General features: G+C 65.6%; 118 protein-coding genes and 1 pseudogene (2 of these 119 cut by a window edge). 49 read left to right on the top strand and 70 right to left on the bottom strand.

The annotated features are described in order from the left end of the window. A protein-coding gene (locus ACIBW7_RS09705; protein ID WP_397045879.1) for a serine hydrolase domain-containing protein crosses the window boundary here: on the top strand, positions 1 to 53 show its 3' end. 1,078 nt of this gene lie to the left of the window's left edge; the window shows 53 of its 1,131 coding nt (coding positions 1,079-1,131); its start codon lies beyond the left edge, outside the window; it ends in the stop codon at positions 51 to 53. 44 nt (positions 54 to 97) lie between these two features. Here ACIBW7_RS09705 and ACIBW7_RS09710 read toward each other — a convergent pair whose 3' ends face one another. Beyond that, the gene (locus ACIBW7_RS09710) at positions 98 to 880 is read right to left on the bottom strand and encodes a hypothetical protein (protein ID WP_397045880.1); all 783 of its coding nucleotides are present in this window, start codon (positions 878 to 880) and stop codon (positions 98 to 100) included. Between the two features lie 180 nt (positions 881 to 1,060). Beyond that, positions 1,061 to 2,518 (bottom strand): MFS transporter, encoded by a 1,458-nt coding sequence (locus ACIBW7_RS09715; protein ID WP_397045881.1) that lies wholly within the window; start codon positions 2,516 to 2,518, stop codon positions 1,061 to 1,063. Positions 2,519 to 2,571: 53 nt separating this feature from the next. Between ACIBW7_RS09715 and ACIBW7_RS09720 the strand changes: the two genes are divergently transcribed. The 4 genes from ACIBW7_RS09720 to ACIBW7_RS09735 all read left to right on the top strand — a co-directional run bounded on the left by ACIBW7_RS09720 (position 2,572) and on the right by ACIBW7_RS09735 (position 6,058). After that, a complete protein-coding gene (locus ACIBW7_RS09720) occupies positions 2,572 to 3,273 on the top strand; it encodes a TetR/AcrR family transcriptional regulator C-terminal domain-containing protein (protein WP_397045882.1) in 702 nt (233 codons plus the stop codon). Between the two features lie 82 nt (positions 3,274 to 3,355). After that, positions 3,356 to 4,456, top strand: a complete 1,101-nt coding sequence (locus ACIBW7_RS09725; protein ID WP_397045883.1) for an LLM class flavin-dependent oxidoreductase — start codon at positions 3,356 to 3,358, stop codon at positions 4,454 to 4,456. Between the two features lie 130 nt (positions 4,457 to 4,586). After that, positions 4,587 to 5,135, top strand: coding sequence for a YceI family protein (locus ACIBW7_RS09730; protein WP_397045884.1), 549 nt, complete (start codon positions 4,587 to 4,589; stop codon positions 5,133 to 5,135). Between the two features lie 71 nt (positions 5,136 to 5,206). After that, complete coding sequence (locus ACIBW7_RS09735) at positions 5,207 to 6,058, top strand: NAD-dependent protein deacetylase (protein ID WP_397045885.1); 852 nt, start codon at positions 5,207 to 5,209, stop codon at positions 6,056 to 6,058. A gap of 5 nt (positions 6,059 to 6,063) precedes the next feature. Here the strand turns inward: ACIBW7_RS09735 and ACIBW7_RS09740 are convergent, their stop codons facing one another. After that, positions 6,064 to 6,375 carry a pyrimidine/purine nucleoside phosphorylase gene (locus ACIBW7_RS09740; protein WP_397045886.1) on the bottom strand — a complete coding sequence of 104 codons (312 nt, stop codon included), beginning with the start codon at positions 6,373 to 6,375 and terminating at the stop codon, positions 6,064 to 6,066. 66 nt (positions 6,376 to 6,441) lie between these two features. Between ACIBW7_RS09740 and ACIBW7_RS09745 the strand changes: the two genes are divergently transcribed. The 3 genes from ACIBW7_RS09745 (at position 6,442) to ACIBW7_RS09755 (ending at position 8,720) form a co-directional block, all read left to right on the top strand. After that, the gene (locus ACIBW7_RS09745) at positions 6,442 to 7,281 is read left to right on the top strand and encodes a DUF72 domain-containing protein (RefSeq protein ID WP_397045887.1); all 840 of its coding nucleotides are present in this window, start codon (positions 6,442 to 6,444) and stop codon (positions 7,279 to 7,281) included. A gap of 88 nt (positions 7,282 to 7,369) precedes the next feature. Next, positions 7,370 to 8,215 (top strand): alpha/beta fold hydrolase, encoded by an 846-nt coding sequence (locus ACIBW7_RS09750; protein ID WP_397045888.1) that lies wholly within the window; start codon positions 7,370 to 7,372, stop codon positions 8,213 to 8,215. Between the two features lie 46 nt (positions 8,216 to 8,261). Continuing rightward, positions 8,262 to 8,720 (top strand): SRPBCC family protein, encoded by a 459-nt coding sequence (locus ACIBW7_RS09755; protein WP_397045889.1) that lies wholly within the window; start codon positions 8,262 to 8,264, stop codon positions 8,718 to 8,720. 74 nt (positions 8,721 to 8,794) lie between these two features. Here ACIBW7_RS09755 and ACIBW7_RS09760 read toward each other — a convergent pair whose 3' ends face one another. From ACIBW7_RS09760 to ACIBW7_RS09780, 5 genes are all read right to left on the bottom strand, one after another. Next, positions 8,795 to 9,421, bottom strand: a complete 627-nt coding sequence (locus ACIBW7_RS09760) for an MBL fold metallo-hydrolase (protein ID WP_397045890.1) — start codon at positions 9,419 to 9,421, stop codon at positions 8,795 to 8,797. After that, on the bottom strand, positions 9,418 to 10,503 hold the full coding sequence (locus ACIBW7_RS09765; protein WP_397045891.1) for an S-(hydroxymethyl)mycothiol dehydrogenase: 1,086 nt from the start codon (positions 10,501 to 10,503) through the stop codon (positions 9,418 to 9,420). Before ACIBW7_RS09765 ends, ACIBW7_RS09760 begins: the two co-directional genes overlap by 4 nt. Before the next feature lie 216 nt (positions 10,504 to 10,719). Then, positions 10,720 to 11,745, bottom strand: a complete 1,026-nt coding sequence (locus ACIBW7_RS09770) for an alpha/beta hydrolase (RefSeq protein ID WP_397045892.1) — start codon at positions 11,743 to 11,745, stop codon at positions 10,720 to 10,722. A gap of 87 nt (positions 11,746 to 11,832) precedes the next feature. Next, positions 11,833 to 11,976 carry a hypothetical protein gene (locus ACIBW7_RS09775; RefSeq protein ID WP_397045893.1) on the bottom strand — a complete coding sequence of 48 codons (144 nt, stop codon included), beginning with the start codon at positions 11,974 to 11,976 and terminating at the stop codon, positions 11,833 to 11,835. 12 nt (positions 11,977 to 11,988) lie between these two features. Next, positions 11,989 to 13,245 carry a metallophosphoesterase gene (locus ACIBW7_RS09780; protein ID WP_397045894.1) on the bottom strand — a complete coding sequence of 419 codons (1,257 nt, stop codon included), beginning with the start codon at positions 13,243 to 13,245 and terminating at the stop codon, positions 11,989 to 11,991. A gap of 282 nt (positions 13,246 to 13,527) precedes the next feature. On the opposite strand from ACIBW7_RS09780, the gene ACIBW7_RS09785 reads away from it, so the two are divergent. Then, complete coding sequence (locus tag ACIBW7_RS09785) at positions 13,528 to 14,823, top strand: MFS transporter (RefSeq protein ID WP_397045895.1); 1,296 nt, start codon at positions 13,528 to 13,530, stop codon at positions 14,821 to 14,823. Between the two features lie 4 nt (positions 14,824 to 14,827). Here the strand turns inward: ACIBW7_RS09785 and ACIBW7_RS09790 are convergent, their stop codons facing one another. After that, positions 14,828 to 15,202 carry a VOC family protein gene (locus ACIBW7_RS09790; RefSeq protein WP_397045896.1) on the bottom strand — a complete coding sequence of 125 codons (375 nt, stop codon included), beginning with the start codon at positions 15,200 to 15,202 and terminating at the stop codon, positions 14,828 to 14,830. A 101-nt stretch (positions 15,203 to 15,303) separates the two neighbouring features. On the opposite strand from ACIBW7_RS09790, the gene ACIBW7_RS09795 reads away from it, so the two are divergent. The 5 genes from ACIBW7_RS09795 to ACIBW7_RS09815 all read left to right on the top strand — a co-directional run bounded on the left by ACIBW7_RS09795 (position 15,304) and on the right by ACIBW7_RS09815 (position 20,837). Further along, a complete protein-coding gene (locus ACIBW7_RS09795) occupies positions 15,304 to 15,705 on the top strand; it encodes a nuclear transport factor 2 family protein (protein ID WP_397045897.1) in 402 nt (133 codons plus the stop codon). Between the two features lie 39 nt (positions 15,706 to 15,744). Continuing rightward, positions 15,745 to 16,785, top strand: a complete 1,041-nt coding sequence (add, locus tag ACIBW7_RS09800) for an adenosine deaminase (protein WP_397045898.1) — start codon at positions 15,745 to 15,747, stop codon at positions 16,783 to 16,785. Positions 16,786 to 17,119: 334 nt separating this feature from the next. After that, positions 17,120 to 18,709 (top strand): hypothetical protein, encoded by a 1,590-nt coding sequence (locus tag ACIBW7_RS09805; protein WP_397045899.1) that lies wholly within the window; start codon positions 17,120 to 17,122, stop codon positions 18,707 to 18,709. A 197-nt stretch (positions 18,710 to 18,906) separates the two neighbouring features. After that, positions 18,907 to 20,208 carry a glycosyltransferase 87 family protein gene (locus ACIBW7_RS09810; protein WP_397045900.1) on the top strand — a complete coding sequence of 434 codons (1,302 nt, stop codon included), beginning with the start codon at positions 18,907 to 18,909 and terminating at the stop codon, positions 20,206 to 20,208. A gap of 329 nt (positions 20,209 to 20,537) precedes the next feature. Next, entirely contained in the window at positions 20,538 to 20,837 is a 300-nt protein-coding gene (locus ACIBW7_RS09815; RefSeq protein WP_397045901.1) for a hypothetical protein, read from the top strand. 16 nt (positions 20,838 to 20,853) lie between these two features. Here ACIBW7_RS09815 and ACIBW7_RS09820 read toward each other — a convergent pair whose 3' ends face one another. After that, positions 20,854 to 23,130: an Rv1355c family protein gene (locus ACIBW7_RS09820; protein ID WP_397045902.1), complete on the bottom strand. Its 2,277-nt coding sequence runs from the start codon at positions 23,128 to 23,130 to the stop codon at positions 20,854 to 20,856. Between the two features lie 142 nt (positions 23,131 to 23,272). Then, positions 23,273 to 24,715, bottom strand: coding sequence for a purine-cytosine permease family protein (locus ACIBW7_RS09825; RefSeq protein WP_397045903.1), 1,443 nt, complete (start codon positions 24,713 to 24,715; stop codon positions 23,273 to 23,275). 129 nt (positions 24,716 to 24,844) lie between these two features. On the opposite strand from ACIBW7_RS09825, the gene hutC reads away from it, so the two are divergent. Further along, the gene (gene hutC / locus ACIBW7_RS09830) at positions 24,845 to 25,600 is read left to right on the top strand and encodes a histidine utilization repressor (RefSeq protein ID WP_397045904.1); all 756 of its coding nucleotides are present in this window, start codon (positions 24,845 to 24,847) and stop codon (positions 25,598 to 25,600) included. Between the two features lie 186 nt (positions 25,601 to 25,786). Here the strand turns inward: hutC and ACIBW7_RS09835 are convergent, their stop codons facing one another. The 7 genes from ACIBW7_RS09835 to ACIBW7_RS09865 all read right to left on the bottom strand — a co-directional run bounded on the left by ACIBW7_RS09835 (position 25,787) and on the right by ACIBW7_RS09865 (position 31,227). Next, positions 25,787 to 26,506: a Mut7-C RNAse domain-containing protein gene (locus ACIBW7_RS09835; protein ID WP_397045905.1), complete on the bottom strand. Its 720-nt coding sequence runs from the start codon at positions 26,504 to 26,506 to the stop codon at positions 25,787 to 25,789. Between the two features lie 44 nt (positions 26,507 to 26,550). Then, positions 26,551 to 27,159, bottom strand: a complete 609-nt coding sequence (locus tag ACIBW7_RS09840; protein WP_397045906.1) for a hypothetical protein — start codon at positions 27,157 to 27,159, stop codon at positions 26,551 to 26,553. A gap of 3 nt (positions 27,160 to 27,162) precedes the next feature. Next, entirely contained in the window at positions 27,163 to 27,666 is a 504-nt protein-coding gene (locus ACIBW7_RS09845) for a F0F1 ATP synthase subunit B (protein WP_397045907.1), read from the bottom strand. Positions 27,667 to 27,672: 6 nt separating this feature from the next. Then, the gene (locus ACIBW7_RS09850) at positions 27,673 to 27,930 is read right to left on the bottom strand and encodes a F0F1 ATP synthase subunit C (protein ID WP_397045908.1); all 258 of its coding nucleotides are present in this window, start codon (positions 27,928 to 27,930) and stop codon (positions 27,673 to 27,675) included. 83 nt (positions 27,931 to 28,013) lie between these two features. Further along, positions 28,014 to 28,802, bottom strand: a complete 789-nt coding sequence (atpB, locus tag ACIBW7_RS09855) for a F0F1 ATP synthase subunit A (protein ID WP_397045909.1) — start codon at positions 28,800 to 28,802, stop codon at positions 28,014 to 28,016. Beyond that, on the bottom strand, positions 28,799 to 29,203 hold the full coding sequence (locus ACIBW7_RS09860; RefSeq protein ID WP_397045910.1) for a hypothetical protein: 405 nt from the start codon (positions 29,201 to 29,203) through the stop codon (positions 28,799 to 28,801). The genes atpB and ACIBW7_RS09860 overlap by 4 nt, the downstream gene beginning before the upstream one ends. A gap of 521 nt (positions 29,204 to 29,724) precedes the next feature. Next, on the bottom strand, positions 29,725 to 31,227 hold the full coding sequence (locus ACIBW7_RS09865; protein WP_397045911.1) for an FAD-dependent monooxygenase: 1,503 nt from the start codon (positions 31,225 to 31,227) through the stop codon (positions 29,725 to 29,727). A gap of 93 nt (positions 31,228 to 31,320) precedes the next feature. On the opposite strand from ACIBW7_RS09865, the gene ACIBW7_RS09870 reads away from it, so the two are divergent. After that, positions 31,321 to 31,962: a TetR/AcrR family transcriptional regulator C-terminal domain-containing protein gene (locus ACIBW7_RS09870; RefSeq protein ID WP_397045912.1), complete on the top strand. Its 642-nt coding sequence runs from the start codon at positions 31,321 to 31,323 to the stop codon at positions 31,960 to 31,962. A gap of 4 nt (positions 31,963 to 31,966) precedes the next feature. Here ACIBW7_RS09870 and ACIBW7_RS09875 read toward each other — a convergent pair whose 3' ends face one another. The 8 genes from ACIBW7_RS09875 to ACIBW7_RS09910 all read right to left on the bottom strand — a co-directional run bounded on the left by ACIBW7_RS09875 (position 31,967) and on the right by ACIBW7_RS09910 (position 37,811). Next, complete coding sequence (locus tag ACIBW7_RS09875; RefSeq protein WP_397045913.1) at positions 31,967 to 32,419, bottom strand: hypothetical protein; 453 nt, start codon at positions 32,417 to 32,419, stop codon at positions 31,967 to 31,969. Between the two features lie 12 nt (positions 32,420 to 32,431). Next, entirely contained in the window at positions 32,432 to 33,154 is a 723-nt protein-coding gene (locus tag ACIBW7_RS09880) for a metallophosphoesterase (RefSeq protein WP_397045914.1), read from the bottom strand. A 19-nt stretch (positions 33,155 to 33,173) separates the two neighbouring features. Beyond that, on the bottom strand, positions 33,174 to 33,425 hold the full coding sequence (locus ACIBW7_RS09885; RefSeq protein WP_040687356.1) for a BON domain-containing protein: 252 nt from the start codon (positions 33,423 to 33,425) through the stop codon (positions 33,174 to 33,176). Continuing rightward, positions 33,426 to 33,989: a nucleotidyltransferase family protein gene (locus tag ACIBW7_RS09890; RefSeq protein ID WP_397045915.1), complete on the bottom strand. Its 564-nt coding sequence runs from the start codon at positions 33,987 to 33,989 to the stop codon at positions 33,426 to 33,428. Positions 33,990 to 34,115: 126 nt separating this feature from the next. After that, positions 34,116 to 35,087 (bottom strand): SDR family oxidoreductase, encoded by a 972-nt coding sequence (locus ACIBW7_RS09895; RefSeq protein ID WP_397045916.1) that lies wholly within the window; start codon positions 35,085 to 35,087, stop codon positions 34,116 to 34,118. A 9-nt stretch (positions 35,088 to 35,096) separates the two neighbouring features. After that, positions 35,097 to 36,851, bottom strand: a complete 1,755-nt coding sequence (locus tag ACIBW7_RS09900; protein ID WP_397045917.1) for a glycoside hydrolase family 15 protein — start codon at positions 36,849 to 36,851, stop codon at positions 35,097 to 35,099. Beyond that, on the bottom strand, positions 36,848 to 37,474 hold the full coding sequence (locus ACIBW7_RS09905) for a UdgX family uracil-DNA binding protein (RefSeq protein ID WP_397045918.1): 627 nt from the start codon (positions 37,472 to 37,474) through the stop codon (positions 36,848 to 36,850). Before ACIBW7_RS09905 ends, ACIBW7_RS09900 begins: the two co-directional genes overlap by 4 nt. Before the next feature lie 7 nt (positions 37,475 to 37,481). Then, positions 37,482 to 37,811 carry a plasmid stabilization protein gene (locus tag ACIBW7_RS09910; protein WP_397045919.1) on the bottom strand — a complete coding sequence of 110 codons (330 nt, stop codon included), beginning with the start codon at positions 37,809 to 37,811 and terminating at the stop codon, positions 37,482 to 37,484. Positions 37,812 to 37,905: 94 nt separating this feature from the next. Between ACIBW7_RS09910 and ACIBW7_RS09915 the strand changes: the two genes are divergently transcribed. Further along, positions 37,906 to 39,162 carry a serine hydrolase domain-containing protein gene (locus ACIBW7_RS09915; RefSeq protein ID WP_397045920.1) on the top strand — a complete coding sequence of 419 codons (1,257 nt, stop codon included), beginning with the start codon at positions 37,906 to 37,908 and terminating at the stop codon, positions 39,160 to 39,162. A gap of 1 nt (position 39,163) precedes the next feature. Here ACIBW7_RS09915 and ACIBW7_RS09920 read toward each other — a convergent pair whose 3' ends face one another. The 4 genes and pseudogenes from ACIBW7_RS09920 to ACIBW7_RS09935 form a co-directional block, all read right to left on the bottom strand. Continuing rightward, complete coding sequence (locus ACIBW7_RS09920; protein WP_397045921.1) at positions 39,164 to 39,427, bottom strand: hypothetical protein; 264 nt, start codon at positions 39,425 to 39,427, stop codon at positions 39,164 to 39,166. Then, a complete protein-coding gene (locus ACIBW7_RS09925) occupies positions 39,424 to 40,581 on the bottom strand; it encodes a (Fe-S)-binding protein (protein WP_397046537.1) in 1,158 nt (385 codons plus the stop codon). Before ACIBW7_RS09925 ends, ACIBW7_RS09920 begins: the two co-directional genes overlap by 4 nt. After that, positions 40,558 to 41,832: pseudogene (locus tag ACIBW7_RS09930) on the bottom strand (FAD-binding oxidoreductase); the annotation flags it as partial. The pseudogene ACIBW7_RS09930 and the gene ACIBW7_RS09925, both read right to left, overlap by 24 nt. Then, entirely contained in the window at positions 41,721 to 42,011 is a 291-nt protein-coding gene (locus ACIBW7_RS09935; RefSeq protein WP_397045922.1) for an FAD-binding oxidoreductase, read from the bottom strand. The gene ACIBW7_RS09935 and the pseudogene ACIBW7_RS09930, both read right to left, overlap by 112 nt. A 127-nt stretch (positions 42,012 to 42,138) precedes the next feature. Between ACIBW7_RS09935 and ACIBW7_RS09940 the strand changes: the two genes are divergently transcribed. From ACIBW7_RS09940 to ACIBW7_RS09980, 9 genes are read left to right on the top strand one after another with little or no spacing between them, the layout of a single operon-like run. Further along, complete coding sequence (locus ACIBW7_RS09940; protein WP_397045923.1) at positions 42,139 to 43,935, top strand: thiamine pyrophosphate-requiring protein; 1,797 nt, start codon at positions 42,139 to 42,141, stop codon at positions 43,933 to 43,935. Further along, positions 43,932 to 44,498: a hemerythrin domain-containing protein gene (locus tag ACIBW7_RS09945; protein ID WP_397045924.1), complete on the top strand. Its 567-nt coding sequence runs from the start codon at positions 43,932 to 43,934 to the stop codon at positions 44,496 to 44,498. The genes ACIBW7_RS09940 and ACIBW7_RS09945 overlap by 4 nt, the downstream gene beginning before the upstream one ends. After that, a complete protein-coding gene (locus ACIBW7_RS09950; RefSeq protein ID WP_397045925.1) occupies positions 44,495 to 44,959 on the top strand; it encodes a Na+/H+ antiporter subunit E in 465 nt (154 codons plus the stop codon). Before ACIBW7_RS09945 ends, ACIBW7_RS09950 begins: the two co-directional genes overlap by 4 nt. A 5-nt stretch (positions 44,960 to 44,964) precedes the next feature. Then, positions 44,965 to 45,228, top strand: coding sequence for a monovalent cation/H+ antiporter complex subunit F (locus ACIBW7_RS09955; protein WP_397045926.1), 264 nt, complete (start codon positions 44,965 to 44,967; stop codon positions 45,226 to 45,228). Then, positions 45,221 to 45,517, top strand: coding sequence for a monovalent cation/H(+) antiporter subunit G (locus ACIBW7_RS09960; RefSeq protein ID WP_397045927.1), 297 nt, complete (start codon positions 45,221 to 45,223; stop codon positions 45,515 to 45,517). Before ACIBW7_RS09955 ends, ACIBW7_RS09960 begins: the two co-directional genes overlap by 8 nt. Then, positions 45,514 to 45,756: a Na(+)/H(+) antiporter subunit B gene (locus tag ACIBW7_RS09965; protein ID WP_397045928.1), complete on the top strand. Its 243-nt coding sequence runs from the start codon at positions 45,514 to 45,516 to the stop codon at positions 45,754 to 45,756. The genes ACIBW7_RS09960 and ACIBW7_RS09965 overlap by 4 nt, the downstream gene beginning before the upstream one ends. Further along, the gene (locus tag ACIBW7_RS09970; protein WP_397045929.1) at positions 45,753 to 46,493 is read left to right on the top strand and encodes an MnhB domain-containing protein; all 741 of its coding nucleotides are present in this window, start codon (positions 45,753 to 45,755) and stop codon (positions 46,491 to 46,493) included. The genes ACIBW7_RS09965 and ACIBW7_RS09970 overlap by 4 nt, the downstream gene beginning before the upstream one ends. Then, entirely contained in the window at positions 46,490 to 46,837 is a 348-nt protein-coding gene (locus ACIBW7_RS09975; RefSeq protein WP_397045930.1) for a sodium:proton antiporter, read from the top strand. Before ACIBW7_RS09970 ends, ACIBW7_RS09975 begins: the two co-directional genes overlap by 4 nt. Then, positions 46,837 to 48,663: a complex I subunit 5 family protein gene (locus tag ACIBW7_RS09980; protein ID WP_397045931.1), complete on the top strand. Its 1,827-nt coding sequence runs from the start codon at positions 46,837 to 46,839 to the stop codon at positions 48,661 to 48,663. The genes ACIBW7_RS09975 and ACIBW7_RS09980 overlap by 1 nt, the downstream gene beginning before the upstream one ends. 17 nt (positions 48,664 to 48,680) lie before the next feature. Here ACIBW7_RS09980 and ACIBW7_RS09985 read toward each other — a convergent pair whose 3' ends face one another. After that, on the bottom strand, positions 48,681 to 53,528 hold the full coding sequence (locus ACIBW7_RS09985) for an HAD-IC family P-type ATPase (RefSeq protein WP_397045932.1): 4,848 nt from the start codon (positions 53,526 to 53,528) through the stop codon (positions 48,681 to 48,683). 341 nt (positions 53,529 to 53,869) lie between these two features. Here ACIBW7_RS09985 and ACIBW7_RS09990 point away from each other — a divergent pair, with 341 nt between their 5' ends. From ACIBW7_RS09990 to ACIBW7_RS10000, 3 genes are all read left to right on the top strand, one after another. Further along, a complete protein-coding gene (locus ACIBW7_RS09990) occupies positions 53,870 to 54,145 on the top strand; it encodes a DUF2277 domain-containing protein (RefSeq protein WP_397045933.1) in 276 nt (91 codons plus the stop codon). A 72-nt stretch (positions 54,146 to 54,217) separates the two neighbouring features. Continuing rightward, the gene (locus tag ACIBW7_RS09995; protein ID WP_040687344.1) at positions 54,218 to 54,823 is read left to right on the top strand and encodes a ClpP family protease; all 606 of its coding nucleotides are present in this window, start codon (positions 54,218 to 54,220) and stop codon (positions 54,821 to 54,823) included. Continuing rightward, on the top strand, positions 54,820 to 55,413 hold the full coding sequence (locus tag ACIBW7_RS10000; protein ID WP_062987811.1) for a ClpP family protease: 594 nt from the start codon (positions 54,820 to 54,822) through the stop codon (positions 55,411 to 55,413). The genes ACIBW7_RS09995 and ACIBW7_RS10000 overlap by 4 nt, the downstream gene beginning before the upstream one ends. Before the next feature lie 77 nt (positions 55,414 to 55,490). On the opposite strand, the gene ACIBW7_RS10005 is transcribed toward ACIBW7_RS10000, so the two are convergent. Continuing rightward, positions 55,491 to 55,853: a helix-turn-helix domain-containing protein gene (locus ACIBW7_RS10005; protein WP_397045934.1), complete on the bottom strand. Its 363-nt coding sequence runs from the start codon at positions 55,851 to 55,853 to the stop codon at positions 55,491 to 55,493. A 113-nt stretch (positions 55,854 to 55,966) separates the two neighbouring features. Continuing rightward, positions 55,967 to 56,209 (bottom strand): hypothetical protein, encoded by a 243-nt coding sequence (locus tag ACIBW7_RS10010; protein ID WP_364476965.1) that lies wholly within the window; start codon positions 56,207 to 56,209, stop codon positions 55,967 to 55,969. A gap of 350 nt (positions 56,210 to 56,559) precedes the next feature. Between ACIBW7_RS10010 and ACIBW7_RS10015 the strand changes: the two genes are divergently transcribed. After that, complete coding sequence (locus ACIBW7_RS10015; RefSeq protein ID WP_397045935.1) at positions 56,560 to 57,411, top strand: 3-hydroxyacyl-CoA dehydrogenase; 852 nt, start codon at positions 56,560 to 56,562, stop codon at positions 57,409 to 57,411. A gap of 1 nt (position 57,412) precedes the next feature. On the opposite strand, the gene ACIBW7_RS10020 is transcribed toward ACIBW7_RS10015, so the two are convergent. The 7 genes from ACIBW7_RS10020 to ACIBW7_RS10050 form a co-directional block, all read right to left on the bottom strand. Continuing rightward, positions 57,413 to 58,201, bottom strand: coding sequence for a glutamate racemase (locus tag ACIBW7_RS10020; protein WP_397045936.1), 789 nt, complete (start codon positions 58,199 to 58,201; stop codon positions 57,413 to 57,415). Positions 58,202 to 58,298: 97 nt separating this feature from the next. Then, a complete protein-coding gene (locus ACIBW7_RS10025) occupies positions 58,299 to 59,480 on the bottom strand; it encodes an AI-2E family transporter (protein WP_397045937.1) in 1,182 nt (393 codons plus the stop codon). After that, positions 59,446 to 60,822 carry a DUF5933 domain-containing protein gene (locus ACIBW7_RS10030; RefSeq protein WP_397045938.1) on the bottom strand — a complete coding sequence of 459 codons (1,377 nt, stop codon included), beginning with the start codon at positions 60,820 to 60,822 and terminating at the stop codon, positions 59,446 to 59,448. Before ACIBW7_RS10030 ends, ACIBW7_RS10025 begins: the two co-directional genes overlap by 35 nt. Before the next feature lie 116 nt (positions 60,823 to 60,938). Further along, positions 60,939 to 61,808: a universal stress protein gene (locus ACIBW7_RS10035; protein WP_397045939.1), complete on the bottom strand. Its 870-nt coding sequence runs from the start codon at positions 61,806 to 61,808 to the stop codon at positions 60,939 to 60,941. 23 nt (positions 61,809 to 61,831) lie between these two features. Further along, positions 61,832 to 62,749, bottom strand: a complete 918-nt coding sequence (locus ACIBW7_RS10040) for a universal stress protein (RefSeq protein ID WP_397045940.1) — start codon at positions 62,747 to 62,749, stop codon at positions 61,832 to 61,834. 163 nt (positions 62,750 to 62,912) lie between these two features. After that, positions 62,913 to 64,649, bottom strand: coding sequence for a GAF domain-containing protein (locus tag ACIBW7_RS10045; RefSeq protein ID WP_397045941.1), 1,737 nt, complete (start codon positions 64,647 to 64,649; stop codon positions 62,913 to 62,915). A gap of 59 nt (positions 64,650 to 64,708) precedes the next feature. Further along, a complete protein-coding gene (locus tag ACIBW7_RS10050) occupies positions 64,709 to 65,359 on the bottom strand; it encodes a response regulator (protein WP_397045942.1) in 651 nt (216 codons plus the stop codon). Positions 65,360 to 65,506: 147 nt separating this feature from the next. On the opposite strand from ACIBW7_RS10050, the gene ACIBW7_RS10055 reads away from it, so the two are divergent. Continuing rightward, positions 65,507 to 66,499 (top strand): Acg family FMN-binding oxidoreductase, encoded by a 993-nt coding sequence (locus ACIBW7_RS10055; RefSeq protein WP_397046538.1) that lies wholly within the window; start codon positions 65,507 to 65,509, stop codon positions 66,497 to 66,499. Positions 66,500 to 66,574: 75 nt separating this feature from the next. Here ACIBW7_RS10055 and ACIBW7_RS10060 read toward each other — a convergent pair whose 3' ends face one another. Together ACIBW7_RS10060 and ACIBW7_RS10065 are read right to left on the bottom strand one after the other, a co-directional pair. Then, positions 66,575 to 66,721, bottom strand: coding sequence for a hypothetical protein (locus ACIBW7_RS10060; protein ID WP_397045943.1), 147 nt, complete (start codon positions 66,719 to 66,721; stop codon positions 66,575 to 66,577). An 87-nt stretch (positions 66,722 to 66,808) separates the two neighbouring features. Continuing rightward, positions 66,809 to 67,813 (bottom strand): Acg family FMN-binding oxidoreductase, encoded by a 1,005-nt coding sequence (locus tag ACIBW7_RS10065; RefSeq protein WP_397045944.1) that lies wholly within the window; start codon positions 67,811 to 67,813, stop codon positions 66,809 to 66,811. A 117-nt stretch (positions 67,814 to 67,930) separates the two neighbouring features. On the opposite strand from ACIBW7_RS10065, the gene ACIBW7_RS10070 reads away from it, so the two are divergent. Further along, entirely contained in the window at positions 67,931 to 68,818 is an 888-nt protein-coding gene (locus ACIBW7_RS10070) for a sigma 54 modulation/S30EA ribosomal C-terminal domain-containing protein (protein WP_397045945.1), read from the top strand. A 436-nt stretch (positions 68,819 to 69,254) separates the two neighbouring features. On the opposite strand, the gene ACIBW7_RS10075 is transcribed toward ACIBW7_RS10070, so the two are convergent. Next, positions 69,255 to 70,082, bottom strand: coding sequence for a DUF1460 domain-containing protein (locus ACIBW7_RS10075; RefSeq protein WP_397045946.1), 828 nt, complete (start codon positions 70,080 to 70,082; stop codon positions 69,255 to 69,257). 697 nt (positions 70,083 to 70,779) lie between these two features. Between ACIBW7_RS10075 and ACIBW7_RS10080 the strand changes: the two genes are divergently transcribed. Both ACIBW7_RS10080 and ACIBW7_RS10085 read left to right on the top strand, forming a co-directional pair. Continuing rightward, positions 70,780 to 71,409: a hypothetical protein gene (locus ACIBW7_RS10080; protein ID WP_397045947.1), complete on the top strand. Its 630-nt coding sequence runs from the start codon at positions 70,780 to 70,782 to the stop codon at positions 71,407 to 71,409. 5 nt (positions 71,410 to 71,414) lie between these two features. After that, entirely contained in the window at positions 71,415 to 71,657 is a 243-nt protein-coding gene (locus tag ACIBW7_RS10085) for a hypothetical protein (protein ID WP_397045948.1), read from the top strand. Here ACIBW7_RS10085 and ACIBW7_RS10090 read toward each other — a convergent pair. Genes ACIBW7_RS10090 through ACIBW7_RS10105 form a run of 4 tightly spaced genes read right to left on the bottom strand, consistent with a single transcriptional unit; the run spans position 71,649 to position 75,763 of the window. Beyond that, complete coding sequence (locus ACIBW7_RS10090; RefSeq protein WP_397045949.1) at positions 71,649 to 72,740, bottom strand: ABC transporter ATP-binding protein; 1,092 nt, start codon at positions 72,738 to 72,740, stop codon at positions 71,649 to 71,651. The two genes, ACIBW7_RS10085 and ACIBW7_RS10090, sit on opposite strands and share 9 nt — an antisense overlap. A gap of 16 nt (positions 72,741 to 72,756) precedes the next feature. Then, on the bottom strand, positions 72,757 to 73,611 hold the full coding sequence (locus ACIBW7_RS10095) for a carbohydrate ABC transporter permease (RefSeq protein WP_397045950.1): 855 nt from the start codon (positions 73,609 to 73,611) through the stop codon (positions 72,757 to 72,759). Continuing rightward, a complete protein-coding gene (locus ACIBW7_RS10100; RefSeq protein ID WP_397045951.1) occupies positions 73,608 to 74,453 on the bottom strand; it encodes a carbohydrate ABC transporter permease in 846 nt (281 codons plus the stop codon). Before ACIBW7_RS10100 ends, ACIBW7_RS10095 begins: the two co-directional genes overlap by 4 nt. A gap of 2 nt (positions 74,454 to 74,455) precedes the next feature. Beyond that, on the bottom strand, positions 74,456 to 75,763 hold the full coding sequence (locus tag ACIBW7_RS10105; protein WP_397045952.1) for an extracellular solute-binding protein: 1,308 nt from the start codon (positions 75,761 to 75,763) through the stop codon (positions 74,456 to 74,458). Positions 75,764 to 76,052: 289 nt separating this feature from the next. Here ACIBW7_RS10105 and ACIBW7_RS10110 point away from each other — a divergent pair, with 289 nt between their 5' ends. The 4 genes from ACIBW7_RS10110 to ACIBW7_RS10125 all read left to right on the top strand — a co-directional run bounded on the left by ACIBW7_RS10110 (position 76,053) and on the right by ACIBW7_RS10125 (position 79,714). After that, complete coding sequence (locus tag ACIBW7_RS10110) at positions 76,053 to 76,274, top strand: hypothetical protein (protein ID WP_327095966.1); 222 nt, start codon at positions 76,053 to 76,055, stop codon at positions 76,272 to 76,274. Then, positions 76,274 to 77,560: a hypothetical protein gene (locus ACIBW7_RS10115; RefSeq protein ID WP_397045953.1), complete on the top strand. Its 1,287-nt coding sequence runs from the start codon at positions 76,274 to 76,276 to the stop codon at positions 77,558 to 77,560. The genes ACIBW7_RS10110 and ACIBW7_RS10115 overlap by 1 nt, the downstream gene beginning before the upstream one ends. A 184-nt stretch (positions 77,561 to 77,744) precedes the next feature. Continuing rightward, positions 77,745 to 78,623 (top strand): alpha/beta fold hydrolase, encoded by an 879-nt coding sequence (locus ACIBW7_RS10120; RefSeq protein ID WP_397045954.1) that lies wholly within the window; start codon positions 77,745 to 77,747, stop codon positions 78,621 to 78,623. Between the two features lie 59 nt (positions 78,624 to 78,682). Continuing rightward, complete coding sequence (locus tag ACIBW7_RS10125; RefSeq protein ID WP_397046539.1) at positions 78,683 to 79,714, top strand: GlxA family transcriptional regulator; 1,032 nt, start codon at positions 78,683 to 78,685, stop codon at positions 79,712 to 79,714. Here the strand turns inward: ACIBW7_RS10125 and ACIBW7_RS10130 are convergent. After that, on the bottom strand, positions 79,668 to 80,945 hold the full coding sequence (locus tag ACIBW7_RS10130; protein WP_397046540.1) for a lipase family protein: 1,278 nt from the start codon (positions 80,943 to 80,945) through the stop codon (positions 79,668 to 79,670). The genes ACIBW7_RS10125 and ACIBW7_RS10130 overlap by 47 nt on opposite strands. Before the next feature lie 336 nt (positions 80,946 to 81,281). On the opposite strand from ACIBW7_RS10130, the gene ACIBW7_RS10135 reads away from it, so the two are divergent. Together ACIBW7_RS10135 and ACIBW7_RS10140 are read left to right on the top strand one after the other, a co-directional pair. Beyond that, complete coding sequence (locus ACIBW7_RS10135; protein ID WP_397045955.1) at positions 81,282 to 82,838, top strand: amino acid permease; 1,557 nt, start codon at positions 81,282 to 81,284, stop codon at positions 82,836 to 82,838. A 509-nt stretch (positions 82,839 to 83,347) separates the two neighbouring features. Beyond that, the gene (locus tag ACIBW7_RS10140; RefSeq protein WP_397045956.1) at positions 83,348 to 85,801 is read left to right on the top strand and encodes a hypothetical protein; all 2,454 of its coding nucleotides are present in this window, start codon (positions 83,348 to 83,350) and stop codon (positions 85,799 to 85,801) included. Between the two features lie 385 nt (positions 85,802 to 86,186). Here ACIBW7_RS10140 and ACIBW7_RS10145 read toward each other — a convergent pair whose 3' ends face one another. Together ACIBW7_RS10145 and ACIBW7_RS10150 are read right to left on the bottom strand one after the other, a co-directional pair. Then, complete coding sequence (locus ACIBW7_RS10145) at positions 86,187 to 86,621, bottom strand: helix-turn-helix domain-containing protein (RefSeq protein ID WP_397045957.1); 435 nt, start codon at positions 86,619 to 86,621, stop codon at positions 86,187 to 86,189. 169 nt (positions 86,622 to 86,790) lie between these two features. Then, positions 86,791 to 87,639, bottom strand: coding sequence for an ABC transporter permease (locus ACIBW7_RS10150; RefSeq protein WP_397045958.1), 849 nt, complete (start codon positions 87,637 to 87,639; stop codon positions 86,791 to 86,793). 172 nt (positions 87,640 to 87,811) lie between these two features. On the opposite strand from ACIBW7_RS10150, the gene ACIBW7_RS10155 reads away from it, so the two are divergent. Further along, positions 87,812 to 88,141 carry a cupin domain-containing protein gene (locus ACIBW7_RS10155; RefSeq protein ID WP_397045959.1) on the top strand — a complete coding sequence of 110 codons (330 nt, stop codon included), beginning with the start codon at positions 87,812 to 87,814 and terminating at the stop codon, positions 88,139 to 88,141. Positions 88,142 to 88,151: 10 nt separating this feature from the next. Here ACIBW7_RS10155 and ACIBW7_RS10160 read toward each other — a convergent pair whose 3' ends face one another. From ACIBW7_RS10160 to ACIBW7_RS10175, 4 genes are read right to left on the bottom strand one after another with little or no spacing between them, the layout of a single operon-like run. Beyond that, complete coding sequence (locus tag ACIBW7_RS10160) at positions 88,152 to 88,481, bottom strand: ScnB (protein WP_397045960.1); 330 nt, start codon at positions 88,479 to 88,481, stop codon at positions 88,152 to 88,154. Next, positions 88,478 to 89,185, bottom strand: a complete 708-nt coding sequence (gene scnC / locus ACIBW7_RS10165) for a thiocyanate hydrolase subunit gamma (protein ID WP_397045961.1) — start codon at positions 89,183 to 89,185, stop codon at positions 88,478 to 88,480. The genes ACIBW7_RS10160 and scnC overlap by 4 nt, the downstream gene beginning before the upstream one ends. Beyond that, a complete protein-coding gene (locus tag ACIBW7_RS10170) occupies positions 89,182 to 89,481 on the bottom strand; it encodes an SH3-like domain-containing protein (protein ID WP_040699664.1) in 300 nt (99 codons plus the stop codon). Before ACIBW7_RS10170 ends, scnC begins: the two co-directional genes overlap by 4 nt. Beyond that, positions 89,478 to 89,903: an SH3-like domain-containing protein gene (locus tag ACIBW7_RS10175; RefSeq protein WP_040699665.1), complete on the bottom strand. Its 426-nt coding sequence runs from the start codon at positions 89,901 to 89,903 to the stop codon at positions 89,478 to 89,480. The genes ACIBW7_RS10170 and ACIBW7_RS10175 overlap by 4 nt, the downstream gene beginning before the upstream one ends. Before the next feature lie 411 nt (positions 89,904 to 90,314). On the opposite strand from ACIBW7_RS10175, the gene ACIBW7_RS10180 reads away from it, so the two are divergent. The 4 genes from ACIBW7_RS10180 (at position 90,315) to ACIBW7_RS10195 (ending at position 95,390) form a co-directional block, all read left to right on the top strand. After that, the gene (locus tag ACIBW7_RS10180; RefSeq protein WP_397045962.1) at positions 90,315 to 90,584 is read left to right on the top strand and encodes a metal-sensitive transcriptional regulator; all 270 of its coding nucleotides are present in this window, start codon (positions 90,315 to 90,317) and stop codon (positions 90,582 to 90,584) included. A 70-nt stretch (positions 90,585 to 90,654) separates the two neighbouring features. Continuing rightward, positions 90,655 to 90,849, top strand: coding sequence for a hypothetical protein (locus ACIBW7_RS10185; protein ID WP_397045963.1), 195 nt, complete (start codon positions 90,655 to 90,657; stop codon positions 90,847 to 90,849). 249 nt (positions 90,850 to 91,098) lie between these two features. After that, on the top strand, positions 91,099 to 92,928 hold the full coding sequence (locus ACIBW7_RS10190; RefSeq protein WP_397045964.1) for an acyl-CoA dehydrogenase: 1,830 nt from the start codon (positions 91,099 to 91,101) through the stop codon (positions 92,926 to 92,928). 242 nt (positions 92,929 to 93,170) lie between these two features. After that, a complete protein-coding gene (locus ACIBW7_RS10195) occupies positions 93,171 to 95,390 on the top strand; it encodes an MMPL family transporter (protein WP_397045965.1) in 2,220 nt (739 codons plus the stop codon). Between the two features lie 6 nt (positions 95,391 to 95,396). Here the strand turns inward: ACIBW7_RS10195 and ACIBW7_RS10200 are convergent, their stop codons facing one another. Together ACIBW7_RS10200 and ACIBW7_RS10205 are read right to left on the bottom strand one after the other, a co-directional pair. Continuing rightward, the gene (locus tag ACIBW7_RS10200) at positions 95,397 to 95,636 is read right to left on the bottom strand and encodes an EthD domain-containing protein (RefSeq protein WP_397046541.1); all 240 of its coding nucleotides are present in this window, start codon (positions 95,634 to 95,636) and stop codon (positions 95,397 to 95,399) included. After that, on the bottom strand, positions 95,633 to 96,682 hold the full coding sequence (locus ACIBW7_RS10205; protein WP_397045966.1) for a DUF3068 domain-containing protein: 1,050 nt from the start codon (positions 96,680 to 96,682) through the stop codon (positions 95,633 to 95,635). Before ACIBW7_RS10205 ends, ACIBW7_RS10200 begins: the two co-directional genes overlap by 4 nt. A gap of 322 nt (positions 96,683 to 97,004) precedes the next feature. Between ACIBW7_RS10205 and ACIBW7_RS10210 the strand changes: the two genes are divergently transcribed. Genes ACIBW7_RS10210 through ACIBW7_RS10220 form a run of 3 tightly spaced genes read left to right on the top strand, consistent with a single transcriptional unit; the run spans position 97,005 to position 98,779 of the window. Beyond that, positions 97,005 to 97,361, top strand: coding sequence for a DoxX family protein (locus ACIBW7_RS10210; RefSeq protein WP_397045967.1), 357 nt, complete (start codon positions 97,005 to 97,007; stop codon positions 97,359 to 97,361). Between the two features lie 20 nt (positions 97,362 to 97,381). Beyond that, a complete protein-coding gene (locus ACIBW7_RS10215; RefSeq protein WP_397045968.1) occupies positions 97,382 to 98,566 on the top strand; it encodes a cytochrome P450 in 1,185 nt (394 codons plus the stop codon). A gap of 15 nt (positions 98,567 to 98,581) precedes the next feature. After that, positions 98,582 to 98,779 (top strand): ferredoxin, encoded by a 198-nt coding sequence (locus ACIBW7_RS10220; RefSeq protein WP_397045969.1) that lies wholly within the window; start codon positions 98,582 to 98,584, stop codon positions 98,777 to 98,779. Between the two features lie 112 nt (positions 98,780 to 98,891). Here the strand turns inward: ACIBW7_RS10220 and ACIBW7_RS10225 are convergent, their stop codons facing one another. Beyond that, positions 98,892 to 99,455 carry a hypothetical protein gene (locus ACIBW7_RS10225; protein WP_397045970.1) on the bottom strand — a complete coding sequence of 188 codons (564 nt, stop codon included), beginning with the start codon at positions 99,453 to 99,455 and terminating at the stop codon, positions 98,892 to 98,894. 326 nt (positions 99,456 to 99,781) lie between these two features. Between ACIBW7_RS10225 and ACIBW7_RS10230 the strand changes: the two genes are divergently transcribed. Further along, complete coding sequence (locus ACIBW7_RS10230; RefSeq protein WP_397045971.1) at positions 99,782 to 100,465, top strand: TetR/AcrR family transcriptional regulator; 684 nt, start codon at positions 99,782 to 99,784, stop codon at positions 100,463 to 100,465. A gap of 277 nt (positions 100,466 to 100,742) precedes the next feature. Here ACIBW7_RS10230 and ACIBW7_RS10235 read toward each other — a convergent pair whose 3' ends face one another. The 13 genes in view from ACIBW7_RS10235 to ACIBW7_RS10295 are tightly spaced (at most 48 nt apart) and all read right to left on the bottom strand, a layout consistent with a single transcriptional unit that may run on beyond the window. Further along, positions 100,743 to 101,477, bottom strand: a complete 735-nt coding sequence (locus ACIBW7_RS10235; protein WP_397045972.1) for a DUF6390 family protein — start codon at positions 101,475 to 101,477, stop codon at positions 100,743 to 100,745. Beyond that, complete coding sequence (locus tag ACIBW7_RS10240; RefSeq protein ID WP_397045973.1) at positions 101,477 to 102,583, bottom strand: HoxN/HupN/NixA family nickel/cobalt transporter; 1,107 nt, start codon at positions 102,581 to 102,583, stop codon at positions 101,477 to 101,479. Before ACIBW7_RS10240 ends, ACIBW7_RS10235 begins: the two co-directional genes overlap by 1 nt. 48 nt (positions 102,584 to 102,631) lie before the next feature. Beyond that, a complete protein-coding gene (gene hypE, locus ACIBW7_RS10245) occupies positions 102,632 to 103,720 on the bottom strand; it encodes a hydrogenase expression/formation protein HypE (protein WP_397045974.1) in 1,089 nt (362 codons plus the stop codon). Further along, complete coding sequence (hypD, locus tag ACIBW7_RS10250) at positions 103,713 to 104,825, bottom strand: hydrogenase formation protein HypD (protein ID WP_397045975.1); 1,113 nt, start codon at positions 104,823 to 104,825, stop codon at positions 103,713 to 103,715. Before hypD ends, hypE begins: the two co-directional genes overlap by 8 nt. Next, entirely contained in the window at positions 104,822 to 105,187 is a 366-nt protein-coding gene (locus ACIBW7_RS10255; protein ID WP_397045976.1) for a HypC/HybG/HupF family hydrogenase formation chaperone, read from the bottom strand. Before ACIBW7_RS10255 ends, hypD begins: the two co-directional genes overlap by 4 nt. A gap of 16 nt (positions 105,188 to 105,203) precedes the next feature. Beyond that, positions 105,204 to 107,498: a carbamoyltransferase HypF gene (gene hypF / locus ACIBW7_RS10260; RefSeq protein ID WP_397045977.1), complete on the bottom strand. Its 2,295-nt coding sequence runs from the start codon at positions 107,496 to 107,498 to the stop codon at positions 105,204 to 105,206. Further along, on the bottom strand, positions 107,495 to 107,740 hold the full coding sequence (hypC, locus tag ACIBW7_RS10265) for a HypC/HybG/HupF family hydrogenase formation chaperone (RefSeq protein WP_387292409.1): 246 nt from the start codon (positions 107,738 to 107,740) through the stop codon (positions 107,495 to 107,497). The genes hypF and hypC overlap by 4 nt, the downstream gene beginning before the upstream one ends. A gap of 2 nt (positions 107,741 to 107,742) precedes the next feature. Beyond that, positions 107,743 to 108,216, bottom strand: a complete 474-nt coding sequence (locus tag ACIBW7_RS10270; protein ID WP_397045978.1) for a hydrogenase maturation protease — start codon at positions 108,214 to 108,216, stop codon at positions 107,743 to 107,745. A 1-nt stretch (position 108,217) separates the two neighbouring features. After that, positions 108,218 to 108,337 carry a DUF6893 family small protein gene (locus tag ACIBW7_RS10275; protein WP_373864772.1) on the bottom strand — a complete coding sequence of 40 codons (120 nt, stop codon included), beginning with the start codon at positions 108,335 to 108,337 and terminating at the stop codon, positions 108,218 to 108,220. A gap of 13 nt (positions 108,338 to 108,350) precedes the next feature. Next, positions 108,351 to 109,652 carry a hypothetical protein gene (locus ACIBW7_RS10280; RefSeq protein ID WP_397045979.1) on the bottom strand — a complete coding sequence of 434 codons (1,302 nt, stop codon included), beginning with the start codon at positions 109,650 to 109,652 and terminating at the stop codon, positions 108,351 to 108,353. Further along, positions 109,649 to 110,293, bottom strand: a complete 645-nt coding sequence (locus ACIBW7_RS10285) for a DUF6084 family protein (protein ID WP_397045980.1) — start codon at positions 110,291 to 110,293, stop codon at positions 109,649 to 109,651. The genes ACIBW7_RS10280 and ACIBW7_RS10285 overlap by 4 nt, the downstream gene beginning before the upstream one ends. After that, the gene (locus tag ACIBW7_RS10290; RefSeq protein ID WP_397045981.1) at positions 110,293 to 110,922 is read right to left on the bottom strand and encodes a DUF5947 family protein; all 630 of its coding nucleotides are present in this window, start codon (positions 110,920 to 110,922) and stop codon (positions 110,293 to 110,295) included. The genes ACIBW7_RS10285 and ACIBW7_RS10290 overlap by 1 nt, the downstream gene beginning before the upstream one ends. Continuing rightward, a protein-coding gene (locus ACIBW7_RS10295) for a NifU family protein (RefSeq protein WP_397045982.1) crosses the window boundary here: on the bottom strand, positions 110,919 to 111,239 show its final stretch. The gene runs 594 nt beyond the window's last position; only the last 321 of its 915 coding nucleotides appear in the window; the start codon falls outside the window, past its right edge; the stop codon is at positions 110,919 to 110,921. The genes ACIBW7_RS10290 and ACIBW7_RS10295 overlap by 4 nt, the downstream gene beginning before the upstream one ends.

The raw sequence follows: 111,239 nt of genomic DNA on the forward strand, positions 1-111,239 counted from the left end.
TCGGCTACAAGGGTGCCATGGACAGCCTGGTAGACAGCGCCTTCTGCGGGTGAGGGAGTCGGTTCTACGGACGGCCGACCGAATAGCCGTGGCGGAACTACTTCGGTGCGGGCGGCGCGGGTTGGGTCGTCGTCTTGTCCGCGAACCGGGTGGTGCCGTCCGGAGACATCATCGTGTTGACGTAATCCACGCCGGAGGCGATCAGGATCGGTCCGCCAACGACGACCGTGCCGATGATCCCGCCGAGGGCCGCACCGGTGGTCAAGCCGAGGATGCAGCCTGCGGCAATGGTGGCGACACATCCGACGACCGCGCCGATGGCGGTTCCGACGAAGCCGCCGATCGCCGTGGCCAGGCCGAACTGCGTGGCGAATTCATTGCGGGCACGGTTGTTCTCGGCCATCGATGCGACCGGCTTGACGGCCAGTGGCTGCGAGATGTCGAGTCCGGCGGGCTTCTGCGGCGCCAGTTCCAGTACCGTGCCGTCCTTTTCGACCACCGGCTTGACCGGTATGTCGGTATCGGCCGCCCGGAACCGCAGTGGCAACGTCAGGACGACGTGACCGTCGGTGTCGGCCAGATCGACGACATCGACCACATCGGCGATATCGGCGGCCTTGCCGTCTTTATCGACCAGCGTGCCGTCCTTGTCGACCAGCCGCCCGTCGCCGCCGGCTGCGAGCTCGCTTTCCGCCGCCTTGGACAGGGTGAAGGTGCCGTTGCGCACGCTGGCCACCACCGTCTTGTCGACTAGCTTGACCGAGTAGGTGATGTCCTGCCGCGGGGGCGCGGCGACCGGCTCGGCATGGGAAACTCCGGCGCCCAAGGTCACGGCACCGATGACAAGGATCGCCGCCGCAGTGCTATCGCAAAGCTTCATTCGCGTATTCCGTTCCGTCATCAGATTATTCGCTCTTCGCAACGCCCCGTGCAGGCTCGACTCTCCTGCTCGAGAAACTCCCCGTGCAATGTACTCATATGCGCGGCAAGGAGGTCGAGGGGAGCCTAGCCGAGCCTGCGGTGCGAAGCGAGCGGATTCGAAGCGAAAAATCGATGTCAGCTATGACACGGTTACTTCCTCCGGTGTGTCGACCTGCGGCGTGGGCCGCGTTCGCAGCAGTGCCAATCCGAGTAGTGCGGCGGCAACGCTGAAGCCGGCACTGATCCAGGCGCCGGTCGACATGGCATCGGTGAACGCTTCCTTGGCCGGTTCGACATATCCGAGTTGGAATGCGGCGCCGATGGATTCACGTGCGGCAGCGGGTGCGTCATCGGGCATATGCGACGTGAACACACCGGCCAGTACGCTACCCAGGATCGCAATGCTGATCGCCATGCCGACCTGCTGCAGCGTGTCGTTCATGGCCGAGCCGACGCCCGCATGCTCGAGCGGAATGGCGCTCATGATCGCGGCATACGCGGCCGGACCCGCCAGACCGCCGCCGATCCCCATGACCAGCATGCTGGCCAACACCGCGAAATATCCGGAACCGACGGCCAGGATCGCGAATGCCCCGCCCATGACGAGCAGGCCGGCGACGATGAGCGTCTTATTGCTCAACTTCTTGCCCAGCGTCGCGCCGAGACCGTTGCACACCGCGGCGGCCACCGCATACGGCAGCAGCGCCAGCCCCGCCTTCATCGGCCCGTAGCCGAGTACGAACTGCAGGTACTGGGTGAGCATCAGCATGATCGCGCCCATACCGAACACCATCAGCAGCAGCGTGCAACAGGTGCCGGTGAAATCGCGATTGCGGAACACCGCCAGCGGCAGCATCGGATGCGCCGACCGGCTCTCCCAGATCACAAACGCCAGCCCGGTCACGACCGCGAGGCCGATCATCGGGATATTCCACTCGCGCTCGATGATCACGTAGACCGTCGAGGTGAGCGCGACGATGGACAACAGCACGCCGATCAAGTCGACCGGCCGCTGCTCACCGGTGGATTCGGGCATCAGCACCAGCGCGGCGACAATCGCGAGCACCGCGACCGGGATATTCAGCAGGAATACCGAACCCCACCAATAGTGCTGCAGCAGAAAGCCGCCCAGCGTCGGCCCGAGGACGATGCCGACCATGGATACGGTGGACCAGGCCGCCATCGCCTTGCGCCGCTCGTCCTCGGCGAAGGTGGTCATCAGGATGGACAGGGTCGACGGCATGAGCAGCGATCCGCCGACGCCCATCAGGGCGCGCGCCCCGACCACCTGCCACGGCTCGGTGGCCAACACTGCCGCAAGCGACGCGGCGCCGAACAGTGCCAACCCGATAACAAGCATGCGCCGCCGGCCGAACCGGTCGGACAGGCTGCCCGCGGTGAGCAACAGTCCAGCGAAGACGAGCACGTAGGCGTCGAGGATCCACTGGACATCCGACGGCGTCGCGTCGAGTTCCCGGATCAAAGACGGAATGGCGATATTGAGCACAGTGCCGTCGATCATCAGCACCAGCAGGGACAGACAGAGGACCCCCAGAACCCACCAGCGGCGAGGATCTCGTACAACGTTCGATTCCACTCGAACACCGTACGATAGAATCGCACAATGTGCGAGAGAATTATGCTGGCCCGGTGACAAAGCAGCAGTTCTCCTCGGTGTGGACCCGCGAGCCGCGCCAGCCGAAGGCGGCCGGACTGCGCCGCGACCAGATCGTCGCCGCCGCAATCGAGGTGTTGGACGCCGACGGGCTCGGTGCGCTGAGCATGCGAAAGCTAGGCGCGAAGCTCGATGCGGGCGCGACCAGCCTCTACTGGCATGTCGCGAATAAAGATGAACTGCTCGAACTCGTCCTCGACCAGATCTGGGGTCTGGTGCGAATCCCGGATCCGGACCAGGCCTCGTGGCGTGAGGTCGTCACGACCTACGCCTACAACTTCCGGCTCACCATGCTCGACCACACCTGGGTGACCGCCTTGATCGGCTCCCTGCCGAGCGTCGGCCCGAAGGCCTTCGAACTCAGTGATCGACTGCGCCGCAGCTTCATCGGCGCCGGATTCACCGGCATCGATATCTACCTCGCGAGCAGCACCGTGACGAGTTATGTACTCGGGCAGGTCATCCCGGAGATCACCGCGGCGAAGGCATTCGGCGACAAGGGTTTCGACAAGGAGATGGTGCTCGACGTCATGGATGAGCTCGCCTCCGACTATCCGGAGATGCTTGCCGACTACCGGAAGATGCAACCCGCCGACTATCAGACCGCCCGCGCGATGGCCTTCGATTTCGGTCTGCTCTGCGTCATGGACGGTCTGGAATCACGGCTGCACAAGTGAGCCCTCGGGAATAGATGGCGATACCGCCCTGTTGGTTGCCATATCCACCAAATGGGTGTCAGACTTTCCGAGAGGAGGCGTGGTGCAGTTCGGAATCTTCACGGTGGGTGATGTGACGGTCGACCCGACGACCGGTCGAGCCCCGACCGAGCACGAGCGGATCAAGGCGATGGTCGCGATCGCGCGCAAGGCCGAAGAGGTCGGCCTGGACGTATTCGCCACCGGCGAGCATCACAACCCGCCGTTCGTGCCGTCGTCGCCGACCACGATGCTCGGCTATATCGCGGCGCAGACCGAGCGGTTGCAGCTGTCGACGGCGACGACACTCATCACCACCAATGATCCGGTGAAGATCGCCGAGGACTTCGCCATACTGCAGCATCTGGCCGACGGTCGCGTCGACCTCATGCTCGGCCGGGGCAATACCGGTCCGGTCTACCCGTGGTTCGGCAAGGACATTCGCGAAGGCATCCCGCTGGCGATCGAGAACTACCATCTGCTGCACCGGCTTTGGCGCGAGGATGTGGTCGACTGGGAAGGCCGATTCCGTACTCCGTTGCAGGCGTTCACCGCAACGCCGCGACCGCTGGACGGCGTTCCGCCGTTCGTCTGGCACGGGTCGATCCGTAGTCCGGAAATCGCCGAGCAGGCCGCCTATTACGGCGACGGCTTCTTCGCGAACAATATCTTCTGGCCGAAGGAGCACTTCCAGCGCCTGATCGAGCTGTACCGGCGCCGCTTCGAGCATTACGGCCACGGTTCCGCCGACCAGGCCATTGTCGGCCTCGGCGGACAAGTGTTCATGCGCAAGAACTCTCAGGACGCGGTGCGCGAATTCCGGCCCTACTTCGATAACGCGCCGGTCTACGGCCACGGCCCGTCGCTCGAGGATTTCACCGAGCAGACGCCGCTGACCGTCGGCAGTCCACAGCAGGTGATCGAAAAGACCATGACGTTCCGGGAGAGCTTCGGCGACTATCAGCGACAGCTGTTCCTGATGGACCACGCGGGTCTACCGTTGAAAACGGTGCTGGAGCAACTCGATCTGCTCGGTGCGGAGGTAGTTCCGGTGCTGCGCAAGGAGTTCGACGCACTGCGTCCGGCCCATGTCCCGGATGCGCCGACTCATGCGTCAATGGTCGCAGCTCGGGCCCAGGACGGCGCCGTGGAGGTCGCGCAGTGACTGTGCTCTCGGAATTCGCCGACCCGCCCTGATCTCCCGGTGCAACGGCGCACCGGTCCGGTAATGCCAGAACTGAATACTCGTTCGAAGTATAAGTAATTGAAATATCAACCACATGAGGAGACCAACAATGTCGACCACCACCGCCAAGGATCTGACCGCAGGCACCTGGGTCATCGATCCCGCCCACTCCACCCTCGGATTCACCGTGCGTCACCTGATGGTCAGCAAGGTTCGCGGTCGCTTCGCCGACTTCTCCGGCAAGCTGGTCGTCAATGAAGACGGCACCGCCTCGGCCGAGGCCGAGATCCTGGTCGAGTCGGTGACCACCGACAACGAGCAGCGCGACGCGCACCTGCGCACCGCCGACTTCTTCCACGCCGCCGACTTCCCGGTGGCCACCTTCAAGTCGACCGGATTCCGCGTCAATGGCGAGGATTTCGTCGTCGACGGTGAGTTCACCATCCGCGGCACCACCCGCCCGGTCTCCCTCGATGTCGAATTCCTCGGCGTCAACCCCGGTATGGGCCAGGGCCCGGTCGCCGGTTTCGAGGCCAAGACCGTCATCAACCGTCGCGACTTCGGCATCACCATCGATATGCCGCTGCCCGACGGCGGCGCGGTGATCGGCGACAAGATCACCCTCACCCTGGAGCTCGAGCTCGGCCTCCAGGCCTGATCAGGACCGACGTAGTGCCTTCGCAGCCGCCCGGGGTCACCGACCGGGCGGCTGCGCTTACGCTGAATTCCATGTCCGGATTCGACGCACCCAGTATCGAGCGGTTGTGCGGGCTGCTGGCGGGGCTGCGGGTCGCGGTGCTGACGGGGGCCGGGGTGTCGACCGACAGTGGGATTCCGGATTATCGCGGGCCGGGGTCGCCGGTGCGGACTCCGATGACGTATCAGCAGTTCGTGGGGGATACGGCGTTTCGGCAGCGGTATTGGGCGCGCAACCACATCGGGTGGCGGGCCATGGACGGGTCACGGCCGAATGCGGCGCATCGGGCGTTGGCTCGGTTGGAGCGGGCGGGCAGTGTGTCCGGGCTGATCACGCAGAATGTCGATCTGCTGCATACGAAGGCGGGTCATCGGCGGGTCATCGATCTGCACGGGACCTATGCGCGGGTGCGGTGTCTCGGCTGCGAGGCGCTGATTTCGCGGATGGCCTTGGCCGAGCGGTTGGAGGCGGCGAATCCGGATTTCGCGGCATCGGCGACGGCCACCGGGGTGGAGGTGGCGCCCGATGCCGATGCGGTGGTCGCCGATACCGCGAATTTCCGGATGGTGGACTGCGCGCGCTGCGGCGGCATGCTCAAGCCGGACATCGTGTACTTCGGGGAGAACGTCCCCAAGGAGCGCGTCGCCGCCGCGTTCGACATGGTCGAGGCGGCGGACGCGCTCTTGGTGGCGGGATCGTCGTTGACGGTGATGTCCGGGCTGCGGTTCGTGCGATATGCGGCGAAACACGGTAAGCCGGTCGCCATCGTGAACCGCGGCCGGACCCGAGGTGATGAACTCGCCACGCTCACCGTCGATGCCGGATGCGCGGATGTTCTGACCGCGCTGGCGGATTCCCTGGGGGCCGAGCGCGTTCCCGCCTGAGGGGCTCAGCCGAAGTGGCAGACGTAGTGCAGCGTCGAAAGCACCTCGATCTCGAATGAGCTGTTGCCCGGCACCGAGAACGATTCGCCGCCGCGGTAGGTCACGGCTTCGGTCTCGCCGGTCAGGGTGACCTTGCACTCGCCCTCGATCAGCTCCATGATCTCCGGCTCGACCGTGTTGAACGTCAGGGTGGACGGCAGGATGACGCCGACCGACTTCGCGGTGCCATCGGCCAGCTCGATGCTGTGGCTGATGCACTTGCCGTCGAAGTACACATTGGCCTTCTTGGCCACACTGACATTCTCGAACCGCGTCATGATCTCTTTCCCGAGGTGCTGGAGGTGGAGCCGTCAGCGTACGCGACGTGCGTTAGCGTCCCTGTCATGCGGCTTCACGTGGGATGTGCGATGTGGACGCACGCGGCATGGCAGGAATATCAACCGGTTCCGGCCGAGCGGTTGCGGCACTACGCCTCGTGTTGCACCGCGGTGGAAGGCAATACGACGTTCTATGCGACGCCGACGCCCAACACGGTGGCGTCATGGGCGAAGCAGACCGATCCCGACTTCCGCTTCGTCGTCAAACTGCCCAAGCCGATCACGCACGAGCGCAGGCTGCACGGCGCCGAGGCCGAACTGCGCGCCTTCCTGGATTCGATGGAACCGCTCGGTCCGCGCATCCATGCGCTGTGGGTGCAGCTGCCGGGATCGTTCGGTCCGACCGAACTCGGGACGCTGGCCGGATTCCTGCGCACGTTGCCCGGCTCGTACCGGTCCGCCGTCGAGGTCCGGCATCCCGCGTTCTTCGAAAATGGCAGCGCCGCACGGCAATTGGAGCAGGTACTCGCGCGTGTAGGTGCCGAATGGGTGCCCTTCGACACCACCCTGCTTTTCGAGGGACCTGCCGAGAGTGCCGCGGAGGCCGAGGCGCGGGCGAAGAAACCGCGGGTACCGCGCCGCACGCGAGCGCTCACCGAATTCCCGATCGTCCGCTATCACGGCCGCGATTCGGCCGAGCGCACAGTTGCCGGCTGGCAGCCGTGGCTCGACATCGTCATCGCATGGCTGCGCGAGGGCCGCTCGCCAACGGTTTTCATCCACACTCCGGACAATGCATCCTCCCTGCACCTCGCCCGCCGCTTCCACGACGACATCCGCGCCCGCCTGCCCGAACTAGAGCCGCTGCCCGAACCCATTCCGACCGAGCCGATGACTTTGTTCTGAATATCTCGAATAAGTAACGATTCCGAATGCGTGCTCGGATAGACTGGAGGGTGTTGCCGCATTAGTGCCGAGCACGATGGAGGAACCGATGAGTCACGCCACCGCGCAGTCCACATCCTTCACCCTGCGCGGCGCGGCGGGCGCGCTGGCCGCCTGGGAATCCGTGCCGCCGCATGACGTCGAAATGCGCGGCACGGTGCTGTTGGTCCCCGGCTTCACCGGCTCCAAAGAGGACTTCGAGGCCATGCTGCCGATTCTGTCGGCAGCCGGATTCCGTTGTGTCGCTTACGATCAGCGCGGGCAGTGGCAGTCCGATGGTCCCGATGAGGCATCGGGATACACGATGTCCGATTTCGCCGACGATCTGATCCTCGTCGCCGACCAGATCTCGGACGACACACCGATTCACCTGGTGGGCCACTCATTCGGCGGCTACGTCGCGCGCGCCGCGCTTGCCGCCCATCCGGACGGGTTTCGCAGCCTCGCCCTGCTCGCCTCCGGACCGTCCTCGACCTCCGATATCAACTTCGCGCCACCGCAATTGGTCGCTCAACTCATCGAAAGCGGTGGCCAGCAGGCACTGTGGGAGCAGATGAGTCTGGCCATGGCGGCCCTGGTACCACCCGCGAAACTCGAATTCCTGCGCAACCGCGTCTTCACGACCAAGAAGGCGAATCTGATCGGCATCATGCGGGCCACGGAGGGCCCGACGGACTGCACCGCCGCCCTGCGCGCCACCGGCCTCCCGATCCTCATCGCCTACGGCAACTCCGGCGATCTCTGGCCGCCCAGCGTCCACGAACGCTATGCCGAGGAATTGGGCGCGCGTACCGCGGTTTACGACGGCGTCGGCCACCTACCGAACGAGCAGCGCCCGGCCCGCGTGTGCGCCGACCTGGTCGCCTTCTGGACCGGCATCGGTCCGGCCCGGTGAGACGTAGGCGATACCTGTCTGAGAAGGCGCCTGCTAGCGTGCAGGCATGCACGACAGCGTGACGGTTCGAATGGCAGCACCCGCCGACAAGATCTGGGACCTGGTCAGCGACATTACGAATACCGGCAAGTTCTCACCGGAGACCTTCGACACCGAATGGCTCGGTGGGGCAACGGCACCCGCCGTCGGCGTCAAATTCCGCGGGCACGTCAACCGCAATGGCTGGGGGCTGAAGTATTGGACGGTCTGCCGGATCGTCGCGTGCGAGCCCGGACGTGAGTTCGCATTCACCGTGCTCGGTCCGGGCGGGATGCCGGTCAATACCTGGCGCTACCGTTTCGAGTCCGTCGAGGGCGGCACCGACGTGACCGAATCGTTCCAGCTGAACGAACAGAACCTCCCGTTGCGCCTCTACTGGCTGGTGGCCGGGCGTGCTCGCGGCAAGACGAATCGCGACGGTATGCGCGAAACCCTGGAGCGCATCAAGGCATACGTCGAGGGGTAATCGAGATCAGGTGGAATCCATGGCGGCATCGATCGAGAAGCCGCCCACCAGTTCCCCCTGATCTTGATCCAGGCTCAGTGGCCCCGGGCGATCCAGTCGGATAGTGCGGGTTTTTCGGCGCCGATGGTGGTGCCGTCGCCGTGGCCGGTGTGGACCGTGGTTTCCTCCGGGAGGGTCAGCAGGCGGTCCCGGATGGAAGCGATGATCGTGCCGAAGTCGGAGAACGAGCGGCCGGTGGCGCCGGGGCCGCCGTTGAACAGGGTGTCGCCCGTGAACAGGGCGGTGGCCTCGGGCAGGTGCAGGGAGACCGAGCCGGGGGAGTGGCCCGGGGTGTGCAGGACTTCGATATCGGTGCCCGCCACGGTGATCCGCTGAGTATCGGCCAGTGATCGGTAGTCGACGTCGGGGTGGGTCATGCGCCAGAGCGGATCGTCGCCCGGATGCAGCAGGATCGGGGCGTCGAGGCGTTTCGCGAGTTCCGGTGCGACGGTGACGTGGTCGTTGTGCCCGTGGGTGCAGACGACCGCGCGGACATTGCGGTTGCCGACGGCTGCGATGATCGCGTCGGCATCATGCGCCGCGTCGACGATCACCACTTCGGCATCATCGCCGATCAACCACACATTGTTGTCGACATCCCAGGTACCGCCGTCGAGTGAGAAGGTGCCGGAGGTGACGACCCGATCGATGCGCAGGCTCACCAGACCACCACCGAACGCAGCACTTCACCGGCATGCATTGCGGAGAAAGCCTTCTCGACCTGGTCCAGGGCGATGCGCTCGGTGACGAAACGCTCCAACGGAAGTCGGCCCTGCAGATACAGATCGACAAGCATCGGGAAATCGCGTTCGGGCAGACTGTCGCCGTACCAGGAGGATTTCAGTGCGCCGCCCCGGGAGAACAGGTCGATCAGCGGCATATCGATGGTCATATCCGGGGTCGGGACGCCGACCAGCACGACGGTGCCCGCCAGGTCGCGTCCGTAGAAGGCCTGCTTCCAGGTTTCCGGGCGGCCGACCGCATCGATGACCACATCCGCGCCGAAACCGCCGGTGTATTCCTGGATCTGTTCGACGACATCGGTCTTTGTCGCATCGATCGTGTGGGTTGCGCCGAATTCCGTTGCCCAGCTGAGCTTCTGGGGATCGCGGTCGATCGCGATAATGGTCCGCGCGCCGGCCAGTCGCGCACCCGCGATGGCGGCATCGCCGACACCACCGCAGCCGATGACGGCGACCGTATCGCCACGCGACACATTGCCGGTATTCATCGCCGCACCGATACCCGCCATGACGCCGCAGCCGAGCAGTCCGGCGACGGCCGGGTCGGCATTCGGGTCGACCTTGGTGCACTGACCTTCGTGCACCAGCGTCTTGTCCGCGAATGCGCCTATGCCGAGGGCGGGGCTGAGTTCGGTGCCGTCGGTGAGAGTCATCTTGGTGCCGGCATTGTGGCTGGCGAAGCAGTACCACGGGCGGCCGCGCTTGCACGCGCGACATTCACCACAGACCGCGCGCCAGTTCAGGATGACGAAATCGCCCGCGACGACATGCGTGACCGCATCCCCGACGGTCTCCACGATGCCCGCGGCCTCGTGCCCGAGCAGGAACGGGAATTCGTCGTTTATCCCGCCCTCGCGGTAGTGCAGATCGGTATGGCACACCCCGCAGGACTGGATGCGCACCACCACATCGTGCGGCCCGGGATCCGGGATCACGATATCGACGAGTTCGACCGGTGCGCCCTTGCTACGGGCAATCACGCCACGCACGGTTTCGGACACGATTCCTCCTAGATGTCGCCGAGTGCTCGAGCCACACACGCCATTCCACTCGTACCAGAGCCTAGGAGAGTGACCGTGGACTATTTCGACTTCGGGAATACTCGCGTCCGGTGACGGCGAGGTCGGCGGTCGAGCGTGCGCTGACCGAGGCGTCGGCCGCGGCACAGAAAATCCGTCAGGCTCGGTATCTGTCGCGCGAATCCGAGCACTGAGGGCTCAGGCGCCCAGTCCATTGGCAAGAACCGGCCACGATTCCTTCAGCGCGCGTTCCCAGTAACCCCAGGAGTGGGTGCCGGTGGGTTCGAGGTCGTAGGTGGCCGGAATGCCGAGCTGGTTCAGCCGGTTCTGCATGTTGCGGGTGCACCAGGCGGTCGACCCTTCGATCGCACCGCCCATCGTCACCTGGAGGGGCAGTCCGCCCTCTGCCCAGCTCTGCGTATGCGGATCGGTGGGATTGTCGTACGGCCCGGGTAGTCCACTCCCCGCCGACAGGTACAAATTCAACCCGCGCAGGCCTTCGGCGTTGACATACGGGTCATGCGCCGCCCACATCGGATCCTGCGGCGGCCCATACATATTCACCGGATCGCCGCCACCCTTGCGCACCGACATCCCGACGAACGCCTGCCCAACCGGATCACTGATCTGCGCGCAACCACTGAATGCGCCGACGGACCGGTACAACCCCGGACTCGAAACCGCCAGCGAAAGCACCGACGTACCGGAGGTGGAGATCCCCGCAATGGCATTGCGCCCATTGGTGCCCAACGCGGCGTCGATCAACGGCGGCAATTCCCGAGTCAAATACGTCTGCCACTTGTTGACCCCCAACGCCGGATCCGCCGCCCGCCAATCGGCGTAATAGCTGTACGCCCCACCGAGTGGCTGGACCACATTGACGTTCCTATCCCCGAAAAACCCCATGACATCGGTCTTCGACCCCCACGTTGCCCCGTCCACCCCACCATCGACCCCCGCCAGCAGATACAAAGTCGGTCGCGGCACTCCGGTATCCGCAGGCCGCTGCACCTCCACCGATAACTCCCGCCCCATCGCCCCCGAATACACCGTCAACGTGAGATGCCGATCATCCCGAACCTGAACCCCGGTAATCCTCGACCCATCCGTGGTCACCACCGATCCCGGTTCGTCCGGTGCCGCGTACGAACGAGGCCCGGCTACAACCGATCCGAGCACAACGGCGGCGACGACCGAGGCCAATCGAAGACCACCGACGCTCATCAGCTACCAACCTCTCCCGACTCAGCTTCCCGAAGTGTCACGCCTGTCTGCGACAGTAGCCGGGTGGCCGGTAGGTCGAGTAACGCGTCAACCGGTGAGTTTGCGCCCGGCCGTCCGCAGCGCCGTGCGGAAACCGAAGGCGACAGCGGGTGCGAACACCCTGGTTGATGCGCCGATCGAAACCCGCTCGATCGGCGCCGCGATGGTGCGCCGCACGGTCGCTGTCCGCATGAGCGACTGTAACTACAACCCGGAGAAATCGCGCAGGACAACGTGGTTGCGGTCGGCGCAGCTGCCGAGGGCGTGATCCGGATGCAGGCCGAGGTATTGGCGGCGGGTGCGGGTGCTCCAGCGGCGGGCCGGCTCGGTGCGGGTCTTGTAGAAGTTGACCGTGTAGCCGCCCTCGTAGACGCGCAACAGATTGTAGCCGCCCGGATATTCCTTGGTGGCAGCGACTTCCAGGAATTCCACGTCCACACCGGAGTCCGGGCGGTTGCGCCGGTTGCGGTGGGTGTGGCCGCAGTGGTGGAGGAATACGCCGGGGGTGTCGCGATAGAGCGCGCCAAGCGCGGCGGCATTCGTGCGATCGAGGACGAACCCGGGGCCGCCCGGATTGCTCACCGCCGCATGGGAAGTCACCGGATGGTGCCCGAAAACAAGGGTGGGCCGCTCCGGATCGGCCGCCAGGAGTTCGCGCAGATGCGCCAATTGCGGCGCCACGATGGTGCCACCGGATCCACGCAGTCGGGTGGTGTCCAGGCCGATCATGCGCAGCTCGCCGACTCGATATTCGACCAGGCGCTGGCGGGCGTGAAATACCGTGCCCCAGTGGTCGATTCGGTGTTCGTCTGGCTTGTCGTGGTTACCGCGGCAGACGAGGTAATCGCGGCCGAGCACGCCCCACTCGTCCAGCCGCGCTCGCACGCCGAGGCTTTGTTCGAGGGTGCCGGTATCGGTGAGGTCGCCCGCGAGGATCAGTTGATCGGCCGCGCGGTCCGGTTGGCGCAGATCATCGAGCAATGCGGTGAGCATGAACTCCGGATAGTGCTCGGTCTCGTGGCGCAGGCCGGTGGGGAGCCCGGCCACGATCAGGCCACTGCTGTGCTCGCCGAAGTGCACGTCGTTGGCGAGTGCGATGGTGTGCAGCAGTCGTCCCGGCGGCGGGTCGGCGGTGGTGAATGTGCCGGTGGATTCCGGTGTTCCGGAGCGGCGGGTCACCAGGGTGCGGGCGGGGACGGCGCGGTGGCCGTCCGAGTACGCCTCGAATCGGTAGGTACGGCCGGGTTCGAGGCCGTCGAGCTCCGCATAGTGGTAGGCGGTCGGCCGGGAGTCCAGGTAGCGCGGTCGCGCCGCCGACCGGCCGTCGACCGGTGCGATGCGGACCTCGGTATCGGCCGGGACCGGACGGGTGCGGCCATAGCGGTCGCGGGCGCACGTGGTCCAGGTCAGGATTACCGAGCGGTCGGTCACCGTGACGACCTCGAGGTCTGTGGCCAGCATCGAATCCCGTTGCACACGAACGGAATTGGTGGTTCTGGGTCGAGCGTAAAGTGGGGTTCGCACGGTCACAGCGGCCGCGCCCGCGGCCACATTTGCCAGCCATAGGGTTCGAAGTCGCGGCTCGAGCATGGGAATCTCCGTTCGCCTCTGCCTCGAACGGTACGGTTGCCGGTTGAACGCTCGGGTCCCCGCACATGACGTGTCGGCTGTCCGGTGTCGAACATTCGTATCGCCGGGCCTGGGAATTTGACTGCGGGGCGGATGCGGGTCGAGAGTTCGCGAATGGATGGAACGCCCGAGGTGTCCCGCGCGACGTTGCGCAAGGTCACGGTTCGACTGGTGCCCTATCTCGGGCTGCTGTATTTCATCAACTACCTGGACCGGGTCAATATCGGATTCGCCGGGCCCAGCGGTATGAAAACGGAGCTGGGGCTGACCGAGACGGCCTTCGGTTTCGCCTCCGGCATCTTCTTCATCGGCTATCTCGTACTCGAGGTGCCGAGCAATCTGGCGCTGCACCGGTTCGGTGCGCGCCGCTGGATAGCCAGAATCATGGTGAGTTGGGGTGTGGTCGCCACCGCCATGGCATTCGTGCCCAACGAAACCTGGCTCTATATCCTGCGATTCACCCTCGGCGTGGTGGAGGCCGGATTCTTTCCCGGCATCCTGCTGTACCTCACCTACTGGTTTCCGCAGACCCAGCGCGCGAAGATCGTCGCGCTGTTCATGACGGCGGTGCCGATTTCGACCGCCTTGGGCTCGACGGTGTCGAGCCTGATCATCCAGTACGGCGACGGTGTCTTCGGCCTCAGCGGTTGGCGATTCATGTTCCTGGTCGAGGGTGTGCCCGCGATCGTCCTGGCGGTGGTCACCTGGTTCTTCCTCACCGACCGGCCCGCCCAGGCCAAGTGGCTGACCGAGGCCGAAAGAGATTGGCTCACCTCGGAACTCGACAAAGAGCAGGCCGCGCGGGTCGAACACTGGACGGTGCGCAAGGCGCTCACCCATCCGCGCGTGCTCGGCCTCGCCTTCATCTACGGCGGCATCGTCTACGGCCTGTACGCGCTCGGATTCTTCCTGCCCACCATCATCAACGGCTTCCAGCAGCAGTACGGCACTCACTATTCGGTGGTGCAGCGCGGGCTCATCAATGCGGTGCCGTATGTGATCGGCGCCGTCGTGATGGTGCTGTGGAGCAGGCACGGTGACCGAACGGGTGAGCGGACCTGGCATGTGGCACTGCCCGCGCTGGTCGGCGGGCTCGCGATTCCGGTGGCGCTGTATCTGGGCAACCCGTTCGCCGCCATGGTCGCGGTCACCGTCTGCGCCGTGGGAGTGCTCGCCGCGCTCCCCACCTTCTGGGCGCTGCCGAGCACCTTTCTCTCCGGCGCGGCCGCGGCGGGCGGTATCGCCCTGATCAACTCCATCGGCAATGTCAGTGGATTTGTCGCACCGTATGTCACCGGCGCACTGAAGGACCTCACCGGCACCCAGCGAGCCGGACTATGGGTCGTCGGCCTGGCGATGATCGGCTCGGCCGCAGGCGTTCTCGCACTGCGATCCCGAATCCGCAACTGACGAGTCAGCCGTCGCGCTCGGCCCTGCTCCGCTCGATGCAGAACTCATTGCCCTCGGGGTCCACCAGCGTGACCCAGCCGAGCCCGTCGTCGGTGCGATGGTCCTCGTACAACTTCGCGCCCAGCTCGATGATCCGCCGCACCTCCTCGTCCCGGCTGCGCTCGGTGGGCATCCAGTCGAAGTGGATCCGGTTCTTCGTCTGCTTGCCCTCGGGCACCCGGATGAACAGCAATCCGGGCGTTCCGGGCGGCGCCTCGACCAGCGCGTCGTCGCCCCCCGGTCCGTCCAGCTCGGCCACCGGCCACCCGGTGACGGCGCTCCAGAACGTCGCTTGCGCATACGGATCGGCGCAATCGACGGTCACATGGCGAAGGATCATCCGACCGAGCCTAGCCGCCGGACCTCGTGCCCGAGGGCTGTGTGGCGGATCACCGGCCCTTCCCTCTGGTCGATATAGAACGATCCCTCTAATATGAGCCTATGAGCAACCGAGACGTGGTCGAAAAGTTCTACAAAGCAACGCAATCCGGGGACGCCGCCGGCATCCTCGATGCGTTACATCCGCGCTTCCAGGGCTGGGTGGCTCCCGGCATGCCCAGCGTGAGCGTCACCCAGGCGCACAGTCCGGAAGCGGCGCTCGCGGGCATCTGGCAGCCGGTGTTCCGCGAATACGAGATCGCCCCCTTCGCCGAGGACTGGTTCGACGCCTATCCGGACACCGTCATCGTGACCGGCCACTACCGCGGCACCGCCCGTGCGACCGGCAAGCATGTGGCCGCCGAATTCGCCCACATCTGGCACATCGCCGATGAAAAGCTGTTCGCCCTGCACCAATACACCGACACCTGGCACTGGCACGAGGCGCTGTCGGACGCGGCTTGAACGGACCCGACGGCGGCCGTCCAGGAGGATGATGGCTGCATGTCAACGGATCTCGCCGCATTCGTTCGCGGCCTGCCCAAGGCCGAATTGCATCTGCATCTGGAGGGGACGCTGGAGCCGGAGCTGAAGTTCCAACTGGCGCAACGCAATGGCATCGAACTGCCCGAGCGGACCGTCGAGGAGGTGAAGCAGACCTATAAGTTCCACGATCTGACCTCGTTTCTGCAGGTGTACTACCCGGCCATGCGGGTGCTGCAGCAGTCGCAGGACTTCGACGACTTGGCCTTCGCCTATCTGACAAAGGCGCACGCCGACGGCATCCGACATGTCGAGATGTTCTTCGACCCGCAGGCGCATACCGGGCGCGGTGTCGAATTCGGCGCCGTGATCAGCGGGTATCGCTCGGCGATCGTGCGGGCGCGCCGGGAGTTCGGCATCTCCGCCGAGCTGATCCTGTGCTTCCTGCGCGACTATTCGGCCGAGTACGCGATGGCGACGCTGCTCGAGGCGCTGCCGTACCAGGATTGGATCATCGGCGTCGGACTGGATTCGGACGAACGAGGCAATCCGCCAAGTAAATTCGCAGCCGTCTTCGAGCGGGCCCGCCGCGAGGGCTTCCTGCTCACCATGCACTGCGATATCGATCAGGAAGGCTCCATCGAACACATCAGGCAGGCGCTGGAGGATATCGGCGTCGACCGCATCGACCACGGCACCAATATCGTCGAGGACGAGCGCCTGGTCGAACTCGCCAAGACCAAGGGCATCGGATTCACCTGCTGTCCGGTCTCGAATTCCTTTGTGACCGAACAGATGAAGTCGACCGAGATCCTCACGCTGCTCGGTCGCGGCCTCGCGGTCACCGTCAACAGTGACGATCCGGCCTACTTCGGCGCCTATGCGGCCGACAACTATCTGTCCCTCGCCGCCAACGCGAAACTCGATCTCGACCGCATCGTCGAACTCGCCAAGAACTCGTTCCGCGCCTCCTGGCTGACCCCGGGACGCCTGGACGGATTCCTGCGCGAGATCGATGACTACGTCGCGGCGCATCGGCCCAGCGGATCCGAAATCGCCTGACCTATCGACCAGTTGGGGGCGACACGCCCGAATGTCTCGACACCCCTTGAATGAACCGACTGGTTGGCTGTTTGCTGCTGGCAAGCAGTCGCGCCGCATCGAATCCGAGCCGGTGAACCGTATGTTCATTGCGCGGCGGGTGGCGTTAATGCGTGCTGAATCGTCGTAAAATCGAGACTTCGGATGCGTGTGTCGCGCGCGGCACGCCGCAGGACGACCCACTGGCGGCAAATTGACAGTTTCGCTGGCAACGGTGAATCGACTATGAATGTCTGGTGCCACTCCCACGCGTGATCACTTGTCTGCCGTCGAATCTCTCCCGCTGGGAGTCGAATTGACCATCGAGCATCATCCCATCGAGGACGAGGTCGGACAGCTCGCGCGAAGGGTCGAGCGGGCCCGGGGCCGACTGGCCTATCAGTTCGACCCCGCGCTGACCGAGGCGCTCTCCGAGGACGAACTGATCGCGGAGCGTGAGCTCGCGGAGAAGATTCGCGGCGAGGATCGCGCACAGCGATGGAAACAGGTTCAGGCCGCGGCCTCCGCGGCCGACCGCGCCCGGCAGACCACCGAAGCAATCGAGAAGGCCGACATCAGAGATCTATTGGTAGCCCGCAAGGCAATTGCGGCACAGCGGCGGGAGTCCAGTCCGCACGCCAAATTGGCGTCGCTGTACCGGCACCGCGGATGGTCACTGCGCGCGCTGGCCGGCGTGGTCGCGGCGGGCATGCTGTGGTCCGCGGTCAATGTGCAGCACAACATCGCGCCCGGCGGGCCTTCCGATCCGCTGTACTGGTTCAGCTACCTCATCGAGGCGATGATCAGCGTCTGCTTGATCATCATCATGGTCGGCACCAACAAGGTCGCCGAATGGGGCGTGATCGACAACCGCCGACAGGTCGCCGCGGCCGAAATCGCCCTGCTGTCACTGACCGTCACCCTCAACACCTACCCGTATCTGCGCGACGGGGAGTGGTACGAGACCGGTGTGCACGCGGTGGCGCCGGTGATGATCGGTGTCGCCCTGCTCATTCACGACGCGGCCAGCGCACGTTATGGCCTGGCCATCTACCGCGCCACCGAGCAGGTCCGCGAGCTGCCCGATCCGGCCGAACAACTCAAGCAGACGATGCCGTCGATCGCGTCCTACCGCGCGAACACCCAGGCGGCCCTGGTGGCGCCGGGGGCGGATAGAGAGTCCGCCGAACACGCGGCACTGGCGGCTGCCGAAGGTGCGGAACAGGGTGCCGAGCTGGCGGGCGACGAGATCGTGGAGGCCGAAGCGGTCGAGGTCGAGGAGTCGCCGGACGGGGAAAGCCCTGCTGCGCAGGAGGGTTCGGACGCACCCGAGAAGCGTCGCGCGCCGACCAACGGCCAGGCGCCGGACCATGCCGAGCCCCAGGTAGCCGAGCAGCGTCCCGCTCCCGCGAAGACCGAGAACCGCACCGCGGTTGTCAAGGAGCCGGCCGCACCGGTGGCCGCGAAGCCGGTGGTCGCCAAGAACAACCCCTTCGCACCGGCCACACCCGAGCCGGTCGCTACGGACGAGACCAAGCCCGTCGCGAAGGTCGAGAGCCCGCCGCCCCCGGCCAAGGCGCCCGCACGGAAGGCCGCACCGGTAAGCCAGGAGAAGCCCGCCGCGGAGAACAAGCCGTCGGTCGTGTCGGCACTGCGCAGGGGCAACGGCTCAGCCGCGGCGACGGCGCGCAAGCCCAGTTCGCTCGAGGGCAGGAAGGACAGCAGGACGACCGAGAACGCGCGCGGCAAGGGCAGCGCACCCGCCGAGCCGGATTCGCACCTGCAGGTGGTTCGCACGCCCGATATCCACGACACCGGGCAGTTCCGCATCGCCGAGATGCTCGAACAAGAACTTGCCGAACTACAGGCGGAGCGCAGGCGGGCCAGGGCCAGCAGGCAACGATGATTCCGCGGTTTGCTTGCCCCGGCACTTCGGGGCATGATGCAGGCGCGGGTCATTAGGTACGTTAAAAACTGGTTATCGCAGTAGTGCAGCAGGTGCGGGACGAAGGGATGGATCGGTCGTCGTGATGAGGTCTTATCACCCAACAGGATCCTGTACTTCGAATCCTGCGACGGTGTTGCCTCGGTCGTAGCGGATCGGTGCGAGACACCCGGAAGCTGGAGTTTCCGCGTACGGGACCAGCGATATACCTGCTCGCCGGGAGCGCCCTGCTGTCGGTGATCCTGCTCTTCACCACCATCGATCCCTTCCTGGACAAGGGCGGGTTCCTGGTCGGTGGCCTCGACGTGCACATCTATCGGGACGGTGCGTGGCGCATCGTGCACGATCTGCCGCTGTACACCGAGCCGACCATGCGCGGCCTGCTGTACACCTACACGCCGTTCTCCACCATCGCGTTCGTGCCGATCTACATGGTGCCGTGGGGGTACGTGACGAACACCTGGCTGGTGGTCAACCTCTCCGTACTCATCGCCTGTGTGCTGCTCAGCTGGCGGCTGTTGGGCTATCGGATCACGACTCGGCTGGTGGTGGTCAGCGTGCTGATCGCGGCCACCTGCGCATTCATCGAGCCGGTCCGCCAGACGCTCTACTTCGGGCAGATCAACCTGGTGCTGATGCTGCTGGTGCTGTTGGACGCGCTGCGCGGGGACCGAAGCAAACTGCGTGGCGTCGGCGTCGGACTCGCGGCGGGCATCAAACTCACCCCGATCTACTTCGTCGCCTATTTCGTGGCCCTGCGGCACTGGCGTGCGGCGGTTACCGCATTCGTCACCTTCGTCGCCTCCGTCGCCTTCGCCTGGGTCATCCTGCCCGCCGATTCCCGGCAGTACTGGACCTCGACGTTCTTCCAATCCAATCGGATCGCGCCGGACGACCACCCGTCCAACCAGTCGATCCGCGGCGTCATCGCGCATCTGCTCGGCGGTCCCGCGCCGGTGTGGTTGTGGTTGCTCATCGCGGGCTCGGTCACGATCGCCAGCATGATGGTCACCACGGCGCTGTATCAGCGAGGTGAGCGGCTGCTGTCGATCACCCTGGCCGGTCTCACCGCCTGCGCGGTGTCGCCGTTCTCCTGGGGGCACCACTGGGTGTGGTTCGTGCCGCTGTTCGTCTTCCTCGTGCACAAGGGGCTGGACAACTGGCGCTGGTGGGTGGCGGCGGCGGTGCTGTTCACGGTGACCGCCTCGTGGACCTATCACTGGAGCAAGACCTGGGTGTCGATCGGAGTGTTCCTGCTGCCGCCGTGGTGGCCGATCACCAAGGTCTTGATCAACGGCTACGTCATCGAATTCCTGATCGTTCTGATCGCGGCGTGGATACATCTGCGCAGGGACGGCCGGTCGGCCCTCAGCGAGTATTCGGCCGAGCGCTCGATCCGATTCCCGCTCCCGCGCCGCCGCGATCCGGAGTCCCCTTCGTGCCCAACCCCTTCCCCCTGACCGATCCCGGAACCCGGTAGCGCAGGCCAGGTTCCGGCCGAGGGGTTGCTGTGGCCCAGATCATGCGGGCGTTCAGCGCGGCAGCACGAGCGGCAGCGGCGTCATACCGGTAATAGGCCCAGCGCCTTTGCGATCTCTTTACCTGCGGATTCCCTTCGGTTTCCACCCGAAATCGGCCTCTTGCCGGGCAGGTCGGCCGGAGTTACGGTTGCTTCTTGCGTCACGAAGCAATCGGTCACCGCCAGGTTGCTGGACCTACCCTTCGCCGGGAGGTATTACTTCGATGTCGCACGAATATTTCGCTCGACCGGGCCGGAGGTTTTCCCGCTATGACGAAGAAGAAGGCTCAGCCCAACCCGATGTTCGCGGTGACCATGGTCAATGCCATCCATCAGGATGTCGATGGCTACGGGGACAGATGGGTAGCCACCGTCGACCACGGGAATATGCGCGCCGACTGGATCGCGGCAGCCGTTGCCAAGGACGCACGTACGGTCCGGATCTGGTGCGACGACTGCGGGAACAGCGTCCACCTGTGTGCGGAGATCCGGGATTACCTGCCCGCGAACGTGCGCAAGGCACTGGCCGACGCCTGGGAGCACTATCACCCGACGCACCACGCCTCGTAGCCCGGCGGTTCGCGACTCAGGCGAATTCGAGGACCTGAACCAACGGACGGCGCAGCGACCGCGCGCTCGGAGGTCCCGCGTGCGCGAGTCGGAACAGCAGCACCTCGGCATGGTCCGAATCGGTCTCGAAGACCCGTTGATAGCGGACGCGCAGCTCGCGGAGTTCGGCCTGCTCGCGCTTACACAGGCCGTGGCCACCGCCGCGTTCGAGGCGGGCGAAGAGGTAGGGCAGTGCGGTCATCGGTTGCAGTGCAATGCCTTTCGCCGTCGCGGTGAGCCACATCCGCTGCATTGCGCGCCCGCCGCGCAGATAGCTTTCGCGTGACACGCCCGGCATCGTCAGCAGTCCGACCGCGGCGGCGCCGGCCACCGCGTGCCGCGAAAGGTCTTCCAGCGCACGGCCGCCGCCGATCTCGGACAGACATTCCGCGACTCGCCACTGGCTGAGCAGGCGCAGTGCGGCACGTTCGGCCGCGCTGAGTTCGGCGGTGGCGATATCGAGACCGTAGGGTTCGGTTCGCACCTCCTCTGGTGTCCACCGATAGCCGCTCATCGCGTCGCGGTGCATCGCCCGGTTCAGCAGAGCGATGCGATCGCCCGCGCCGATCAGCGCGCCGAGTTCCGCCAATTCCGTTCTCTCGCAGGACAGTTGTAACCGTCCGCCGAATTCGGCGCAGGCGGTGACCAGCGATTGCGCCGTCTCCGCATCGAGCGGTCGCCGCAACTCGCGATGCCGGTTGGTGACTCGGGTCGGGATATGCGCGACGAGCGGTGACGTCGCCAATTCCGGTGCGCCGGACAGTTCGACCGTGGCGACGAGGTCGGCTCGGGGCCACGTCCGGATCCGCGTGCGCAGTCCGAGCTGTCCGGCCGCCAGGTCCATGTTTTCCAGCAGCGCACCGAACGCGACCCACGTTGCACCGTGCGCGAAGTCGAGGCTGGGCAGGTCACGTCTCGGGTCGTGACGGCACTCCAGGACCGCGTTATCGCGCCGCCAGATCAGCGCCCATGGCTGGGTGTTGTGTGCGGAGGGTGCCAGTGTGCCCATGGCCGCGATCCACCGCACGGCATCGTCCGACACCGTCGCGCACCCCGACGGTTGCGGCGGCAGCGGCGGATCCGTTCGGGCCTCTTCGGCGATCGCGAATAATGGTGCGGGCGCGGCAGGTTCGCGATGGATGCAATGCTTCGTGTCGATCAACTCGCCTGGATCGACGTAGTAGCGCCCGGATCCGACCGGTTCGCCGAGCAGCAGTCGCCGTGCCGCATCCGCGACGATCGCGCCGCCGAGCGCCACGCCGGAGGCAAGCTGTGGCCAGCTGCCGATCGTTCGTCCGACCTCGGGCAGCGAGGCCGCCGCGCGGGTGCTGAGCCGGGTCGCGTCGAGGATTTCGAGGACGTACGGGATCTTCTCCGATGTCGTGAAATCGCGCAGATCCTGGGCCCGTACCGAACCGAGCAGACCGTGGAAGATCGGCCGATCCCGTTCGATATCGAAGCGCTCGATATCGAGTAGGCCCCGATCGCTGGTCTGCATGAGCACCGGAATGCCGTGGACGCGCGCCCGCTCCCGGAGTAGCACCTTGGTGTACAGATCGTCGCACCCCTCGACCAGCAGATCGAGACCACCGCCGCCGAGCAGGAAGTCATCGATGGCCTCGGGTCGAATTCCCCTCGGGCACCGCTCGATTCGGAGGTACGGATCGATCTCGAACATCTGCCGCGCCGCGATGACGGACTTCTCGATGCCGAAGTCGGCCACGCGGGCGCGGATGTGATTCAGATTCGACAGGCCGAGCCGGTCGAGGTCCGCGATCTTGAACGAACCGCCGATACCTTCGAGTGCGAGGGTGAGTGCGGCCGCATTGCCGACCGAGAGCCCGACCACGCCGATCCGCATCCGTGCCAGCCGCTGCTGTTCTTTCCGGGTGATCCGATAGCGGTTGCGGTCGGTGCGAACCTCCCGGAATTCCGTCTCGGGCAGTACATGTACGAGATCGGCCGACCACGGGTACCACACCCACATGCCGTATTCGGCGGGATCCGTGCCATGCAGCTGCCCTACGCGTTCGTCCAACTCGGCACGGGGACAAGCGGGTTCGCGCGCGAGCACGAGTTGTCGCAATTGCTCGGAAAGCGTGTCGTGTACCCGCACGTCCGTTGTCGCCAGTAGTTCGGATAATGCCGACCGGTCTCTATCGATGGCCAGATCGAAATGAATCGGCCGCCATTCAGGAATGTCATCGTTCTTGTCGGCGCGCTCCCGTAGATCCCGGCCCAAATCGATGCGCAAAACCCCTCCCGGCGTGTGCGTGCGGATCGCTCTACCAAGGTCTACACCCGACCAGCCGGTAACTAGTTATGATTGAGCAAGCCGGTGGAGATCGCCGAAATCGATCCGCGCGTCAGTGGATTCGCGCCAGAGTTGGGGCGTACTACTCGGCTGAAACGTGGGTCGTCGCAACCGTGTCGGCGGGGTAGATCATGCGGTCCGGCGGGTTGCTCGTACGACGTGCGAGCGGGTAGTAGATGGCCGCTGTGAAGATGATGCCGACGATCCAGGAGATATCCGCGCCGCCGAGCAGATCGGTGATCGGGCCGGTGTAGAGCTTTTGTGCGAGGAACGGAATCTGGGCGAGAATGCCGAGGGTGTAGCAGGCCAGCGCGGCGAGGTTCCAGCGTCCGTAGCGGCCGTCCGGATCGTAGAGCGCCGGGATATCGATGCGCTCGCGCGAAATCAGGTAGTAGTCGATCAGGTTGATCGCACTCCACGGGGTGAAGACCATGAGCAGGACGAGCACGAAATTCTTGAAGTTATTGAGGAAGTCGGCGCTGGCCCCGATGGCGATCAGCATCGACACCACGGTGAAGCCGACGATATATGCCGCCCGCGCGGCCTGCGTGGTGTGCGACCGACCGTTGAATGCGGTAACCGATGTCAGGATGGACATGAACCCGCCATAGGCGTTGAGACAGTTCACCGTCAGCTTGCCGACCACGATGACCAGGTAGATCAGCAGCGCGATCGCGGACGGGCCTGCGAGGTCGCCGATGAAGCCGACTTGATTCCCCAAGAACGCTTTTCCGGCGACCGCGGCCACCAGTGCGCCGAGCGTCATCGCCCATTGCGATCCGAGCACGCTGCCCGCGAAGGTGGACCAGAAGGTGGTGCGCGCACTGGTCGTGCGGGGTAGATAGCGCGAATAGTCCGCGACGTACGGTCCGAAGGTCAGCTGCCATCCCGCACCGAGCGAGATCGCGAGGACGAAGGTCACGATGTCGAAGGATTTGGTGCCGACGTAGGCGCTGACGTCGTATTCGGCGAACAGTCGGATGGTCAGGTAGGTGAAGCCGATGATGCCGACCACGGTGGCGATTCGCCCGATCACATGGATCAGCCGATAGCCGGTCACCGCGACCACTGCCGTGAGCGCACCGAATACGAGTATGCCGACGGTCGAATTGTCCACGTGCAGAATCTTGTTCACCGCCTGACCGGCCAATACCGTACCGGTCGCGGCGAAACCGAGATACATCACGATCACCAGCAACAGCGGCATTACCGCACCGAGGACGCCGAATTGCGCTCTGCTGGAGATCATTTGCGGCAATCCGAGCCGCGGACCCTGCGCCGAATGCAGCGCCATCACAATGCCGCCGAGAATATTGCCGAGCAGCAATCCGATGATCGCCCACAACGCATCGGCGCCGAATACCACCGCGAGCGCACCGTCGACGATCGCGGTTATCTGCATATTCGCCCCGAACCAGAGCGTGAATTGATTGCGCGGCGTGCCGTGGCGTTCGGCATCCGGAATTACCTCGATAGTGCGCCGCTCGATCTGTAGTCCGGCGTCGATTTCGTCGTGGTGCGGCATGGATCCGCCTTCCATCAGGAGAAGGGGAGCAGCTAGGACAGCCTGCCCAGATGCATAGTCCTGTATATACAAGTGACTGTCAACCGGAACGGCTAAGGTTGCGGCCAGGCGAGGTGAGAGGTGGTGGCGATGGCCCGCCCGGTGGGCGATGCAGACCTGGCGGTCTTGTTCGCGGCGTCCGGATCCGATACGGCACCCGCGTACGAGCGGATCAAGACCCTGATCCGCACGCAGATCGGTGCCGGACGCTGGGTCGCGGGGGACCAGCTGCCCTCGGAACATCAGCTGGTCGACGCGCTCGGGATCTCCCGCATGACGGTCAACCGGGCACTGCGTGAGTTGGCCGCGGCCGGGGTGGTCGTTCGGATGATGGGGGTCGGCACCTTCGTCGCACCCGCGAAGGTGGCCTCGCCGCTGTTCGAGGTGCGCAATATCGCCGACGAGATCCAGCAGCGCGGTCATCGGCACCGCACCGAGGTCATCTTCCTGCGCAGCGAACCCCTCGATACCGACAACCCACTGCTCGACGATTGGCCGAGCGATTCGGTTTTTCATTCGCTGCTGGTGCATTTCGACGACGAGGTGCCGATCCAGGTGGAGGACCGCTACGTGAACCCCGCGGCCGCACCCGGCTATCTCGACCAGAATTTCGCCGAGATCACCCCGAACCGGTACCTCAGCGAGGTGGCCCCGCTGGTGCGCGGCGAACACGTCGTCGAGGCCGTGCAGGGCAGCCAGGAGGACTGCGGGCTACTGCGCATCCGCCGCACCGAACCGTGTCTCCAGATCCGCCGCCGCACCTGGTCCGCGAGCGCTCTGGTCAGTGTGGCCCGCCTGGTCCACCCGGGCTCCCGCAGCCGCCTCGAAGGTGCGTTCGGAGCCTGATCCGGCTGTGCGGGAACGTCTCCCGCGGATCGATTTCGCGCGCCACGCACGTCTCGTCGACGAGTTTCGGGCAGCGCGGAGAGGTGCGCGTCATTGCGGACAGGCGTGTGGCTTGGTGAGGCGTGTGGCGTTGGGAGGAGTGTGGTGTGGGGAGGCGTGTGGCGTGGAAGGCGCGCGATATCGCGGTCAGGTGCCGAAGCGGAGGGCGTGGGTGACGATCGCGTCGAGTCGCGCGTGATGCGCACCTTTCCAATAGGTCCGGCCGCAGTCGACGCACTGTGCGAACGCTTCGTAGGTGCGTTCGGTCTCGTCCGGGAGTTGTCCGCGCAGGGTCTGCTTATCGGTTACGCGCAGCGGGCCGTTGCAGGCCGTACAGCGGGTCCACGGCGCAAGGGGCGGTGCGAAACGCGATAGCACGTCGTCGAGTTGTTCGACGGGACGGTGACTGTAAATGTATGCGCCAGCGAAGATTTCGCGTCGACGCAGCAGTCCGCGATCGCGGGAGAGCAGGATGCGATGTTCGGTTGCCGAGCGCGTGGCGAGTGCGGCGTCGCCGATATCCGGATTCTCGTAGGCGGTGTCGACGCCGAGTAGCCGCAGCCGCCGCGCCAGGGTGCCGAGGTGGATATCCAGCAGGAAACGCAGCGGTTCGTCGAATCGCTGCGGGCGCACCACGGCGCGCACCGAGACCGCATCGCCGTCGGCGGGCAGATGCGCCGGGCTCATCGACCGACCATCGACCAGCAGCTCGCCCACCTCGGTGAGCGGGACGCCGAGCGATTCCACGATATGTCCGAGCGTCGACACGGTGTCGATCCGCACGGACGAGCGACCGTCCCGCTGTGCGGCCGCGACGAACAGCCGCAATTCGGGCGCGAAATCGATCGTGATCTGCGCGGTGCTCACGCGGCCAGCATGCCAGGGCATGCGGTCCGGCGACCACCCGGTTTTTACAAAGCCCAGGGCTCGGCGCGGCGTCGGACCGGTGGCTCGGCGTTGGCCATCGCCTCGAGGTCCTCGAGGAATTTGTCGATACTGTCGGCCGCCACGTGCGTGGAGCCGATCTCGTAGCGGACCTTTTCCTCGGTGCTGTCCATGACCGTGGTGATGAGCTCGTCCTTCAGATCGCGGATGAGCTGGGTGCGCATCTGGGCGATCTGGTCGCGGCCCTGGCTGCGGACCCGGGCAACCTCGGCGTCGGCGAATTCGCGCATCTTGGCGATGATGCGTTCGGCGTCGGCGCGCGCATCCTCGCGGATGTGCTCGAGTTCGGCCTGGGCGTCGGTGACCGCGTTGTCGTAGGCGCGTTTGGCCTCGACGAGGCGGTCGGCCGCCTGCTGGTTCTCCTCGAGCTGTTTCTGGATATTGTTCTGCGCCTTGGCCATCAGCCGTTTGACCGGCGGTGCCACCCATTTGACGATGACGAAGATGATGACCGCGAAACCGAAGAGCTGGCTGAAGAAGATCGGCCAGTCGAAGGTGATGTGGAAGATGCCCGAGTCCTCGGACTCGGCTGCGTGTATTGCCCCTTCGGCAAGGATGCCGCTGTTGAGGTTCATTGGCTACGCTCGTTCTGACTGATGGCCGGCGCTGGAGCCGGCGTGCCGATCCTTGATGCCGAGCACTCGATCGGCCAATGTCTCGGCGAGCGGTTCGACAGCCTCACGCAGCTCCGCGGCCACCTGGTCCGCCTGGGCCCGCAGTTCCGTCGCGGATTCCGCGACAATCCTGTCGGCCTCGTCCTGCGCCTCACTTCGCAACTGCTCGAGGATAATTCGGCCCTCGTGCCTTGCCTGGTTCCTGATCTCGACCGCTTCACTGCGCGCCTGCGCGACGGCCGCCTGATATTTCGCTTCGGCGTCGGCGAACAAGGATTTGGCTTCCTTGTTGTCGACCGCGGTTTCGGCGACTCTCGCCTCGCGTTCCGCCAATACCTTGCGTATCGGCGGAACGACGAACAGCCACATGACCCCGAGCACGATCAGGAAGATCAACAGCTCGGCGAAGAATGTGCCGTTGGGGATCAGGAAGTTCCCCTCGGCAACAACATCCGTTCGCGGAGTCATACTGAATTACTTACCTGGAGTAGCGAATACGAAAAGCGCCATGAACGCTAGATTGATGAAGTACGCCGCCTCGACCAGACCGACGGTCAGGAAGAAGTTACCGCGGAGGCGACCCTCGGCTTCCGGCTGACGGGCAACGCCGTTGATCAACGCGGCACCGGCGAGTCCGTCACCGATACCCGCGCCGATGGCGCCACCGCCCATAATGATGCCGCCGCCGATGAGCGCGCCCTGGATGATGGCTGCCGTGGTTGCGTCTGCCATTTTTCACTTCCTGTTCTTTGCTGAGCTCGATCGGCGGCGCCGATCTGTTGTTGTTTAGAACGACCCGAAAGCGGTCGTCGGGGCTAGTGTTCGTGCTCCAGCGACATCGACTGGCTGAAGTAGAGGACGGTCAACAGCGAGAAGATGAATGCCTGGATTGCTCCGACGAAGAGATCGAAGAGTTTCCAGATGGCGTTCGGCCCCCAGCTGATCCAGAACGGGAACAGTGCAATCACCGAGACCATCACGCCGCCCGCGAACATGTTGCCGAACAATCGCAGCGACAGCGAGAGCGGTTTGGCGACTTCCTCGATGACATTGATGAAAACCATCGGGCCCCATCCGGTGTGGCCCTTCAGCAACTGCTTGGCATGCCCACCGGGCCCGCGCCGATAAATACCCGCACCCTGATACATGATGAAGACGAACAGGGCCAGCGCATAGACGAAGTTGACGTCCGACGCAGGTGGTGCGATCAATTCGCCGTGTCCGTACTGCACCGGCAGCACGGACAGCCAGTTCGACAACAGGATGTAGATGAACAGCGTGACGGCCAATGGCAGCGCGAACGGCGCGACCTTCATGCCGATGGCGCTTTCCACCTGGTTGCGCATCTGGACCGTCACGGTCTCGAAGAACAGCTGCACGCCGTTCGGCACGCCCGAAGTCAGCTTCGCCCGCAGGTAGAACGCCAGACCGAGTACGATCGCCGCCGCGATGGCGGTCGAAATGATCGTGTCGACATTGAAGTCCATACCCCACAGATGCGCGACCGCGTGTTCGCCGACCTTGATTTTCGGCTCTTCGGCGGGCGTTTCCTGTGCGAGCACTGGAAGCGCCGACTGGGCGATGAAGGCGAGTTGATTCGTCATGATTGCTGGCGAAGCTCCTTCACTTCAGGCAAGACGGTGACCAACACCAGAATCACTTGAAAGGCAGCCAGGCCGAAGAAGATTCCGATGCCGTGCGGCCTTGCCAGGAAACCCACTGCGAGCGAACCGCCGGTTATTGCGATCAGTCGAGTCGCGGAGGAGAGGTACAACCCCTGCTTCCGCGGTTTCTCGGCGTCGGCGACTCGGTTCACCGTCAGTCGGGTCAGTTGTGCATTCACCCAACCGAGTCCGAGTCCGATGCAGATGAACAGGCCGAGCAGCAGCCGGTCGAGCGGACCGGTCGCTGCCAGGGTCAGCACGCCGACGCCGATTGCGAAGACAGTCGCACGGCGCATTCGGAGTGCGTTGACATCCATTGCGACACCGCCTTCGCCGGTCATCCCACCTCGTAGTGGGGTCTTAATTGATCGATAGCATACACATTAACAACCCTTTTGGAAGGCAACGTTTTTGATCTTTCTACGGCGAGATTTCGAGCGATGTCCGTTGGGCGACAGTGTCACACGGGAGACGACAAGATCAACTGGCGATCTCGATTCGTATGGAGATAAATCGGACAAAACGGTCACCGTACTGCTTCCCGCTATTCCTTGGCGTATTCAATCTTCGTGTCTAATTTCGGTCATGCTTTTGTAAAGGGATTCCAAAATGGCGGCCGATACGCTGAGCTGGAGTCTGCTCGCGGCATCGAATCGCGCGATCGCCGCGATATCCCGATACCGCATGTGGGTGGCAACTGATGGTTGCTGGCGCGCTGCCGCTCGGGCCGCAATTCGGCGGGTGCCTGGCCGGTCGCGGGGCCAGGGCGCCGGGCCTCGGTTCGGCACCCGCCGGGGCGGTGACATCGAGGCCGGTGGTGGTGGGAGACGCGCGGCGGGTCGAGTCGGCGGGCAGGGGCAGGTCATCGAACAGTTGATCCGCCCGTGGATTCGGGGGCGCCGACCCAGGTGGTGAGTGCTTCGGTCAAGCCTGCGGCGGTGGGTTCGCCAGTAGCCCATGCGACGTAGCCGTCGGGGCGCAGCAGGACAGCGGCGGGAGCTTGGATCGCACCGAAACCGGGGATGGTCCAATGCTCGGCGCGGCCGACGGCGCTGATGATCTCGACCCGGTCGTGCCATTCCGGGACAGCCGGCACGTCGTTTCCGTTGAGTATCAACAGGACCGGGCGGCCCGCACGCAGCAGTTCGTGGACCCGAGCGTCGCCGTCCGAGGTGGTGATATCGGCATCCGGGACGCGACGGCCGATGAGCGGGTGCTCGCCCTTGATGTCGTAGCGGATGTCGAGCGCGGTGATCATCAGGCCGAGGCGGTGGCGCACCTGCTCCATATCGATCAGATCGCTCATGATGTCGCGCAGTGCGTCGGTGTGCGGGCCGGGACGTCCGAGTGCGGTCTGGGCGCGGGTGTTGTGCAGGACGCGGGCGGCGATGGGGTGGCGTTCGGACTCATAGGTGTCGAGCAGTTCGTCGGATGCGTTGCCGCGCAAGGTGGCGGCGAGCTTCCAGCCGAGATTCATCGCGTCCTGCACCCCGAGGTTCTGGCCCTGACCGCCCGCCGGGTAGTGGATGTGCGCGGCATCCCCGGCCAGGAAGACGCGATCCACGCGGTAGCGGTCGGCCTGTCGGGCGGCATCGCTGTAGTGCGAGATCCAGCGCGGGCTGTGCATGCCGAAGTCGGTGCCGGCGAGTTCGGTGAAGTTGGCGCGGAAATCCTCGAAGCTCAGTTCGGCGCCGCGCTCCAGGACGAGGTCGTGGCGCTGCACAAGCAGTCGGTACCAGCCGGGCTCGAATTGGACCGCGGAGAAGTCGCCCGCACCGGCGCGGTGCGCGAAGACGGTCTGTGCGGGTGGATCGGCCAGTTCGACATCGGCGAGCATGCCTGTCGCGGTCGCGTCGGTGCCGACATAGTCGATGCCCGCCAGTTTGCGCACCGCACTACGGCCGCCATCGCAGCCGACCAGGAATGCAGCGCGAATCCGGTGTGGATTCGGGCCGCCGATTTCCACCTCGACACCCGTCGCGTCCTGCCGGAAGCCGACAACCGGCGAACCCCACTGCACGACCGTGCCGAGTTCGGTTGCGTGCCGGTCGAGTTCGCGCTCGATTACCGACTGCAGGACGGCGAGGGTGAAGGGGTAGCGGGTATTGAAGTCGCTGAAGTCCAGGCGCAGGCCGCCGAAATGCCCGGCCTGCATGACACGGCCGAGCGGGAGCAGGTCGTCGAGCAGGCCGCGCTGATCAAGGATTTCCATGGTGCGGGCGTGGATCCCACCCGCCCGCGATTCGCCGGTGCGCGCCGGAAGTCCATCGACGAGCGCGACATCCACGCCCGCCAGACGCAGTTCGTAGGCCAGCATCAGCCCGGTCGGTCCGGCGCCGGCGATCACCACATCGGTCGTTTCCATGTCGGTCTCCTTAACATTGTTAAGCGATTTAACGTTGTTAAGGAGACCAGAACATTGTTAAGGTGTCAAGAGGTCGGACAGTAGGAGGTGACAGTGAAGATCGATGCGAAGGTGATCGCCGAGGCAGCGTTGGGTTTGCTCGACGAGGTCGGTCTCGACGGACTGACCATGCGGAAGGTGGCCGCGGCCCTCGACGTGCAGGCACCCGCCCTGTACTGGCATGTCAAGAACAAGCGCGAACTACTCGATGCGATGGCACGGCGGGTATTCGTCTCCGCTGTCGACGGGATCGAGGCGCCACGGCAGGGAGAGGATTGGCAGGATTGGGTGGTGGCGGTGGCCGGGCGGTTGCGCCGGTCGATGCTGCGCTATCGGGATGGGGCGAAGGTGCTGGCCGGAACCTATGTCAGCGATGAAGCCATGTGGCGCACCACCGAACTGACCCTGCGCACGCTCGAGGACGCGGGCTTCTCGGTGGACCACGCCGAGCGGGTGTTTCCGATCATGCTGCACTACACGATCGGGTTCGTTATAGAGGAACAGGCGCAATCCGGCGCGGAGTACGCCGACAGCAATCCCTACGATCCCGCGCGGATTGCGCAGACCGTCGATGCCGAGCGTTACCCGCGGACCGCCCGGATGGTGGCCGAGCTGTTCGACGCCGACACCGATGTCGAATTCGAACGCGGTCTGCGGGTCATCCTGGCTGGCATCCTCGCGACGCGATCCCCGTAACCGCTCAGCGGCCGAAGCCCGCCAGACCATCGGCGAGAGTGCTGATATTCAGAGCGTCGAGCACCTGTTGCCGGACGTCCGGACACTGGGTGGTGGTGATGCGATCGACGATGGCGCGGTCCGTCAGGACGGTGTCGTTGAGGCCGCCGTTGCGGGCCGCCCAATCGTGCACCGTGCCGTTGAAGTCGAGCTTGCCGAGCTGCGAGCCCTCGGTGCGCCAACGGTCGACCTCGGGTTTCAGCATGTCGCACAGCTGTTTCGCCGCAGTCGGGGTGATCTCGTCCGGATTGGGCACCTGTGCGGAGCTGCCCGGGGACGAGAAGGTGATGGTGATGTCGGGATGGGAGGTCGGGGTGGCGGGCACCGGGTCGAGGGGGCCGTTGCCGCCGCAGCCGGCGAGCAGGGCCGCCGCCACGGTCGCCGCGGCCAGCGTGGCGATGGATCCGATCGAGGGCATCGGTACTCCTTATTATTCTTTTGTTTCCGGTGACAGCTCGTAGACGACGTAGGCGGTGCGCACCACCGGTTCAGCCACATTGCGTACCCGGATGCCGCCCGGCGTGGTGCCGCGTTCGGTGCCCGCGTGCGCGTGCCCGTGGATAGCGAGGTCGGCCCGCTGGTCATCGATGGTTTCGCCGAGTAGATAGGAACCGAGGAACGGGTAGATCTCGCGTGGCTCGCCGTGCAGGGTGTCGCTGATCGGGGAGTAGTGGGTCAGCGCGATCGTGATATCGGTGTGCAGGCCCGCCAGCGCGTCGCGCAGCATCTCCGCGAGGTCGACGGTGTGCGAGGCGAATTCGCGCATCACGCGCTCACCGAAGACGCTCGCGCATTTGCCCGCGAAACCACCGCCGAAGCCCTTCGTCCCCGCTATGCCCAGGGTGTGTCCGTCGACCGCGAATTCCGTTGCGGTGCCCTCCAAAACGGTGATGCCGTGATCGGTGAGCTCGGCCGTGATCTCGTGCTGCGCGTCGCTGTGGTGGTCGTGATTGCCGAGCACCGCGACGACCGGAACGCCGAGATCGGCGAATTCCGCGGCGACGACGCGGCCTTCCTCGACCGTGCCGTGCCGGGTGAGATCACCGGCCAACAGCAGCACATCGGCGCGGTCGTGCAGTTCCGCGAGTGCCGGGCGGAGTTCGCCGCCCGACTCGGCGCCGAGATGGATGTCACCGATTGCCGCGATCCGCATGCCACACTCCTTTCCGGTCTCAGTCCGCCAGCGCCTCGGCGGGCCCCGGCGCGCAGGGCGGCGTGACGTGCACGTCGTTGTGGATGTGGGCGCGCGGAAGCTGTTCGCGCACCACCTTTTCCATCTGCAGCTTGCGTTCGATACTGCTCACCTCGCCGCCGAGGACGACGACATCGCCGCGGATCGTCACCTGCACCCCGAGTTCGGCGGTGCGTGGATCCTCGGCCAGCGCCCGGCGCAGGTGCGCGACCAGATATTGCGGTCGATCCATTCACACCACCCGCTTCGGTTCGATTATTCCGAGATCGTCCAGCAATCCGAGGAAGGCTCGGGCGTAGGGCGAAATGTCGGTTTCCTTGCGCACCCGCTCCCAATCCACTTGTTCGCGCAGATCGCGTGCGATCGTCAACAGTGGGCTCAGGTCCAGTCGATGCGCATCGAAGACCAGTAATTTGTCGATCATCAGGTCGGTCGCGCTGATCACCGGCGCCATCGTCGGGCCGACGCGCATCATGTCGGCGCGATCGAGCAATTCGTCGGTGACGGCACGGTTGTTCGGTCGGTAGATCAGGTCGATGAGGACGCCGCCGTCATAGACCTTGGTCAGCCAGTCCTCCGGCGGATCGGCGACCCGCAATCCGCCGCGGGCCAGCGCACTGCGGGCCTGCGACAGGTCGGCGGGCTTGATGAAGATGTCGACATCGTGCTCCGAGGCGGGCCCGCCGCGCGCGTACACCGCGCAACCACCCGCGACCGCGAAGCGGATACCGGCATCCGCCAGCGTATTCACCGCCCGGGTGAGCGCGTGGAGTAGTTGGTCGATCGTCGGGACCATATGTGCGCCATACCCGCGGTTCGGTCGGTTAATCGCCGACGTCGGTCGGGGTCTGCGGGCTGTGCCGCCGGCCCAGTCCAACCAACCCCACCCATACCGATACTGCCTCGGCGCCCCTGCCGTCGCTCAATGCCGACGAAAACCACTGGCCAATGTCTCGAGCCCCCGGCTCAACCACACCTGTGTACTGCGCCGGTGCGCACGATCATCGAACTCGCCGTGCGCGCCGAAGTCGTATCCACCGGCCCGGTCGACCGGCTCCCAGAGATTGTCGGCCCGCGCGTCGGCGTCGGCATCGGTCTGCTGCGAGTCGTACCCGGTGCGGGCGAGATATCGGTCGAGCAGGCTGGGCGCGAGCCGTTGTGCGAGCAGCGTCCCCGTCGTGCTCGCGCCGACCCAATATTCCTTGCGTTCAGGATGTTTCGCGGCGAAGGCGATCGAGCGCGCGATGATCTCGGGTTGGTAGATCGGGGGCACCGGCTGTGGCCGCTTCGGCAATCGCGACAGCACCCAGGAGAATTGGGGCGTATTGACCGCGGGTGCCTGCACCAGCGTGATGTGCACATTGCGGCCCTCGTGCATCAGTTCGACCCGCACCGACTCGGTGAATCCGTTGATCGCGTGCTTGGCGGCGCAATAGGCCGACTGCAGCGGAATCGAGCGGGCGCCGAGCGCCGAGCCGACCTGTACGACAGCGCCGCGGTCACGCGTCCGCATGCGCGACAGCGCGGCCATGGTGCCGTGCACGGTGCCGAGATAGGTGACTTCCGTGACCCGCCGGAACTCCGCGGCGGCAATCTGCTCGAACGGCGCGAATACCGAGGTGAAGGCCGAGTTCACCCAGACATCGATGGGTCCGAGCACCTCCTCGGCCCGCGTCGCCGCCGCCTCGACCGCCGCGTAATCCGCGACATCGACCGGAATCGTCAGCGGCTCACCACCCGCCGCGCGCACATCATCGGCGGCGGCCGCGAGCCCGGCGTCGCCGCGGGCGAGCAGCGCGACTTTGCAACCGCTCGAAGCGAATTCGCGTGCGGCCGCGCGACCGATGCCCGCACTCGCCCCGGTGATCACCACTACTCGGGGTTCGAAACTCATCACAACTCCTTACTCATCGCCGAATCGGGTGAGCTGGACCGAGGATTCGAACAGCATCGCGTGCACAAAGGCCTGCGGCATATTGCCGCGCAGCTGACGCTGCCGGACATCGAATTCCTCGGCGAACAATCCGGGCGTACCGCATGCCGCGCGATTGCGCTCGAAATAGCGTGCCGCCGAAACCTGGTGTCCGAGTCGGGCGGCCGCGATCGCCATGACGAATCCGCAGAACAGGAATGCGCCCTCGTTCGTCTCCAGCGGCTGCTCGTCGTGGCGGTAGCGATAAACGTAGTAATCCGTGCACAATTCGCGCTCGACGGCCCGATAGGTGGCGAGGCTGCGCGGATCGTCCGCGGGTACACCGCCTCGGATGGCGGGCAGCAGCAGGGCCGCATCGACACCCGCAGCATCCGGCGCCTGCTGCCACGCACCGCTGGGATGCACACTGGTGCGGGCGGTTTCGGCCATGATGGTGTCGGCCAGCGCTGCACAGAACACCGGGTCGGCACCGGTCTCGGCGACGGCGGCAACAGCACGCAGACCACTGACGCAGGCCAGCCGGGAGTGTGTCCAAGACCGGTCCTCGATCTCCCAGATGCCCGAATCCGGTCGAGGCCAGCGTTCGGCGATCGCGCCGACCGCCACCGAAACCGCCTTGCGGCTGTCCTCGGTGAGCCGCTCGTGCCGCGCGCCCGCGGCGAACAACAGTAGTGCCTCGCCGAATACATCGAGTTGGGATTGGTCGCGCACCCGGTTGCCGACCACGGTACGACCGCCCGGATAACCGGGTACGTCCAGATTGCTCGGCTCCGGGATGGGTTGGCCGGTGATCGTATACGCGGGCAATACGTCGGGTCCTTCGGCGAGCAGCCGCTCGGCCACGAAACGTAACGCATTGTCCAGCAACGGGTGTGGGCCGTCTGCTGCCACGGCTTGACCGGCGAAGCATTGGTCGCGAAGCCATACGTAGCGGTAGTCGTAGTTCTCGCCGCGGTCCGCGCGCTCGGGCAGGCCCGTGGTGGCCGCGGCGACCATACCGTTGGTGGAACTGGTCATACCACGCATGACCGCGTAGGCCTGAGCGGTATCGCGGGATGGGGCACACGGCCCCAGCTTCGGAACCCCACGCTGCCAAGCGGATTCGGTCCGCGCCCAGGCCGTGTGCGGATCGGGTGGTTCGCCGGGCAGTGCGATATCGGACAATTCGAGGACGAGATCATGAGTCTCGCCTTGTCGTAGCGTTATCCGATCGGCCCAGCCGCGACCATCGCGGACCGAGGCGGCCGCGCCGCCCGTCCAACGCAGTGCGAGGTCCCCGACTCGCGCGAGCCATACACCGTCGTCGGTGCGGTGCAGGTCGTGTGTCTCCGCCTTGCCGAACTGTCCGGCGGGCCGCAGCACCACATCGACCTCGGCAGCGCCGTGCACCGCGACGATCCGGCGCAGCACCACAACCCGATGTGGATCACCGGGAAAGGCCAGCGCCTCCCGGCATTCGACCACCGACGAGCCGACCAGCCAGTGCGAATTCCAGATCAACGTGCCCGACTGGTAGTAACCGCCCCACACGTAGCGCCCGGACGGCGTCACCGAATACGCGCCGTCACCGCCGACCAGTCCGGCGAAAACCGCGTCGCTGTGCCAGCGTGGTGCGCACATCCAGGCGAAGTCACCGTGCGGACCGACCAGCACACCGCGCTCGCCGTCCGCGAGGAATGCGTATTCGCGCAGTACATGCGGCCGGGTGATATTTTCGGCCGTCACATCGGTCGTATACCACCGCACACCGTTCGCAACCTTTTCAAGTCTGCGACGAATCCCGCGTAGGCCTCGTCGCGATCGGGCGCGCGCAGCACCGACGACGGGTGCACGGTCGCGATCACCGCGTAATCCGGCATCGGGACGAACTCGCCGCGCCGCTCGGAGACCTTGAACGAGGGACCGAGTACGGCCTTGGCGGCGATCGCGCCGAGACAGACCACCAGTTGTGGCTCGATGACCCGCAACTCGGCGTCGAGCCAGGCCGAACAGGCGACGATTTCGGTGCGTCCGGGTTGCTTGTGGATGCGGCGCTTACCACGCTCCTCGAATTTGAAGTGCTTCACCGCATTTGTCACATAGATCCGGTCGCGGTCGATTCCGACTTCGGCGATGGCACGGTCGAGCAGGCGCCCGGCGGGGCCGACGAACGGGTGTCCCCGCACGTCCTCCTGGTCGCCGGGCTGCTCACCGATCATTACGACGTCGGCGTCATCCGGGCCCTCCCCGAACACCGTCTGGGTGGCGTGCCGGTAGAGCTCGCATCCGTGACAGCCGCACGAGGCCCGCCGCAACTCGGCCAGACTCGCGTGCGGCGGTACGAACTCCGCGGCGCCCGGCACGGCCATATCCGCCTCAGTCCTTACCCAGCGCCCGCGCGAGCTGCCGCTTGTTCATCTTCGAGCGGCCCTTGATATTGCGTTGCCTGGCCTCGTTGTACAGCTGGTCGCGGGTCGGGCCCTTCGGACCACTGCGGCCCGAACGCTGTCCACCGCGCTGCTGTGGGGACTTGTCCTTGATCGAGGAACGGCTCGCGGTCTTCGACTGCCCGGATTGGGCGCGATTCTTATTGACCGTCCGCGCGGCGATTTCCTTCGCCCGCTGCTGGCTCTCGCCCCGGTCCTCTGCCGAGTCCTTGATGTGCTCGTACTGCCGTTCCTGCTTATTGCTCCATTCCTTTGGCATGTCACACCTCCTGCCCGCCGAGTACCCCGGCTCGTTTCGTGAAACCAGGCGTGTGCTCGATCGAGGGAAAGATCAGCGTCGATATGCTGGCCCGGTGAAGGTGGTTCCTGGCACGTTGGTGACCGTCGCCGATGATCTGGACGCGGTGACGACGGTCGGGCACGAGGACGATCCGGCCGATGCCGGGTTGACAAACGACGACGTCGCGGCGCTGTGGGCGTCGGTGCAGGCGTGGTACCGGCTGGGGACGACGCCCGCGATTCAGACCTGTCTGCGGCGCAACGGGAAGATCGTGCTGAACCGGGCGATCGGGCACGGCTGGGGGAATGCGCCGAAAGACGGTCCGGATGCGGAGCAGGTGCTCGCGACGCCGGAGACGCTGTTCTGCGGGTTCTCCACGGCCAAGGGGGTGGCCGCGACGCTGATGTTCATGCTGATCGAACAGCGTGCGTTCGCGCTGAATGATCCGGTGTGCAAATACATTCCGGAGTTCGCGGCGCACGGCAAGGACGCGATCACCATCGGCGATGTGCTGTCGCATTCGGCAGGTGTGCCGTTCATTACGCCGCCGTACAAGGGCGTCGAGCTGGTGCTCGACGAGGAGCTGGCCGTACAGGGGTTGGCCGATCTGGTGCCGAGTTGGCCTCGGGGGCGATTCCGGGTTTATCACGCATTGACCAGCGGTTTGATTCAACGGCTGCTGGTGCAGCGGGCCACCGGGAAGCGGATGCGAGAACATCTCGCCGAACAGGTGCTCGAACCATTGGGCTTCCGCTGGAACAACTTCGGGGTCCGGCCCGAGGATGTCGACAAGGTCGTGCCCAGCGTGAAGACCGGCCCGCCACCCTCGCGCATGTCGATGCTTCTGGCGCGCAAGGCCCTCGGCGGTCGGATGGACGGCGCGACCGCCAGGTCCGCGAATCGGGATTTCCTGACCGCCGAACTGCCGTCGGGCAATATCGTCACCACGGCCTACGAGCTGTCCCGTTTCTACGAAATCCTCACCCGCGGGGGCGAACTCGATGGCGTCCGGATCATCGAGCCCGGCACACTCCGCGAAGCGATCCGCCCCGCACGCCGCATACCCGGCCTGGCCGGCCGAGTCAGCAGCGCGGGCTTCGAACTCGGCGCTCGGCGCTCGAAGTTCGGGCGGAACACCCAGTCGCACTTCGGCCGCAGCGGCCTGACGACCCAATACGGCTGGGCCGATCCCACCCGCGGACTCTCCGGCGCGATCCTCACCAGCGGCAAGGCCACCACCGATACCCAACGCCCGTGGGCCCTGGTGGCCCAGATCTCGAACACCATCAGCCAACTCGCGCCCGCCGACCGGATGTTCGACACCGACTGATTCAGTTGTCGCGGATCGCCTCGGCGAGGATTTGTGCCGCGTGTTGCGGACGGGCTTGTGGATCCAGATGTTCTATTTGGGTTCGGCAGCTGAAACCATCTGCCAGGACCAGGGTTTCGGGCTTGCGCTTGCGGATGGTCGGCATGAGCTTGTCTTCGGCGCAGGCTACCGAGACGTCGTAGTGGCCCCGTTCGAAGCCGAGGTTGCCTGCCAAGCCGCAGCATCCGGTATCCAGCACTTCGACGTCGAGTCCGGTTGCGGTCAAGAGCCTTTGGTCGGCCTCGTAGTGCAGGATCGCGTGCTGGTGGCAATGCGGTTGGACCATGCGTGTGCGTCGATGCGCGGGGGTTCCCAGTCGTCGGCTTGTTCGGTGAGGATTTCGCCGAGGGTGCGGACCTGATTTGCCAGGCGGTGGGCGTCTTCGTCGCCGGGAAGTAATTCGGTGAGATCTGAGCGGAAGACGGCGGCGCAGCTCGGTTCGAGCACGACGATCGGGGTGCTCGAGCGCAATTGGGGTTCGAGCTGACGCAAAGTGCGGCGCAATACTCGTTTCGCGGTGGGGAGTTGACCGGTGGAAATCCAGGTCAATCCGCAACAGACTGTGCGCCTCGGTATTTCGATCTCGAATCCGGCAGCCTCCAGTACGGTCACCGCGGCGTCGGCTATTTCGGGAGCGAAGTTATTGGTGAAGGTGTCGGGCCACAGCAGCACTCGGCCCCGGTGGCCACGCTCGTCCGCTCCGCGGCGGGCGAACATCTCGGTGAAGCGCTCGCGGGCGAAGCGGGGGAGTTCGCGGCGCGGGTCGACCCCACCGAGCCGTTTGAGCAGCCCACCCGTGCCCCGGCTCTGCGCCAGTGCATTGGCCGGTGCGGACACGGCGGTGGCGAGCCGGGCCCACAACGGGATCCAGCCCATCGAATAGTGCGCCATCGGCCGGACGCGGTGTTCGTAATGGTGGGAGAGGAATTCGGCCTTATAGGTGGCCATATCGACATCGACCGGGCAGTCGCTGCGGCAGCCTTTGCAGGCCAGGCACAGGTCGAGGGCATCGCGCACCTCGGTGGAGCGCCAGCCATCGGTGATCACCTCGCCCTGGAGCATTTCGAACAGAAGTCGGGCGCGGCCGCGGGTGGAGTGTTCCTCCTCCCCGGTCGCCCGGTAGCTCGGGCACATCACACCGCCCTCGTGACCGCGGCACTTTCCGACGCCGACACAGCGTGCGGCGGCGATGCTGAACCGATGGTCGTCCTCCGGGAAAGCGAAGTGGGTCACCGGCTCCCACGGTCGATAGTTCGCACCTTGGCGCAGGTCCTGATCCAGTGGTCGCGGGTGCACGACCTTGCCGGGATTCATCCGATTGCGTGGATCGAAGAGATGTTTGACCGCGCCGAAGGCCTCGACGATCCGCTCGCCGAACATGATCGGCAGTAGTTCGCCGCGCGACTGACCGTCGCCGTGTTCACCGGACAGCGATCCGCCGTACCGGGTAACCAACTGTGCGCTCTGCTCGGCGAAGCCGCGGTACTTCGAAATGCCTTCCGCGCTGCGGAGATCGAACGGAATGCGGGTGTGGACGCAGCCGTGGCCGAAGTGGCCGTACAGCGAGGACGACTGGTAGCCGAAATCGTCCAGCAGACTTTCGAAGTCGCGAAGATAGTCGCCGAGCCGGTCGGTCGGCACCGCGGCGTCCTCCCAACCCTCATGGGTTTCCGGACTGTCCGGTGGCTAGGCGGTGGCACCGAGGCCCGCTTCCCTGGCCATCCAGATCTCCGCCTCGCGCGCGGGGTCGTCGATCATTGTCGAGGTCGCCCCGGTTTTCATGGTCACTTCCTCGACCATCGTCTGCGCGCGACGGTCGGCTTCGTCCTGGTCGGCACCCTCGAATTGCGCCATCAGCCAACCGTTTCCATCCGGCAGCTGTGCGATCGCACCCCCGGCCAGATGTTCGAGATGCTCCAGGTCGACCAGCCGGTGGTCCACCCCTTCCAGCGCTATCGGGTTGTGCTGCAATACGGTCGGCACCGCATCGGCGGCATCGTAGATATCGGGAAAGCCGAGTACGGTCAGCGCCACCGCTTTCGGGCGCTGTACGAGCTCGATTTCGGCGCGCAGCACCGTCACCAGCGTGGACTCGCTGCCGACGAGCAGTTTCGCGAGATCGAAGCCGTGCTCCGGCAGCAGGGAATCGAGGTTGTAGCCCGACACCCGGCGCGGAATATCGGGATAGTGCTGACGGATGTGCGTCGCGTATTCATCGCGGATCCGCCGCAGGCCGTCGCGCAGGTCCGCAAAACCATCCTGGCAGTCCGCGCCGACCCAACCCCGCAACCCGTCGTAGGTCAGGATTTCCAGCCGCCGCACCGAATCGACCATCTTCCCGTACGCCTGCGCGGTGGAGCCGCAGGAGTTGTTGCCGATCATCCCGCCGATCGTGCAGCTGACATGTGTCGCGGGTTTCGGGCCGACCATCAGGTCGTATCGCGCCAACTGCGCATTGAGCGGGTCCAGCGCGATGCCGGGTTCCACGATCGCGGTGCGGGCCGCCGTATCGACCGAGATCAGCCGATCGCAGTACTGCTCCAATCCAGCACCACGGCCGCATTGCAGCACTGACCGGCCAGACTGGTGCCGCCGCCGCGCGAGAGCACCGGCATATCGTGCTCGCGGCACACCGCGACGGCGGCGGCCGCATCCTCAGGCGTGCGCGGCAGTACCACGCCGAGCGGCACCGCGCGGTAGTTCGAGGCATCGGTGGAGTACGTGGCCCGGGAGCCGGGATCGAAACGCACCTCACCGGCCACCTGCCTGGTGAGTTCGGCCGCGAGTCGCGCCAGCGGGAGATCGATCATTCGCCCAACCCCTCCTGTCTCGGCACAGTGCGGCTACCCGATCCGGTGCGCGGCACACCCGCTGATTGCCTGCCCATTCGCTGGGTATCACCGGTCTGACCAACCCGGATACCAACAGGAGATCCTCATGAAACAACAGGTTGGCGACTACGTCCTGCAGCGACTACGCGAGTGGGGCGTTAACCAAGTCTTCGGATACCCAGGCGACGGCATCAACGGTCTGGTCGCCGCTTTCGGTCGCGCGAATAACAAACCACAGTTCGTGCAGGCCAGGCACGAGGAAATGGCGGCCTTCCAAGCCACCGGCTTCGCCAAATTCAGCGGTAAGGTCGGCGTCTGCACGGCCACCTCGGGACCCGGGGCGATCCATCTGCTCAACGGTCTCTACGACGCCAAACTCGACCATGTCCCGGTCGTCGCGATCGTCGGTCAGACCGCGCGCAGCGCCATGGGCGGCAGCTATCAGCAGGAAGTCGATCTGCAGAGTCTGTTCAAAGATGTTGCCAGCGACTATCTGGTCGAGGTCAATGTCTCGAGCCAATTGCCCAACGCGCTGGATCGGGCGTTCCGAACGGCGATGACCCGGCATGCGCCGACCGCGGTGATCATCCCCGCCGATTTGCAGGAAGAGCCCTACGAGCCGCCCGAACACGAATTCAAGCAGGTGCCGTCCAGCCCACCGCATGCGTTGTCCGCGACGGTGGTCGCGCCGTACACCGAGATCGAACGCGCCGCCGAGATCATCGATGCCGGATCCAAGGTCGCGGTGCTCGTCGGTCAGGGCGCACGCTCGGCCGCGCGCGAGGTGGTCGAACTCGCCGAACTCACCGGTGCGGGTGTGGCGAAGGCGCTGCTCGGCAAGGATGTGCTGCCGGATGATCTGCCGTTCGTCACCGGGCCGATCGGGTTGCTCGGCAGCAGGCCGAGTTATGAAATGATGCGCGACTGCGACACTTTGGTCATCGTCGGCTCGAATTTCCCTTATACCCAGTTCATGCCGGAGTTCGGTCAGGCGCGTGCCGTGCAGATCGATATCGACGGCACCATGATCGGCATGCGCTATCCGACCGAGGTGAATCTGGTCGGTGACGCGAAAGCCACACTGGCCGAACTCATTCCGCTACTGCGCCGCAAGGAGGATCGATCCTGGCGGGCGAAGATCGAGCAGGGGGTGGTCCGCTGGTGGGAGACGGTCGAGCGGCAGGCGATGTTGCAGGCCAAACCGGTCAACCCGATGCGCGTGGTTTGGGAGCTGTCGAAACAGCTTCCGGATAATGCGATCGTCACCGCGGACTCCGGCTCGTCCACCAACTGGTACGCCCGCTGCCTGCGATTCCGCATCGGTACGCGCGGCTCGCTCTCGGGCACCCTGGCGACCATGGGACCCGGCGTGCCCTATGCCATCGGCGCCAAGTTCGCGCATCCGGAACGACCGGCGATCGCATTGGTCGGTGACGGTGCCATGCAGATGAACGGAATGGCTGAACTGCTCACCATCGCACGCTATTACCGGCAGTGGAGTGATCCTCGGCTGATCGTGTGTGTCTTCCACAATAACGATCTCAACCAGGTCACCTGGGAGCTGCGTTCTATGGGCGGCGCACCGAAATTCGAAGAGTCGCAGATACTTCCGGAGACCTCCTACGCCGATCTCGCGCGCTGTATGGGTCTGCCGTCGGTCGCGATCGACGATCCGGACCAGCTCGCCGACGCATGGAGCCTGGCGCTGAGCGCGGATCGTCCGGTGCTGCTCGATGTGCGTTGCGATCCCGAGGTACCGCCGATTCCGCCGCATGCGACCTATGAGCAGATGAAAGACACCGCGGAGGCGGTTATGCGCGGCGATCCGGATGGCTGGCATCTGATGTGGCAGGGCGCCAAGACCAAGGCGCAGGAATTCGTGCCGCATCGGAGTTCGTCATGACCTTGCCATCGACCGAGGACGTCGTCGATCTGCTGACGGCACAGCACAAGCAGATCAAAGAGCTTTTCGCCCAACTGAAATCAGGGCAGGGCAATAAGTCGGAGCTGTTCAAGGAACTGGTCCGGTTGCTCGCGGTGCACGAGAGCGCCGAAGAGGAGGCCGTGCATCCCGTCGCCGCCCGTGCCCGTTTCGGGGCGGACAAGATGGTCGGGCAGCGCCGGGATGAGGAGAACCACGCCAAGCGTGTGCTCGCCGACCTCTACGACCTCGGTGTCGACCATCCGGATTTCGATGCCGAGCTGGCCGAATTCGCCGATGCGGTGATCGACCATGCCGCCCACGAGGAGAACGAGGAATTCGCCCTGCTGCGCCAACAGTTTTCGGTGCATCAGTTGGAACGGATGGCGGGTTCGGTGCGGGCCGCCGAAGCGGTTGCGCCGACCCGTCCGCATCCGAAGACCGGGGAATCCGCGCTGGCGAATCTGCTGGCCGGTCCGCCGCTGGCGGTATTCGACCGGGCGCGTGATGCGGTGCGGGACTGGCGTCGAGAAGACGACGGATGAGCGGGCGCATCGGAGCGGCGGCGGAAGTCGTCGGCTGGTGGGTGGTGCTGGTGTTGCTGTGGCTGGCGACGCTGACGACGTTCAGTCTGCAAGAGTTGGTCGCGGCGGCTGTGCTCGCATTGCCCGCCGCGTTGGCGGGCAGGGTGGGACGTATTGCGGTGCAGGGTAATTGGCGACTGCCGGAAAGGGTTCCGCAGTTGTTGGCCGCACTGCCCGGCGCTGTCGTGCGCGACAGCTGGGCTGCCCTGGTGGTCGCCGCGCGGGGGAGGCCGGTCGGGCGGTTCGAGGAGGACGAACTCGACGCGGAGGCCGATGCGCAGCGGCGTGCGGGGCGGGCGGCATTGATCACCGGCGTGCTCTCGGCGACGCCCGGCTCGCTGGTCATCGATGCCGATCACGACCTGTTACTACATGTTCTCGCGATGCCCGCGACCCGGCTGCGACGGATGTTCGGGGGCTGATCGAAATGTCGACCGCACCTTGGCTGCTCGCATCGGGTGTGCTGCTGGTCGGTGGGATAGGACCGGCGCTGCTGCTGTCCGGTCGCGGCACCCCGGCGCATCGGCTCGTCGGGCTGCAACTGGTCAGCTCGCTGTTGATCGTCGTCTTGATACTGCTGAGTCTGGGACTCGGCAGGCCGGATTATCTGATCGTGCCGCTGGTGCTGGTGCTGCTGTCCTTCGCGGGGACCCTGGTTTTCACACGGCTGCTGGGGGTCCGCGATGACTAGCTTCTTCGTCGACACACTGCTCGCGATCGGCACCCTGGCCGCGGTGGCCGCTTCGGTGGCCGCGCTCCGGCCGCGTTCGGTCTATGCGCGACTGCACTATTCGTCGATTATCAGCTCGGTCACCGGACCGTTCATCGTGCTGGCGGTGCTGATCGCGGAGGGGCCGGGACTGACCACGGCCATCGTCGCGGTGACCCTGCTGCTACTGGCGCTCACCGCCCCGGTGCTGAGTGCCGCCATCGGCAGGCTCAATGCCCGCACCGACGGCAGAATCGAGAGTCCGCAATGAGCGCCCTGATCGTGATCACGCTCGGATTGGTCGCGGGGGCGGGCACGGTCGTCGTATTCACCACTCGGCCGCAGCGGCAGGCGGTATCGCTCGCGGTATTCGGTGCGCTGCTGGCACCGGCGTTCCTTGTGCTCGGGGCACCGGATGTGGCGTTGTCTCAGGTCGCGGTGGGTACCGCCGTGGTGCCGCTGATGGTGTTGCTCGCTGTGCGTGCCGTGGAGCGGAGGCGAAAGTCGTGAAGTACGGTGCTCGACTGGTCATCTTCCTCGCCGGCGGGGTCGGACTCGTCGTATTGCTCGGAATTGCCCTGTTGCGGATGCCCGGGTTCGGCGGTACCGACCACCCGTATCGGGACGCCGCGGTCCAAGCGTCGCTGGAACAGCGCAGCCCGAATGCGGTTTCCTCGGTCAATTTCGATCAGCGCGGGCTCGATACCTTCGGGGAGGAGGCCATTCTGGTGGCCGCGGTGCTCGGTGCGGCAACGCTATTGCGTCCGGAAGGGCATCGGCCGCAACGGCAGTCGGAGGATGTCGGTCGCATCGTGCAGGCGACCCGATTTCTGGGCTATGCCCTGTTACCGGTGACCCTGATGATCGGTGCCGATGTGGTCGTGCACGGACATCTCACGCCGGGCGGCGGCTTCCAGGGTGGTGTGGTGCTGGCTACCGGTCTGCATCTGCTGTACGTGGCGGGCAATTATCGCGCGTTGCGGCGGGTGCGTCCGCTGGCCTGGTACGAGTTCGGCGAGGCCGTGGGCATGGGCACGGTGGTGGCGCTCGGTCTGGCCGGAATCCTGAGTGGCGCAGGATATCTGGCGAATATCCTGCCGCTCGGACAGTTCGGCCGGCTGCTGTCGGCCGGTACGCTGCCGTTGTTCAGCGTGGCGGTCGGTCTCGCGGTCGGCAGTGGTGTCGTCGTCCTGCTCGCGCAGTTCCTCGACGAGTATGCGACTACGGAGAGGCGGGCGTCGCGATGACCGTATTTCCCTATGTGATCGCCGTTTGGCTCTTGCTGATCGGCATCTACGGCGTGGTACGCAGTACGCATCTGGTGCACACCGTGGTGTGTGTATCCATCGGACAATCGGGAACCTATGTGCTGCTATTGGCCATCGGCTACCAAAAGGACGCGTCCGCACCGATCTTCGGCTCCGCGAACCCGCCCGGCTCGCCCGTGGTCGATCCGGTGGTGCAGGCCATGGCACTGACCGACATCGTCGTCTCGGCGACGGTGACCGCATTGCTGCTTGCGCTGGTCGTGCAGATCGCCAAGCGGCACGGCACGGTCGAACCCGACGAACTACACGCGCTGCGTGGCTGATGGTTCCCTTCGATCAGGCACTCCCGGCACTCCTGATCGCGTTGCCGGTCGCCGGTTCCTGCGTGCTGCTCGCCTTCGGGCGCATATTGCCCAGGTTGCTGATCGATGTAATAGGCATTGGGACCGCGCTTGCCGAAACGATCCTGGCCGGATGGCTGCTGTATGAGACCGGCGCGGGCACGGTGGTTTCCTGGTCCGGTGGTTGGGCGCCGCGACCGGGCTTGACCGTGGGGATTGTGCTGGTCGCCGATCGGATCGGTGCCGCGATGGCTTTGCTGATCGCGTTGCTCACGACGACCGCACTGCTGTTCGGCTGGCGCTACTTCGACAATCTGCATGCGCACTATCCGGCGCTGGTTCTACTCTTCGCCACCGGTATGACCGGATTTGCGCTGACCGGCGACCTGTTCGACATGTTCGTCTTCTTCGAGTTGATGGGCGTGGCAGCCTATGCGTTGACCGGGCTGAAGATAGAGGAACCCGAATCCGTCCAGGCTGGACTGAATTTCGGGGTGATCAACTCGCTCGGCGCGTATCTCTGCCTGTTCGGAATCGGACTGCTGTACGCGCGAACCGGACAACTCGGGCTGGCGCAGTTGGGAATTGCGGTCGAGGCGCGGGCGGGTGACGCCCTTGTGCTGGCCGCATTCGTGCTGATCGTTACCGGGTGGCTGGTCAAGGCGGCGGCGGTGCCCTTCCATTTCTGGCTGGCCGATGCGCATGCCGTCGCACCGTCGCCGGTCTGTGTGCTGTTCTCCGGTGTGATGGCACCGCTGGGTGTTTACGGGCTGGCACGGGTGTATTGGACGGTGTTCGATGGTGTGCTTCCGGCTCCAGGGGTGCGTCGAATGCTGTTGGTGCTGGGCATCTTTACTGCCGTACTCGGTGCCGTGATGTGTGTGCTGCAACGGCATATCAAACGGCTGCTCGCGTACTCGACGATCGCGCATATCGGGTTGTTCATTCTCGGACTCGCCGCGCTGTCACCGCTTGGTGTGGCCGCGTCGGCGTTGTATCTCGGTGGTCATGCTGCGGTGAAAGGTGCGCTGTTCTTGCTGACCGGTGTGCTGCTGTCGCGGTATCGCAGTGTGGATGAGTTCAGTTTGCATGGGCGCGCGCGTGGTCAGCGGACTATTGGTGTGCTGTTTGTACTTTCGGCGTTGATATTGGCGGGGTTGCCGCCATTCGGTGCGGGGCTCGGTAAGGCATTGCTCGAGGAATCCGACGCGTCGATCTTCCTGGTGGCACTGGTAATCACCGTGTCGGCGTTGACCGGCGGTGCGGCGTTGCGTGCCGGGCTGCGGGTGTGTTTCGGTGTGGGCGCGGTGCCAGAGCACAAGAGCGATCCCGAGGAGACCACCGGGGAATACGAGGTGCCCGATGTCGCCGCGCCTCGCAACCGGACGCCGATCACCATGATGGGGGCGGTGCTGGCTTTGTTGCTTGTTGCGCTATTGCTCGGTCTGCCAACCGGATTCACCAGAGCCATCGGTCCAGCAGCCGCGACGTTCGTCGATCCCGAGGCTTACCGGGCGGCGGCGCTGATCGGTAATACGGCCGGTCACTCAGGTGTGGCCCCGCATATCGAGTGGACGGGCGCAGGGTTGGCGCTCGGTCTGCTGTCGACCGTTCTGGCCGTGCTTACGGCATTTGGTGCGCTGTATTACGGCACGTTGCGCGCACGGGGAAAGCCGCCGATTCGTCCGATCAAGTCGGCGGTGACTGCTTTACACCGACTGCACAGCGGGCATGTGGGCGACTACGCGGCTTGGCTGGCCTTCGGCACGGCAGCCGTTGCCGGACTGGTTGCCAGTGGGTGGCTGTAGGGGAGGCGCCGGCGCGGTCAGCTTTCGCCGGCGCCGGGCAGTAGGCGCGGGAGTACGGCCGAGCCCGCGGTGGCCGCGGCGGCGGAGGTTGTGGCGATCGTCCAGCCGACAGGGCCCAGGGGCGTGCAACCGAAATAGGCGGACAGCCCCGGGACCATGACGACCGCGCCGAGAACCACGCCGCTGGCTGCGGTGGTTACCCAGACCAGGGGACTGCGGTGGCCGGAGACGAGTGTCTGCCCGAGTTGGGTGCCGATGAGCGCGACCAGTCCGATGGTGGCCGCGCGGCGCCGGGTTCCGGTGTAGCGGCCGATCGTCCACGCCGTGCAGGCACCCGCCGCCGTGGCTATGCCGCGTACCGCGATCGTGCGGGTGAGGTCGGGGCCCAGACGGGCGGGCGGAATTTCGGCCAGTTGCCGCGCGCGTTGCTCGGCACCGTGCTCCGCGTCGTGCGGGTCCGGGCTGTCGCGATCCGGTGAAAGGGCCAGGGCCAGTGCGGGAAACATATCGGTGAGCATGTTCACCAGCAGAAATTGCCTGGTTCCCAGTGGTGCCTGTCCGCCGACCACGGTTCCGTAGATGGTGAATGCGATCTCCCCGGCATTGCCACCGACAAGAACACCGACCGCGTCGGTAATGCGCTGCCACATGCCGCGTCCCTCCACCAGCGCGTGCAGCAGGGCGAACGGATCCGGATCGGTGAGCACCAGATCCGCCGCATTGCGTGCGGCCGCGGATCCCTGTGCGGCCAAACCGATTCCGATGTCCGCGCTACGGATGGCGGCGGCGTCATTGCTGCCGTCGCCGGTCATGCCGACCACGTGCCCATTGCGACGCAGCGCGGCCACGATGCGCACCTTCTGCTCCGGATCGACCCTGGCGAAGACGGTGCTGCGTTCGATGAGCTCGGCCTGCTCGGTATCGTCGAGCCGATCCAGATCGGCACCGGTGGTGACGGTATCCACGGCAATGCCGAGTTGGCGGGCCACGGCCGCCGCCGTGACCGGATGGTCGCCGGTGATCATGCGCACGCCGATATCGTTGTCCTGCAAGGCCGTTACCAGCGGCAGCGTCTGTGGGCGCGGGGTATCGGCGATGCCGATGAAGCCGAGCAGCGTGAGTTCGTCCACGGCGCGTTCGACATCATCGGGCTCGTCGGAGAGGTCGCGGCGGGCGACGACCAGCACGCGCAGGCCTTGTTCGGCGAGATCATCGATGACCGCCTGCGCACGCTTGTGCACGTCTTGCGAGAACTGTTCCGCGGTAAGTGCTTTGGTGCAGCGGGGAAGTACAACTTCGGGCGCGCCCTTCACGATCAGGCGCAGCTTGCGCGTCGTTTGGCCCAGCACCGCGGCATAGCCGCGATTGGATTCGAATGGGATCTCGTCGATCGGATCCCACTGGTGCGCATCGTCGCCGAGGCTTTCGGCGGCATCCAGCACAGCGCGGTCGGTGGCGTGCGGTACTGGTCCGTCGTCCGGATCCGGGCAGGCGCGGGCGGCGGCGCGCAGCAGTCGGCGCGCATCGTCGGATTCGTCGTCGGGTGACCACTCGTTGTCCAGGTCAGCGAGCATGGTGAGCCGAAGTCGTCCCTCGGTGAGGGTGCCGGTCTTGTCGAAGCAGAGTGTGTCGACGCGGCCGAGTGCCTCGACGGTGCGGCTGGCGCGGACCAGCACGCCGTAGCGCGACAGTCGACGCGCGGCCGCCAACTGCGCCACCGTGGCGACCAGCGGCAAGCCCTCCGGCACCGCGGCCACCGCGACGGCGACGCCATCGGAGATCGCATCGCGCAGCATCCGCCCGCGCAGGCCGCCCAGTGCGGTGACCAGGGCCCCGCCCGAAAGGGTGAGTGGCAGGGCGCGATTGGTGAGCTGCCGCAGTTGGGCCTGTACGCCGCCCTTGTCCGGCGGCACCGCGCCCGCGGCTGCGCGACCGGCCTGGGTGTCGGGGCCGACCGCGACCACGATGGCGAGGCCCGCCCCGTTCACCACGGTGCTGCCCGCGAAGATCATGCAGGTGCGTTCGCCGAGTGGTGCGCCGGGTGTGGCGGCGAGGCGCTTTTCGACTGTCACCGATTCGCCGGTCAGGCCGGACTCGTCCATTTCGAGGTCGTCCACACGCAGTAATCGGGCATCGGCGGGCACCACATCGCCTGCGCTGATGGCCAGGATATCGCCGATGGCGAGAGCGTCTGCGGGCACGGATTCTTCGGTCGGGTCGGACTCGTCGATCGCATCGCGGGCGATCAAGCGACCGGTGAGTAGTTCGCCTTCGAGCAGGTCTTGCAATTCGCTCTCGGCACGCTGGCGCTGACCGGCCGATATCACCGCGTTCACCGTCAGTACGGAGGCCAGAAGTATGGCATCGGACGGCTCGCCGAGTATGGCGGTGGCGACAGCACCGACGCTGAGAATCGGTGTCAGCGGATCATCCAGCTCGTGGCGCAGATGGCGGGCAAAGGATGTCATCGGTGCGAAAGTCTTTGTGAGCAAGCTCTGTTCTGCTCGGGCCGGGATCGCGCGTTCGTCGAGCGCCGGGGGTTGCGGTAGGCGCCCGAGTACCTCATTGGATTCCAGTGCGTGCCAAGGCAACAGGGGTGCAACGGTGGTGGGCGGTGCGGACGCGGCCGCTCGAATGCCCTTGCGCGCCCCGGTCATCAGGGCAGTCAGCTGTGCGGCGACCATCGGTGTTGTCCGAGCGTTCCTGGTCGGGGTGACGGCGAGCAGCAACCCACCGAGCGCACACGCCGACAAGGCCAGGGTGCGGCCACGATCGCTGACCTCCCGCGCGGGCGCGACCGTCGCGAGCACACGCTGCACCTGCCCCAGATCCCGGCAGATGGCGTCCGCGGCCCATGGCGGTTCGCAGTGATCGGCAGTGAACAACCCGAGCGCCACATCGGCTCGGGCCAAGGCCTTGTGGGCGCGCGGACTGAGCACCGCGACAACCTGCCCGTCCTGCTGCAGCCGCTCGACCAGCTTGCTCATCGATGTCGTCGCGGAGACGAATTCATCAGCAAGCGACCGCAATTCGTTCGCATCCTCATGCGCGACGAGCTCCACCCGCAACCCAGCCCGCCGCGCCGCAGTCAATACATCATGCGCGCTGGAATCGAGCTCCCGACCGAGCAACACCCGCCCGACCGTGCGGTCCCCATCGCGCAATTCGCGCCAGACCGGCCGAATGGTGGCACCTCGATCACGAGACCCGGTCTTCGGATGCACCAGTTGCAGTGCCTCATCCGCTATTGCGGTCTGCTCGTCCTCGTCGGTTACGGCCGCGTCGCTGTGCACGGTGGCGGCTTGCTTGTCACCCTCGGTCGCCGCCTCCCTGTCAGCCGCGGTGGCGGCGTGCTTGTTGTCCTCGGTCGCGGTTGTCTGGTTGCCGTTGGTGGCGGACTTCTTGTGGCCGTCGGTCGCGGCCGCGCCGTTGGTGGCCGCCCTCTTGTCCCCTTCGGTTACGGCCGCGCCGTTGCTGTCGTTGGCGATCTTCCGGTCACCCTCCGTCGTGGCCTTTTCGTTCTCGGTCGTGGCTTCATCGTCACCCTCCGATGACCACAGCAATCGCTGGGCTGCGGTCCAGACCTTCCCCGTAGACCATTCGTCATCGGCCGACTCGACGTCGAGCACCAGCCGTCGTGAGGTGAGCAGTGCTTCGCCGTCGATCACCAGCGTGGTCAGCCGGTCCAGGCGTCGCCACGCACCTCGATGCAAGGTCAGTACCCCCGCCCGCGCGAGGACCATGTTGACGCTGGCGGCGTAGGCCTCGCGGGAGGCCCGGGCGGCCTTCGGCGCGCCGAGGCCGAGGGCGTCGGCGGCGTCGCCTATCCGGCCGAGGCCGACGAACGCGGCGGTGCCGATCAGCGATCCGGCTGCTGTTTCGTCGCCGACGCGCTCGATCGGGCCGGGTGGCAGGTCGGTGGGGCGGGTGTAGGGCGGTAGGGGTTCGGTCACGTCGGGGTGTTCGTGGCACACCAGGTCGGACTCCCAGTTGCGCCACTCCAAACGCTGGGCGATGGCCTCGCCGAGGAGGAAGGTGCGCTGGGCCGTATCGGCCAGCAGATTCGTGAGGCCGTCGGCGGCGTTCTCGCCGAATGCGGTTCCGATCGCGGTGACCACGGTGAGGGCCATATCGGTGCGGGAGCGTCCGAATCGGGATTCGAGCATTGTGCGCAGTCGTGGTTGGGTATCGACAAAGGTGGCCGCCGCCCGCACCGCGCGCGCCGGCCCACCGAACGGTAGCCGCGCGCCGACCGTGGACACCGCGATGGCGAACACCTCGCTGGCCACCTGAATTCCCGCCGCCAGCAACGGTTCCCGGTCCTCCGGGTATTCGACGGTGCGACTCCAGTCCACTTCGGCGACATTGTTGTCGGCCTCGATCCGCTCGATGACCTCGAGCAGTTCCGGCAGTCCGGTCGCGCCTTCGCGCAGCGTGGCAACCACCCGACCGGTCACCGCATTGACATGCGACCACCGCACACCGCGCAACTTGCCGAGCCGCTCGTCCAATGTCCGCGCCAGGGCGGGGCCGCGCTCGGAACTCAGTCCGCGCACCTCGATCGTCGCCTTGTCCGCACGCAGGGCCACCCGACGGTTGGCTCGCCGCTCATGCGGGTCGACCAGATCGAGCAGGTCGTCGCCCAGCGGGCTCTCCGGCGTGGGAGCCAATTCGTCGACTCCGGCAGCGGCGGTATCGACGACCGATGCGGCGGCATCGGCCACGGCTTCTGCCGCATGAAACGGCGCTTCGACGAGTTGTACCCCTAGTCCGACGGCCGTCGATACCCCGGTCCGCACCACACCGGTAATCGCCGCCGTCGGTGCCTCGATCCACCACGGTGCCAAGCCATCACGCCTACCCATATTCGGCAACTACCCGGCATCACCGGATGCAAACGGGCACCGAAAGTGGTTGTCGACTGGGACTTCAGGCACTCCGCCACGGCGCTCACCGGCGCCGGATCGGCCCTCTCGCCAGCGGGGATTCGACATGCATGCCGACCTTCCGAAAGCGGAGGTCCAAGCGACACGCGCCCGGTCGCGGACTGGAGATCGATCAGCTGCGCGTTGATGTTCAGCTCGGCCGCGTGGGCGGCATGCACCGACGCAGCATTCCGCGGCGAATTCACGCGCTGAAATCCGCCGCTGAACTAGTCGCGGGAAGGCCTCTTAAAACCCAGGCCAACCCGAGCTAGCCTCGAGTGATGTGCCGAAATATCACTGCCCTGCGCGGGCTCGAGCCCGCCGCCACCCCGGAAGAAGTGCATGCCGCGGCATTGCAGTACGTCCGCAAGGTGGGCGGGTTGTCCAGCATTTCCGCAGCTACGCGCCCTGCGGTCGAGGCCGCGGTCGCCGATATCGCGGCCGCGACCATGCGGCTGCTCGAACAATTGCCCGAGCGGAAGGTGCCGCCCAAGAACGTGCCGCCGCTGCGGCGGCCCGAGGTGCAGGCGCGCATCCACGCGCATTCGCACGACTGACGCTGCTCTGAGCAGATCTGCTGAGGGCAGCGCGGCGAGATTTTTCCGGTCGGCGCGCGGCACGGTGGAGTCATGGCTCACGATGACAAGACACCGTTGTTCAGTTGGCGCGCCAGGGAGCAGCTGCTCAGCAGGCGGATTCTGGTGCTGGACGGCCCGCTCGACGACGATAACGGGACGCTGCTGATGACGCAGCTGCTCACCTTGGCGGCCGAGGACGCCGATTCGGGGATCTCATTGTGGATCCATTCCCCGGGTGGTTCGGTTCCAGCAATGCTCGCCATTCGCGATGTGATGCGGCTGGTGCCGTGCGAGGTCTCGACCTTGGCGCTCGGATTGGCTTGCAGCGCAGGGCAATTCCTTTTATCCGCGGGGACCCCGGGGCGTCGGTTCGCCCTGCCGCACGCCAGGGTGCTGATGCATCAGGGCTCGGCCGGAATCGGCGGCAGTGCCGTCGACGTCGAGGTGCAGGCCGATGACCTGCGCTACACCGTGGAGACGGTGCTCGGCATTATCGCGGGGGATACCGGCCAGCCCTACGACCGCATCTACGAGGATTCGCTGCACGACCGCTGGTTCAGCGCGGCACAGGCCAAGGAGTACGGCTTCATCGACCACATTGTCGGCTCGTTCGGGGAAATCGTGCCCCAGCGCCAGCGGATCGGAATTTCGGCATGACCTACACCATTCCCAATGTGATCGCCCAGCATCCGCGCGGCGGCGAGCGGATCACCGATATCTACTCCCACCTGCTCGCCGAGCGGATCGTCTACCTCGGCACCCCGATCGACTCCGGCGTCGCCAACGCGCTCATCGCGCAGCTGCTGCACCTGGAATCGGAGAGTCCGGAACAGGAGATCAACCTGTATATCAACTGCGAGGGTGGCGATCTGTCCGCAATGCTCGCGGTGTACGACACCATGCAATTCATCAAGGCGCCGGTGGCGACCACCTGCGTCGGCCAGGCCATCGCGGTCGGCGCGGTACTGCTCGCCGGTGGGGAACCCGGTCGCCGCTCCTTGCTACCGCACGCTCGGGTCGTTCTGCATCAGCCCGCCGCCCGCGGTCAGGGCGCGATTCCCGATCTGATCCTGCAGGCCGATGAGCTGGTGCGGATGCGCGCGGAAATCGAGTCGATCCTGTCGCGGCACACCGGTCAACCAGCCGAGCGGCTACGTCACGACACCGATCGCGACCGCGTCTTCACCGCACAGGCGGCCGTCGACTACGGCCTGGTCGACAACGTGCTGGGTGCCCGCGCCGCCTGACCGCACCGCCGAGCGCAGTCGAATGATGGTCGTCGCCGGGGTTTCGAGCCACCATTCGACCACGCTCAGCGCACTGGTCAGGCGGCGAGTGCCATGAGGTTGGGGACAGCGCCTGCACGCGGGGCGGCCTGCCGCGCGAAGGTGAGCCGGCGATGAGCGCGCAATTCGTCGGCCACCTGCTCGGTGAGACCGAACAGGGTGGTGCCGAGCGCACCGGCCAGTGCGGCGATCATCTCGCTCGACGGTTCCTTGCGGCCGCGCTCCACCTCGGACAGATACTGCGGCGATATGCCCGCGCGACCGGCGGTTTCGACGAGGGTCTCGCGTTGCTCCTGCCGCAGCGTGCGCAGCCGTTCACCGAGCACCTCGCGCCACAGCGGTTCCTCGGTGTGCCGAGGTCGGTCGTCGCGTCCACCTTGGATCGAGTGCAGCTCGGTCATAGGGAGAGCGTACGACCGCGCCCGCCGATCCGGCCGGGCATTACGCTGTGGGCGGACAAACCGACGAAGGCCCCATGTCCAACGGACACAGGGCCTTTCGCATCGAGTCGAGATCAGGGCAGCGGAATCCACTGGCCGAAGAACCAGAAGCCGTGGCCCTGGGGCTGCTGATCATGCCGCTGCTGGTCCTGACGCTGATCCCCGCGCTGCTGATCGTGGCCCTGCTGTTGCTGCTCGATACCCGGACGCTGATCCTGCCCGGGATCGGCGCTCGCCACGCCCGCACCAACGCCCAGCACGCCGACCAGCACACCGCCCGCGATCGCACCCTTCGCCAGCTTCGACTTGATCTTCATGCACGTTCCTCCTGTTGTCGGGTCTCCGTCCGAGACCGTCGACCCGTCCGATCCGGACCGACAAGACAATCTTGGAATCGCAAGATTTGCGCACCCTAGCCCGTGGCTGTGAGTTAGCTGGGGGAGTCGACCGGTGCAGCCCTGATATGGGAACCTGCTCGCACCGCTGAGTTTCCTACGATTGGTCTACTTGCACGGCCCGGCTGCGGTCCGCGCCGAAGGCCGTCGCCGCGTCCAGGATCACCTGGTCTTCTTCCTCGACGCGGTGATCCGCGACCAACGATGATCTCCCTCGACGACACCGATGACATCCGGGGCGGACTGTGCCCCCCGGAGGAAGGAGATAGCAAATGGCCATCCGCAAGGTGACGGTCCTCGGAACCGGGGTGCTGGGATCGCAGATCGCATTCCAGACCGCATTCCACGGATTCGACGTCACCGCCTACGACATCAGCGACGAGGCCATCGCGGGTGCTCGCGACCGTTTCGCCAAGCTCGCGGCGACCTATCGCATCGAAGTCCCGGGCGGTGATATCAAGGCCGAGAAGACCGAGGCGAGCATTGCGCTGACCACCGATCTTGCCGCGGCCGTGCAGGATGCCGACCTCGTGATCGAGGCGGTGCCAGAGGTGCTCACCGTCAAGGAGCAGACCTACCGGCAGCTGGGCGAACTCGCGCCGGAGAAGACGATCTTCGCCACCAATTCGTCCACCCTGCTGCCCAGCGATATCAAGGACTACACCGGCCGCCCCGACAAATTCGTCGCGCTGCACTTCGCGAATCAGGTGTGGCGGTACAACACCGCCGAGGTGATGGGTACGCCCGAGACCGATCCGCAGGTGTTTCGGGCGGTCGTCGAGTTCGCCGCCGCGATCGGCATGGAGCCGATCGAATTGCACAAGGAGAAGGCGGGTTACGTCCTCAATTCGCTGCTCGTGCCGCTGCTCAATGCGGCCATGGCGCTCGGCGCGGGCGGATTCGCCGAACCGGAGGCGGTCGACAAGACCTGGCGGATCGGCACCGGCGCACCGGTCGGCCCATTCCAGATGCTCGACGTCATCGGACTGACCACCCCCTACAACATCCTGGTCAACGGCGGCGAAGAGGGACAGCAGCTCGCTGCCTGGCTCAAGACCAACTACATCGATAAGGGCAAGCTCGGCATCGCCACGGGGGAGGGGTTCTACAAGTACTCCGCTTAGCTCACGGCACGACCACCGGATGCATTTCGAGGTCGATGCCGAGGCGGGCGAGCATTTCGCGGAATTCGCTTGCCGGGTAGCGCTCGTTCTCGGTCACCAGACCGAGAACGGCGCCGCTCCCGGGTTCGGACAGCGGGCGGATCCGGTCGACCACGCCCTCGATCGGATCGAATAGACGCAGTTCGGGGTGGGCCTGCTCGAAATAGTCACGCAGCCAAGGGAGATGGGTGCTCGACAGCGTCACCGCCTTGATGCCGGGATGCGCGGCGAGTAGGTCGTCCAAGAATCCGCCGACTTGCCGCGCCGTGTGTTCGCGGTTGAACAGGAAGTCGCCGCTCTCCACCAGCTCGACCAGCGGCGAGGCATTCACGGCGTGGACGCGGTCGGCAGCCGAACCTGCTTGCACACCGAGGAATTCGCGCATTTCCGGACTCTGCACCAGCGAACGCACACCGAGCACCGCCACCTCACCGGCGACCGCGAGCGCCTCCCGAACCGGCGGCAAGACACCGAAAATCGGTGCCGGGCTGCGCAGCTCGTCCAGAATGGTCACCGACGGTGCATTGGATGCCAACAGAATTGCGCTCGGCTCATATCCGGCGAGAAAATCCACGGCCCGCGAGACCGCTGTCAGCAGCTCAGCCCGCGCCTTCGCCCCATACGGAAAGCTGGCCCGGTCAGCCAGATAGACAATGTCGCGATCGGGAAGCCCGCGATGCAGCAATTCCACCGCCGAATAACTCCCGAGCCCCGCGTCGAACACCGCGATCGGCCGCCGCACCACTACCACCCGATCACGCTCTGCTCAGCCGTATCGCTGACGCAGAGCCAGTGAGGATCCCGCATAGCCAATACCCTATGCGCGATAGTCGTTCGCTCCGCGACGGCTATTCCGGCGCGGGCTCGGGTTCGGGGGATTCGTCGGGTGGTGCGGTGACGACGTCGATCTGCTCGCCGAGATAGCGCGCTACCACTGCGAGGACGGCCGCTACCGGTACCGCGAGGAAGGCGCCGACGATGCCGTAGAGGGAGCCACCCGCGGTGATCGAGACAAGGACCACCACGGCATGCAATTTCATGCTGCGGGCCTGCAGGACCGGTTGCAGCACATTACCTTCCAACTGTTGGACGGCGATGATGATGCCGAGCACGATCAGCGCGGTGGTGACGCCATTGCCGACCAGCGCAACGAGCACCGCCAGCGCTCCGGCGACGAATGCGCCGACCATCGGCACGAAACCGCCTATGAAGGTGATCACCGCGAGCACGAATGCCAGTGGGACGTGCAGGATCACCAGCCCGGCGCCGATGAACACCGCGTCGATGAGACTTACCAGCGCCTGGACGCGGATGAATCCGCCGAGGGTGGACCAGATGCGGTTCAGCACCTCCTCGAGGTGCCTGCCGCCGCGACTGCCGAGTACGGCGTGCAGCCACGGCAGCAGGCGTGGACCGTCCTTGACGAAGAAAAACGCCAGTACCAGCACCAGGAACAGCGTCACCAGCGTGGAGGTCGCGGTGGTCACGCCGGTGAAGACGCCGGAGGCGATCTGTTCCGAACTGGACTTCAGCCGCTGCGTGATCGCGTCCACCGCGGCTTGCAACTGCTCGTCGCGTATGCGCAGCGGCGGACCGTGCAGCCAATCACGCACCTTGTTGATACCCTCGGTGGATTTGTCGGCCAGCTCGGGGGCCTGGTCCACGACCGACGGGACGATCAGTGCGATGACACCGGCAAGGACTCCGATGAATCCGAGCAAGGTGACCGTTGCCGCGGCGCCGGGCCGAAAGCCGTGCGCGGTGAGCCAGCGGGTCGGCGGCCACAATATTGTCGCGACGATCAGTGCCAGCGCGATCGGCAGCAGTACCACCCAGAGTGCGGCGATGACGGTGCCGAGCACCCACGCGCCCGCAGCGATCGCCACAATGCACAGCGACCATTTGGCCAGCCAGATGAGTCCAGCGCCGATCGCGTCGCCGCGGTCGCGGGTCGGTGGGTGGGTCTTCTCGGTGCCGTCCTGCTCACTCACGCCGTCAGTCTGGCACGGTCGACGGTCGGGCGGTGCCATCATCGGCACGCTGCGCAGGACTCAGCGGGTCGACCTTTATCAAGTCATTTGCGGCGAACCAGGTCCGGTAGAAGGTGAACGCAAGCGCGGCGAAAACACCCAGAATCGCGACGCCGAACGGGAACGGGTAGTTCGCCATCGGCAGCGCGAGGAAGCGGACGCACAGCAGCACCCCTGCGAAGGTCGCGATACCGAAGGCCACCACCTGGGCACGGCCGCGGTCCCAACCCCGGTCCGGGTCGCGCAGGACGGATTCGACGGTCAGGCAAAGTGCCGCGCCCGCGACGAGGTCGACGCCGTAGTGCGCCCCGAGGCCCAGCGTCGCGACGAGGGTGCAGACCAGCCAGAACACGCCACCCCAGCGCAACCAGAGCGGCCCGCGCCGGGAGTGGATGAACAGCGACAGCGCCCACGCCGTATGCAGTGACGGCATGCAGTTACGCGGTGTGATGCCGTCGAAGGGCATCGAATCGACCGAGGACGGCAGTGCCGGAACGATATTCGGCCAGACATCGGCGAGTTCGAAACCCTGCCCCTGCGGGCCGAACGCGAGCACCGGCCCGACCACCGGGAAGACCACATAGAACAGCGGACCGACCACACCGAGTGTCAGGAATGTGCGCACCAGATAGTGCTGCGGCCACATACCCGCGGTGACGCCGCGCAGTTGCCACGCCGCGACCACAATGGCCGCGACCGGCAGTTCGAAATACACCCAACGCACCACACCCAGCGGCACCGGTCCTGCCGCGTCGAGTACCTGTCCGACGAGCCACGAGGGATTGCCGAGCGCGTGATCGGCCAGTTCCGCATAGGGATCCAGCACGGTCGGGCAGGCCCATGCGGTGATGTCCAGCCAGATCTCGCCGATCTTCGTCGCCAGGATCAGCAGCGCACCGAGAGCGATTGTGCGCAGCGCGGTTTCGCGCCGCGCACCGGTCCAGCGCACGGCGGCGATCACCGCCAGCGCGGTGAGCACAATGGTCGGCCCGTTTCCGACCGTGAACAACCGCCCCTCGATCGCGCGGATGATGACGAAGACCACATCGATGCCGACCGCGGCCGCCAGCGCGCGCACCCGCACATTCCAGGAGACGCCGATCAGCGCCAGCAGAAACCCGGCCCACGGCGTGGTCGCCGACTTGGGCCGCCCGACATAATCCCAAGAAAGACTGGTCAGCGGCCCGAGTGCATTGATATGCACGGCCATCAACTGCCCTGCGACCAACACCACCACCGCGCCGACGACACTGCCCCAGATCAACCGAGATCGCCACGGACGCGCAGTCCCCACTTCCCCCGCAGGTGCAACCGATCTCTCCTGCGCGTCCTGAATCAACATCCCGACATCGTAAACAGGATGTGAACACCGCTGTGCGCCCCGATTAACGCAACCTGTGAACTCGCTGCGCGGTCAGTGCCGTAGCTTGCCGAAGAGCCACCCGGGCGCGCCCGGTATCAGGGGCGGGCGATGATGAGGGGGCAGTCGGTGACGTGTAGGACGGCCTGGCTGACCGAGCCGAGGGTCATGCCCGCGAAGCCGCCGCGGCCGCGGCTGCCCAGGACGATCAGTTGGGCGTATTCCGCCTCGGCGAGTAGGCATCTGGCCGGTCGATCCTCGACGACCACGTGCTCGACCGCCAGGTCCGGATACTTTTCCGCATAGCCCGCCAGGCTCTCGGAGAGCAATGCCTCGGCCTCTCTCTGCATATCGTCGCGGGAGATGTAGCGGTTGAATTCGGACCAGGTGAGTACCGCGCGCAGTCCGACCGCTCGATGGGCGGCCTGGTCGAAGGCGACCTCGATGGCACGGGTAGCGCTGGGGGAGCCGTCGACACCGACGAGCACCGGTCCGAGCAGCCGATCGGCTTTGTAGTTCTCGGGTTCGGGAATGACGGCGACTGGACTATGCGCATGCCTCGCGACGGCGGTGCTCACCGAGCCGAGCAGGCCACGGCGGAAAGCGCCCAGACCGCGGGTGCCGACGACGAGCATGCGCGCATCCTTGGAGCGGTCGAGCAGGACCGGGATCGGCGGCGCGTCGACCACGAAGGTGGCGATTTCGAGGTCGCCGACGGGTGCGGCCGCCGCGATCGCGTAGGCGCGGGCCGTGCTGACGGCGGCGGCGCCGGCCGCGCGATAGACGTCGTAATCGATCTGGTCGAAGGCTATTCCGGGACCGAAGTCCATCGGGGCGCCGATGCCGTACACGATGTGCAGGGGCGCGCGGTGGTGGACGGCGTCGGCCGCGGCCCAGCGCACCGCCTCGGCGGCGGCGTCGGAGCCGTCGAAGCCGACGAGTACGGGGGGATTGATGTTGGTAGCCATGGGGATTTCACGGTCCTTCTGCGCTACTGCGGGCGGACGACCATGACCGGGCAATGCGCAGTCTGCACAAGCGCATCGCTGGTGGAGCCGAGCAGCAGTCCGCGGAATCCACCGCGCCCCCGGCTGCCGACCACGAGCAACTGCGCCGACCGCGACCATTCGCGCAGTGCCTGCCGCGGCCCCGACAGGTACACCTTGCGGACGACCTGGACGTCGGGGTACTTCTCCTGCCAGCCCGTGAGCTGCTCGGCCAGGATCGCCTGTCCGGCGGTCTCGGCGTCTTGCTCGCAGGCGGCGTAGGGGAGTCCGGCGAGGCGGTCGAAATACAGGTCGCTCCAAGCGTGGACGGCGACGAGGCGGGTTCTGCGTTCGCTGGCTTCGGCGAACGCGGCCCCGACGGCGGCCGTGCTGACCGCTCCGCCGTCGACACCGAGCACAACCGGGCCGATGCGTCGGGTCTGTTGTTCGGTACCGGTGTCGCGCACGACCACGATCGCACCGCGGCCATGGCTTGCGACCGCGAGCAGCGTCGATCCGAGATAGCTCAGGGTGGTACCGGAACCCGCCGTGCCGATCGCGACCAGATGCGCGGCCTCGGACAGCTCGATCAACAGATGCGCCGGATTGGCTTCGGAGAGTTCGGTTTCCACGGTCAGGCCCGGATCGACCTGATGGGCCAGGCGGCGTGCCGTGCGCAGCAGGTCCGCGCCTTCGCGGCGGATCGCGTCGACCACCGGCGGCATGATCACGTCGTACATCCCGTAGACCGACCCCGCCGCCGCGAGGTCGAGACCGTGCACGATGCGTAGGCGCCGGCCCCGCTGGGAGGCGGTCTCGGCGGCCCAACGGACGGCGAGATCGGCCGCCTCGGAGCCGTCGGTCCCGACCACTATTTCGGCCGACGCCAGCCGGTGTGGATTGCCGCGGTGCTGAGTGGTCATGGGTATCCTTCGGGTTCCGAGATATCAGCTACCCGTAGGTTAGGAATCCGAGGCCCGCACGCACGCCTGGCGTTGGTCACCAACCGCAGGGCCCAAAGACCGCTCATGCATTCACAGTGTTCGGATAACACAGTGCCCGGACAACCCGCCTTGGCGACATAGTTCAGGGCAACGGCACCGACCAGCGCAACATCGTGCCCCCGTTCTCGCCCTTCATCACGCTGAAACTGCCGCCCGCCTGCTCGGCGCGTGTCGCCAGATTTGCCAATCCGCTCATTCGTGCGAGGTCGTCAGGCACGCCGATACCGTCGTCGGTCACCTCGATGGTGACATCGTCGCGCACCCGGAGATGGACCGATACCGTTGTCGCCGACGCGTGCCGGACCGCATTGCTCACCGCCTCGCGCAGCACCGCTTCGACATCCTCCGACAGCGGCGGCGCCAGCACCGAGACCGGACCGGCGAGGCGAATCGTGGTGCGCAACCCGCTGTCGCCGATCATGTCGGCGATGATGCCGTGCAGCCGTTTACGTAGCGTCGGGGCATCCGCGGTGGTGCTCTCGTGCAGATCGAAGATCGAATGCCGGATTTCCTGCACGATCGACTGGACGTCCTGAATGGTCTCGGTGAGCCGGGATTTGACCTCGGGTACGCGTGCGCGCTGGGCGGTGCCCTGCAGTGAGAGACCGACCGCGAACAGGCGCTGGATGACGTGGTCATGCAGGTCACGCGCGATGCGGTCGCGGTCGGAGAGCACGTCGAGTTCGCGGTTGCGGCGCTGGCTCTGGGCAAGTTGCAGTGCCAGCGCGGCTTGGACGGAGAAGTCCGCCATCATGGCCTGTCCTGCGGTGTCGATCGGCCCGGCCGCTGGTGGACGCAGGATCGTGAGGACACCGATAACCGTCTGTTCGGCCCGCAGTGGCAGCACCAGCGCCGGACCGAATTCGGTCGAGTTGCCGAACCGCAGGCTGTATTGGAGCCGATCGACCGAAAGGACCCGGTTCTCCCGAAATGCGATGCCCGAGTGTGATTCGTTTATCGGAATACGTTGTCCGGTCAGCTTTTGCGCATCGACACCGGCCGCGGCGACCACGACCAGATCGGTCATCTCCTCTGCCGGAATATCCGGATCTTCCGGCAGTGAGAGGAAGCTGCACGCCGATTGGGTCAGCTGCAGCGCCCGGTCGGTGACCAGCTCCAGCACCTCGTTCGGTTCGCCGCCCGCGAGTAGTTCGGTGGCCACATCGCGGTTGGCCTCCAGCCATTGCTGGCGGATTTGGGATTGTTCGTAGAGGCGGGCGTTGGCGATGGCGATACCCGCGGCGGCAGCCAGCGCCCGCACCACGACCTCGTCGTCCTCGGTGAATTCGTGCCCACCGGCTTTCTCGGTCAGGTACAGGTTGCCGAAGATCTCGTCGCGAACCTTCACCGGTACGCCGAGGAAGGTGTGCATCGGCGGGTGGTGGGCGGGGAAGCCGACCGACGAGGGATGCTTCGCAAGATCCGGCAGCCGAATGGGTTTCGGTTGTTCGAAGAGCAGGCCGAGGACACCGTGACCACGCGGCAGATCGCCGATCATGACCCGGGTTCGGTCGTCTATGCCCTCGTAGACGAATTCGGCGAGCTCATTGCTGGTCTTATCGGTTTCGCGCACGCCGAGCGCGCCGTATTCGGCGTCGACCAGCTCGATGGCGGTGTGCACGATCGAGCGCAGCGTGTTGTCCAGGTCCAATCCCGCTGTGACCACCAGCATCGCCTCGATCAGGCGGTCCATCTGGTCGCGGACGCCGACCATTTGGGCGATGCGGTCCTGGACTTCGCCCAGTAGTTCACGAAGTCGCAGTTGAGACAAAGTTTCCGTTACCGGTGCCTGGCCGGAGACGGTCGACTCGTCTGCCATGATCTGTATTCTGCCCGGATCGCGTACCCCATGTCACGCCGAGTGAAACCACAGGTCGTTCACTTATGCTGCTTGGTGGGTGCGTCGAGTTTGGAGGCCAGCACCGCTGCCTGGGTGCGGCGTTCGACGCCGAGTTTGGTCAGCAGCCGGGACACATAGTTCTTCACGGTTTTCTCCGCAAGGAACATCCGGCTCGCGATCTGCCGATTCGTCAGCCCCTCACCCAGCAGATTCAGCAGCGTTCGCTCCTGTTCGCTGAGACCGGCCAGCGGGCCCGTCTTGGCCTCGGCCTCCTCGCGTAGCTTCGCCATGAGGGCAGCGGCCGCGCGATTATCGAGCAGCGACTTACCCGCGCCGACCTCGCGAATGGCCTCGACCAGCTCCCCCGTGTCGATGTCCTTGACCACATACCCGCTGGCCCCGGCCAGAATGGCATCGAGCATGGCCTGCTCGTCGGTGAACGAGGTGAGCATCAGACACCGCAGCTCGGGAAGCTGATTCAGCAGTTCACGACACAGTTCGATGCCATTGCCATCGGGCAGGCGCACGTCCAGAACCGCGACCTGCGGGCGTAGCGCGGGAATGCGCGCCAACGCCTGCGAAACCGTGCCCGCCTCGCCGACGACCTCGAGATCGGGCTCGGAGTCGATCAGATCCTTCACACCGCGGCGCACGATCTGGTGGTCATCGACCAAGAACACGCTCGTCATCGCAAACACCTCCCAGCAGGGTCACTTCAGCGTACTGAGAGATCGGGCTCGATAGTTCCGAAGTCCCACCAGGAGGGGTCGTACTGCTCTTACCGGCGCCTGCGTCTCGGTGAGAGCGTGGCGGCGTTGGAGGAGAGGATGACGCCAATGGACTACGGACTGCCCGATGAGCACACCGTGCAGGCCGCGCTGGCGCTCGCGGTGCGGGCGCCGTCGGCGCACAACACCCAACCGTGGCGGTGGCGGATCGGTGATCGCAGCGTGCATCTGTACCTGGATCCGGCGCGGGCGCTGCCGTCGACCGATCCCGATCAACGTGACATGGTGCTGAGTTGCGGTGCGGCACTGCATCATCTGCGGGTCGCCTTCGCCGCGCTCGGCTGGTCGGCGGTGGTGCGTCGGCTGCCCGACCCGGCAGAACCGAACCACCTGGCGTCTCTCGAATTGGTGCGGCATCGGCCGAATCCCCAAGATATCGCGCTGAGTGCCGCGATCGCCCGCAGACGCAACGATCGTCGGCGCTTCAGCTCGTGGCCGGTGCCGCCAGGGTGTTTGGGGCTGGTCACCGAGCGCGCTGCGAGGCTGGGGGCTGCTGTGCGGCAGGTGACCGACCGGTCCCGGGACCGCCTGGTCGATACGCTGCGGGTCGCGGCCGAGTGGCATGCCGGAGATTCCGAGTACCGATTCGAATTGGCCGAGTGGAGCGGCAGGCACGAGACATCGGACGGTGTTCCCGCGAGGAACACACCGCCATTTCGGGCCGACGATGAATTTCCGGCCCGAGTGTTCGCTGGTCCGCGGTTGGACTACGAGGCGCACGAAACCGACTTCGCCGAACTGCTCGTGCTCGCCACCACGGGCGATGATCGGGGCTCGCGACTGTGCGCGGGCGAGGCGTTGAGCGTGGTGCTGCTGACGGCCACCAATGTCGGCCTGGCCACCTGCGTTTTGACCGAACCGCTCGAGATCCCGGTATTGCGTCATCGGGTGCGGGCCGACGTCCTCGGCGATTACGGCTATCCGCAGGCCTTGATCAGGATCGGTTGGGCGCCGACGAGTTCCGAGCGGCTGTCCACGTCGCCACGCCGGGCCGTCGAGGACGTGGTGGATCCCCTCGATAGCGCAGGCGCTTTCTCATGAGCTGAAGAGGCGCGCAGCCAAGCGTTCGCGCGTTTCCCTGGCCACCGCGCGCATACGACATCGCCGCATCCGCGCTCATGACCGGTGCGCGATGTGGTCGAGTTCGGTGTGGGCGAGGCGATCCGCCCAGGTTCGCGCCCGCTCCAACTCGCCCGCGGTGAGCGGGCCGAGCGTGCCGTCGACGCGGAAGTCGGTCGGCGCATCGATCAGCTCATAGCTCAAGCGTCGCAACCGTTTTCCGGCACCGCGTGCGGCCGAATCGGGTAACCAGGACGGCTTCCGCGGACGGCGCGCTGGTTGTAGCGGGCTCTAGTCGTGCGGCATCGTCAGGATGTCGGTCAGCGGGCGGCGGGGTGTCGGCGCGGTTTCGGATTCGTCGTCGGGTGCGCTGCCGACCCGGATCACCACCTGTGGGATGCCTGGGTGGGGGAGCATGCCCGCGATAACCTTTCGGACCGAAGGTACTTCGGTGATGTGGGTCATCGAGCAACTCGCCAGGCCGGCCGTCGTGCATTCCAGCAGTACGGCCGAGAGCGCTTCACCGGTATGCAGCCAGGTGGTCACGGATTCGCTGGGTGAGCTGAGTACCAGTAGTCGCGCATGGTCCTCGAGGTCGCCGCGGCGGGCCGAATGCGGTGCGGCCGGGAAGTTACGACCCACACCGACGCGGGTGAATTCGGCATCGGAGACCAGAGATTCGCGGGGGACGCCTTCCGGGTCGCCGGAATGACCTGCCCACCAATGCAATTCGGCCTGGTACTCCATGTCGTAGCGGCGGACCGCGGTGGTGTGGTCGGAGGCTGCCGTGAGCTTCGCGCGAGCGTCTTCGTGGAGCAGATCGAGTTCGATGTCGTGCGGTGTCACCAGCATTCGACCGGCGTGCAGGAGCTGCGATAAGCCGGTCGGTGCATACAACGGCAGTCGGTCGGTGCGTCGCTTGTCGATGGCGCGGGCCCGGGCCAGCACGCCGATCGGCGGCTCGGGCCATGGCCGGAACTCGACAACCGCAAGATAGTCGGGGTGGCCGGTGTCGGGGAGGCGGGTGGTATCGGTGTGCCAGCCCTTGGCCGCGAATGCGGTGCGCACATGGTGCAGCATCGCGCCGCAGCTGATCACGAGCTGCCGACCCAGCGGGTCCGCCGAGGTCAGGAGGCGGTCGTTGTCGCGGTACAGGTGCAGCCGGGTCCCGTCGAATACCCAGCGCCACGGCTGGGTGTTGTGCAACGACGGCGCACGGCCGGCCGAACGCACAGCCGCCAGCACCGTCGAACGGTCCGGCACGGAACGTACAGGGGAAAGGCTGGTATCGGTCATACTCTCGAGTCTCGTCGGGTGGTGCGCCGGTCGATATGGGCCTTACGCCTGTACTCGAAGGTCAATGGTCATCCGTGCACTCGGGCCGTCGATCGGTGCCGAAGGTCAGGTGTGGCAGTGACTTTCGGCCCTCGTGCGGTGGACGTCGCGGATGTTGCCATCGAGTCCCGGGGGTCGGAACTCGAACAATCGAATAGCGAGGTCGTCATGAGTGCGTCAGGGAAGTGGTCTACCCCGGCCTTCCCCGACATCGTCGTATTTCCGCGTGGACCGATCGTGGAGTTGGAACTCGAACGCGTGGCCGGGGCGGTCGGGCGGTTGCTCACGCGTAATGGGGTCGATGGTGGTGCCCGCGTGCGGGTCGCCGGCGCGAATTGTTCGAGTGGGCCGCAGTTGGTGCAGGTCAATCTGTGCGTGGGCGGTATTCCGGCGCGGGTGCAGACGATCGTTTCGGGGCCGGGCATGGTGCTGCCGGTCGTGTTGCGGCTGGAGCGGCTGATCAATCGGTTGACGATGAAGCGACTGGGTGCGCCGGGCCAGGAGCCGATGCGGCGACTACTCGCCGGGTCGGGCCACGGCACGATCACCCGCCGCAAGAATTACTCGCTGCTGGTCGGCCCACCGGATGCCGCGGCCGCGGTGCTGGACGCGATGGACTACGACGCGCACCTGTTCGTCGACGCCGAAACCGGAGCCGATGCGATCGTCTACCGTGGCGATCCCGCGGGTATCGGGCTGCTCCGTTCGCAGTGCGACCCATCAGCGGCCGATCCAAGGATTCCGGAGTTGTCCGAGACCGCGGCCGTCGACCGCCTGTGCACCGTCGGCCTGCCATATCTGTTCTTCATCGATCCGGCCAGCCGCCGCGGGAACCTGCTGTACCGCCGCTACGACGCCGACCTCGGGCTGATCACGCCCCAGACCGGTGCGCGCGCCTTGCCTGCTGACCTTGTGTTCGGCAGCACCGCGACCGAGGCGGCCCCGGCGATCGACACCTCGAATTGATCGAAACCACTGCCGCACTATTAATTCGGCACGGTTCGGCAGCCATCCGATGCGATGTGCGCATTGCGTGGTCGTGCAGTCGTCCGGAATGTGCTGTCGGCGACCGCGACATGCGCGTCGGCCGCACGGAACCGCGGGGCTGTGGGGACCAACGTCCCTGGATCTTGGGCATCCCGGCTCTGTCGACGACCGTGCCACCTCGGGCACAGTTCGGGATGGGAGCCGGCCACCGGCGGTCGGGCAGAAGCGAGGCGGTACGAACGGCGTACCGCGAGAACGGATCATGGGGCGGGCGATTCGACTCGGCGGTGCCATGCGGGGCAGCGCACGAGTCGTGTGTGGCGATCGACGACCACGCCGTGATCCGACCGACGGATTCGCGCCGTCGCCGCCGAAACCCGCTCGCCGACTGTCGCGTTGGCCGGCTCCGTGTCGCTTACTGCGCGCGGAGCACCATGATGCCCGGCGTCGTTCGCACGTAGTCGGAGAAGGGGGAGTCGACCACCTTGTTGTTGGCGGCGAGCGAGGACGCGTTGCGGAAGACCGGGCCGCTCGGTGTCATGACGAAGATGCCGACATGGGTGACATCGAGTCCCGGCTGGTCGGCGTAGGCGCCGATGTAGTCGCCGGTGCGGAGTCCACCGATGACGCTCTCGTCTACAGCGGAGCCGGGGATGTAAGTGATATCGCGATCGACCACCGGCAGCCCCGGAAGATATGTTCCGCCACTGGCTTTCGCGTTGAGGTGCTTGGTGACGGTCACCGCGGCCGGGCTCAACGTGCCGGTGATATCGGTGGCCGCGATGCGCGCGGCGTGTGACCAATCGCTGAAGAAATGCTTGCGCTGCTGGAACTCGACGCGGCCGTCGGTGTAGCGGGTCGCGATCAGATTCGCGACGAACTGGTCGCGATCTGTAGACCTGCTGAGCGCCTCGACATAGTCGAGGTAGGTGAAGCAATCCACTCGCCGCAGATCGATGACCAGCTGTTCGGGCTGCTCTGCCGAGCCGATGAGCATATCCGCGCCATACGGCGTCCCGAGCAGGCGTCCCGACAACCGCTCGATCAGCTCACCCTTGCCGGCACCTGGCGAGGCAGCCCGCAGCGCCAGCAGCTCATCGATCTTCCCGGCAGTGACGTCATCGCTGATCGGTGCGCCGAATGCGGCGGGAACGGTCGGCATGGCCATGCCGACGAGTGCCGAGATGATGAGCAGTACGCGGGCGATGCTGCGCAAAGGGCCTCCGGCAGGTCGATCGGTCATTGCTGCCACGGTAGTCCGAGTCCGGCCGTCCTCGGTCGCCGAACACGAAAACGGCCCGGTGGCCGCAAGATCCGCTGGGGATTCCGTCATGGGCCCTACATGCCGAGTCGAACAGTTTGGACACGGGATGATCACGATGTTGCTGTTTCGTTATCTAGCACGTCCGCTGATCGTCGGAAATTACCTGGTCGAGCACGATTCGGCCGGACTTACAGATGCAAGCGCGCGGCGGCGTCCCGTAGGCGCCGGGCTCGGCGCGACGATTCCCGGCAAGTGTGGCAGGCTCAGTAATCGAGGCCGGGGTGCAGAGGTTTCGACTCGCACAACGGTCGGCGTTACCACGGGAGACCCCAGCTGCGGCTGGGGTCTTCGTGTGTCTGTGGCGTACTTGCCCTCGAAACGGTGCGTATTAATGTCGATTCCGCACCGATGTGAGCCCAGTAACCATACTCTGTTAAGCGCCAGTTACCGACGTAAAAGTTCGTTACGGCCGACCCGCTGCGTTTGTGGCACCAGAACCTCCGTGTAACGATAGTTTCAATCGCGAACGAACAAATCATCCCGAAGTGTTCACCCACGGCAGATACGGTCCCCATCGTCGCACCGGATTTGTTCCCTTCGGTGTGTTCGCATGCGGGTCGAATCGCCGGTTGTGGCTGTCTTGCGCATGTCTGCGCGAAAACGAGGAATGGTGCACGTGAGTGAGTTCTGGAGTCTGAGCACGTCGGCAGCTTTGGTCAGCGTCGGCATCTCACTGTATGGTGTCGTCGCATATCTGGTCGGAATTCTGGATGGTGGCACGCGACCGCGCATGGCGTCTTGGGTGGCCTGGTGTACTGCCAATACCGTATTCGCGGTGGTCGCATATCTGGCGGGCGCATATCTCGCCGCTGGTATCAATGCCGCGTCGGCGAGTATGAATGCCGCCGTTATCGCCCTCGGTCTGCGGCGTGGGGTGAGTCTGCGGCCCGGGGACAATATCGATTGGGCGTGTCTGCTCTCATCCGTCGCATGTGTGCTGGTCACAGTGGAGATTTCGGAGAAGACGTTCGGCGCGCTGGTGGCCATCTGCGCCAATCTCATCGCCACCGTTCCGACACTGCGGCACGCCTGGTCGAAGCCTCAGGAAGAAACCTGGCAAATGTTCGCCGCGAATGCCTTCGCCGGAGCTCTCGGTGTGCTGGGAGTGCTGCTGGCGAGTGGATATCAATTCGCCACTGTCGCGGGCCCGCTGATTACCACGATCGGCAACATTGCTTTGGTGTCACTTACCGTCGGCCGTGGTCGAATTGCGGAAGAAGCTGCTGTTCCCATGAGAGTCGGTTAGTGGAAATGCGATCGATAATCTCCAATATCGGCGACTGTTTCAGCGATCCCGGCGAATTGACTCCGGGACAAGCGCGGCGTGCGATGGCCATCCACAATATGTGTTCACCGAGCTGCCGCATCTTGCAGCAGGCCAAACTGACTCTCGATGGCTCATTGGTATCCATGGAGAGTTTCAGCGAGGCCTCAAAATATTCGGCCGTCGAATTGATCGGATACGACGAACTCTCCACCGGATATCTACACTGAGTACTCCAGCAATAATCCGGTTTCCGGGTCGTACCAGCGGCAGGCCTGCGGTGGCACATGCAGGTTCAGCGCATCGCCCTGGTCGGCCCGGAAGCCGGGCGGCGTCTGAATCTTGACGGTCTGTCCACCGACATCGGTAGTCAACAGGGTGGACGAGCCGAGCGGCTCCAGCACCTGGAGTTGAGCACGTACCGAATCGGTGCCCGCCTCGTCGCCGACGGCAATGGCCTCGGGCCGGATGCCGAGGTTGAGCTTCTTACCGTTGAACGATGCGAGCGCGGCGGGGACCGGCAGCGACTGTCCACCGAGATCGATATGCGGTCCGGACTCGCCGATATCGACGATCCCGGTGAGGAAGTTCATCGGTGGGCTGCCGAGGAAGCCGCCGACGAATTCGGTCGCCGGACCGTCGTATACCGACGTCGGCGAACCACATTGGACGATCACCCCGTCGCGCATGACCGCGACCCGGTCGCCGAGCGACAGCGCCTCGACCTGGTCATGGGTGACATAGATCGTGGTCGTGCCGAGCTCGCCGACCAGCTTCTTCAACTCGGCGCGGAACGAAAGCCGCAGCAGCGCGTCCAGATTGGACAGCGGTTCGTCCATGAGCAGCACATCGGCGTCCATGACGATCGCGCGCGCCACCGCGACGCGCTGGCGTTGGCCGCCGGACAACTTCGCCGGATACCGATCCAGGTACGGCGTGAGCTGCAGCAGATCTGCCGCCCACGCGACCTTGCGCCGGATCTCCTCGGCCGGCACACCGTGCACCCGCAGGCCGAAGCCGATATTGTCGGCGACCTTCTTATTGGGGAAGACGGCATAGGACTGGAACACCATCGACAGATTGCGCCGCCGCGGTTCGAGGTAGGTGACATCCTTGCCGCCGATCACGATCTGCCCCGCATCGGGCAGTTCCAGTCCGGCGATCATGCGCAGCAGCGTGGTCTTACCGCAGCCGGACGGCCCGAGCAGCACCATGAATTCACCGTCGGCGACCTCGAGCGAGACCTGGTCGGTGGCGCGCGTCGTGCCGCCGGGGTAGGTCTTCACCAGATCCCGCAGAATCACTTCGGCCATATGCCCTGCACCTCTGTCATCTCAGCGTCGTCCCCCACATATTCACCAGATAGCGCCGCATCACGAAGATGAAGACCAGCGCCGGAATGATCAGCGCGAACCCGCCCGCGAACCGGTACGGCGTCGACGCCTCACCGAGCGTGGTGAGCACCTGCGCGGGCAGCGTGCGATGTCCGAGCGTCACGATGGTCGCGCCGAGGATCTCGTTCCACGACAGCACGAACGTGAAGATCGACGATGCCGCCAGACCGGGAAGTGCCAGCGGCACAACGACTTTGCGAGCCGCCTGCCAGCGCGTGCAGCCGAAGACGCGCGCCGCCTCCTCGAGGTCGGCGGGTACCGCGACGAAAATGCTCGCCGTGATGAGCACGGTGGTTGGCAGCGCGAGCGTGGTGTGCACGAGCGTCACGGCGAAGACGGTGTCGTAGACGTCCAGCCGCAGGAACATCGTGGCCAGCGGCACCGAGAGCACCACGATCGGCAGCGCCCGCACGAACAGGATGAATATCTGGTAGCTGTCTTTCCCGCGGAAGGCATTGCGGGCCAACGCATATCCGGCGGGCGCGCCGATGACCAGCGACCAGAACACCGTGTACAGCCCGACGAGCACCGAGTTGCCCAGTGCCGGAACGGTTCCGGTCGCGTGGAAGAACGACCGCAGCGTCTCGGTCGAGAATTCGCTGGGCAGCAATGGCTTCGGGAACTCGTTCAGCGCCTCGCGTGAGGACACCGCGGCGAGTCCGATCAGCACGATCGGCAGCGCCATGAACAGCGTCACCGCAATACAGGCCACCTGCACTCCGATGGCTCGCCACCGACGTCGGCGCAGCGGTGCGCGATCGATCGGTGGCAGTGCCGTGGCCTCACTCATCGCGACCCCTCCGGCGCCCGGACCGTCCGCAGATAGAACACCGCGGTACCGAGCGAGATGGCCAGCACCACAAGCGAAACCGCGCTCGCCACAGCGGGATTCTGCAGATTCGAGTACCACTCGTAGGTCTCGCCGACCAGCAGCGGAAAGTCGCGCCCGGTCAGTGCCTGGGCAACGGCGAAGGCCTGCAGCGCGAGGATGGTGCGCAGGATCAGCGCGACCTGCAGACTCGGCCCGAGTTGCGGCAGCGTCACATGCCGGAGCCGCTGCCAGAAGTTCGCCCCGAACACCTGCGCCGCCTCGTCGTAATCCCGCGGAATCAGTTGCACGCCCGCCACCACGATGACGAAGACCAGTGAGGTCGCCCGCCAGATCTCGGCGATCACCACCGCGAGCAGCATGGTGCCGGTGTGCTGGTAGTTCAACCACTGCACACCGTCCTCGGACAATCCCAGCCAGACCAGCAGTGAGTTCAGGTATCCGCGATTGCCGAAGATCGACAACCAGACCAGTCCGGCGGCCAGTTCGGAGATCGCCAACGGCACGCACCACAGGTAGAAGTGGCCACTCGCGAACCGCGGCCGCGCCTGCATCAGCAGCGCCATACCGACCGCGAGCACCAGTTGGACAGGCACCACGATCACGATCAACAACAGCGTATTGCGCAGCGAGGTAAGGAAGTACGGGTCGTCGAACAAGCGCCGCCAGTGCGCGAGCGTGAAGCCGTGATCGTCGCCGAACCCATCGAAGATCGCCCGCACCAAGGGCCAGCCGAACAGCGCGGCCAGCAGCACGATCGAGGGCAGCAGCAGAATCCACGGTGAACCGAGTCGCGCGCGCATAGCTACCCCACCCCGCAGATGTCGGCGACGGGATCGGGTGCCCAGCACGGCACCTTCAGCTCGTCGAGAATGCCCTGCAGCACCCGCGCCTGCTGATCGAGTGTGGCCCGAATATCGGCTCCGTCCAACACGATCGAGCGGAAGCTGTCCTTGAACACCTTGCTCACCTCACCCTCGCGCTGGCCGAGACCGACCGGCGGCAGCGACAGGATCGCGCCCTGCGCCCGCTGCTGTCGGTCCACGGCATCGGCCTCGAGTCTGACCGCCGGCGGCAGATCGTCCGGGATGGCGGTGTCGACCGACGGGAAGAAGCCATTGGAGCGCAGCAGTTCGATCTGGGTTTCCGGCTTGGTCAACGCGCTGATCGTGCGCTGGGCGAGTTCGGCATCGGTGCTGCCCTTGGGAATCGCGAGCCCGGCGACCACGGCCATATAGCCGAGGCCGTGTGTGCCGCGCGGCGCGGGCAGCATGCGCCAGTCCTGCGGGTCGTGCTCGGGCGCATGCACCAGGCGGACGACGTGATCCCAGGTCATGCGCACCTCGCCGCTGGCAAGCGGCTCCTGCATGAAGTCGTAATTCGTACTCGACTGTGCGCAGTTGGCCCACAGTTCGCGGAAGTACTGCCAGGCCGTCACGGCCTCGGCCGAGCGGAAGGTGGTGATCTGACCGCCCGTGAACGACGGCAGCAGATAACCCTGGGTGAAGCGATGCAGCAGGCCTTTCGGGCCTGCGGGCAGTCCGAGCATCGGTCGGTTGCCATTGGCGCGGCGCGCGGCGATGGCCCAGTCGAGGAACTGGTCGTAGGTCAGTGCCGTGGCGTCCACTCCGGATGGCAGGTGCTGCAGCGCATCGGCGTGTGCGGCGAGCACGTAACTCGCTGTGGCCCAGGGGATGTACCACGTCCGGTCGGTACCGGCCCGCGCCAGTTGCAGGTAGGCGGCGGGCCAGCCGCGGTTGCCGAGATCGGCGAGCAGGCCGGTGAGATCTTCGAGATAGCCGTCGGACAGCGGTGCGATATCGCCGTGCAGCCCGCCGAGCAGACCGACCTGAGTCGCGCGCGCCCCGACCTGGCTGCGCACCTGGCTCGCGAACGGACTCTCCTCGATGGTCACATAGCTGACGCCGGGCGCTGTCTTGCCGAGCAGGTTACGGAAACGCTCGGCCTCGTCGGCGGGGCGGAATTGCGTGGAGAGAAATAGCATGCCGCCGCTTCCCGTGGTGGCGAATCCGGTGCACGCGGCGGCGAGCGCGAGGGTACCGATGGCCGCCGCGCCGAGGAACGACCGGCGCGTCAGGCCGGATGTCGGCATGTGTGGCTCCCGAGGCAGGAATGGACCCGGGTGCGTCGACACCAATCCATCATGCCCAGATACAAACAGATGTGCGCACACAGCCGAATGCGGAACTTCCCGTGAGTGAGAACAAAACCCGAGTTGTCTTGCGGCACAAATAAAAAGGAAGTCATCCCTCTCAAAAAAGTTATGAAGATCTTTGGATAACGAATTCTTTACGCACTGCCCCGTCGAGTCGCCGAGACACCTATGCTCGGGGCTTTCACGAGTGATCGACATTGCGATAGATGAAGAAACGGGTAGCCGTATGACCGCCAGGACCGACCTAGAACACGAACTACGCGGGCCGCTGGCGGCAACCGGGCTGATCACCGAACAGGAGGCCACCGAACTGCTCGAGATGTTCCGCGCGGCCAAACAACTCGAAACGGCGGCGCTCATCGAGGCGATCGATGAGATGGTCGGCGCGCTGCCCCGGCCGTTCCGGGCGGTGACGAAGAAGATCATGTTCGGGAGCCGGCTCGGCTGATGAGTGATCTGGTAACCGGTGCCCAGATCGTCCTGCTGTCACGGACTTTGCACGCTCCCGTGGAGCGCCTGGCGCATCTGGAGCGGTTGGGTAGCGAGAATCTGCACGAACTCCAGGAACGACTGGCGGGCCTGATCTTCGACCAGCACAACGAGACGTTCGAGCGGATCAGCAAACTGGTGCCGATCATTCCGTTGCGCATCTCGATGCCGCTGGTGCAGCGCCTCGTGCCGCCGATGATGACGGGCCGGGCCGCGGGCGCGGTCGGTGTCGATCACCCGAAGAAGGCGGCCGAGACGGTCGCCATGCTCGCGCCCGCGTATGTGGCCGACTGTGCGCCGTATATGGATCCGCGCACCGTCGGCCAACTCGCCGAGGTGGCGCCGCCGGAACCCATCGTGCGGATTCTCAACGAAATGTTGGCGCGCAAGGACTACATCACCGCCGGGCCGTTTCTCGACGCCTTTGCCACACCGACATTGGTCGCGGCCTTCGAACAGGGCGTGCTCGATGACGAGGGTCTGATCTTCTCCGCCGCCTATGCCTATTCCGTCGCGGGCGTGAGCGCCATCTTTCGTCGACTGCTGTCCGGGCCGCGGCAGCGGATCCCGCGCATGCTGCATACCGTGCTCATCGGGTCGACGGGGCTGCAGTTGGCGGCGCTGTCGACGTTCGCGCGCTGTGAGGCCGAGCTGACCGCGTCGATCGGCGATGTCCTGTTCAGCATCGGCTCCACCGAAATGGTCGGCAATCTCATCGCGAGCTATCTCCGGGCCGGTGCTGCACCGGAACTGTTGACCTTCATCGGAAGGCTGAGTAAGTGGGCACTGGGGGCCCTCGCCGCGAATCCGATCATCGCGAACGACGCGGCGTTGGCCGGACTCGTCGGCAGCCTGGAGGGCCGCATCGAATCCGATTTGTGGCGGGGACTTTTCAGCCTGATGGCACACGCCGACGCCGGGATCCAGCGCCGGATGATAGCCCTGCTCGCGCAGATGAACGATGCGATGGTGTCCGCATTGCCCGGCATCGCCACCGAAGCCCACGACTGGCCGCTGCTGCTGGACCTGATCGCCCGCGCCGACACCCCGGTCCGCGGTCGCTTCGAAACGATGTGGTCCAACCTGCCGCCGGAGCGCCGCATCGATCTGGAGCACCGCATCAGGGAACTCGGCCTGAACATCCGCCTGGCGCCCGTGACCACCACGACGCTATCGGTGGACGAGGTGTTCTACCGTCGCCGTCAGATGCGCCGCCGCTACGACGCAGTGCAGAGTTGGGATTGAATGCTCTAGCTGCAAGGTAGCTCGCGCGGAGGCGGCTGGGAGCCGGTTGGGTCAGGGACTGACGAAACCTGCTGTCTATCTGACCGATCCGGTCGGGGCTACCGACAACTGCGCAATTCCGGCGTTCAATTCGAGCACGTCGCGCGCCACGCGACGTTTCGAAAACGCCTGGAAGGTAAGACAAATGACCGAGTTCGTGACATTCGAGGAGGGGCGGATCGCCTGCGATGTCGTCGGGGACGGACCGCTGGTTGTGCTTTCGCACGGTATCGGGACTTCCCGGCACGACTTTCGCCATCTGGTACCGCTACTGACCGCCGCGGGCTACCGGGTGGTGAATGCCGACCTGCGTGGGCACGGCGAGTCCAGCCCCGGCTGGCCGTCGGTGACCGGGAAGGCGGCCATCAGCCGAACCGATGTCGCGGGCGATCTGCTCAGTGTGATCCGGCATTTGGGCGGCCCCGCGGTGATCGTCGGCCACTCTTTATCCGGCGGTGCGGCGACCATTGCCGCGGCCGAGGCGCCCGAACTGGTCAGCGCCATCGTCGAGATCAACCCGTTCACCAGGAGGCAGCGAATGGATTTCGGTGCTCTGTGGACGGTGCCGCGGTACCGGCGCGGGCTGGTGCGGTTGATGGGCACGCTGCTGCTGGGGTCGCCCCGGTTGTGGCGCAGGTACCTCGATATCGCCTATCCGACCAAGCCCGAGGACTTTCCGCGTTACCTCGACGGCGTGCTCACGACTCTGCGCGAACCCGGCCGGTGGCGCGAGTTCAGGAAGACAGGTACGACCACTCCGGCCGATGCCGAGGCGGCGCTGTCGGAGGTACACCGGCCGGCACTGGTGATCATGGGCGCCGAAGATCCCGATTTCCCGGACCCGAAGGCCGAAGCCATGGCGATCGTCGCGGCCATGCCCATGGGCATCGGCAAGGTGGCCGTCATCGAGAACGCTGGGCACTATCCGCACGCGCAGTTCGCCGACCGCGTCGCCGAATTGATCATTCCCTTCCTGGGACGGCATGCCGCCGGTGTGGTCGCGCCGGTCCAGCACGCGGGGTGATCGGACTGCACATTGCCGTGACAGTCCTGGGGGAGTGCGGTGATGATAGGGACGTGTCGATGCCTCGCACCGTTGTCCTCGTGGTCTACGACGGCATCCAGCTGATCGAATTGGCCGGTCCCATGGACATTTTCGGCGCGGCGAACGCCATCGTCGGCGCACCGGTCTATCGGTTGGTGACGGCATCGCCGCGCGCGGGCACCGTCGCGGTGGACGGCGGTCTGACGATGAATGTCGAACATTCCCTGCCGGAGATCGCCGCCGGTGACGACGAGATCGACACCATGATCGTGATCGGGGGCAACGGAGCCTTCATCTCATCGGTATCCGCCGAAGTGGTGCGCGAGCTCCCGGCCATTGCCCGGCGATCGCGGCGGGTGGCGTCGGTATGCGCCGGTTCGCTCCTGTTGGCCGGAGCCGGATTGCTCGATGGCTATCGTGCGACAACGCATTGGGGAGCGTGTGCGGTGATGGCCGAGCGCTTCCCGCGGGTGCTGGTCGAACCGGACCGGATCTACGTCAACGACGGCAACCGGTGGACCTCGGCGGGGGTCACCGCGAGTATCGATCTAGCGCTCGCCTTGGTCGAGGCCGATCACGGTACCGAGGTGGCGCAGTTGATTGCCCGGTGGTTCGTCGTCTTCACCCGAAGGCCCGGTGGCCAAGCACAATTCAGCGCCCAACTACGTGCGCAACCAGCACGCACCCCGGCGATCCGGGCCGTACAGCAATGGCTGCCCGACAATTTGGACGAAGACTTGAGCGTGGCCGCGTTGGCAGCGCGGGCGGGGTTGAGCGAGCGCGCCTTCGCCCGCGCTTTCCGTGCCGAAACCGGTAGTACACCAGCGGCTTTCGTCGAGAATCTACGTGTCGAGGCGGCCCGGCGACTGCTCGAGACGACAGATCTGACGGTGGTCGCGATCGCCAAAGCGGTCGGCTACAAACATGGTGAGACCCTGCACCGGGTCTTCTCTCGCCAGCTGGCCACTACGCCCGACCGCTACCGTCAACATTTCGCGATCAGCGGTTCGGACACAGACGATTTCAGCTACCGGGAAAACCGGGCGGCAGCGGCTGGAAATCCGCCTTGAACTTCGGCCCCGGCGGCAGACCGCGCAGTACCGCGCTGGTCCAGGCCACCGCGGGCGGCCAGCCGGTGACGGCATTGACGATGTGCTCGGGGACCGGAACGGTGTAGAAGCGCAGATCCGCGCCACGCGCCCAATAGCTTTGGACGGTAGGCAGCACCACCGACGGCGGAATCAGTTCATCCCACAGTCCGTGCCACCACAGGATCGGCGTATCCGGAAGGTATTTGCCCAAGCTGTTGTCCTGCAGTACCCGAAGGATCTCCGGGGACGACTCCAGCGACTTGCCGGGCTGGTAGTAGGCGCTGATGGGCCGGTAGACGCCGGTGAGCGCAATGGTCGCGTAGCAACGACTTCGGACGTCCCTGATGATCTGCCGGCCCTCAGCGGTCAGTAGCTCGGCGGGATCGAAGACGTCCGGATATTCCCGGGCCAGACTCGCGAAGCCGAGCCACATGGTGAAGTTGCTGGTGCCGGTGAGTCCGGGTTCCGCGTGGGTCGCATACCTGGCCTCTGCCGCCAGGTCACCGGGCGTGCCGCCGATGGTGGTACCGAGCAGCCGCACATCGGGTGCGTAGCTCGCGCGCAGCTCCGCCGCGCGAATGGAACCCGAACCGCCGCCGGAATATCCGTACAGCGCGATACCGGAATCGGTGAGGCCGAGGGCGGGATCCTTCTTCATCGCGCGCAGGCTGTCGAGGACCATCTTGCCCTCGGCATAGGTGTTGAAGGTATTGAACTTTCCGTCGAAGTCGGGCACGTTGATCGCGAAACCCTGTGCCAGCCAATAGATCACCAGCGCCGACTCCTTCATGGTGCCGGTCTGCAGGGTGTGCGAGGGATTGCACGCCGAATCGGTGGAGTCGATCGCCTCTTGGAAGGACAGCACCGGCCGGGGGCTGCCCTGCCACGGAATGCCGGGCACCACAACGGTTGTCGCGGTGACGATCGGATTGTCGTGCACATCGTTCGAGCGGAACAGCAGCTGCTTGGTATACACCGGGAAGGGAATTCCGAGCACCCGCGTCTGCACTTCGCGGCTGCGCACGATCTGCCCCGGCTGATACGACGCGAGATCCGCGGGATCGTCGTACCACGGGTCCTGATCCGGCGACGGGATCGGCAGCAGATCGTAGAGCTGCGGCTCGGTCGGCAACTGCGGCAGCTGATTCTGATCCGGTGGGAAATTCGGCGGGAAGGCCGGATCGGCGATCGCCACCCCGGCACTGCCCATTGCCAGACCTGCCGCCACCGCCAGCACCGCGAGCCGCCGCCGAGATCGCTTCACCGCATCCTCCGAATCTCCATTGATCCGCCAGCCGATCACGGGTTCGGCTTGCTGGATTCAGCTCACCGCAATTGACGGCCCAGGGCTACTGGCATGATGCAGAGCCTCGAGCTCGGGCTTTGTGCATCTGCACGAACCTGCTCGGCCGGGAGTCCCGGACCGGATATGCCCTGTGGGGCCGCCAGGGTACCCGTTGAACCTTCAAATAAAACACGTTGAATGTACCGCTAAATAACGGTACATTCTTCCGCGACATGACTTCCCTTACTGGAAGGCCTGGTCGTGATCGCAGTTCGGGGACCAGTTGAGTTATCGGCGCTCGCAGATGCGCTGCATGCCGAGGACATCGGTTATCGCAGATCGCTGCGCGCGCGCCAAGTGCAGATGATCGCGATCGGCGGGGTGATCGGCACCGGGCTATTCCTCGGTGCCGGTGGGCGGCTCGCCAGCGCCGGACCGGGATTGTTCCTGGTGTATGCGGTGTGCGGCGTATTCGTCTTCTTCATCCTGCGCGCGCTCGGCGAACTGGTGCTGCACCGGCCCTCCGCCGGATCCTTCGTCTCCTATGCGCGCGAGTTCTACGGGGAGAAGCTGGCTTTCGCGGTCGGGTGGACCTACTTCTTCCACTGGTGCCTGACCGGGATCGTCGATATCACCGCCATCGCCACCTATGTGCACTACTGGGGCGCCTTCGAGGTCGTCCCGCACTGGGTGATCGCGCTCATCGCCCTGATCGCGGTGGTGAGTACCAATCTGATCTCGGTGCGCTGGTTCGGCGAACTGGAGTTCTGGGTCGCACTGGTCAAAGTCGTTGCTCTGGTGGGCTTTCTGATCGTCGGCACGATTTTCCTGGCCGGTCGCTTCACGATTCAGGGTGCGCAGACCGGTGTCGGAGTGATAAGTCAGCACGGCGGGTTGTTCCCGACCGGTTTACTGCCGCTGGTCACGGTGACTACGGGAGTCGTATTCGCCTACGCCGCAGTCGAACTGGTCGGCATCGCGGCTGGTGAGGCGGAGCGTCCGGAGACGATCATGCCGCGGTCGATCAACTCCGTCATCGCCCGCATCGGACTGTTCTACGTCGGTTCGCTGGTGCTGCTCGGACTGCTGTTGCCCTATACGGTCTTTCGGGCCGGTGAGAGCCCGTTCGTCACGTTCTTCGCGAAGATCGGTGTGCCGGCCGCCGGTTCGGTGATGAACCTGATCGTGCTCACCGCCGCGTTCTCCAGCCTCAATGCCGGGCTGTACTCGACCGGCCGGATTCTGCGTTCGATGTCGATGAACGGCAGCGCGCCCGGTGTGGCGGCGCGCATGTCGCGGACGGGCGTACCCTACGTCGGTATTCTCGCCACCGGTGCGATCGCCCTGGTCGGCGTCGGGCTCGATGCGGTGGTGCCGGACAAGGCATTCGAGATCGTGCTGAACGCGTCGGCACTCGGCACCATTGTGTCGTGGACTGCGGTTCTGCTCTGTCACCTCCGACTCTGGCGCGAGTGGCGTCGCGGTTTGGCCTGGCGCCCGGCCTCCCGCCTACCCGGCGCCCCGTACACCGATGTGGCGACCCTGCTCTTCCTGGCCACCGTGGTGATCCTGATGGCCTGCAGCGGCGATATGGTCCAGCGCACAGCCGTACTCGCGATGCTCGTCATCCTGGGGCCGGCTTTGATCGGCGGCTGGTTCCTCGCGCGCCGAAAAGTGTTGCGAATAGCCCACATCCGCCAACATCACACCGGCCAATTCGAGGTAGTTGCCGAGCGTCCGCCGCTCGGGCCCTCTGCTGAACCGGAAGTGATCATCGAGGCCCCGAAGTCCCGCTACGCCAACCCGGATCCGCTCTAAGGGCCTGTATACATCGGGAGATCCGATGATTTTCGCGATGGCACGTACTCGCGGTCACAGCGATGCGCGGGCAATCGTCGCGATTGCTCGATCGGGCTAGCGGTCCGCGTGGGGACAGACCGGTAGGTCTGCTCGCGTCTCCTGGAAAACTCTGGGCTACAGCCACTTTCATGGTCGCTCAGTACTCGAGCGAGCATGACCATAGGTGATGTTACGGCGGCATCCGCGCCCGATGATGCGTCGGGCAGCGCGAATGTTCCGCGACCGCACAGGGCGAACAAACGGTGAACAGCCGCAGTCGGAGTGGAGACGAAAAGCCAACGGGCTCCGATGGTTTCGCAGTGCTCCGTTCACTGATCGGAGGGTGGCCGTTCACGGCGCGTGGCTAGCGTTCGAAGTTGTCGTTTCCGGAGACTGTTGAGCAGCTCCGAGGGTTTGTCCGCTTCGATATCCGTCTTGCCATGCCGCGCCTGCGTTCGGGGTGCGCGGAAACGAATCAGGTTGTGGTAGTGAACAACTGGAGATCGGATTTCTGGGATCCGGATCGCTGGCAGTTGCCCGCAGTGCTGCGGCGGTGCCGGGCGTGGATACGCGCGACGCGGCGGCGACGCTGGACGGTTGGGGTCCTAGTCACTGTCGTCGTTCTGGTCGTCTTCCCGGGTCTACTCGGCGCGACTGCCTCGGCCACGGCCGAAGGTGGCACCCGCACCGCCGGATCGTCGGTGGGCAGCGCGCTCGGCTGGACCCATGTCGCCGATTCCTCGGGGGTCGAGGCCGCCAGTTATGTGTTCGCCACCGATCACGGCGGTGTGCTCAATCCGGGCGATACCGCGATTTCCCTGGTGATCGGCCTGGAATTCGCGGGCTGGAAAATCATTGTGATCACGGCGATCTGGCTGATCGGCTACGCCCTGAGTTTCGAGTGGCTGAACCTTTTCTCGAAAGCACTGCTCGGTGTGGCGCACAGCCTGACCGGACAGATCGCGACGCCGATCATGCTGGTGACCGCCGCGACGATCGGCGCATTCTTCGTCGCGTGGTTCGTCGTGCGCGGCCTCTACTCCAAAGCCGGCCTGCAAGTGGTGACCATGATCATGGTCGGATTGCTGGGACCGATATTCCTTGCCGAGCCCCTGGCCGATGTGCTGTCGTCGGACGGCCTGCTCGCGAAGGGCCGCGATCTCGGGATTTCGGTGGCGGCCGGGCTGAACGGCGACAACAATATCGATCCGCACCACATGGTGGCGACCATGCAGGGCACGCTGACCGACAACTTCGTTCGTCGTCCGCTGCAAGTCTGGAACTTCGGGCATGTAGTCGACGAGCAGGCCTCATGCCGTGCCGCGTGGTCGACAGGTGTCACAGCGCGCAGCGAAGACCGGGTGAAAAAGGGGATCGGCGCCTGCGGCGACACCTCGGCCAAGGAATCGATGGAGAATCCGAATTTCGAGCAGATCGGCACCGGCCTATTGCTGCTGCTGGCCGGGGCGATCCTGCTCGCCTTCGGGGCCGTGCTCGCGATCAAGGTGATCCGGGCGGCACTCGACACGATCTACCACGGATTGATGTCGATCTTCGGTTTCGCCGCAGGCGGATTCGTGTACGGACCCACGCAGACATTTCTGATCCGCAATGTCGTCGACAGCTTCGTCGCCGCGGCACGCATGACCGCCTACACCATCTTTCTCGGCGTTTATGTGCTGATCCTGGGGGACCTGTTCAAGCTCGCCGGTGATCAGGTCATGGTGGTGTTCATCATCGGCGCGATCTTCGAAATCGTGGCGATCCTTCAGCTCAAACGCCTCAGTAAAAGTCTGGATCGCGGCAATGAGTGGATCGCGAATCGGTTCGCACTGGCGGTGCAGGGCAGCGGTGGTGGCGCACGCGGTTCGGGTGGCGGCGCGACCGCCCTCGGCATGGGAGCGGCCGGCGCGGGCCATTCCATGCGTATGGGAATGCTGCCTGCTCTCGCCGCGTTCAGCACCGTCAGCAATTCGCCTGCGACCGAATGGCTCTTGGGCCGGACCCGTTCACCGCTGCGGCCGTTCGCGCGCACGGAGCGGGCGGCGCAAGTGGGGCAATGGGGATTCTGGGGTACGCCGGGAATGGGTGGCCCCGAGGGCTACTACGCCCAGGCGTACGTGCACCGACCCGTGTTCGGGAGGGCGGCCCGGGAGGCCGCGGAGGCCGCGCCAGGAGGCGGCGTCAATACCGTTCGCGGCGCGGCTGCGGCGCTACAGGGTTTGGAGGATATCGGTGGCAAGATCAGCGATGCGCCGGCCGCGCTGCTCGCCGCCGGATTCACCGACGAGGACATCGTATTCAACGCCATTCGCTCGTGGTCGATCGTCGATGGCAATTCCAAGGACTGGACGATGGCCAACAACCACCTCGGCCATGTGGTCGCCGCGGTCCAACGCGTCCAGGACTCGTCGCTTCGCCTCATCGCGGGTGGAAGCGATCCCGGCGAAGTCGCAGCGGATCTCGCCACCCTGCAGGCCGCCGCATTCCGGTATCGGCGCTCGGTCCCCGCAGGGGTCACTCTCGATCAGGGCGTAGCCAACGGAGCGGAGGAGCAATTCGTCAGCGCATACCTGAACGCACCGACGGCGGAAGTGGTCCAAGATCTCCAACGAGTGGCCAATGGCGGCGCCGCCACCGGCGCGTTGGTCGGTACTCCATTCGCACAGGACCAACTCGCCGCCCAGCGCATGATGGGGGCGGTCGGAAGTAGACAGGCGGACCGTGTCTTGGACAGCGTCAACGACGCATTGCGCGATCCGACGAACCAACAGTTGCTCCGCGTGGCTCGTGGCCACATCTCCGACGCGACTCTGACCGACCAGGCGTTGAGCGGGGCGAAACGAACAGCGACCAACACACCGACGCCTCCGGCGCCCAACAGTCCGCAACGGCCCGGCTGGGCGCCGCCGATGGCCCGGGTCGGCGCTCGGCTGAATTGAGATGGCGCGCTACCCGTTCCGCACGCCGCCGTTGACGAGTTTGCCTCCGTTGCCCCGGATGCCGTTGCCCGTCGAGGGTATCGAGCGGTCCGGGGACACCGGTTCCGATCGAGACGTAAACCGCTGTGCCGTGCAGTATTTCGGCATGCACATAGGGGTCGTCGTTGGCGGCCCAGGCCGGATCGCCGAATTCGTTGCGCAAGGCAAACCCGCGCCGACCGTTCGTCGACTCGGCGTCTCGACCCCGCGCCGTTCGCCGCCTCGTCAGAATCGCCGAATTGACCGGACTCGATCCCGAAAACGCCACCGACGCCTGGTATCTGAGATCGAGTCTGGTCGCCCGCACCTTCGCTGACTTTCCATCGAGACAATCACCGGCACGGCGTCAGGCCTGGTCGGGTCCTGAGTCGCCGGTGTCCGACGGCGCGGCCGGTAGGCCTTCACTCGCCCGCAGTTTCGCCGCCATGGTGGCCAGCAGATTCTGCGACTCCTCGGAAAGGTCGAAAGCCCGGCTCGATAGTCGGCGCAGGTGGTAGCCCTGGAGCTGAGACAGCAGTTCCAGGTCGTGGTCGATTTTGGCGGCGTAGACGTCGTTGAAGAAGTAGTCCGGTTTGACCTTGAAGAACTTGGCGAGGGCGGCCATGGTCTCGTTGGACGGGTTGGTGCGCTGTCCCGACCGCAACTGGGACAGATAGGGTTTCGAGATCGGGTATCCGGAGTTCGTCAACGCGTCCGCGACTTCGGCGTTGGTATGCGAGCGGCGGCCCGGGGGATGCACGGTTTCGAACAGCTTGTTCAACCGCTCGGCGAAATCAGCCATCTGAGGTGCCCATCTTCTTCGCTGTCCTGGTGAACCGATCATCGGTTCGATTGCGCTGTCGACGAAAACCGTTCCAGCCCATCGGGTCCGAAGTCGAATCGCAAAATGCGTTCGGTTGATCACCCGTGACTGCCTGGTAGGAAACGGATCGAAACATCGGCCTCGCAGGTTACCGTGCCCGCTCGCGGACCACTCGGGCGACGTCGATGCGTTGTACGAGCCGGCCCGCAGGCAGCTGCGACATCGCCGCGGCGGCGACTACCGCGGCGACCGCCAGCAGTGCCGATATCGCGCCGATGACGAGGTCGATATCGAACATATCGCTGGTGAACGAGCGCAGGAACGCCCAGGCGGTGGCAATGCCCGCGGCCAGCCCGAACGGCACCGCGAGCAGTGTGGCGGTGAGATTTTCGATGGCCGGCGCCGCGGTGAGTCGACGCACCGAGATGCCCGCGGCGCGCAGGGTGGCCAGTTCGGTGGTCCGTTCGGCGAGGTTGACGGTCATGGTCACGTAGATGACGGTGAATGCGAGCGTCGCGCCCAGGACGAGCATCACCGCGATGAATATCCAGAGCAGTCCGAGGAATTTGTCGACTTGGCTTTCCAGCGCATGGGTGTCGGTATAGGCGATAACGCATGGCAGCTCGGCTATGTTGGTACGCAAGGCATTTCGGTCGACGTCGGAATCGAACCGGAGCAAGTATCCGTTCGGGCCGAGCCCGCCGAGTGCGCGGGCGGTGGTGTCCGTCGCGTAGCGGGCTGTGCCGAGCGGTTCGTCGACGAATCCGTCGAGGCGCTGTTGCTGCGGAGCACCGAAAGCCATTGTCACGGTGAGGATATCGCCGACGTGGACGCCGAGCTTCGCAGCCAATGGCGCGCCCGCCAACACGCCGTTGATGGGCAGTTGCCGGGAGTCGCCGCCCGGATCGCGGAATCCGTGCATGGTGGTGTTCGAGGGCAGACCGGTCAGCGTCGTCGAGTACGAGTCGCCGTCAGCGGCGACCGTGACGGGGGTCATCGTGCTCGGCTCCGCCGCGGCCACGCCGGGTACAGCCCGAAGTTGCGCCAGTAGATCACGGGTTCCCGGGGCGACCAGCACGGTCGCGTCTTCCTGTTGGATCTCACCGAGCGCAACGCCATCGGGGTCCGCTCAGCGGAATAGTACGGCCGAAACCGGCAGTTGTAGAGATATGGAGATCACCGAGTTCCCCGGATACGAGTGGACAACCGTCGCGGATTCGCCTGTGCGAGAACTGTTTCCGGGCATTCGCTCGCGGGCGCTGTGGAGCGGGGCGAACGGCGCGAAAGCGTACGTGCTGGAAATGGATCCGGGCACCGCATGGGACGGCATCGATCTGCACGAACCCGGACCAGAGGAGGTTTTCGTAGTATCCGGCGTATTCAACGACGGATTCCGCGACTACCCGGCCGGATCGTTCATCCACGCTCCGGCCGGATCGTCACACATCCCGCAGTCGACCACCGGCTGCACACTGTTCGTCTTCTACCCCGAGGGCTGAAGCCGACGAGTTAATCGCGGTTGAACCGCTCCCGGACCGCGTCCATCCGGGCGCGCAACTCATCCGGGACTATCACTCCACGATCCATCAGCGTGTGGGCCGTCACGACGACCGATCGGGTGTGTACGGGAAAGTTGTGGTAGATCGTCTCACCGAGCGCATCCTCGGCATGGCGGCGTTCCAGATTGTCCAATGCGCCGCGCCAGGACAGGCATTCGCACGTCGCCTGCATGCTCGACTCCCATGGGTCGGGCTTGCGATCGAGTTCGGGCAGCGCGTTCTCCCGCCGCAACTCTGGATCCAGGGTGCCCAGGAGCACGTCGTAAGGGCTGCTTGTCACCGACCGCTCCTCCCCGAGGCGGCCTCGACCTGGTCCGGTGGCGCCTGCGCGGTCCAGTCGACCTGCGGCACGGCCACGCCGATCATCGTGTCCCGGGTGACGATGGCCGCCAGCTGTTCCTCCGTCCAGCCCTCGGTGCCCGCCGGGCGCATCGGCATCACCATGAACCGGGACTTCTGGTTCGAATCGTGCACCCGGACCTCGACCTCGGGCGGGATATGCAGGCCGAATTCGGCGAGTACTGCACGAGGCCAACGCACCAGGCGCCGACGGTAATTGGGGGTGCGATACCAGTCCGGCGACATACCGAGAACCGGCCGCGGGTAGCACGAACACAGCGTGCAGACGATCACGTTGTGCACCTCGGGCGTGTTCTCCAGCACGTAGAAGTAGGTGTAGTCGCTCGGCGTTCCGGATCCGGTCGGGTCGCGCCAGTCGATGCCGATCTCCTTGCAGGTCTCGGTGCCGTCGGCGAGCAGGCGCGCCTTGAACTCGGGATCCGTCCACGCCTTGGCGACCAGTTTCGATCCGCCGTGCGGACCGACAGATTCCGCCCATTCGGAGAACCGTCGGTGGTCTTCTTGCGAAAAGAGGCCCTTCTCGATGGCGAGCTCGCGAACCGCGGTCTCCAGGATCTCGAACTCGCTGATCTGCGAGCTCGTCTGGATCGGCGCGTGCGCCCCGTGATCGTGGGTCTGACTCACTTGGCATCCTCCTCTGCGGGCTCGAGCCAGCGCTCGGAGACCTCCGTCTCCAGGGTGTCGACGTCGAAGCCGGTGTATTTGGGCCAAAGATCTGTCTGGCGGAATCGCACGACGTAGAACGGTTCGAAGCGACCGTCCTCACGTCCCCACGCCTCGTCTTCCGGGATCACCCATTCGGGCCGGTATTCGACGACGACGCCCGTCCGACCACGGGTGTAGGCCTGCGTGCGAGTGTGGAACATCGATGTCGCGTCTCGAACCCGGACACGATCGCCGATTTCGTATTTCCTGGTCATTGCCGCGCCTCCAGCCGTGCGCGTACCTCGTCCAATTTCGCGGACAGTTCGTCCGGGGTGATCAAACCCTTATTGATCAGGACCTTCGCTGCGACGGTCGCCCAGCGTGCGTAATAGGGCAGGCCGAAGTACAGCGTCGCGCCGAGGTCGTTCTCGGCTCGTCGGCGTTCCTCGGAGTTCCACACGCCACGCCAGCCGAGGCATTCGCAGGTGACGTAGGTGTTCATCTCCCAGGGTTCTTCATCTTTTTCGCGGTACTCGACCGGCACATCCGGCTGTCCGCCCACGTCGTGCAGGACGTGTCGGAGTGCGGTGAACAATTCGTTCGAGATCTCGTACGGCGAGTCCAGCGGTTTGCGGAACACGGGAGCGAGATCTGCTACGCGAGTTTGAACTTCGTCGAATCGATTCGGTGAACTCATGAGGTCTCCGTAGTGACGGATCCGATGTTCCCCCGGCCGAGTGATCGCATACGGCGCACGCCCGGCTGCGGGGCCGCGAGCCCCTATTCAAATTGCATTGATCCGACTGACAAGGTTACACGTCAAGATCGTTCGATTGAAGCCGCCGCCGCCCGCCGTGTCACCCGAAAGGCCACCATGACCTGCTCTGACGTGTGTTCTGGGCGGTGCACGCGCAGCGTAGCTCGGACAGCACCTGTTCGACGCCGATCAAGTATGCGAACGACAGAGCAAGGTATTACCGCGACCGGAACTACCGGCGGTCCGGGCGAATGGGTGCGGCGATGACAGATCGGGTGCGATCAGTGTTCGGTGACCCCGAATATACCCCTCCGGGTATACTGGGTTCTTCGATCGAAGGAGACGATTCCCATGGTTGGTGACGAGGAAGCCATTGCCCAGGTGCTCAACCGCCTGCGCCGCGCACACGGACAACTCGCGGGCGTGATCTCGATGATCGAACAGGGCCGCGACTGCAAAGATGTCGTCACCCAACTCGCCGCGGTGTCTCGTGCCCTCGACCGTGCGGGCTTCAAGATAGTCGCCAGCGGCCTGCGCGAATGCCTGACCCGGGAAACGCCCGAAGGTTCGGAACCCATGACCGTCGACGAACTCGAAAAGCTCTTCCTGGCCCTGGCCTGACCCGAAGAATCAGAACCCGGGTTCTGCCAAGACTTTGCGGAGCTCGCGATGTGGCATCGGGCGCGCCGGAATGCACGAACAGGCCGCACAACTGGTGTCAGCTGCGGATGTCGCGTTCGCCCACGCGGTTTCGCACACCAGCCTGATCGCGGCGATCGTGCTCGCGGCAGGCACCCTCGGCGTCGCCGTTCTGCTCCCGAGGCAGCGCCGGTCCATCGCTGTTCCTGCTTCGAATGCGACCAGAGAGCCGGTGGCCGTCGGCTGACAGCATCCGCAATTGCCCTCCTCCGCGCCGTCGGACAGCGGTCATGCCCGCGCCCCGGCGATCTGCCCACTCGAATCGTCGCTCGCAGAGCGCAACTCGTACCGCGACGGATTCTGCTTGCGCTGTTCGCTCGACAGCATCCGGGCCTACGGCGGGTGGGCGACAGATCTTTGTGACAGAATCGTCAATTGCGAATAATTAGTCACCTGCTGACGCTTCGGTGGGTCGGTTGGGAAAGGTGGACGGCCGGTGGGCCACTACAAGAGCAACGTGCGTGATCTCGAGTTCAATCTGTTCGAAGTGCTCGGCTTGGATGTCGTCCTGCGGTCTGGAGAGTTCGGGGATCTGGACGGGGCGACCGCGCGGGTGATGCTGGCCGAGGCTGCCCGGATGGCCGAGGGGCCGCTTGCGGAGTCCTACGCCGATGCCGACCGCAATCCGCCGGTCTTCGATCCGGTTTCGCATTCGGTTCGACTACCCGAGTCGTTCAAGAAATCGGTGCGCGCCTGGTATGACGGCGACTGGTGGCGCGTGGGCAAGCCCGAGGCCGTCGGCGGTGTGCCCGCTCCGCAGATGCTGTCCTGGGCGATCCAGGAATTCGCACTGGGTGCGCAGCCGGCGGCTTGGATGTATATCACCGGACCGAGCATGGCCATGCACGTCCATCGGTCCGGCACCGATCTGCAGCGGCATTGGGGAAGATTTGCCGTGCAACGCAATTGGGGTGCCAGCATGGTGCTCACCGAGCCGGATGCCGGTTCCGATGTCGGGGCCGCGCGCACCCGTGCGATCCCACAGCCGGACGGCACCTGGCATATCGAGGGCGTGAAGCGGTTCATCACATCGGCCGAATCCGACGATCTGTTCGAGAACATCATGCATCAGGTTCTCGCTCGCCCGGTCGGTGCCGCGGCAGGGACGAAAGGCTTGAGCCTGTTTCTGGTGCCGAAGTTTCATTTCGACCCGCAGTCCGGTGCGCCCGGCGACCGCAATGGGGTCTATGTGACCAACCTCGAGCACAAGATGGGGCTGAAGGCATCGGCCACCTGCGAACTGACTTTCGGCGGGCACGGCACCCCGGCTGTCGGATACCTCCTCGGTGAGGTGCACGACGGCATCGCGCAGATGTTCCATGTCATCGAGGAGGCTCGAATGATGGTGGGCACCAAGGCGATTGCGGCGCTGTCGAGCGGCTACCTCAATGCTCGCGACTACGCCCGGACCCGCATCCAGGGCAGCGACCTGGCGCGGATCGCCGACAAGTCCGCGCCGAAGGTCGCCATTGCTCGCCACCCGGATGTGCGCCGCTCACTGCTGCTGCAGAAGGCATACGCCGAGGGCCTGCGTGGGGTGTACCTCTACACCGCAGCCCATCAGGATGCTGTTGCGGCCCAGCATGTTTCCGGTGCCGACGCGGATCTGGCCCGACGCGTCAACGAACTGTTGCTGCCGATCGTCAAGGGTGTCGGCTCCGAACGCGCATATCAATACCTCACCGAATCACTGCAGTGCTTCGGCGGTTCCGGCTTCCTCCAGGACTATCCCATCGAGCAGTACATTCGCGACGCCAAGATCGACTCGCTGTACGAGGGCACCACCGCCATCCAGGCGCAGGACTTCTTCTTTCGCAAGATCGCTCGCGACCGTGGTGTGGCGCTGGCCCATCTGGCCGGGAAGATTCGCGAAACCGCGGCGTCCGGTGCCGACTCCGGTCGGCTGAAGGCCGAAAAGGTCCTGCTCGGCTCCGCGCTGGACGACGTGCAGGACATGGTCGGCAAGCTGACCCAGCATTTGTCGGCAGGCCAGGAGCGGCCGACCGAGCTCTATAAGATCGGCCTGGTTTCAGTGCGGTTCCTGCTCGCGGTCGGCGACCTCCTGGTTGCCTGGCGACTGCTCGTCGCCGCCGAAATCGCGCTCGCTGCCCTCGACTCCGGCGCCGGCGACCGAAGCTTTTATGAGGGCAAAATTGCCGTCGCCTCGTACTTCGCCAAGACCGTCCTGCCCGGTCTCGGCGCCGACTGGGCAGTCATTTCCGATATCGACGCCGCCGCAATGGAACTCGACGACGCGGCGCTCTGACACCTGGTCCGGGCCGATGCCCACGAACGCGATGTGTTCGTGGGCAACTCCACTACGTCCCCGAGATCGAGTCGAACAGAACTGTTCAACCTGTGCCAGAGATGCGCTGAGCCCAGATCGACCGGGAGTTGCTGACCATTGCTGCGTTTATGAGGAAATCGTCAGTTGATGTGTTATCGTACCGGTGTTGTGCGTGATCGCTTTGCTGATATGTCAATCGGTGGCTCGGTGAGAGGACCCGTATGTCCCGGTATCTGTTCGCCCTCGGCCAGGTCGTAGCACGTCGCCGCTGGTGGGTGCTGGCACTGTGGATCGTCGTGCTGGTCGGTGCGATCGGTTTCGCCGCAGGCGCCGGTGGCAAGACCAACGACAACTTCACCGTTCCCGGCACCGAGTCACAGGATGCCGTGTCGTTGCTACAGCAGCGGATGCCGGCGTTCAGTGGCGCGCAGATGCAGGTTGTTTTCGAAACCCCCGCCCTGGCCAAGGTGACCGACCAGCAGGTGACCGCCGAGATCGAACAGGTGATGGCGGGGTTGAAGGGACTGCCACAGGTCGCGGCGGTCGTCGATCCGTTCCAGGCGCAGGCGGTGTCGCCGAATCAGCGCGTGGCACTGGGCAGTGCGCAGTTCTCGGTGTCGGCGGGTGAGGTCGGCGAGGACACCCTCGACGAGGTGGATCGCATCGCCGACTCGGCTCGCGATGCCGGTCTCACGGTGGAATTCTCCGGTGCGGTGTACCCGGGCTTCACGGCCGAGATCCCGCATACTCCGGAGATTCTCGGCATCGTCGCGGCATTCATTATTCTGCTGATCACCTTCGGTGCGGTGGTCGCCGCCGGACTGCCCGTCATTACGGCGCTGGTGGGCGTGGGTATCGGGCTCACCGGGATTCTGGGTGTGGCCGCCTTCGTCGACGTCGCCTCGGCGGCGACGTCGCTGGCGCTGATGCTCGGTCTGTCCTGTGGTATCGACTACGCGCTGTTCATCCTGTCGCGGCATCGGCACCAGATCGTGCTGGGAATGGCTGCGGCCGAGTCGATTCCGCTCGCGGTCGGCACCGCGGGCAGCTCGGTGGTGTTCGCGGCGATCACCGTGATCATCGCACTGTGCGGCCTGGCGGTCGCGGGCATTCCGTTCCTCACCGTCATGGGGTTGACGGCGGCGGGTGCGGTGCTGGTCGCCATGCTGGTCGCACTGACACTGCTGCCCGCCCTCCTCGGTTTCGCCGGCGATATGGTCGCCAAGTTCATCTCGCCGCCGTTGCATCCGGGAAAGGCGGAGGAGGTCGCGCGCATTGCCGCCTACGAGCCCGAACGCACATTCGGGCACGCTTGGGGCCGATTCGTCACCCGATTCCGGATCCCGATGCTGGTTCTCGGTATCGCCATTCTCGCCGCACTGGCCATCCCGGCCACGCGCATGGACCTCGGATTGCCCAGCGGTGAAACGCAATCGGAGTCGAGCACCGCTCGGAAGGCATACAACATCGTCAGCGGGTCGTTCGGCCCCGGTTTCAACGGACCCTTGCTGGTTGTCACCGATCTGTCGGCCGCTACCAGCCCGGACGCCGCACAAACACTGATGGGCCGACTGCGGCAGGTGCCCGACGTCGCCGCCGTCCAGCCCGCCGGCTCCGACAACGGGTTGCTGCTGGTCCAAGTCATCCCGAAGACCGGTCCCAACGACTCCGCGACAACCGATCTGGTGCACCGGCTGCGGGACGACCGCGACAGCATCGAAAGTGGCACCGGCGCAAAGTATCTCGTCGGCGGCACTACGGCAGCGAACATCGACACCTCGAACCAGCTGGCCAAGGCGCTGCCCATCTTCCTCGCGGTCGTCGTGGGTCTGGCGCTGGTATTGCTCACGATCGCGTTCCGCACGATTCTCGTCCCGCTGTCGTCGATCGTCGGATTCATCCTGTCGGTCTTCGCCGCCCTCGGCGCACAGGTCGCGGTATTCCAATGGGGTTGGGGTGCAAGCCTTTTCGATGTGACCAAGGCGCAGACGCTGAGCTTCCTCCCGATCATCACGCTGGCCATCATCTTCGGCCTGTCCAGTGACTATCAGATCTTCGTCGTATCCCGGATCAAGGAGGAGTACACGCGCACCGGCGAGGCGGTCAGTTCGGTGCAGAACGGCGTCGCGCACTCCGCGCGCGTCGTCACCGCCGCGGCGCTGATCATGTTCGCGGTTTTCGTCGCCTTCACCACCACCGACAATCCGATCGTCAAACCCTTGGCGTTCACCCTGGCGGTCGGTGTCCTGCTCGATGCCTTCATCGTCCGGCTGACCCTGGTACCCGCGGTCATGGCCATCATCGGAAACCGCATGTGGTATCACCCGCGCTGGTTCGCGCGCTACGTCCCCGACCTCGACATCGAGGGTGTCGAACTCGAACGCCGATTCGGTCACGACGCGGAAGCCCGAGTGCCGCAAGACATTACCGGTGTGTCATGACGCCCGCTAGCCGAGCGGCACGTGCTCCTCGGTCACGAAGTAGGAGGACTGCGCCAGGTCGATGAAGTTCTTCTCGTCCTGGGTGAGCCGGTCGTTGGCCTGGATTCCGGCGGGTGTGGTCAATGCCGCGATCACGGCTTGTCCGGACGGGAACCAGACTTCGGTGACGCCGTCGAAGGCCGCGCCGGTGCCCCGCGCGATGACGAGGAGCAGGTTCTGGGTCAGCCGTGTGGCTCTGGTCCTCAGCGTCGGTGTGTTCTCAGGCGCGAGATGCCGAAGGTCAGCGCCGCCATCGCGGCTATCGCGGCGGCGATGGGTCCGTAGACGCGTAGTGCGGCGATCTGCCTGCGGGCGTCGCGGGCTTGTCCGGTCATCTCGTGGACTGACTGTTCGTCGAACTGCAGCGTGCCGTCGAAGACGGTGATGGCGGCGGGGTCGTCGGACGCCGACGCCAGATATCGGTGCTGATATTCGCTCACCATGATGACCGCGCCGGTCACCGATTCGACCCAGATGTCGCGGGTGGCGGAGTAGTACAAAGACAGCGCCACCTCATGGTCGCCGGCTCGTCCGACCGACTCCGCGGGAAGTGTGATCCCGCCTCGCAGCGGCAGCAGGGGAGCGAGGTCGACCGGCGGTGGCTGCGAGCGGAAATGCAATAGGCCCAAGCCATCTCGCACGGTCGTGTCATCGACGTACCGCAGGCGTGTCTCCTGTTGGGAGATGACGTCGAAGTAGGGATAGTCGTGCCGCCCGGTATCGAAAGGAAACTTGTACTGGAATCCGCTGCGGACCGTCTCGAGTGGACGCTGACCGGGCTCGAAAACCGTCCGCGCCGGGGCGCGCCGAGGCGACCCGCTCGTCCGGCTGATACTCACCTGGTCGACCAGTGCGTCGAGTAACCCCGCCTGCCCTGGGCGATCCAGCCGCGATGTCTGCTGCGCGACCCGCAGCGTGACGCTGTCGGAATCCGTCGGCTCGACGCTGGTCACCAGAGCCGACACCTGAACTGGGACCTTCGACTGGATCTGCACTTTGCCCTGCGATATGAGGTCGAGGTCCAGCACAGTCCCGGTGCCGACCGCCACCGTCACCTGCCGAATCGGCGCGGGAACCTTGATCAGTGCATCCGCGGCATGAATCGGCAGCAGCACCGCGACCATCGTGAACGCCGTGGCACTGGCTATTGCGACGAATCCGAGCACGCGCCGCCCCGCCCGCGTCTCGACGCCGCTGCGTTCGGCGCCGCGCTCGCGCGGTAGTTCGGTGTGCGGGTGGCGATAGCCGAGCATCGACCACTCCCTTCAGTTGACTGACGATATCGGCACTTATGATTGCAGAGTCAATTGAAGGGAGTTGACGAATTCGTCATATTCGATTTTGCGGGTTTGACGGCCCGGCGCCGGTCGTGCTGACGAAATATTCAGAACCTCTTGACTGACTATATCTTCGTGAGTGACGATATCGTCAGATGATTGTGAATGTGCGGCGTCGTTTCCCTGGTCGCTGACGGTGCTGTCGTCGCGACCATCGAACTCGCCCGGCGCCGACAAGGTGCTCGGTGGTTGGAGTGCTGGGCCGCTACGCAATCGAATGGAAGGTAGGTGTGGGTCGGTGACAGTCGCATCCGTCGTGTTCGCCGTGCTGTTGGCGATCGGGTTTCTGCCGCTCGGGGTAGTGAAGGTGCTTGCTGTGGCGGACATGCGTCGGCGTGCCGAACATTTCGGTTACTCGGTGAGCGCCTTCCGCGGCATCGGCGTGCTCGAGATTGCCGGGGCGCTGGGTGTGCTGGCGGGCTTGGTGTGGTGGCCGCTCGGGGTGGCGGCCGGAATCGGGTTGGTGTTGTTGATGATCGGCGCTGTCATCACTCATGTGAAGGCCGGTGACGGTGTGGGCGAGTACGCGCCGTCGATCGGCTCCGGTGTGCTGGCCCTGGCCTATGTCGTGACTGTATTCGGTGCGCATCTGTGACCGCGCGAAAAGAGGTTGTGATGCGTAATCGAGCCGACGTCCCTGTCTACCGGCCCGATATCTATTCGCGCCAGGGCATTCTCGACCCTTATCCGCAGTATGCGCGGTTGCGCGAACTGGGGCCGGTGGTGTGGCTGGCCAAGCAACGCGTCTATGCGCTGCCGCGTTATGCCGAATGCAAGACCGTCCTGCTCGATGATCGGACATTTGTCTCCGGGGCCGGTGTCGGTTTGAACCCGGTGGCCAATCGGCTCTCGAAGGGCACCACGCTCAATAGCGACGGTGAGGATCACAACCGTCGCCGCGCGTTGCTCGCCCGTCGGCTGGCCCCGCGGGCACTGCGCGCGATGCGCGAATCGATCGACCGGCAGGCGGTCGCGGCTGTCGAGCGGGCGGTCGCGCGGGGGCGTATTGATGGTGTCGAATTGGCGGCCGCGCTGCCGATGTCGGTCGTGCCGGATCTGATCGGCTGGCCCCAGCACGGTCGGGACCATTTGCTGCGGTGGGCGGGAGCGACATTCGACGCGCTCGGGCCACTGAATCGGCAGTCTGTTTGCACCGCGCCGTCGGGCATCGGGATGATGCAGTTCACCCGACGGCTCGCCCGCGAGCGGGACCTGCTTCCGGGCAGTGTCGGGGAGGAGGTGCTGCAGGCCACCGACGACGGCAAGCTTTCCGACACCGAATGCCCTGCCCTGCTGATCGATTACCTGGCCCCGTCGTTGGATACCACGATCAGCGCGATAGCCAGCGCGATGTATCTTTTCGCGCGCCATCCCGAGCAGTGGCAGCTGCTGAGGGATGAGCCCACCAGGATTCCGAATGCGGTGAACGAGGTCGTGCGTTTCGAATCACCGCTACGTGGTTTCTCCCGCAAGACAATTCGTGATGCCGAGATTGCCGGAACCCCCATCCCGGCGGGTTCACGGGTGGTGGTGATCTACTCCTCGGCCAACCGTGACGCGCTGGAATGGGACGACCCCGACACCTTCGACATCGGCCGCGACGCGACCCGTCAACTCGGTTTCGGTCACGGCGTACACGGTTGCGCCGGTCAAGGTCTCGCACGGTTGGAAACCCAGGCCATGCTCGCCGCGCTCGTCGAGCGTGTCGATCGCATCGAGATCGCCGGTGCACCCGAATGGGCGATCAACAACATCATCCACCGCTTCGAACATCTTCCGCTGCAACTCAATCCAGCCTGATAGAAGGAATCCATCATGAAGATCTCCGTCGACTACCCCCGGTGTGAAGGGCACGGCATGTGCGCCGCGCAAGCGCCCGAGGTGTTCAGCCTCGATGACGACGCCGAGCTCGTCTACCGTTTCGACGGCGCCGAGGTACCCGGCGATCTGGTGACCGTCGCCCATACGGCCGTGAACTCCTGCCCGGTCGCCGCCCTGCGCGAGATCTCGTAAGCCGGCCCGGCCCGGCTGATATCCCTCCGCGCACGCCAGCGCTTCGGACGGCGCCGTGTCGCTCGGGGCAGTGGCAATCAGGCGGCACGCTGCGCCGATGTCCGACCGACTGCTACTGCTTGCCCTGATCCGCCATGGCGTCAGTTTCTGTGCTGTCGGATTGTCGGGTGTGTCGGATGCCGCGCCAGCCCAGTGGGAGTTGGACGCGGCCTGCCCGGATATCGCCGATGAGGTGCTCGTAACCGTCGCGGACCTCGCTGAGATGGACCCATGCCGAGTGCCGAAGCTCCTCGCAGTCGGCGTGCAGCACCGTCCACCACGCCTCGGCGTAGGTCTTCGCGACATGACTGATCACCTCACCGAAGGTGTGGGTGTGGCGGCGGGCGCACCGGCTGTGACGGACGTAGGACGCCGCCCAAGAGTTGATCTTGTCGATGACCTTCGCGATATCCGCATGGAGGGCCGTCTCGGTGACATCAGGTGCATGCCGCTGCGGATTCAAAGCCGCCGAAATCAGGGCAGCGTGCAGATCGCCGAGTTCTCTCGCCCACGCGATCATCGGGACCGGCTCGGTGAGACGTCCCGCGATCGCGGCCAACAGTTGATCCGGTGACAGCACCGATGCCGCATCGATCGCGCTGTCTCCCGGCGCCGCTATATCCGCTTCCATGCTCACGGCGCTGCTGACCACCATCTGCGGCAGATGCTGACATAGTGGTCGCCGCCTCGGGCGCTGCGCGTCGAGATGGCGTCGGCGCTGTCGCAGAGGCTGGTCATGCGAACTGTTCGGAGGCTCGTCGTTCGATGACGGCCTCGGCGGGATGGGCGTGCTGAATCATAGGTTGTTGCTCGACTATTTCGAGATTAATGGTTGATGCGGCGAGTGCGGCGCTGCGTCTCGGCGCATAATGCTAATACTGACTGCGCACTCAGTCAACGACTGGTCGAGCAGTCAGTGGGTGCTAGAGTGTCCGGAAATTTGGCCGAGGAGGGGTGGGATCAGTGAGCGGGCGTGCGACGGGACCGGGCAAGTCGGGCGCGATTCTCGATATCTTCACGCGCCATGTAGCCGAGAAGGGCTACGACGGAACCAGCTTCAGTGGTGTCGCGAGCGAGTTGGGCATCTCTCAGGGCCTGATCGTGCATCACTACGGCACGAAGGCGCGGTTGTTGGAAGCTCTGCATGTTTCCTACATGCGGCGCCGGATCGATGAGGCAGAGCGGATTGTGTCGGAGTTCGCCACGCCGACCGAGCAGCTTGCCGGGCTGTTGCACGCGGCCATGCTCTATCAGGTGCACGACCGGAATCGGACCGTCGCATTCCAACGTGAGGTCGCGCGGCTGGCGCAGGAGGCCGAAGATTCCGAGGGGCGCAAGCTGCGCAGAGATTACATCGGAATCCTGCACAACGTGGTCGATGCGGGCATCGCGTCGGGTGAGTTCCGCGCTGTCGATACCAGCATCCGGAGCCTGCTCATCTTCGGTGCCGCGCAATGGGCGTGGACGTGGTTCGAGCCGGAAGGGCGCAGATCCGCCGCGCAGGTCGGTGCCGAACTGGTAGACCTCACTCTCGGATCTCTCTTGGTGAATCGCAGATCGCTGCCGCGCCTCTGCGACCCCGACGGCCGACTGGTCGCAGCGGTACTCGAGATCATCACCGCTGCGCCGAAAGCCGCCCCGGAGTGATGACCATCCTTCGGAAGAGCGCTCAGCCGACGCCGGCGGCGGACGGGCAGCGAGCGAGGCCCACTGCGCTGAGCTGGGTTTATGCGCTTTTCCCGAGCCTCGGCGGCTTGTTCGGGTGTCATGACGTGTCCGACGGTCAGCTAGAGCGCGCGTTCCAGGATCGCGGAGAACATCTCGAACAGCGCGTCAACGGGTAGGTCCTCGCGCAGCACGGAGCGGCGAAGAGACCGAGTGCCTTGCCGATCTGTCCACAAGGGTTACCTACTGACCCGCTGTGCTACGGGCCGTCGGTGGCCGCCAGACGTCGATTCGTCACGTGCAGTTGGCGTTCCGTGCTGCTGGTGAGGTCGTCGACTTGCTCGGCGGTCAACCGCCCGCACGGTTGTCCCCAGTGCAGCGCGATATCGTCCCCCGGCGCCGCGTCCGGGAGCGCCGCGTAGCCGTCGGTCCACACCGGGATGGTTCGCCGTGTCGTCTCCGACAGTGATAGATGTGTGCCGTCCCAGCGCAACCGGCTGGTCCCGACGGTGAGGTCGTCGCGATGGCGATCCAGTACCGTCGCGGCGGTGATGCGGCAGTTGTCGAGGATTTCCAAGGGCTGCTGCCCGTCGGTGACGGGCAGCAGCCTGGTCCACGGGTAGACACCGAAGACGTGGAAGCTGTGGTTCGCGGCCGCCTCCGGAGCGAGGGCGGGCCCCAGATGGGACCAGTACACACCCGCGATCGGGGCGATGAGTCCCAGCAACTCGGCCAGGAATTCGGGACCGTCGAGTTCGGCGCCGATGCCCCCACCCAGCCAATAGGACGCCACCAGTCGCTCGTCGAGCGGGTCGGTGACGCCGGTCATGCGCGACATGGCCCGCAGGTAGGGCCATGCGCCGGAGAAGCTGCGCGCGAGGACCCGCACGCGTTCGCCATCGCGGTCACGTAGGGCGGCGGTGTGCTCTGGCCCGCAGTATCCGAGGTGGTTGGGCGCATAGGCGTAGCGCGCGAACAACTCCACACCGTCCATCAGGTCGGTTCCTCCGATAGCGTTGCGCTCCAGCGGCTTTCGATGTCACCGTAATGCCAGATCGCTAGTGCGCCTGCCCAGGTGAACGCGAAGAGGCCGACGATGATGAAGCCCATCGTGGCCAGGTCGAGGCCCCCGATCCAGGCGAGCACCCCGCCGGTGACCTCGAGTTTCTCGGTGAGGATGGAGATGAGCTCCTGGACACCGATCAGCAGGGCCACCGCGACCGAGAGCCCGGTCACCACCATGTTGTAGTAGATCTTGCGGATCGGTCCGGCGAAGGCCCACCCGTAGGCATAGTTCATGAACGAACCGTCCAGCGCGTCGAACAGCGACATGCCCGCCGAGAACAGCACGGGCAGAACGAGAATCGCGTACCAGGGCAGCCCGGTGGCGGCCGCGCCGCCGGCGATCACCAGCAGGCCCACTTCGGTGACGGTGTCGAAACCGAGGCCGAACAACAGCCCCACCGGATACATCTGCCACGGCTTGCGCACCGTGCGCATGACCGGCGCCAAGACCCGATTGAGCACGCCACGCGAGTCCAGTGCGCGTTCGAGTTGCGCTTCGCTGTATCCGCCGCGCCGCATAGCGCGTAAGACCTGCCAGATTCCGATCAGCGCGGCCAGGTTCAGCAGTCCGATGAGGATCAGGAAGGTACCCGAGACCGATGTGCCGAACACCCCGGTCCACCGCTGCAATCGCGAGTCCTCGTCTTCCAGGTTCCGCGCCAGCGCGGTAACTCCGAAGGCCAGCAGCCCGACGAGCACGAAGACGATGGTGGAGTGCCCCAGGGAGAACCAGAAGCCGACCGTGAGCGGTTTCTGCTTGTCCGCCACCAGTTTTCGGGTGGTGTTGTCGATCGCCGCGATGTGGTCGGCGTCGAAGGCGTGTCTCATCCCCAGCGTGTAGGCGGTGACGCCGAGCCCGACGCCGAATATCGCGCCGTCCACCACGTACTCGTCGGGCACGACCAGCAACAGCAGCGTCCCCCATCCCACGATGTGCAGGGTGACGATTGTCGCTGCCATGCCGAGGATGCCGCGACGCTGCCCGCCGTCGAATCCGACCCAGGCATCTCGCAGCCTCGTGGTGACTGTCGCCATCCCCACGGTCCCATCTCTCCCACTCGTCCGGCGGAGCCACCGCCGTGTTCAACAGATTCGCGGTAGCTGTTCTCCTGCGGGCAGGTCGACGACACGGGTGCCGCCGAGGGCGGTGCGTGCCACCACCATTCCCGGATGCTCGGCAACGCAGTGACCGACGATTGCCGCGTGCGCGCCGAGGGGATGCGCATGCATGGCGTCGAGGACGCGGTCGGCATCGCCGGGGGGTACGAACGCGACGAGTTTGCCTTCGTTGGCGACATACAGCGGGTCGAGACCGAGCAACCCGCAGGCATCGCGCACCCCGATAGGCACCGGGATCGCCCGTTCGTCGAGTTCGACGCCGACGCTCGCGGCACGGGCGATCTCGTTGAGGGAGGCGCCCATTCCGCCGCGCGTGGGATCGCGCAGCACGTGCAGATCGGCGCCGGTGGCGAGCATGGCCGCGACCAATCCGTGCAGTGGCGCGGTATCGCTGCACAGTGTCGTGCCGAACTCGAGTCCTTCCCGGCAGCTCAGTACCGCGATACCGTGCAGTCCGATCTCACCGCTGACCAGCACGATATCGCCGGGCCGTGCCCGCTGGGGCCGGATGTCGACGCCTTCCGGCACCAGTCCGATGCCCGCGGTGTTGATGAAAATGCCATCGCCGTGCCCGGCGTCGACGACCTTGGTGTCGCCGGTGACCAGCCGGACCTCGGCCGCGAGCGCGGCGGTGCCGACGGCTTCGGCGATGCGGGCGATCTCGGCCAGCGCGGTGCCCTCTTCGAGGATGAATGCGGTCGAGAGCGCAATCGGCCGGGCGCCCGACATCGCCAGATCGTTCACGGTGCCGTTCACGGCGAGGTCACCGATCGAGCCGCCGGGGAACACCAGCGGCTTGACCACGAACGAATCGGTGGAGAACGCCAGTCGCAAATCGCCGAGGGGGAGCACTGCCGAATCGCCGAGTTCGGTGTCGGCGGCCGCGCCGAACGCGGGCAGGAACAGGTGCTCGATCAGCTCGCCTGACATCGCACCGCCGCCGCCGTGTCCCATCACGATATTGGGCGCGTCGCGCAGCGGCATGGGGCAGACCCAACCATCGATGTCGAGTGGGGGAGATACGGCTGCCCCACTGCCGTTGGTGTCAGGCATGGGCGACCTCCGCGGGAAGATCGAGACGCCGGTACAGGTAGTACGCGGCACAGGCGCCTTCGGAGGAAACCATCGTGGCACCCAACGGGTTTCGCGGGGTGCATTCCTTGCCGAATGCTGCGCATTCGTGAGGTTTGATCAAGCCTTGGAGCACTTCACCGGACCGGCACACCGAAGACTCGGCGGTGTGCAGATCGCCGACGGAGAAACGCTGTTCGGCGTCGTAGTCGCGGTAGCGCGGCGACAGCCGCCAGCCACTGCTGGGGATCACGCCGATGCCGCGCCACGCCCGGTCGGTGACCTCGAAGACGTCCTCGAGCATGGCCTTGGCCGCTGGATTCCCGGCCGCGGCTACCGCACGGGGATAGGCGTTCTCGACCTCGTGGCGTCCTTCCTCGAGCTGGAGCACGGTGCGCCGGATGCCTTCGAGGATGTCCAGCGGTTCGAATCCGGTGACCACCATCGGAACCTTGTATTTCTCGGCCAGCGGCGGATATTCGCTGGTGCCCATCACCGTGCAGACGTGCCCGGCGGCGAGGAATCCCTGCACCCGGCAGCTGGGCGATTCCATGATCGCCGCAATGGCCGGCGGGACGAGCACGTGCGAGACCAGCAGCGAGAAATTCTCGATGCCGAGCCGTTGGGCCTGGTACACCGTCATCGCGTTGGCGGGCGCGGTGGTCTCGAATCCGATGCCGAAGAACACCACCTGCCGATCCGGGTTGTTCTTGGCCAGTTCCAGCGCATCCAGTGGTGAGTAGACCACCCGCACGTCGCCGCCTTCGCTCTTGACCCGGAACAGATCCTTGTGACTGCCGGGTACTCGCAGCATGTCGCCGAAGGAGCAGAAGATCACCCCCGGCCGTGCGGCGATCTCCAGTGCCTTGTCGATCACCTCGAGCGGGGTGACGCACACCGGGCAACCGGGCCCGTGGATCATCTCGATCTGATCCGGCAGCAGCTGGTCGATGCCGTGGCGGATGATCGAATGTGTCTGTCCGCCACACACTTCCATGATCGACCAGCGCTTGCTGGTGGTGGCGCGGATACGGTCGAGCAGGTGCCGCGCCAGCTCGGGATTGCTGAATTCGTCCAGGTATTTCATGACTTCGCCTCCTGGTCGTCGACGGTTGCGCCCGGCGCGGTCGCGTCGGAATTGTTCGCCCCGGGTTGCGGGGCTTCGGGGTTGTCGACACCGGCCTGCTTCGCCGCGAGCGCGAAACCGTCGCCGAACTCCTCCTTCAGTACGCCGAGATGTTCGAACTCGGCCAGCGTCCGCAATGCGGATGCTTCATCCAGGCGTTGGATCGCGAACCCGACGTGCACCACTACGTAGTCGCCGACGGCCACGTCCGGGATGTATTGCAGGCACACGTCTTTGTGCACGCCGCCGAAGTCGACCTCCGACATCAGCGTGCCGTCGCGTTCGTTGACGCTGAGCACCTTTCCGGGAACCGCAAGACACATCGCTTGTCTCCTTCACTCACACCGCACCGGCTACCAGGAGCTGACCGAACGCGATCCCGCCGTCGTTCGGTGGCAGTCTGCGATGACTGATGACACGGAATCCGTCGTGCCGCAGCAGACGGGTACAGCTCGACAACAGCAGCGCGTTCTGGAACACACCGCCCGACAGCGCGATCACCGACCCGGGCGCGGCGAATCGCCGTGCGGTGTCGTGCACGAGGTCTGCGACGGCGGCGTGGAATCGGGCGCCGATGACCGCGGGCGGTACGCCGCCTGCGGCGTCGGCGACGACCTCGGCGAGTACCGGGGCAGGATCGATCCGGGCGGGATCGCCGTCGTGCCAAGTGAATCGGTACCGGCCCGCCGCCGCGCCGGCCCCGCGGGCCAGACCTTCGAGTTCGATCGCGGCCTGCGCCTCATAGTCGACGACGTGCCGTACCCCGGCCAGGGAGGCGACCGCGTCGAACAGCCTGCCCATGCTCGAGGTCGGCGCGCAGCCGAGCCCGGTGTCGAATTGGTGCGCGAGCACCGCCCGCTCGGCGTCGGGGCAGGCGTCGACCGAGGCGATGCCGGGGAACCACTCGATGCCCGCGGTGCGCAGATGCGACAGTGCCATCCGATAGGGCTTGCGGACGCTGAGGTCGCCGCCCGCCAAGGGCACATAGGACAGGTGCGCCATGCGCCGGTATCCCTTGTATCCGGCGACGAGCACCTCACCGCCCCAGACCGCGCCGTCGGGTCCGTACCCGGTGCCGTCGAAGGCGATGCCGAGGACCGTCTCGTTCGCATCGATCCCGTGCTCACCCATCACCGCGGCCAGATGCGCGTGATGATGTTGCACGGTATGCACAGGTCGCTCGGCCGCGTTTGCACGGGCCCAAGCGGTCGAACGGTAGCCGGGGTGGGCGTCGGCCGCGAGTTGGGTCGGGTACACGCAAGTGAGTTCCTCCAGGTGGGATCGCGCCGTGTCGAATGCCTGCAGGGTGGCCAGATCGTCCATGTCGCCGATGTGCTGACTGAGCCAGGCGTACCGTCCGTCGGCGACGGCGCAGGTGTTCTTCAGGTCGGCGCCGACCGCCAGAGTCGGCGGAACCGGGAAGGGCAGCGCCAGCGGGAGCGGCGCGTAGCCGCGGGAGCGGCGCACCGGCAGCTCGGCGCCGTCCACGACACGCACCACCGAGTCGTCGCACGGGACGAGAATGCGCCGGTTGTGGCCGAGCCAGGCGTCGGCGAGCCCGGCCAGGCGGGTGCGGGCGTCGACGTCGTCGTAGCAGATCGGTTCGCCGCCGAGATTGCCGGAGGTCATGACCAGCACGTCGGGGCCGGCCGGGTCGCCGGGCAGGCCGAACAACAGCAGATGCAATGGGGTGTAGGCGAGCATGACGCCGAGGTCGGGGTTGCCCGGTGCGACCGCCTCGGCGACGGGCCGTTGGCCGCGCGGCAGCAGGACGATCGGCCGTTGCGGACCGCCCAGCAGGGCCGCACCGGTGGGATCGATGGTCACGATGCGCGCCGCGGCGTCCAGGTCGGCGACCATGACAGCGAACGGTTTGTTGCCGCGCCGCTTGCGGCGACGCAATTCGGCCACGGCCGTGTCGTTGTCGGCGTCGCAGGCGAGGTGATAGCCGCCGATGCCCTTGACCGCGAGAATGCCTCCGGCGCACAGCAATTCGCGCGCCGCTGCCAGTGGCCGCGCCGGATCGCCGGGCCCGGCGTAGGACAGGGTGGGCCCGCACTCCGGGCAGGCGATGGGCTGGGCGTGGAACCTGCGATCGGCGGGGTCGGCGTATTCGTGGGCGCAGCGCGGGCACATGGCGAAATCGGCCATGGACGTGCGCTCGCGGTCATAGGGCAGCCCGGCGATGATGGTGAATCGCGGACCGCAGTTGGTGCAGTTGACGAAGGGGTGGCGGTAGCGGCGGTCGGCGGGGTCGCGCAGTTCGCGCGCGCAGTCCGCACAGATCGCCACATCGGGTGAGGCCAGCGTGCGTCCGGCGCCGCCGCGCCGGGTGTCCCCGATCAGGAACCCGGTACCGCCGCGGATATCGACAGCGGTCTGCTCGACCGAGGCGACGGCGGCCAGCGGCGGCGGGGACTCGTGCACCCGGCGAATGAACTCCCGCACCGATGCCTCGGCGCCCTCGATCTCGATGACGACGCCGTCGGTGTCGTTGGCGACACTGCCGGTCAGCGCGAGCTCGACGGCCGTGGTGTAGACGAACGGCCGGAATCCGACGCCCTGCACCACGCCGCGCACGAGCAGGCGGCGGCGAACGCGGTCGGCGCCTGTGTCCGTCAGTCGCTCCCTCACGACTGCTCCCCGCTGCCGAGCAGGCGCAGCCCGGCCATCGCCCGCTCCGCGCCATCGGCGTCGGTTTTCTCGACGACGAATCCCATGTGGATGATCACCCAATCACCCGGCGCGGCGGGCTGATCCGCGTCGAGCAGACCGATATTGACCTTGCGCTTCTCACCGGATACCTCGACCACGGCGATCTGCCCGTGGTAGCCGTCCGGAATCTCGACGACCCGGCCCGGAATGCCCAGGCACATCCTCACACCTCCTGTCCAGCGCGCAATTGCGCCGCGATGCGCGTGACCTCGGCCGCCGCAGGGGCGACGGCCGCGGCGACGGCAGGGCTGAGGCCGATTCCCTCGACCACCGAGTCGACCTGGCAACCGACGACGACGGTCGGCGGCACGACACCGCCGAGCGCGCGCACCGCGGCGAAGACCGCCTCCGGATTCATCGCGTGCGCGTCCATGGCCGTCGTCGCCCCCGACTCGGGCTCGGCGCGCAGGGTCTGCACGCGTCCGGGTTCGCCGGTATTCGGCAGGGCGTCCACCAGTACCACCGCATCCCACCCGTCGAGCAGGTCGTAGGCCAGGTGCAACCCGCGGATGCCGTAGTCGACGATCCGCTGGTTCTCCTCCGACGCCGTGGGCAGCCGACTGACCACCTCGGGGCCGAATCCGTCGTCGCCGAGGAAGATATTGCCGATCCCGGCAATGAGCACGCGGGCGCTCATCTCACATGTGGCGAATCTTCATATAACGCCGGAGGTCGGGGATCGACCGAATGCCGACATACGCGCCGCCCACGACGATTACTGCCACCACCGCGATGGCGACCACACCGACTACTTCCATGACCGTATTCCTTTCACTCGTCGCCGTTGACAATCGGTTCGAGCTCATCTGGAGCGAAATACAGGTAGCGGCCATACCATTCGTGCAGATCGGCCGCCGGATCGTCGTCGATGACCACACCGACGTGCGTTTCGCCGTCGACGTCGGCGTGCACCGAGGTGACGCGCGCCGCCCTGCCCTCGTAGAACAGGTCGTGGGCGTCGGCGCGCCGCGTCGGGCGCAGCCGAACCCGGCTGCCCTTCTGAACCAGCACCCCGGCGATCGGGACCGCGTCGGACTCCGGGCGCACCGCACCGTCGGCAGCGGGATCCCACCAGCTCACGCCCTCGGGCACCTCGGGCACCAGGCGCGGCGCCGGCTCGCGCCACAGCCCGTGCAGGTCGTGCATGGCCTCGGGCGTCATGCGATCGCAGCGGTCGATGATCTCGGCGGCTCTCGGGTCGGTGGCGCGGGCCCGTTCCTTTTCGTCGTCGGTGAGCGCCATCACGCGCAGGGTGAGGATTTCGTCGATTTCGGTGGAGTCGAACAGCTGACCCGCGCTCTGCTCGGCGATCTCGGGATGGTCGTAGAGGATGATCGGCGACACCAGGACAACGTCGTTGTGGCCGGGCGGCCCGGCCAACACCGGGAAACAGCGGTGCTGGGTGCAGTGCTCGACGGCCGTCTCGGCGCCGGGTTCGGGGTCGAGGAGCGAGACGAACTCACCGCCGTCGAGTTCGGCGATCACGTGGGCGCCGAGCATGGAGCGGGCGGTGGAGTCGTCCGAGTTGGTGGCCGCGCCGCCGCTGTTGCGCAGCCGTATTCCGACGCGTCGATAGTCGCCCTCGGCGGCGACAGTCAATTCGAGCGTGCCCTCGATCGGTGCTCGGGTGCGCACCAGCACGCCCGCCGTCGATCCTGGAATCGGTTCGACCGCCTGCCAGCCCGGTATTTCGATCGGCATCGTCTTGTCCGCCAATGACAAAGGGCCACAGGGGATTTCGCATTCAGTGGCTTCGTCCCAGCTGACCCATCGGCGACCGTCGACGATCACTTCGGCGCGCGCGATTCCGTCCAGTTCGACCGTTCGGCGCTGCAGTTGCAGGAACCGCGCGGTGAGCGTGATCTGCGTGGCACCGGACGCGCGGACGAGGCATTCGGCGGCCAGCGAATCGTCCTCACCGAATCCGGCCGCGGCCGCGCCGCGCGGGCCGAGCACGCCGAACTGCCAGCGGGACTGGTTCTTTCGGGCGTCCGACCGGTACGGGTACAGCAGGTACCCCTCGTACAGCACCGCGTCGGCGACGGCGCGGGCACGGGTCATGACGGCGTTCACGGCGCGGACTCCTCGGTGAGGAGTTTCGCGACCGCGTCGTCGAATCCGAGCAACCCGTGCGAAGACTTGTAGGCGGCCAGCGCTTCGACATTCTCCCGGCGCAACCGCACCCAGCCGGAGTTCGGATAGTGGGCGTCCATGAGATCGCGCCATACGGCGACCGGCATGTCGAATTTGTCCTCGCGGTCCCATGGCACCTGCTGAACCGCGAAACCCGTTTCCCCCCTGATGAATACGGTGCCACTGAACAGGAAGATCAGGGGTACGGTGCCCTCGCGCAGGGCGTGCAGGTACTTCGACCCGGTGACCTCGAAGTCGTAGGTGCACGGCATCGGCAGCTCCACCTCGGCGCCGCCGGAGAAGCCGGGCACCATGGTGGCACAGTGCATCCAGGAGAACGACTTCTGTGTTTCGTGCCAGCGTTCGCGCGGGCCGAAAAGGTCCAGCAGGCCCGCGCCTTCGGTGTCCGAGTAGCCGCGCCGGTAGGGTTCGATGCGCACCTGGGCCCGCAGCGCGATCGCGTGCACCGGCTCCTCGGACAGCGCGGCGATGCCGATGCGCGCCGACAGATTCGGGGTGACCGCGTACGGTTCCGGCCGCACCTCGAGCACCGCGAAGGTCATCGCATAGGCCGGGCTCATCACGCCACCTCCGGCCGGGCCCGAGCCGACATCGTGGTGAAGAATTCCGCGATGTAGTCCCTGGCCTCCCTACCGCCGTCGAATCCGCGCCACAGCATCCGCATCCGTCCGACGAACTCGTAGCAGGCATCGATCGGCAGCAGCAGGACCGCACCGGGACCGCCGCGCTCGGGCATCCGGATCAGCAGGGCCTCGACATCCGGTGCGAGCCGGTCGAGTTCGGGATGGCGATCCAGCATCGCCCGCCAATCCCGCAGCGGCAGTTCGGATTCGGTGGCACCTGCCGGTCCCGGATAGAACGCGACAGTGCGTCCGAGCGCCGAATTGACGAAGAAGAACGCCAAGCCGACCGGGATGTCGAGGGCGTCCCATTCGCCCTGACCGATCGCACAGTCGGGGAACGAGACGTAGTGGTCGGGCACTGCCCGGTAGCGCAGCGCGGCCTGCTGATCGGTGAACAGCAGATAGCAGCCCACGCATACGCACATCAGCTGCCTGCCTTCGATATCCACCACATGCCGGTGCTGTGCACCGACCGGTTCGGCACACATTTCGCACCGCTCTCCGGCCGCCGCGGGCGGGGGCGGATCGGTCGCGATACGACGCAGTGCGCGCAGGCTCTGGTTCATCCGCGGACCTCCGCGGGTACCGCCACCGAGATCTCACCGGAGCGCACCAGCACGGGCAGCGGCTCCAGATGCCCCTCGCCGTCCAGCCGCGTTCCGGCGTGCACCACATCGAAATGGGCCTGGCATCCCGGACAGCGCAGCACCGCCGAGCCTGCCGGGGCTCCCATCCTGCGGTGCAGTGCGGCCCCCGCCATCGAACGCCCACAGGCCGCGCAGCGGTCGCGATAGACGAACAGGTCCGCGCCGACCCTGCAGGCCAGCACCGGCACGTCGGCCACCGTGAACCCGCCGACCTCGCCTGCCGCCAGGTCCGCGAG

The sequence above is a fragment of the Nocardia sp. NPDC049526 genome (genome assembly GCF_044465765.1).
Lineage (GTDB): Bacteria > Actinomycetota > Actinomycetes > Mycobacteriales > Mycobacteriaceae > Nocardia.

Coding starts and splice junctions, on each gene's coding strand:
- ACIBW7_RS09710 (WP_397045880.1), bottom strand. CDS start 880: ATGAAGCTTTGCGATAGCACTGCGGCGGCGATCCTTGTCATCGGTGCC.
- ACIBW7_RS09730 (WP_397045884.1), top strand. CDS start 4,587: ATGTCGACCACCACCGCCAAGGATCTGACCGCAGGCACCTGGGTCATC.
- ACIBW7_RS09735 (WP_397045885.1), top strand. CDS start 5,207: ATGTCCGGATTCGACGCACCCAGTATCGAGCGGTTGTGCGGGCTGCTG.
- ACIBW7_RS09740 (WP_397045886.1), bottom strand. CDS start 6,375: ATGACGCGGTTCGAGAATGTCAGTGTGGCCAAGAAGGCCAATGTGTAC.
- ACIBW7_RS09745 (WP_397045887.1), top strand. CDS start 6,442: ATGCGGCTTCACGTGGGATGTGCGATGTGGACGCACGCGGCATGGCAG.
- ACIBW7_RS09750 (WP_397045888.1), top strand. CDS start 7,370: ATGAGTCACGCCACCGCGCAGTCCACATCCTTCACCCTGCGCGGCGCG.
- ACIBW7_RS09755 (WP_397045889.1), top strand. CDS start 8,262: ATGCACGACAGCGTGACGGTTCGAATGGCAGCACCCGCCGACAAGATC.
- ACIBW7_RS09770 (WP_397045892.1), bottom strand. CDS start 11,745: ATGAGCGTCGGTGGTCTTCGATTGGCCTCGGTCGTCGCCGCCGTTGTG.
- ACIBW7_RS09775 (WP_397045893.1), bottom strand. CDS start 11,976: ATGCGGACAGCGACCGTGCGGCGCACCATCGCGGCGCCGATCGAGCGG.
- ACIBW7_RS09780 (WP_397045894.1), bottom strand. CDS start 13,245: ATGCTGGCCACAGACCTCGAGGTCGTCACGGTGACCGACCGCTCGGTA.
- ACIBW7_RS09785 (WP_397045895.1), top strand. CDS start 13,528: ATGGATGGAACGCCCGAGGTGTCCCGCGCGACGTTGCGCAAGGTCACG.
- ACIBW7_RS09790 (WP_397045896.1), bottom strand. CDS start 15,202: ATGATCCTTCGCCATGTGACCGTCGATTGCGCCGATCCGTATGCGCAA.
- ACIBW7_RS09795 (WP_397045897.1), top strand. CDS start 15,304: ATGAGCAACCGAGACGTGGTCGAAAAGTTCTACAAAGCAACGCAATCC.
- add (WP_397045898.1), top strand. CDS start 15,745: ATGTCAACGGATCTCGCCGCATTCGTTCGCGGCCTGCCCAAGGCCGAA.
- ACIBW7_RS09815 (WP_397045901.1), top strand. CDS start 20,538: ATGACGAAGAAGAAGGCTCAGCCCAACCCGATGTTCGCGGTGACCATG.
- ACIBW7_RS09825 (WP_397045903.1), bottom strand. CDS start 24,715: ATGCCGCACCACGACGAAATCGACGCCGGACTACAGATCGAGCGGCGC.
- hutC (WP_397045904.1), top strand. CDS start 24,845: ATGGCCCGCCCGGTGGGCGATGCAGACCTGGCGGTCTTGTTCGCGGCG.
- ACIBW7_RS09840 (WP_397045906.1), bottom strand. CDS start 27,159: ATGAACCTCAACAGCGGCATCCTTGCCGAAGGGGCAATACACGCAGCC.
- ACIBW7_RS09845 (WP_397045907.1), bottom strand. CDS start 27,666: ATGACTCCGCGAACGGATGTTGTTGCCGAGGGGAACTTCCTGATCCCC.
- ACIBW7_RS09850 (WP_397045908.1), bottom strand. CDS start 27,930: ATGGCAGACGCAACCACGGCAGCCATCATCCAGGGCGCGCTCATCGGC.
- atpB (WP_397045909.1), bottom strand. CDS start 28,802: ATGACGAATCAACTCGCCTTCATCGCCCAGTCGGCGCTTCCAGTGCTC.
- ACIBW7_RS09860 (WP_397045910.1), bottom strand. CDS start 29,203: ATGACCGGCGAAGGCGGTGTCGCAATGGATGTCAACGCACTCCGAATG.
- ACIBW7_RS09865 (WP_397045911.1), bottom strand. CDS start 31,227: ATGGAAACGACCGATGTGGTGATCGCCGGCGCCGGACCGACCGGGCTG.
- ACIBW7_RS09875 (WP_397045913.1), bottom strand. CDS start 32,419: ATGCCCTCGATCGGATCCATCGCCACGCTGGCCGCGGCGACCGTGGCG.
- ACIBW7_RS09880 (WP_397045914.1), bottom strand. CDS start 33,154: ATGCGGATCGCGGCAATCGGTGACATCCATCTCGGCGCCGAGTCGGGC.
- ACIBW7_RS09885 (WP_040687356.1), bottom strand. CDS start 33,425: ATGGATCGACCGCAATATCTGGTCGCGCACCTGCGCCGGGCGCTGGCC.
- ACIBW7_RS09890 (WP_397045915.1), bottom strand. CDS start 33,989: ATGGTCCCGACGATCGACCAACTACTCCACGCGCTCACCCGGGCGGTG.
- ACIBW7_RS09895 (WP_397045916.1), bottom strand. CDS start 35,087: ATGAGTTTCGAACCCCGAGTAGTGGTGATCACCGGGGCGAGTGCGGGC.
- ACIBW7_RS09905 (WP_397045918.1), bottom strand. CDS start 37,474: ATGGCCGTGCCGGGCGCCGCGGAGTTCGTACCGCCGCACGCGAGTCTG.
- ACIBW7_RS09910 (WP_397045919.1), bottom strand. CDS start 37,811: ATGCCAAAGGAATGGAGCAATAAGCAGGAACGGCAGTACGAGCACATC.
- ACIBW7_RS09925 (WP_397046537.1), bottom strand. CDS start 40,581: ATGTTCGGCGAGCGGATCGTCGAGGCCTTCGGCGCGGTCAAACATCTC.
- ACIBW7_RS09935 (WP_397045922.1), bottom strand. CDS start 42,011: ATGATCGATCTCCCGCTGGCGCGACTCGCGGCCGAACTCACCAGGCAG.
- ACIBW7_RS09940 (WP_397045923.1), top strand. CDS start 42,139: ATGAAACAACAGGTTGGCGACTACGTCCTGCAGCGACTACGCGAGTGG.
- ACIBW7_RS09945 (WP_397045924.1), top strand. CDS start 43,932: ATGACCTTGCCATCGACCGAGGACGTCGTCGATCTGCTGACGGCACAG.
- ACIBW7_RS09950 (WP_397045925.1), top strand. CDS start 44,495: ATGAGCGGGCGCATCGGAGCGGCGGCGGAAGTCGTCGGCTGGTGGGTG.
- ACIBW7_RS09955 (WP_397045926.1), top strand. CDS start 44,965: ATGTCGACCGCACCTTGGCTGCTCGCATCGGGTGTGCTGCTGGTCGGT.
- ACIBW7_RS09960 (WP_397045927.1), top strand. CDS start 45,221: ATGACTAGCTTCTTCGTCGACACACTGCTCGCGATCGGCACCCTGGCC.
- ACIBW7_RS09965 (WP_397045928.1), top strand. CDS start 45,514: ATGAGCGCCCTGATCGTGATCACGCTCGGATTGGTCGCGGGGGCGGGC.
- ACIBW7_RS09975 (WP_397045930.1), top strand. CDS start 46,490: ATGACCGTATTTCCCTATGTGATCGCCGTTTGGCTCTTGCTGATCGGC.
- ACIBW7_RS09980 (WP_397045931.1), top strand. CDS start 46,837: ATGGTTCCCTTCGATCAGGCACTCCCGGCACTCCTGATCGCGTTGCCG.
- ACIBW7_RS09985 (WP_397045932.1), bottom strand. CDS start 53,528: ATGGGTAGGCGTGATGGCTTGGCACCGTGGTGGATCGAGGCACCGACG.
- ACIBW7_RS09990 (WP_397045933.1), top strand. CDS start 53,870: ATGTGCCGAAATATCACTGCCCTGCGCGGGCTCGAGCCCGCCGCCACC.
- ACIBW7_RS09995 (WP_040687344.1), top strand. CDS start 54,218: ATGGCTCACGATGACAAGACACCGTTGTTCAGTTGGCGCGCCAGGGAG.
- ACIBW7_RS10000 (WP_062987811.1), top strand. CDS start 54,820: ATGACCTACACCATTCCCAATGTGATCGCCCAGCATCCGCGCGGCGGC.
- ACIBW7_RS10005 (WP_397045934.1), bottom strand. CDS start 55,853: ATGACCGAGCTGCACTCGATCCAAGGTGGACGCGACGACCGACCTCGG.
- ACIBW7_RS10010 (WP_364476965.1), bottom strand. CDS start 56,209: ATGAAGATCAAGTCGAAGCTGGCGAAGGGTGCGATCGCGGGCGGTGTG.
- ACIBW7_RS10015 (WP_397045935.1), top strand. CDS start 56,560: ATGGCCATCCGCAAGGTGACGGTCCTCGGAACCGGGGTGCTGGGATCG.
- ACIBW7_RS10025 (WP_397045937.1), bottom strand. CDS start 59,480: ATGGCACCGCCCGACCGTCGACCGTGCCAGACTGACGGCGTGAGTGAG.
- ACIBW7_RS10030 (WP_397045938.1), bottom strand. CDS start 60,822: ATGTTGATTCAGGACGCGCAGGAGAGATCGGTTGCACCTGCGGGGGAA.
- ACIBW7_RS10035 (WP_397045939.1), bottom strand. CDS start 61,808: ATGGCTACCAACATCAATCCCCCCGTACTCGTCGGCTTCGACGGCTCC.
- ACIBW7_RS10040 (WP_397045940.1), bottom strand. CDS start 62,749: ATGACCACTCAGCACCGCGGCAATCCACACCGGCTGGCGTCGGCCGAA.
- ACIBW7_RS10045 (WP_397045941.1), bottom strand. CDS start 64,649: ATGGCAGACGAGTCGACCGTCTCCGGCCAGGCACCGGTAACGGAAACT.
- ACIBW7_RS10050 (WP_397045942.1), bottom strand. CDS start 65,359: ATGACGAGCGTGTTCTTGGTCGATGACCACCAGATCGTGCGCCGCGGT.
- ACIBW7_RS10055 (WP_397046538.1), top strand. CDS start 65,507: ATGGACTACGGACTGCCCGATGAGCACACCGTGCAGGCCGCGCTGGCG.
- ACIBW7_RS10065 (WP_397045944.1), bottom strand. CDS start 67,813: ATGACCGATACCAGCCTTTCCCCTGTACGTTCCGTGCCGGACCGTTCG.
- ACIBW7_RS10075 (WP_397045946.1), bottom strand. CDS start 70,082: ATGACCGATCGACCTGCCGGAGGCCCTTTGCGCAGCATCGCCCGCGTA.
- ACIBW7_RS10085 (WP_397045948.1), top strand. CDS start 71,415: ATGCGATCGATAATCTCCAATATCGGCGACTGTTTCAGCGATCCCGGC.
- ACIBW7_RS10090 (WP_397045949.1), bottom strand. CDS start 72,740: ATGGCCGAAGTGATTCTGCGGGATCTGGTGAAGACCTACCCCGGCGGC.
- ACIBW7_RS10095 (WP_397045950.1), bottom strand. CDS start 73,611: ATGAGTGAGGCCACGGCACTGCCACCGATCGATCGCGCACCGCTGCGC.
- ACIBW7_RS10100 (WP_397045951.1), bottom strand. CDS start 74,453: ATGCGCGCGCGACTCGGTTCACCGTGGATTCTGCTGCTGCCCTCGATC.
- ACIBW7_RS10105 (WP_397045952.1), bottom strand. CDS start 75,763: ATGCCGACATCCGGCCTGACGCGCCGGTCGTTCCTCGGCGCGGCGGCC.
- ACIBW7_RS10110 (WP_327095966.1), top strand. CDS start 76,053: ATGACCGCCAGGACCGACCTAGAACACGAACTACGCGGGCCGCTGGCG.
- ACIBW7_RS10115 (WP_397045953.1), top strand. CDS start 76,274: ATGAGTGATCTGGTAACCGGTGCCCAGATCGTCCTGCTGTCACGGACT.
- ACIBW7_RS10120 (WP_397045954.1), top strand. CDS start 77,745: ATGACCGAGTTCGTGACATTCGAGGAGGGGCGGATCGCCTGCGATGTC.
- ACIBW7_RS10125 (WP_397046539.1), top strand. CDS start 78,683: ATGCCTCGCACCGTTGTCCTCGTGGTCTACGACGGCATCCAGCTGATC.
- ACIBW7_RS10130 (WP_397046540.1), bottom strand. CDS start 80,945: ATGGGCAGTGCCGGGGTGGCGATCGCCGATCCGGCCTTCCCGCCGAAT.
- ACIBW7_RS10145 (WP_397045957.1), bottom strand. CDS start 86,621: ATGGCTGATTTCGCCGAGCGGTTGAACAAGCTGTTCGAAACCGTGCAT.
- ACIBW7_RS10150 (WP_397045958.1), bottom strand. CDS start 87,639: ATGACCCCCGTCACGGTCGCCGCTGACGGCGACTCGTACTCGACGACG.
- ACIBW7_RS10155 (WP_397045959.1), top strand. CDS start 87,812: ATGGAGATCACCGAGTTCCCCGGATACGAGTGGACAACCGTCGCGGAT.
- ACIBW7_RS10170 (WP_040699664.1), bottom strand. CDS start 89,481: ATGACCAGGAAATACGAAATCGGCGATCGTGTCCGGGTTCGAGACGCG.
- ACIBW7_RS10175 (WP_040699665.1), bottom strand. CDS start 89,903: ATGAGTTCACCGAATCGATTCGACGAAGTTCAAACTCGCGTAGCAGAT.
- ACIBW7_RS10180 (WP_397045962.1), top strand. CDS start 90,315: ATGGTTGGTGACGAGGAAGCCATTGCCCAGGTGCTCAACCGCCTGCGC.
- ACIBW7_RS10185 (WP_397045963.1), top strand. CDS start 90,655: ATGCACGAACAGGCCGCACAACTGGTGTCAGCTGCGGATGTCGCGTTC.
- ACIBW7_RS10195 (WP_397045965.1), top strand. CDS start 93,171: ATGTCCCGGTATCTGTTCGCCCTCGGCCAGGTCGTAGCACGTCGCCGC.
- ACIBW7_RS10205 (WP_397045966.1), bottom strand. CDS start 96,682: ATGCTCGGCTATCGCCACCCGCACACCGAACTACCGCGCGAGCGCGGC.
- ACIBW7_RS10215 (WP_397045968.1), top strand. CDS start 97,382: ATGCGTAATCGAGCCGACGTCCCTGTCTACCGGCCCGATATCTATTCG.
- ACIBW7_RS10220 (WP_397045969.1), top strand. CDS start 98,582: ATGAAGATCTCCGTCGACTACCCCCGGTGTGAAGGGCACGGCATGTGC.
- ACIBW7_RS10235 (WP_397045972.1), bottom strand. CDS start 101,477: ATGGACGGTGTGGAGTTGTTCGCGCGCTACGCCTATGCGCCCAACCAC.
- ACIBW7_RS10240 (WP_397045973.1), bottom strand. CDS start 102,583: ATGGCGACAGTCACCACGAGGCTGCGAGATGCCTGGGTCGGATTCGAC.
- hypE (WP_397045974.1), bottom strand. CDS start 103,720: ATGCCTGACACCAACGGCAGTGGGGCAGCCGTATCTCCCCCACTCGAC.
- hypD (WP_397045975.1), bottom strand. CDS start 104,825: ATGAAATACCTGGACGAATTCAGCAATCCCGAGCTGGCGCGGCACCTG.
- ACIBW7_RS10255 (WP_397045976.1), bottom strand. CDS start 105,187: ATGTGTCTTGCGGTTCCCGGAAAGGTGCTCAGCGTCAACGAACGCGAC.
- hypC (WP_387292409.1), bottom strand. CDS start 107,740: ATGTGCCTGGGCATTCCGGGCCGGGTCGTCGAGATTCCGGACGGCTAC.
- ACIBW7_RS10270 (WP_397045978.1), bottom strand. CDS start 108,216: ATGAGCGCCCGCGTGCTCATTGCCGGGATCGGCAATATCTTCCTCGGC.
- ACIBW7_RS10275 (WP_373864772.1), bottom strand. CDS start 108,337: ATGGAAGTAGTCGGTGTGGTCGCCATCGCGGTGGTGGCAGTAATCGTC.
- ACIBW7_RS10285 (WP_397045980.1), bottom strand. CDS start 110,293: ATGAGCCCGGCCTATGCGATGACCTTCGCGGTGCTCGAGGTGCGGCCG.
- ACIBW7_RS10290 (WP_397045981.1), bottom strand. CDS start 110,922: ATGAACCAGAGCCTGCGCGCACTGCGTCGTATCGCGACCGATCCGCCC.